Annotated in this window: 74 protein-coding genes (2 of these 74 running past the window's edge); 26 read left to right on the top strand and 48 right to left on the bottom strand. The window is 49.4% G+C overall.

What is annotated here, in order from left to right; all coding sequences use genetic code 11:
* Both ACFQRK_RS02160 and ACFQRK_RS02155 read right to left on the bottom strand, forming a co-directional pair.
* On the bottom strand, positions 1 to 1110 hold the 5' portion of the coding sequence (locus ACFQRK_RS02160) for an ATP-dependent DNA helicase RecQ (RefSeq protein WP_379003160.1). Its footprint begins 777 nt before the window's first position; 1110 of the gene's 1887 nt are visible here — the first part of the coding sequence; it begins with the start codon at positions 1108 to 1110; its stop codon lies beyond the left edge, outside the window.
* Between the two features lie 69 nt (positions 1111 to 1179).
* Complete coding sequence (locus tag ACFQRK_RS02155) at positions 1180 to 3321, bottom strand: ComEC/Rec2 family competence protein (RefSeq protein ID WP_379003158.1); 2142 nt, start codon at positions 3319 to 3321, stop codon at positions 1180 to 1182.
* A 137-nt stretch (positions 3322 to 3458) separates the two neighbouring features.
* Here ACFQRK_RS02155 and ACFQRK_RS02150 point away from each other — a divergent pair, with 137 nt between their 5' ends.
* The 4 genes from ACFQRK_RS02150 to ACFQRK_RS02135 all read left to right on the top strand — a co-directional run bounded on the left by ACFQRK_RS02150 (position 3459) and on the right by ACFQRK_RS02135 (position 12599).
* Complete coding sequence (locus ACFQRK_RS02150; RefSeq protein ID WP_379003156.1) at positions 3459 to 8705, top strand: translocation/assembly module TamB domain-containing protein; 5247 nt, start codon at positions 3459 to 3461, stop codon at positions 8703 to 8705.
* Positions 8698 to 11004, top strand: a complete 2307-nt coding sequence (locus tag ACFQRK_RS02145; protein ID WP_379003154.1) for a BamA/TamA family outer membrane protein — start codon at positions 8698 to 8700, stop codon at positions 11002 to 11004. The genes ACFQRK_RS02150 and ACFQRK_RS02145 overlap by 8 nt, the downstream gene beginning before the upstream one ends.
* 197 nt (positions 11005 to 11201) lie before the next feature.
* Positions 11202 to 12140: a malate dehydrogenase gene (locus tag ACFQRK_RS02140; protein ID WP_379003152.1), complete on the top strand. Its 939-nt coding sequence runs from the start codon at positions 11202 to 11204 to the stop codon at positions 12138 to 12140.
* 3 nt (positions 12141 to 12143) lie between these two features.
* Complete coding sequence (locus ACFQRK_RS02135) at positions 12144 to 12599, top strand: retropepsin-like aspartic protease (RefSeq protein WP_379003150.1); 456 nt, start codon at positions 12144 to 12146, stop codon at positions 12597 to 12599.
* Here ACFQRK_RS02135 and ACFQRK_RS02130 read toward each other — a convergent pair.
* From ACFQRK_RS02130 to rbsK, 10 genes are all read right to left on the bottom strand, one after another.
* Positions 12575 to 13771, bottom strand: a complete 1197-nt coding sequence (locus tag ACFQRK_RS02130; protein ID WP_379003148.1) for an FG-GAP repeat domain-containing protein — start codon at positions 13769 to 13771, stop codon at positions 12575 to 12577. The two genes, ACFQRK_RS02135 and ACFQRK_RS02130, sit on opposite strands and share 25 nt — an antisense overlap.
* Positions 13758 to 16625, bottom strand: coding sequence for a PVC-type heme-binding CxxCH protein (locus ACFQRK_RS02125; protein ID WP_379003147.1), 2868 nt, complete (start codon positions 16623 to 16625; stop codon positions 13758 to 13760). Before ACFQRK_RS02125 ends, ACFQRK_RS02130 begins: the two co-directional genes overlap by 14 nt.
* Positions 16626 to 16633: 8 nt before the next feature.
* Positions 16634 to 17290 carry a DUF1080 domain-containing protein gene (locus ACFQRK_RS02120; protein WP_379003145.1) on the bottom strand — a complete coding sequence of 219 codons (657 nt, stop codon included), beginning with the start codon at positions 17288 to 17290 and terminating at the stop codon, positions 16634 to 16636.
* A gap of 201 nt (positions 17291 to 17491) precedes the next feature.
* Positions 17492 to 18337, bottom strand: coding sequence for a fumarylacetoacetate hydrolase family protein (locus tag ACFQRK_RS02115; RefSeq protein WP_379003143.1), 846 nt, complete (start codon positions 18335 to 18337; stop codon positions 17492 to 17494).
* Between the two features lie 176 nt (positions 18338 to 18513).
* Positions 18514 to 20019, bottom strand: coding sequence for an aldehyde dehydrogenase (NADP(+)) (locus ACFQRK_RS02110; protein WP_379003141.1), 1506 nt, complete (start codon positions 20017 to 20019; stop codon positions 18514 to 18516).
* A gap of 132 nt (positions 20020 to 20151) precedes the next feature.
* Positions 20152 to 21081 carry a nucleoside hydrolase gene (locus ACFQRK_RS02105; RefSeq protein ID WP_379003140.1) on the bottom strand — a complete coding sequence of 310 codons (930 nt, stop codon included), beginning with the start codon at positions 21079 to 21081 and terminating at the stop codon, positions 20152 to 20154.
* 199 nt (positions 21082 to 21280) lie between these two features.
* Entirely contained in the window at positions 21281 to 21634 is a 354-nt protein-coding gene (locus ACFQRK_RS02100; protein ID WP_379003138.1) for an ADP-ribosylglycohydrolase family protein, read from the bottom strand.
* A 44-nt stretch (positions 21635 to 21678) separates the two neighbouring features.
* Complete coding sequence (locus ACFQRK_RS02095; protein WP_379003136.1) at positions 21679 to 25521, bottom strand: PVC-type heme-binding CxxCH protein; 3843 nt, start codon at positions 25519 to 25521, stop codon at positions 21679 to 21681.
* A gap of 54 nt (positions 25522 to 25575) precedes the next feature.
* Positions 25576 to 26580 (bottom strand): GRP family sugar transporter, encoded by a 1005-nt coding sequence (locus ACFQRK_RS02090; RefSeq protein WP_379003134.1) that lies wholly within the window; start codon positions 26578 to 26580, stop codon positions 25576 to 25578.
* A 35-nt stretch (positions 26581 to 26615) separates the two neighbouring features.
* The gene (rbsK, locus tag ACFQRK_RS02085) at positions 26616 to 27533 is read right to left on the bottom strand and encodes a ribokinase (protein WP_379003132.1); all 918 of its coding nucleotides are present in this window, start codon (positions 27531 to 27533) and stop codon (positions 26616 to 26618) included.
* 206 nt (positions 27534 to 27739) lie between these two features.
* Here rbsK and ACFQRK_RS02080 point away from each other — a divergent pair, with 206 nt between their 5' ends.
* Positions 27740 to 29227 carry a hypothetical protein gene (locus ACFQRK_RS02080; protein WP_379003130.1) on the top strand — a complete coding sequence of 496 codons (1488 nt, stop codon included), beginning with the start codon at positions 27740 to 27742 and terminating at the stop codon, positions 29225 to 29227.
* Between the two features lie 58 nt (positions 29228 to 29285).
* On the opposite strand, the gene ACFQRK_RS02075 is transcribed toward ACFQRK_RS02080, so the two are convergent.
* The 3 genes from ACFQRK_RS02075 to ACFQRK_RS02065 form a co-directional block, all read right to left on the bottom strand.
* The gene (locus ACFQRK_RS02075; protein ID WP_379003129.1) at positions 29286 to 31226 is read right to left on the bottom strand and encodes an OmpA family protein; all 1941 of its coding nucleotides are present in this window, start codon (positions 31224 to 31226) and stop codon (positions 29286 to 29288) included.
* Positions 31227 to 31277: 51 nt separating this feature from the next.
* Positions 31278 to 32240 (bottom strand): type IX secretion system membrane protein PorP/SprF, encoded by a 963-nt coding sequence (locus tag ACFQRK_RS02070; protein WP_379003127.1) that lies wholly within the window; start codon positions 32238 to 32240, stop codon positions 31278 to 31280.
* Between the two features lie 83 nt (positions 32241 to 32323).
* A complete protein-coding gene (locus ACFQRK_RS02065) occupies positions 32324 to 44404 on the bottom strand; it encodes a gliding motility-associated C-terminal domain-containing protein (protein ID WP_379003125.1) in 12081 nt (4026 codons plus the stop codon).
* Between the two features lie 691 nt (positions 44405 to 45095).
* On the opposite strand from ACFQRK_RS02065, the gene ACFQRK_RS02060 reads away from it, so the two are divergent.
* Positions 45096 to 47609, top strand: coding sequence for a hypothetical protein (locus ACFQRK_RS02060; RefSeq protein WP_379003123.1), 2514 nt, complete (start codon positions 45096 to 45098; stop codon positions 47607 to 47609).
* A gap of 15 nt (positions 47610 to 47624) precedes the next feature.
* On the opposite strand, the gene ACFQRK_RS02055 is transcribed toward ACFQRK_RS02060, so the two are convergent.
* From ACFQRK_RS02055 to ACFQRK_RS02025, 7 genes are all read right to left on the bottom strand, one after another.
* Positions 47625 to 48176 carry a hypothetical protein gene (locus ACFQRK_RS02055; RefSeq protein WP_379003121.1) on the bottom strand — a complete coding sequence of 184 codons (552 nt, stop codon included), beginning with the start codon at positions 48174 to 48176 and terminating at the stop codon, positions 47625 to 47627.
* Entirely contained in the window at positions 48166 to 49716 is a 1551-nt protein-coding gene (rny, locus tag ACFQRK_RS02050; RefSeq protein WP_379003119.1) for a ribonuclease Y, read from the bottom strand. Before rny ends, ACFQRK_RS02055 begins: the two co-directional genes overlap by 11 nt.
* 306 nt (positions 49717 to 50022) lie before the next feature.
* On the bottom strand, positions 50023 to 50313 hold the full coding sequence (locus ACFQRK_RS02045) for a cell division protein ZapA (RefSeq protein WP_379003117.1): 291 nt from the start codon (positions 50311 to 50313) through the stop codon (positions 50023 to 50025).
* A gap of 37 nt (positions 50314 to 50350) precedes the next feature.
* Positions 50351 to 50659 (bottom strand): hypothetical protein, encoded by a 309-nt coding sequence (locus ACFQRK_RS02040; RefSeq protein WP_379003115.1) that lies wholly within the window; start codon positions 50657 to 50659, stop codon positions 50351 to 50353.
* Between the two features lie 100 nt (positions 50660 to 50759).
* On the bottom strand, positions 50760 to 53156 hold the full coding sequence (pheT, locus tag ACFQRK_RS02035) for a phenylalanine--tRNA ligase subunit beta (RefSeq protein ID WP_379003113.1): 2397 nt from the start codon (positions 53154 to 53156) through the stop codon (positions 50760 to 50762).
* Between the two features lie 63 nt (positions 53157 to 53219).
* Positions 53220 to 53915, bottom strand: a complete 696-nt coding sequence (gene radC / locus ACFQRK_RS02030) for a DNA repair protein RadC (RefSeq protein WP_379003111.1) — start codon at positions 53913 to 53915, stop codon at positions 53220 to 53222.
* Positions 53916 to 53986: 71 nt separating this feature from the next.
* The gene (locus ACFQRK_RS02025; RefSeq protein ID WP_379003109.1) at positions 53987 to 54382 is read right to left on the bottom strand and encodes a DoxX family protein; all 396 of its coding nucleotides are present in this window, start codon (positions 54380 to 54382) and stop codon (positions 53987 to 53989) included.
* A gap of 114 nt (positions 54383 to 54496) precedes the next feature.
* Between ACFQRK_RS02025 and ACFQRK_RS02020 the strand changes: the two genes are divergently transcribed.
* The 3 genes from ACFQRK_RS02020 (at position 54497) to ACFQRK_RS02010 (ending at position 55828) form a co-directional block, all read left to right on the top strand.
* Entirely contained in the window at positions 54497 to 54868 is a 372-nt protein-coding gene (locus ACFQRK_RS02020) for a winged helix-turn-helix transcriptional regulator (protein ID WP_379003107.1), read from the top strand.
* 70 nt (positions 54869 to 54938) lie between these two features.
* The gene (locus ACFQRK_RS02015) at positions 54939 to 55385 is read left to right on the top strand and encodes a peptidylprolyl isomerase (RefSeq protein ID WP_379003105.1); all 447 of its coding nucleotides are present in this window, start codon (positions 54939 to 54941) and stop codon (positions 55383 to 55385) included.
* The gene (locus ACFQRK_RS02010) at positions 55382 to 55828 is read left to right on the top strand and encodes a DUF5606 domain-containing protein (RefSeq protein ID WP_379003104.1); all 447 of its coding nucleotides are present in this window, start codon (positions 55382 to 55384) and stop codon (positions 55826 to 55828) included. The genes ACFQRK_RS02015 and ACFQRK_RS02010 overlap by 4 nt, the downstream gene beginning before the upstream one ends.
* Before the next feature lie 69 nt (positions 55829 to 55897).
* Here the strand turns inward: ACFQRK_RS02010 and ACFQRK_RS02005 are convergent, their stop codons facing one another.
* The 12 genes from ACFQRK_RS02005 to ACFQRK_RS01950 form a co-directional block, all read right to left on the bottom strand.
* Positions 55898 to 56023 (bottom strand): hypothetical protein, encoded by a 126-nt coding sequence (locus tag ACFQRK_RS02005; RefSeq protein ID WP_379003102.1) that lies wholly within the window; start codon positions 56021 to 56023, stop codon positions 55898 to 55900.
* Positions 56024 to 56106: 83 nt separating this feature from the next.
* On the bottom strand, positions 56107 to 56580 hold the full coding sequence (gene rlmH, locus ACFQRK_RS02000; RefSeq protein WP_379003100.1) for a 23S rRNA (pseudouridine(1915)-N(3))-methyltransferase RlmH: 474 nt from the start codon (positions 56578 to 56580) through the stop codon (positions 56107 to 56109).
* A gap of 349 nt (positions 56581 to 56929) precedes the next feature.
* On the bottom strand, positions 56930 to 57229 hold the full coding sequence (locus tag ACFQRK_RS01995) for a septum formation initiator family protein (protein WP_379003098.1): 300 nt from the start codon (positions 57227 to 57229) through the stop codon (positions 56930 to 56932).
* Between the two features lie 63 nt (positions 57230 to 57292).
* Positions 57293 to 58195: a PorP/SprF family type IX secretion system membrane protein gene (locus ACFQRK_RS01990; RefSeq protein WP_379003096.1), complete on the bottom strand. Its 903-nt coding sequence runs from the start codon at positions 58193 to 58195 to the stop codon at positions 57293 to 57295.
* Between the two features lie 58 nt (positions 58196 to 58253).
* Complete coding sequence (locus tag ACFQRK_RS01985) at positions 58254 to 66143, bottom strand: BspA family leucine-rich repeat surface protein (RefSeq protein WP_379003094.1); 7890 nt, start codon at positions 66141 to 66143, stop codon at positions 58254 to 58256.
* A 71-nt stretch (positions 66144 to 66214) separates the two neighbouring features.
* Positions 66215 to 66835, bottom strand: a complete 621-nt coding sequence (locus ACFQRK_RS01980) for a response regulator (protein WP_379003092.1) — start codon at positions 66833 to 66835, stop codon at positions 66215 to 66217.
* A gap of 30 nt (positions 66836 to 66865) precedes the next feature.
* The gene (locus tag ACFQRK_RS01975) at positions 66866 to 69793 is read right to left on the bottom strand and encodes a sensor histidine kinase (protein WP_379003089.1); all 2928 of its coding nucleotides are present in this window, start codon (positions 69791 to 69793) and stop codon (positions 66866 to 66868) included.
* A 102-nt stretch (positions 69794 to 69895) separates the two neighbouring features.
* The gene (locus ACFQRK_RS01970; protein ID WP_379003087.1) at positions 69896 to 70798 is read right to left on the bottom strand and encodes a PorP/SprF family type IX secretion system membrane protein; all 903 of its coding nucleotides are present in this window, start codon (positions 70796 to 70798) and stop codon (positions 69896 to 69898) included.
* Between the two features lie 59 nt (positions 70799 to 70857).
* Positions 70858 to 77712 carry an Ig-like domain-containing protein gene (locus ACFQRK_RS01965; RefSeq protein ID WP_379003085.1) on the bottom strand — a complete coding sequence of 2285 codons (6855 nt, stop codon included), beginning with the start codon at positions 77710 to 77712 and terminating at the stop codon, positions 70858 to 70860.
* 38 nt (positions 77713 to 77750) lie between these two features.
* Positions 77751 to 78911: an ABC transporter substrate-binding protein gene (locus tag ACFQRK_RS01960; RefSeq protein WP_379003083.1), complete on the bottom strand. Its 1161-nt coding sequence runs from the start codon at positions 78909 to 78911 to the stop codon at positions 77751 to 77753.
* Between the two features lie 18 nt (positions 78912 to 78929).
* Positions 78930 to 79520 carry a phage tail protein gene (locus ACFQRK_RS01955; protein ID WP_379003081.1) on the bottom strand — a complete coding sequence of 197 codons (591 nt, stop codon included), beginning with the start codon at positions 79518 to 79520 and terminating at the stop codon, positions 78930 to 78932.
* Between the two features lie 63 nt (positions 79521 to 79583).
* Positions 79584 to 80291 (bottom strand): hypothetical protein, encoded by a 708-nt coding sequence (locus tag ACFQRK_RS01950; protein ID WP_379003080.1) that lies wholly within the window; start codon positions 80289 to 80291, stop codon positions 79584 to 79586.
* 264 nt (positions 80292 to 80555) lie between these two features.
* Here ACFQRK_RS01950 and ACFQRK_RS01945 point away from each other — a divergent pair, with 264 nt between their 5' ends.
* The 3 genes from ACFQRK_RS01945 to ACFQRK_RS01935 are packed head-to-tail and all read left to right on the top strand — an operon-like array spanning position 80556 to position 83673.
* Positions 80556 to 81986 (top strand): LuxR C-terminal-related transcriptional regulator, encoded by a 1431-nt coding sequence (locus ACFQRK_RS01945; protein WP_379003078.1) that lies wholly within the window; start codon positions 80556 to 80558, stop codon positions 81984 to 81986.
* Positions 81983 to 82657 carry an aspartyl/asparaginyl beta-hydroxylase domain-containing protein gene (locus tag ACFQRK_RS01940; RefSeq protein WP_379003077.1) on the top strand — a complete coding sequence of 225 codons (675 nt, stop codon included), beginning with the start codon at positions 81983 to 81985 and terminating at the stop codon, positions 82655 to 82657. The genes ACFQRK_RS01945 and ACFQRK_RS01940 overlap by 4 nt, the downstream gene beginning before the upstream one ends.
* Positions 82654 to 83673 (top strand): hypothetical protein, encoded by a 1020-nt coding sequence (locus ACFQRK_RS01935; protein WP_379003074.1) that lies wholly within the window; start codon positions 82654 to 82656, stop codon positions 83671 to 83673. The genes ACFQRK_RS01940 and ACFQRK_RS01935 overlap by 4 nt, the downstream gene beginning before the upstream one ends.
* A gap of 31 nt (positions 83674 to 83704) precedes the next feature.
* Here ACFQRK_RS01935 and eno read toward each other — a convergent pair whose 3' ends face one another.
* Positions 83705 to 84997: a phosphopyruvate hydratase gene (gene eno, locus ACFQRK_RS01930; protein ID WP_379003072.1), complete on the bottom strand. Its 1293-nt coding sequence runs from the start codon at positions 84995 to 84997 to the stop codon at positions 83705 to 83707.
* A 157-nt stretch (positions 84998 to 85154) separates the two neighbouring features.
* Positions 85155 to 86276 (bottom strand): glutamine-hydrolyzing carbamoyl-phosphate synthase small subunit, encoded by a 1122-nt coding sequence (gene carA / locus ACFQRK_RS01925; protein ID WP_379003069.1) that lies wholly within the window; start codon positions 86274 to 86276, stop codon positions 85155 to 85157.
* A 571-nt stretch (positions 86277 to 86847) separates the two neighbouring features.
* On the opposite strand from carA, the gene ACFQRK_RS01920 reads away from it, so the two are divergent.
* Positions 86848 to 87303, top strand: a complete 456-nt coding sequence (locus ACFQRK_RS01920; protein WP_379003067.1) for a hypothetical protein — start codon at positions 86848 to 86850, stop codon at positions 87301 to 87303.
* A gap of 124 nt (positions 87304 to 87427) precedes the next feature.
* Positions 87428 to 87676 (top strand): hypothetical protein, encoded by a 249-nt coding sequence (locus tag ACFQRK_RS01915; RefSeq protein WP_379003065.1) that lies wholly within the window; start codon positions 87428 to 87430, stop codon positions 87674 to 87676.
* Between the two features lie 119 nt (positions 87677 to 87795).
* On the opposite strand, the gene ACFQRK_RS01910 is transcribed toward ACFQRK_RS01915, so the two are convergent.
* The gene (locus ACFQRK_RS01910; protein WP_379003063.1) at positions 87796 to 88176 is read right to left on the bottom strand and encodes an SRPBCC domain-containing protein; all 381 of its coding nucleotides are present in this window, start codon (positions 88174 to 88176) and stop codon (positions 87796 to 87798) included.
* Positions 88177 to 88291: 115 nt separating this feature from the next.
* Here ACFQRK_RS01910 and ACFQRK_RS01905 point away from each other — a divergent pair, with 115 nt between their 5' ends.
* Complete coding sequence (locus ACFQRK_RS01905) at positions 88292 to 88762, top strand: MarR family winged helix-turn-helix transcriptional regulator (RefSeq protein ID WP_379003062.1); 471 nt, start codon at positions 88292 to 88294, stop codon at positions 88760 to 88762.
* 514 nt (positions 88763 to 89276) lie between these two features.
* Here the strand turns inward: ACFQRK_RS01905 and ACFQRK_RS01900 are convergent.
* The 4 genes from ACFQRK_RS01900 to ACFQRK_RS01885 all read right to left on the bottom strand — a co-directional run bounded on the left by ACFQRK_RS01900 (position 89277) and on the right by ACFQRK_RS01885 (position 92805).
* Positions 89277 to 90182: a DMT family transporter gene (locus tag ACFQRK_RS01900; RefSeq protein WP_379003060.1), complete on the bottom strand. Its 906-nt coding sequence runs from the start codon at positions 90180 to 90182 to the stop codon at positions 89277 to 89279.
* A gap of 8 nt (positions 90183 to 90190) precedes the next feature.
* Positions 90191 to 91258, bottom strand: a complete 1068-nt coding sequence (locus ACFQRK_RS01895; RefSeq protein ID WP_379003058.1) for an NADH:flavin oxidoreductase/NADH oxidase — start codon at positions 91256 to 91258, stop codon at positions 90191 to 90193.
* 43 nt (positions 91259 to 91301) lie between these two features.
* Positions 91302 to 92057 carry a MerR family transcriptional regulator gene (locus tag ACFQRK_RS01890; RefSeq protein ID WP_379003056.1) on the bottom strand — a complete coding sequence of 252 codons (756 nt, stop codon included), beginning with the start codon at positions 92055 to 92057 and terminating at the stop codon, positions 91302 to 91304.
* Between the two features lie 283 nt (positions 92058 to 92340).
* Complete coding sequence (locus tag ACFQRK_RS01885) at positions 92341 to 92805, bottom strand: hypothetical protein (RefSeq protein ID WP_379003054.1); 465 nt, start codon at positions 92803 to 92805, stop codon at positions 92341 to 92343.
* Between the two features lie 179 nt (positions 92806 to 92984).
* Here ACFQRK_RS01885 and ACFQRK_RS01880 point away from each other — a divergent pair, with 179 nt between their 5' ends.
* The 7 genes from ACFQRK_RS01880 (at position 92985) to ACFQRK_RS01850 (ending at position 104585) form a co-directional block, all read left to right on the top strand.
* A complete protein-coding gene (locus ACFQRK_RS01880; protein ID WP_379003053.1) occupies positions 92985 to 95504 on the top strand; it encodes an alpha-L-rhamnosidase C-terminal domain-containing protein in 2520 nt (839 codons plus the stop codon).
* 87 nt (positions 95505 to 95591) lie between these two features.
* Positions 95592 to 96179, top strand: coding sequence for an RNA polymerase sigma factor (locus tag ACFQRK_RS01875; RefSeq protein WP_379003051.1), 588 nt, complete (start codon positions 95592 to 95594; stop codon positions 96177 to 96179).
* Positions 96180 to 96265: 86 nt separating this feature from the next.
* Positions 96266 to 97426, top strand: a complete 1161-nt coding sequence (locus ACFQRK_RS01870; protein WP_379003049.1) for a FecR domain-containing protein — start codon at positions 96266 to 96268, stop codon at positions 97424 to 97426.
* Between the two features lie 248 nt (positions 97427 to 97674).
* Positions 97675 to 100950 carry a TonB-dependent receptor gene (locus tag ACFQRK_RS01865; protein ID WP_379003047.1) on the top strand — a complete coding sequence of 1092 codons (3276 nt, stop codon included), beginning with the start codon at positions 97675 to 97677 and terminating at the stop codon, positions 100948 to 100950.
* Positions 100951 to 100954: 4 nt separating this feature from the next.
* Complete coding sequence (locus ACFQRK_RS01860; RefSeq protein ID WP_379003045.1) at positions 100955 to 102664, top strand: RagB/SusD family nutrient uptake outer membrane protein; 1710 nt, start codon at positions 100955 to 100957, stop codon at positions 102662 to 102664.
* Between the two features lie 36 nt (positions 102665 to 102700).
* Positions 102701 to 103807, top strand: coding sequence for a DUF4838 domain-containing protein (locus ACFQRK_RS01855; RefSeq protein ID WP_379003043.1), 1107 nt, complete (start codon positions 102701 to 102703; stop codon positions 103805 to 103807).
* A 13-nt stretch (positions 103808 to 103820) separates the two neighbouring features.
* The gene (locus tag ACFQRK_RS01850) at positions 103821 to 104585 is read left to right on the top strand and encodes a carbohydrate-binding family 9-like protein (protein ID WP_379003041.1); all 765 of its coding nucleotides are present in this window, start codon (positions 103821 to 103823) and stop codon (positions 104583 to 104585) included.
* Here the strand turns inward: ACFQRK_RS01850 and ACFQRK_RS01845 are convergent.
* Together ACFQRK_RS01845 and ACFQRK_RS01840 are read right to left on the bottom strand one after the other, a co-directional pair.
* Positions 104536 to 105285, bottom strand: coding sequence for a hypothetical protein (locus ACFQRK_RS01845; protein WP_379003039.1), 750 nt, complete (start codon positions 105283 to 105285; stop codon positions 104536 to 104538). The two genes, ACFQRK_RS01850 and ACFQRK_RS01845, sit on opposite strands and share 50 nt — an antisense overlap.
* Before the next feature lie 116 nt (positions 105286 to 105401).
* Positions 105402 to 105887 (bottom strand): NUDIX domain-containing protein, encoded by a 486-nt coding sequence (locus ACFQRK_RS01840; RefSeq protein WP_379003037.1) that lies wholly within the window; start codon positions 105885 to 105887, stop codon positions 105402 to 105404.
* Between the two features lie 35 nt (positions 105888 to 105922).
* On the opposite strand from ACFQRK_RS01840, the gene ACFQRK_RS01835 reads away from it, so the two are divergent.
* Positions 105923 to 106786: an alpha/beta hydrolase fold domain-containing protein gene (locus ACFQRK_RS01835; protein ID WP_379003035.1), complete on the top strand. Its 864-nt coding sequence runs from the start codon at positions 105923 to 105925 to the stop codon at positions 106784 to 106786.
* Positions 106787 to 106792: 6 nt separating this feature from the next.
* The gene (locus ACFQRK_RS01830; protein ID WP_379003033.1) at positions 106793 to 107929 is read left to right on the top strand and encodes an FG-GAP repeat domain-containing protein; all 1137 of its coding nucleotides are present in this window, start codon (positions 106793 to 106795) and stop codon (positions 107927 to 107929) included.
* A gap of 3 nt (positions 107930 to 107932) precedes the next feature.
* Here the strand turns inward: ACFQRK_RS01830 and ACFQRK_RS01825 are convergent, their stop codons facing one another.
* Both ACFQRK_RS01825 and ACFQRK_RS01820 read right to left on the bottom strand, forming a co-directional pair.
* A complete protein-coding gene (locus tag ACFQRK_RS01825) occupies positions 107933 to 108394 on the bottom strand; it encodes a VOC family protein (RefSeq protein ID WP_379003031.1) in 462 nt (153 codons plus the stop codon).
* Positions 108395 to 108398: 4 nt separating this feature from the next.
* On the bottom strand, positions 108399 to 109649 hold the full coding sequence (locus ACFQRK_RS01820; protein ID WP_379003028.1) for an exo-beta-N-acetylmuramidase NamZ domain-containing protein: 1251 nt from the start codon (positions 109647 to 109649) through the stop codon (positions 108399 to 108401).
* 130 nt (positions 109650 to 109779) lie between these two features.
* On the opposite strand from ACFQRK_RS01820, the gene ACFQRK_RS01815 reads away from it, so the two are divergent.
* Together ACFQRK_RS01815 and ACFQRK_RS01810 are read left to right on the top strand one after the other, a co-directional pair.
* Entirely contained in the window at positions 109780 to 111345 is a 1566-nt protein-coding gene (locus ACFQRK_RS01815) for a hypothetical protein (protein ID WP_379003026.1), read from the top strand.
* A 207-nt stretch (positions 111346 to 111552) separates the two neighbouring features.
* A complete protein-coding gene (locus ACFQRK_RS01810; protein ID WP_379003024.1) occupies positions 111553 to 113331 on the top strand; it encodes an ABC transporter ATP-binding protein in 1779 nt (592 codons plus the stop codon).
* A gap of 12 nt (positions 113332 to 113343) precedes the next feature.
* On the opposite strand, the gene ACFQRK_RS01805 is transcribed toward ACFQRK_RS01810, so the two are convergent.
* The 3 genes from ACFQRK_RS01805 to rseP form a co-directional block, all read right to left on the bottom strand.
* Positions 113344 to 113538: a YwbE family protein gene (locus ACFQRK_RS01805; protein WP_379003021.1), complete on the bottom strand. Its 195-nt coding sequence runs from the start codon at positions 113536 to 113538 to the stop codon at positions 113344 to 113346.
* Positions 113539 to 113540: 2 nt separating this feature from the next.
* Positions 113541 to 114029: a Dabb family protein gene (locus ACFQRK_RS01800; protein ID WP_379003020.1), complete on the bottom strand. Its 489-nt coding sequence runs from the start codon at positions 114027 to 114029 to the stop codon at positions 113541 to 113543.
* A 104-nt stretch (positions 114030 to 114133) separates the two neighbouring features.
* On the bottom strand, positions 114134 to 115343 hold the 3' portion of the coding sequence (gene rseP / locus ACFQRK_RS01795; RefSeq protein ID WP_379003018.1) for an RIP metalloprotease RseP. 119 nt of this gene lie beyond the right edge of the window; the window shows 1210 of its 1329 coding nt (coding positions 120–1329); its start codon lies beyond the right edge, outside the window; its stop codon occupies positions 114134 to 114136.

The following is a 115343-nucleotide window of genomic DNA, read 5'->3' as shown; positions in this document are numbered from 1 at the left end:
CTCTCCTGCTCCGTATGCCAATTGATAGTAATTGGCTAACTGTTGATATACCTGCCTGATAAAGTCGAGCGGGGGAAAGCTTAATTGGTGTTTCCTCCTTAGTTGATCGCGATCGCTCTGATGATGCAGCAACACCGCATAAGCCTTCTTTCCGTCACGCCCAGCCCGCCCGGCTTCCTGATAGTAGGCTTCCAGCGATTCAGGCAAGTCCAAATGTATCACGAAGCGGACATCCGGCTTATCGATTCCCATTCCGAAAGCGTTAGTTGCCACGATTATACGGATATCGTTGTTTTTCCATCCCTCCTGTTTACGGGCACGGTCGACCGTGTCCAGTCCGGCATGATAGAAGTCCGCAGAAATCCCTTCGTTTCGTAAGACTCGGGTCACTTCCTGCGTCTCGCGTCGATTACGCACATAGACAATCCCACTTCCACCCAACTTCCGGATGACGCGCAGCATCCGACCGGTTTTATTCTCCTCATCAAAAGCCATGTAGGCTAAATTTCTGCGAAAGAAACTTTTTTTCAACACATGACGCTCCCGGAACGAGAGCTTTTGTTGGATATCATCCACAACGTTCGCAGTTGCCGTAGCGGTAAGCGCCAAAAACGGGACGTTCGGATGGAGGGAACGCAATACGACAACCTCAAGGTATGATGGCCTGAAATCATATCCCCATTGGGAAATACAGTGGGCTTCGTCTATCGCAAACAGATTGACATTCATGTAGCGGATCCGTTCACGGACCATCTCGTTATGAAGTCGCTCAGGTGAGAGGTATAGGAATTTCACGGGCCCATAGATGCAGTTATCCAATGCGATATCGACCTCCCTTTTGGTTAGTCCCGAAAAAATAGCGATCGCCTCAATGCCTCTCGATTTAAGGTTTTCGACCTGATCTTTCATCAATGCGATGAGCGGGGTTACTACAATACATATTCCATCTTTTGCCATTGCTGGCACTTGAAAGCAGATTGACTTGCCCCCACCTGTGGGCATCAGGGCCAACGTATCACGACCGGCCAATACCGACTGAATGATCTCCTCCTGCAGCGGACGAAACGATTCATAATGCCAGTACGTGCGAAGAATTTTGACAATGTCCATGATGTCGGGATTATCAGCAGTCCAAAATTACACAATTTTCCCGGTTGGCCCCGTTAGTGCACGGCGCATTTAATCTGCTCGGAGCAGCGCAGGCCTCAAGGAGATGCCAGTACGAGTCCAAGCAAAATTGCCCTTCAATACGTAAAGTGGAATCTGGTTGGCCTTGGCTTCTCGTATCAGACGCTCAATCGTAGTGCGATGATTGGAGCCGTCAATGACCAACTGCTTACATCTGACGGTATTTAAAAGTTCGACTAACGGTATTTTCGGGTTATTTCTAACCAATAAAATATCCACTTCGAGTTGCCCCTCATAGGTTTCATCCCCATCATAAACCATGATCCGGGTATCGCCAAACTGAATAAGTTTGTTTTTTATAAAAATCAATTCGGTATTGTAGCTGCTGTCTTGCGACGCAAAATAAATTTGATCCGGAGGCACCAAACGTTCTAGTCCGGGCAATACGGCATATCCGATCGTCCGGTTGTCCAACGACACCAAGTTACTGTATACCCATGCCTTTCCCTTGTTAATCAGTCCAATGGCAATATCCTGTTTTACATTAAAAATAATAATTTCCCTATGATAATAGGTTCGAATACGGGAAATGGAGGAAGCAGCCAGCAGGATAAAAAGAACCAACCCACCACTGTAAAACCAGAATTTACTTCGGTAAAGCAACGCAAGCGCAACCGAAAAAAACAACAGGTAAATCAATAAACAGTCCCATTCCGTCAGCCAAATACCCCCGATAGTTGCCTGTGGCAGTTGCTCAATCTTATACAATATGGAATTGACCGCCAAAATTCCCTTTTCAAGCAGTCCACCCACCAATAAGACTAACGCACCCTCCGGTAAAATCAGCAGGGCAAAGCCCAAGTACATGATGCCGCTCACCGGCAGCACGATAAAAAGGTTAGCCACCAAAAAATATAACGGAAATTGATGGAAATAGAAGGTAGCTAGCGGTCCGGCACCCGCCTGGGCTGATACTGACATCCAAACGTACTTACCGATTGGGTTAATCAACCGGTGTTTTGGTAAAAATCCCAGTCGAGACAGCGGAGCTAAAAAAACGATGCCCAATACCGCTAGGTAAGACAGTTGAAATCCGATGTCAGCCATGAATTTGGGGTCATGCAGCAACAGGAAAAATGCCGACGCGGAAATGCTGTTATAAATTCTATTTTCTTGGCGGAAAGCCGACGCCGAAATCACAAAACTGATCATTAAGGATGCACGTAGCACCGAGGGTGAAAATCCGGTAAGGACCGCATAACTCCAAACGGCTACCATTGAAACGATCGCATTGACCACCCGAAACTTACCCCTCCTTCCCATCCACCCCATTAGTTTGGAAAACAGCCAGAAAACAATAACAACGTGCATTCCCGACACACTCAAGACATGGATGGTTCCGGTATGGGAAAACGCTTGGATCAGCTCTTCACTTAAGTCTGCCCGATATCCCAAAATCAGCGTTGACGCTACCGAAAATGCATCTTTATCCGGAAGATATCGTTTAAACTTAGCAACCAGGTGCTTCCGAAATTTGAGCGCCCGTGCTACCAAGGGGTTACCTTTCCCGCTTGCTATCTTCTGTATTTCCGTCAGCGAAAAATAGCTCTGATGCCATATATTTTTGTTAGCCAGGTATCCTCGATAATCCAACTCACCGGGGTTATAAGGGGGCGGTATTTCACGATACCGAGCCGGCACGAGAAATTCATCACCGTAGTTGGCCTGGAGATTCCGGCTTTCCTGTAAGGTCACCGTAATCATTAGCTTGCCGCCTGCATACGTAATACCTTCCTCGCCATATGCCTTGGTGACTTCCAAAGAAAACCTCAGGTGATCACCGCGGATAACGGGCTCATCGATTACCTTTCCGATCAAAGCGCGGTAATCACCGCGACTAAAATGGAACTTGTCAATCTCGGGATGTGTCCGCCAAGTGGACACATGTCCCCAAGTAAATAAATTCAGAAAGACGAAAAACCCCATTAACCCATAATAGCGCTGTTGCCGGAATCTCGTATATAATGCCATACACACAAACGCAAACAAGGAGACTATCAATACCCCGCAGGTTGCGGCATAGAGGTTCCGGTCAGGCTCATATAAGTAGCTTGTTATGATTCCCAATGCGAGCGCCGCCAAAAAACGGACAAAGGGAACATGTCCTTTATGAAGTGGAATAGGTTGCTTCATTATAAAAAGCCAAATTAAGAAATTCGGTTTAATTTTTGCTTTTTTCTAAATTCGAAAAGTTTTAGGCATCTTCGCTAAACCTTTTAAAAGGCACTATGTTTATCGTACAAGGGAAATCTTAAATTAGTTAACAGACATTGAACAAGGTAGGCAGGATAGCAATTAAGACACTTCTCTGGATCATCGGGGGCATCATCGGGCTGATATTACTTCTTTTTATACTCATCCGCATTCCCGCCGTCCAAAACTACCTGGTTCAAAAAATCACATCGTACCTAGAAAACAAAATAAAAACTCCCGTCCGAATTGCACACGTGAGTCTTGACCTTCCCAAAATGCTGGTTCTTGAGGGTGTGTATTTTGAAGATCAAACGCAAGACACGCTGCTTGCTGGCGAAAAGCTCAGGGTGGACATCAGCATGCTGAAGTTATTGAAAAATACAGTTGAAATCAGTCAAGTCGATTTACAGGGAATCACCGCTAAAATAAACCGAACGCTACCTGACAGCAGTTTCAATTTCGATTACATCATCCGGGCTTTTGTCTCCGAACAAAATGAACCCGCATCGCCGGATAGTTCAGCCCCGATGAATTTTAACATCGACAAAGTGAATCTTGATCGCATCCGCTTTCTTTATCGCGACGAGGTGATCGGGATGGCGGCGGAAGTCAACCTCAATCACTTGGATACCCGCATCGAAACGTTCGATCTGACAGGCAACATGCACTTTGGTATTCCGCGCATCAACGTAAATGGGCTACAAGGATCGGTCAGGCAATGGGCGGTTGCTGTTTCGGAAGAGACGCCAGATGCGGACGACTTTGGTATCCCCGACACGGCCGACACCTCCTTACTGCCTGATTTGGACTTCGAGACGTTCAACCTTTCCGGAATAGACTTTGCCTATACGGACGAAGCAAGTGCGATGGATACCCGATTTAAGATTACTAAACTTTTGGCACGGTTAAACCAGCTGGATCTTAATAAAGAAGTGGTGAACATCCGCGAAATCGATTTGGACGGGTCAGATTCACGCGTTTTCTTCGGCCAGACCGTCCCCTCTCCCTCTCCAGTTGACACATCTGCGGGGGAGCCCGTCAACTGGCGGGTCAACGCTACCACCATCCGTATCGCTAACACTAATTTTGCCTTTGAGGATGCCAACCAGCCCCGCGTTGCCAAAGGGTTCGACTATGGCAACATTGGCATTACCGGCTTGGAAGGGGAATTGACCGATTTTTCTTATTCTCCCGATACGATCCGGGGACGGGTATCCGGACTTAAAGCTGAAGACCACAGCGGGTTTGTATTAAATCGGTTGCAAGCTGATTTTGTCTATACCAATCAAGGTGCGGAATTAGACGACCTGTATGCCGAAACACCTCACACGCTTATCCGCGATTACATACGGATTCGTTATCCCGCGTTGGAGACCATTACGGAGCAACTGGATAAAATTGAACTAACTGCCGACATCAAAGAGAGTCATCTAGGCATGGAAGATGTGCTACATTTCGTGCCAGATCTCGACACCATGGAAGTGATGAAACCCCTGTGGGCTCACACGTTTCATGTGAATACAGAGATCGATGGGAGATTAGGCGATCTTCAGATTCCGAGCCTAGAAATTACGACACTTGACAAGACGCGTATCGTGGCCGATGCAACCCTGAAAGGCTTACCGGATATCGACAATTTTACCATCGATCTCAACCTGCATGAATTGACTACGGGAAAAAGCGATTTGGATCGCTTGATTGCAAAAAGTATGTTGCCAGATAGCATTAACTTCCCTGAGGACATTCAGCTCGCAGGGACGTTCAATGGCGGATTAAACGGCTTTCAAACCGATATGCAGCTCCGTACCACCATGGGCAATGCCAGCGTAGACGCCGATTATCGAGCCAACGGCCAGACCAAAGACACCACCTACAATGCTCAGGTAAGTATCCAGGATATTGATATCGGTAGGCTGATGAAGATGGATTCGGTACTGGGCAAACTTTCATTTGCGGCACACGCCAAAGGAACCGGACTGGATCCGGCCACGGCCATCGCAGATATCCAGGGAAAATTGGTCCGCCTGGAAGCGATGGGATACGAATATTCAGATATCGGCATCGCTGCCACCGCAAAAAGCGGTGACATTTCGGCAACCGTAACGAGTGACGATCCGAATATTCAGTTTAACCTAGACGCACACGCGGATATGCGCGGTCAGTATCCGAAAGCGAATATAAACCTGATGGTAGATAGCATTAACCTTAAAAATCTCAATTTGATGAACGATGAGTTCCGATATCACGGCCGCTTGGTTGCCGATCTGGAAACTGCGGACATTGATCATCTGAACGGGACTATTGATATCGTCAATTCTTCCATCGCCTACAACAACGAGCGATATACACTGGACACGGTAAGGCTACGCGCCGTAGCCCAGGATAGCTCAAATTTGCTGCAATTGCGATCCGAATTTCTGAACGCCCATATGATCGGCAATTACAAATTAAGTGAGTTAAGCACATCCCTACAAGACATCGTAGCCGTTTACTACCAACCTGATTCCATCGCTCCTGTGTACAACTACACTCCGCAGCGCTTTGATTTCAGTGCGCAATTTACCCGTTCGCGGTTTATACGAGGCCTTGTGCCCGACCTTACGGAAATGGACGATATAACGCTGGACGGATCATTTAACAGCGAGGATAAAATGCTGCTCGTCAAGGCTGTTGCACCGCATATTGTCTATGCTGGCACCACCGTCGACCATGTAGGGTTTGACATCAACACGTACGACAGCACTCTGTATTATAACGCATTGATCAATCGGATCGGCGTGGGAAACATTGAGCTCATCAATACCCTGCTTAGCGGAACCGTGCAACATAATCAATTGGATTTCGGATTATGGATTAAGGACGATGCCGACAAAGAACGCTACCATTTGGGAATGGCTCTCCAAGTGGATGCCGGTAATTTTCTGTTCAACCTAAAGGAAGGTGGCTTGATGCTTAATTACGATCAATGGCAGGTAAACCCCCAAAATGCAATTTCCTTTGGGAAGGACGGCCTCCGTGTGCATCAGTTCGACCTGAGCAATAACGGGCAGGAAATGACTTTACAATCCCAAGACTCGACGCTTAATGCTCCGCTTGATCTGGTTTTCAAGAACTTCCGAATCGAAACCTTCAGCAAGATGCTCGAAAGCGACTTGCTCAACATGGGGGGTGGCATCAACGGGACGGCGACTGTCTCCCGGCTCGAATCTTCACCGGTCTTTGTATCCGATATCACGATCGACCAGTTTTACTTTGGCACGGACACCGTCGGCGATATCAATCTCAAAGTCAACAACGAACGGGAAAACGTCTTCGCTGCTGACGTCAGCATCACCGGAAACGGAAACGATGTACGACTTACGGGTGACTTCATAAGCCCGCCCAACGGCGCGTCCCAATTGGACTTTGTATTGAATATCAATCCCTTGTCAATGCCTACACTGGAAGCGTTCAGCTTGGGCTATCTCCGCAATACCTCTGGCGCCATTAACGGCAAACTCAACATAACGGGCTCCCCGGATCAACCCCGCATCAACGGTGCACTTAATTTTGACAAAGCGAGTCTAAATGTGGCGATGCTGAACGCGACCTTTAACGTTGATGGACAAAGCATTCATTTCAACGACAACGGACTACGTTTCAACCGATTTCAATTCAAAGACAACAAGGGCAATACCGCGGTGCTGAACGGAACAGTCAGCACGAAGACTTACACGGACTACGCATTCGGATTAACGCTTAGGGCCGATGACTTCCAAGTACTGAATTCTACCCAGCAGGACAACGATATGTATTACGGAACTCTCTTTATATCGACCAACCTCAATATAACTGGCGATATGGAAAGTCCAACCGTACAAGGCACCCTTCGCGTAGAAGACAAGACCGACGTAACCTTTGTATTACCCAACGATGACCCGGGCATGGTGGATCGACAGGGGATCGTACGTTTCGTGGATAGAGGCGACACCACACGAACCAACGTGTTCGCGGGAGTCGATTCACTTACCCATACCGAATTAAGCGGCATCAACCTCTCTGTAAATATTGCCACCGACAAGGATGCCGCATTCACGGTGGTTATCGATCCGGGAAGCCAGGATGCGCTACGGATACAAGGTGAAGCTGAGCTGAACGCTGGCATGAACCCAAGCGGAGATATCCGTCTTACCGGCACCTATACGGTTGAATCCGGTAATTATTCATTTTCATTTGGGCCGGTAAAGCGGCTTTTCGAGTTTGAAAAGGGCAGTACGCTAACCTGGTCAGGTGATCCGATGGATGCGCGTCTGAATATTACTGCGGTCTATAAACTAAAAGCCCCTACGCTCGAACTTGTTCAAGCACAAATCGGGAATCAACAATCCGGACTCTATAAACAGCGAATACCGTTTGATGTAAAGCTGCAAATCAGCGAACAACTCTTTCAACCCCAATTGAAGTTTGATATCGATTTAGATGAAAACAATGCCGTGGCCTCCCAAGACGTAGTAAGCCGGGTCAATACAGGATTAACGCAGCTGCGCGAAAATGAGTCCGAAATGAACAAGCAAGTTTTCTCGCTGATTGTATTAGGCCGGTTTATGGCAGCTAATCCATTTGAAAGCCTTTCCGGAGGCGGAGGCGCCGAAGCGATAGCCCGCAGTACCGTGAGTTCCTTTCTAAGCAGTCAGCTCAATCGCTTGGCCGGCGATCTGATACAGGGCGTCGAGTTCGATTTTAATCTCCAATCCGAAGAAGATTATTCCACAGGAACCGGACAGAACCGGACGGATCTCAACGTGGGCGTTTCCAAAATGCTGTTCAATGACCGCATGAAAGTGACCGTAGGTTCGAACTTCGAATTGGAGGGAAATGCCAGACCGGGCGAGCAGACCACCAACATAGCAGGAGACATTTCCGTAGACTACCAATTGACGGAAGACGGGCGTTATCTGGTTCGTGCATACCGGAAAAACCAATATCAGGTAACGTTGCAAGGGCAATTCGTAGAAACGGGTCTTGGCTTTATCATGAACATAGATTACGATGAGTTCAAGGAAATATTCAATAGGCGCAACCGCCAAGCACAAGAATTCAACACGGATTCCCGCCGGTTTAGGAGACGGTGGGATGCGGAACGGATAGAAACGGATTCTGCCTATCGGGATAGCGTTAGAAAAGTAATACTTGACAGCCTACAGAAGCATGATCCTGAATTCAGGGAGCGAATGGAGAGACGGCGCCGGGAGCGGGAAAATAAGAAAAACGATGCGTCATCAAATACCCAATCGCGAAACAGTCAGATCGTGGCTTGGCGTGAAGAGCAAAATGAAAATGAATAATATATTTATCCGTTTAAGTCCTATGGTGGTAGCTGCCCTGTTTTTCATTGGCTGCAGCAACATCAAATACTTACCCGAGGGCGAAAATCTTTACGTAAAGGGCGAAGTCAAAATCGACACAGATACGATACCGGATCGGTACATTGCTCCCTTGACGACGAATCTTGAAGACTTGCTTCGGCCTAAACCCAACACCACCATTTTGGGAATGCGCCCTCAGCTTTATTTATATAACATTGCCGGCGAACCTAAGAGTGACCGGGGATTTCGCAATTGGCTAAAAAACAAGGTGGGGCAACCGCCTGTATTGCTTAGTGATGTGAACCGTGAATATAACGAAAACATACTCCGTAACCGACTGGAAAATCTTGGTTTCTTTAATGCCCAGGTTGCATCTGATACCACCATCGAAAACCGTAAAGCAACCGTGACATATACGGCGACCCCGCACATTATCTACCGAATTAATTCGGTTACGTTCGAAGTGGATAGTAGCGAATTGGGCAAGGCAATCAAAGCCACCGAGCCTGAGTCACTTTTACAACCCGGCCGCCCCTACAGCCTGGATAACATCATAGCCGAGCGCGAGCGCATCGACTGGGCCATCAAAAACGCTGGTTACTATTATTTCAGTCCGGATCATTTAATCGTAGAGGTGGACAGCACAGGCAAAGATCATCATGTTGATCTCTTTGTAAAAGTCAAAGAAGAAACCCCTGCGAAAGCCAAACAGCCCTATTACATTAACAACATTTATATTTACCCGAATTACAAGCTTACCGAAAGCGGATATCAACGCGCTGATTCCACCCAAGCGGAGCGCTATCGTGGTTATTATATCATCGATCCTGAACATACATTTAGACGATTTGCATTAGCCAATGCCATCATTTTTTATCCCGGTGAGCTCTATACCCGTGGCGATCAATCCCGAACCCTTCGACAACTGGTTGGAATGGGAAACTTCAGCTTTGTGCGCAACGAATTCGTAGACGTCGATTCTGGAAAGACAAATCGGTTGGATGCGTATTACTACCTCACCCCCATGCCCAAACGCGGTCTCCGCACGGAACTACTTGGTAAAACCGCTGCCGTATACAACGGCTCGGAGATCAATGTAAATTGGCAGCATCGCAATGCATTCAAAAGCGCAGAATTGCTCACATTCACTGTATTTGGTGGATTTGAAACGCAAACGGGGGGCAACGTCAATTTAAATTCCAGTTTTTACCGGTACGGAGCCGAAGTCAGCCTTTCTTTTCCGCGCATGATCGCCCCATTCAATTGGCAGCCAACGCGAAAATATGTACCGCGGTCTATTTTTCAAGTAGGCTATGAGTACCTGAATCGTCGGACTGCTTACAGTCTGAATTCCATGCGCTTTTCTTTTGGTTACCAATGGCAGGAAAGCATTGAAAAAAATCACGATCTGAAAGTCCTCGAAGTTGCGTATGTGCAACCGCGTAACATTACAGAATCGTATCAGGCCATGCTAGATACAGTACCTCCGCTTCGCCACGCCATCGAACCGATGTTTACCTTCGGTCCACTGTACAATTACACCCGCACCAATACGACGAATGCAGAACTTAAGCACACGTACTACATCAAAGGCGGTCTGGACCTTTCGGCCAATCTTTATGGGATTATTCGCGGAGCAAATGCCCGCAAAGGGAGACAATACCAAATCTTAGATGCCTACTTTTCGCAATACGTGAAGATGGAAGCTGATTTCAGGCACTACATGAAGCTTGGTGCGAACGCCACATTGGCCTCACGTGCCATGGCTGGCTTTGGATATTCCTATGGAAATTCTACGCAACTCCCCTATGTAAAGCAGTTTTTTATGGGAGGCCCCAACGGATTAAGAGCTTTCCGGGCCCGAGCGTTAGGGCCGGGCTCGTATACGCCTGAATTCTATGGTGAAGATAATTTCTTCGCCGATCAAACGGGGGATATAAAATTTGAACTAAATACCGAATACCGTGCGAAATTAGCAAGTATTATCCATTGGGCAGCGTTTATCGATGCCGGTAATATTTGGCTCCAGCATTCCGACCCCAACAAGCCCGGAGCCGCATTCAGCCGCCATTTCATCAACGAGATGGCCGTCGGCGCGGGCTTGGGGCTTCGCTTCGACCTGAGTTTCCTCATCCTTCGGACTGATTTAGCCATGCCTTTACGTATTCCTTACCGGCCCAAAGGTGAGCGATGGGTATTGGATGAAATCAATTTCCGCAACAGCGATTGGCGACGGAATAACCTGGTATTCAATCTGGCCATTGGGTATCCTTTTTAAGTTGAAAGTTATGGAAGTTGAAATCTGAAAAGAGGTTGATTTTTTCATTTTCAGTTTTTCAGTTCAATTCTCATTTTCAACTTTCCAATTCATTCTCATTTTCAAATCTCAATTCAATTCCCCCATTCTCAACTATAATAATTATCTTAGCTACCGTTCCAAAAAAACACGAATGGAAACCAACTAAAAGATAACTTATGAAGATAACCGTTGTAGGTGCCGGCGCCGTTGGTGCCACTACTGCTGACAACATTGTTCGCAGCGAATTAGCTGAAGAAGTAGTATTACTCGATATCAAGGAAGGATTTGCCGAAGGCAAAGCGCAGGATATATCACAAACTGCGGCGTTGTTGGGCTTTGATTCAAAAATCATCGGTGTAACGAATGATTACAGTCAAACAGCAGGCTCTACCGTTGCTGTCATCACGTCGGGAATCCCGCGCAAACCGGGGATGACCCGTGAAGAGCTAATTGGCACAAATGCCAACATTGTTCGCGAAGTAGCGGAAAACCTGCTAAAACACTCACCGGATATCATCTTAGTCGTTGTGTCAAACCCCATGGACACCATGACCTATTTGGCACTTAAAGCTACGGGATTACCCAAAAACAGGATTATCGGTATGGGAGGCACGCTCGACTCTTCACGTTTCCGGTATCAGCTTAGCCTGAGACTTGGCGCCTCTCCTGCAGATCTCAACGCAATTGTTATTGGTGGTCATGGCGACACCACGATGATTCCGCTGATCAAACATGCGACCTGGAACAGCTTGCCTGTAACCCAGTTTCTGTCGGAAGAAGAACAGCAACACATCGTCGCCGACACCATGGTTGGTGGCGCAACCCTTACTAAGTTGATTGGTACTTCTGCATGGTATGCCCCTGGGGCTTCGAGTGCAGCCGTCGTAGCAAGTATCGTTCGAGACCAAAAGAAACTGTTTACCGCTTCGGTATATTTAGAAGGTGAGTATGGACAGGAGGATATCAACTTGGGTGTTCCCGTGGTCCTTGGTAAAAACGGATGGGAGCGTATCCTTGAACTTCCACTTGATGAAAGCGAAAAGGCCTCCTTTGCAAAGAGCGCCGAGGCAGTACGTAACATGAATAATGTACTCAGAGAAATCGGGGCCCTGTAATCCATGGTTTACATTCCCCTGACCTTACTTAATCTCCAAGACGATGGCTTCCACCTTTTGTTGGAAGTCATTGTTTTTGGTAGGCATTTTAAAGCCGTTTTAGATACCGGCGCTTCCAAAACGGTATTTGACAAAGCAACGGTTGAAACCCACCTCCACCCAGACAGTATTCTGCGGCATACAGACATGGTATCAACCGGGTTGGGGACCACCTCCATGCCCAGCTTCGTGTTAACCGTACCGGACCTCCAAATCGGCGACCTGCATCTCCGAGACTATGAGGTAGCAATACTCGATTTGTCTTCCATCAACTATGCCTATGAGCAATTGGAGGTAGAACCGGTCATCGGCGTTATCGGTGGCGATATCCTCAATCGGTATGGCGGTGTCATTGACTATCGAAAGAATCTGCTAAAACTCCGGCAACGCGCCGTTTATGGAGCGATCCGTTCGAAGTAGAATACGCCTTTTTTGTTAGCGACAGCGATGTCCAATAACCCATCGCCGTTTATATCCTCCACCACATTATTCAGTCCCACACCCGAATCGTTATCAATGACGTGCAAAGTCCATGTAGGTGTCTTACCCTTTTCGAATTCCAACCAGAAAATCGTTGGGTCATTTGACTCGCCCGGGTCATGGCCTTGGTGAGCGAAATAACGCATACCTGTTACCAAATCCATATCGCCGTCGCCATCTAAGTCTACCAATGATAACGCATGGGTTTGGGAATAGTCGCTATTGATTTCGTGAAGTTTCCACGTCGTCTTTCCGCCCGCATCACGTCCTTGCTCATGCCACCACATCCCAAACCGATGGGCCGACGAGCTGATGACATCCGAATAACCGTCGCCATTTACATCTATCGCATACATCTGGGCAGCATTCAGTCCCAACTCTGCTGGATGGAACGTCCAGTTTGGCTGCGTGGGGTCTGCTGGCGCCTCCCACCACCCGTCTTTGATGATGACATCCCCGCGACCATCCCCGTTGATATCCCCCAAACCGAGTCCGTGGGAAAAAATCTCGGTACCGGGCATTTTTGGTTCACTGATCGGATGGCGGGTCCACGTGGTATCTCCCTTGACGGAGGGGCATCGGAACCAAACCATCTCCCCCGTGTGTGGATCGCCACATAAAATGTCGGCACGGCCATCGCCATCAATGTCAACAAATGCCGGCGATTCATTAGATGCTGTCTTGGCCAAGGTGTGCCGTTTCCAAAATCCACCCGCTGCACCTGGATTTTGATACCACCATACCTCCTTACCGGGAAAGTCCACCCGTATGTAATCCACCCAGCCATCCTGATCGATATCGATCGTGAAGTTCAACATGGAATTGCTGTATCCCGTTGTACCGTCGAATACCTGATCTTCGGGATAGATGTCATGTACCTTCTTCCAGTCGGGCCCTTCAAACCATTTGGCACCGGCAATGATGTCTACAGCCCCATCCCGGTTAACATCCGCCACAGCTACGCCCTCCGAAATAAACTCGGTAGTCAATATGTGTTTTTTAAAGGTTACCGTATTCCCGTTCACCTTCTCCGCCTGACTCACTGCATCCTGGCATACCAGCGACAAAGCCAGCGATGCTATGGAAAGCCTGATCAATTTATTTTTTTCCATCCGCTATACGTCTTGAAACAAATTCCTGCAAATTCGGCAATTTCGAGTTTTTTGCCAATTCGGCAGCACGTTGTGCATCTGCGCCAACCAGTGGCTCCAACGCATACCAAACCATCAGGGGAATATTCGGGTCTGCCGCATCCTCCTCGTGTGCGGCGAGGTTTTTAACGATCTCCCACCGTTGATCCGGAGCTATCCGTTGAAGCGCCGATGCAAGATACAAGCGCACCAGTGCAGACGTATCCCGCTTTGCCATCGATTCAAACCGGCGTTGCGCCCCGGCCGGCACCGTTTTATCTTCCGCAATCAGTTGAATAGCCCAAGCCCGCACGTACTCATCGGCATGATCCAACAAGCTCTCGGCCTGCTCGTCGTTGATCCCCTTCGTGACATGCAGAGCCCACAAAGCGCGCAGTTTACGGGTGACATCCGGATTGTCGTTGAATATCTTCCATAAGCCTGCGTGGACTTCGGCATTGCCTCCCCGTTCCTGCAGCAATCGGCGGCTGTGCACCACATAAAATTCATTCTCATGGAGTTGGTAAGCTACCAGTTCCGCATTGGTCTTCTTTCCCAAATCCACGGTAACCCATTGATCCTTTTCGTGGGAGATTTTGAAAATACGTCCCAATGTCTTGTCGTGCACATCGGGATTGGGACTATGGCATTGATTTTTGTCGTACCAATCATTCACATACACCGATCCGCTGGGGGCAATCTGGAAATTCAACCATTGCGACCAAAAATCGTTATTCAGGATAAAATCTTTGCCGTGATGGGCTACGTATCCTGACCCCGATCGTTCGGTTATATCCATATTGACACGGAAGCCATTGATGTTGTTCATAAAAATCGCATTCCGATCGATCCCCCAATGCTTGTTACCCAGGTAAAACATCGCTCCCGCATGCGCATGGCCTCCACCGGCTGCGGCGGACCGGAAATTACCCGCATGCGGTCCCTGATCTCCTAACCAATGAACATGGTCAGCGATGGTCTTGATATCCTCGTACGTATAAGGGTTAAAATGTGCACCGGCCTGTCGAAGATACCTTCCACCAGGAACGATGTGGTACAAATGAGGAATCACGCAAACCGTAGCGAATGCATGACCGTAGTCGTTAAAATCGATTCCCCAGGGGTTGCTCGTTCCATGGGCAAATACTTCAAACTCATGTTTTGTAGGGTGGTAACGCCATACGCCCGCATTGAGTTGGGTGCGCTCATTGTCAGGCGTACCCGGTTTACCCACGTTCGAGTGGGTAAAAACACCATGTGTACCATAGAGCCAGCCATCCGGTCCCCATCTGAACGTGTTTAACACTTCGTGGGTATCTTCGTACCCGAATCCGTCGAGCATCACCTGAGGCTCGCCCGCAGGCAAATCTTTTTCCTGGTCGATCGGGATGTACAACAAGTTGGGAGCAGCACCTACCCAAACGCCGCCGAATCCCAACGCAATGCCACTTACCAAGTTGAGCTGTTCCATAAAGACTTTCCGGCTATCCAGCGTACCATCGCCATCTGTATCTTCAAAAATCAAAATGCGGTCCTTGCCTTGGCCTTCCGCGGCCCTGACGGGGTATGTGTGGGCCTCTACTACCCATAGGCGTCCGCGATCATCCAATGTAAATGCGATCGGCCGTACAACATCCGGTTCCGCCGCTGCAAGGGTAATTTTGAATCCTTCGGGCACATCCATTGCCTCAGCCGCTTCCTTCCCGGAAAGCCCGGCATGCGGCACGGGATCACGAGGGGGCAGGATAATCACATCATCCGGCCGCAATTCGTTAGCGTACGTAGGCCGCTTGCTATGAAAGCGGAAATCGTCGAATGAAATATGTGCCCATGGATTATCTGCGACGTACGGAATTTCAGGCATCGTACCGGTCTCTTCATCGACCACGCGGATGTATATCTCTCTGTTTCTATGCGGCGTCATATCCACTACCACAGGCCGGAACGCTGCATGTTCGGGATTGCCTGGATTATTATCGTTTATATAGCCCGAAATCTTAAAAATAACCGAATCGGTTTTCGCGTCCACCAACTCAACTCGTAACCCTTCCATTGCCCCACCGGTAATCCGGAAGGAAGCCCACGGGTGTGTTACGTTAAACGACGTTGAAGTAAGTGTTCCTTTTGCTTTATAATTCAACGTACCTCCACTGGTTACATAGTAGTCGCCCGCTTGTTTCAGCACCACGCTATCCGGATACCAAGGTCCGGGGTCAAACGCTACCGCCTTCGGGCCAAATGCGTCACCGGTGGCTTTCCAATCTTGTAAACTTGCGCGTTCAAATCCGAAATTCAATGGCTTCCCATCGGCGTTGCGTGGCGAGCTGCCCCAGTTATCGTCCGTTGCAGTTACCGCTTCAATCTGGTCAACAATTTTAAAGTCGCCGTGCATCGATTGCTTATGATTGGGTAAACTACAATAATAGGTATCGTCTTCCATTGCTATGAAGATAATACTGGTGGTATCTCCCTGTTCGAGCATTGTCTCGCTTTTTATATCCGATTGCTTTTCAAACGTGATATCGTGGGCCATGAGCTCTCCGTTAATCAACGAAATCTTTACCCGCTCACCTTTCTTTGCACGCAATATTGGATTGTGCTGCCCGTCGATATCGCCACCTACCCCCGTATAGCCGACCATCTTGGCATTTAACACATATTCTCGGTCAATTTGCTGCGAATCAACCGAATCGGTGTCGCCCGTACAACACACGAGGAATACCGCAACAACTACGTAAACAAAGCGAATAACAAATAGGCGCGACTGCATAAAATGGTATCTAAAGAATTTGTAGGTTAAAAACGTGGGGCGCAACATGCCTTTATTCAGTAACATGTCTGTATTCAGTTAAGGGGTGTAAGGGTTACATCTCGAATTTCGATTTTTGCAGTTCCGCCGCTATGGAGTTGGAACGCTATTACGCCGCTAAGTGGAATCGTTGGGTCCTTTTCTGTATAGTCACAAGTTTTGACTCCATTGATGTAAAGTTCGTGACGGTTGCCACGGACCCGCACGGTGTAACTATTCCATCCGTCCCTTTTAAGTAGATGCCAAACCGTGCGCAAATTGCCTTGAACCAACAAACCGCGGCGGTGCTCATCGTAAATATCCCCCCAATGCCCATCCCCGATGTCTGCCTGATACCCAATGATATCCTTGTCGACCACCTTAGAACGGTATTGGATACCACCGTTGATAAATCCCGTTCCGGGATCACCCGAAAGGCGGAAAAGACAACTAAGCTCAAAATCACCGTATTCATCGACAGTTCGCAGATACGTATTTTTAGGCACTGGGTTGACTCCATCTCCCCCGACAATCAGGCTATCCTTTGCCTGCCAATATTTCGCGTCATCAGGATCAATCGGCTTCCAGCCGTCCAAGGTCTTCCCATCAAATAACGTAATCGTCTTTTCTGCTTTTTCCGATGGTACCGGCCGCTGCGCATATACCGGCGTAAGGTATACCGCCATAAAGGAAGATAACAAAAGTACTCGCATGCTCTTTTCGCTAACTAAGGCAATAATATCTAACAAAGATAGAGACACGCTCTGCGGCAAGCCACTCATTTCCTATCCTATTCTAACTGTTTTTTGTCCTAATTGATCAATTTATGGAAAAGAAAAGGTCAGTAGTTAGCGCAATGACGCTTGGGTTTACTACTTACCACTTCGGTACATGAGGGCTTACACCGCACGTCTTCAGTTGTACCCTACGGTATTATGTAACGTACCGATCGAATCGATGGTAATATCGACTTCGTCGCCTGGCGTCAGTGTAAAATTAGCAGGCGGAACGAGGCAAGTACCCGTCATCAGGTAGCTTCCGTATATAAATTGGCATTCGCGGTACAGGTAGGCCGCTAGCTCTTCCAAGGGGCGTTTTATTCGATTGATCGGAACGGATTCATTGAACAGCACTTTGCCTGCCCTTGAGATCTGCATGGCGATAATCGTCTCGGGGTCGATGAGCAGTTCCGGCACATACAGACACGGACCCAATGCGGCGCTTCGGTCGTATACTTTTGCTTGCGGTAGATAAAGCGCGTTCTCTCCTTCAATACTACGCGAACTCATATCGTTTCCTATGGTATACCCTTGGATGCTTCCCCATGAATTGATGAAAAGGGTGAGTTCCGGTTCAGGTACATCCCATGCAGAATCCTTGCGGATACTAACCGTCTGTCCATGGCCGACGACCCGATGCGGCAACGCTTTGAAAAACAATTCAGGTCGATCAGCATGATACACCTTGTCATACAAATCGGCACCACCAGAATCTTTAGCCTCTTCCATACGCGCTTCCATACTCCTGAAATAAGTTACCCCGGCAGCCCACACTTCCTGATTTCCAATCGGCGGCAATAACTCACTGGCGATCCAGCTTTCTGCTTCTTGCTCTTCCACTATCGGCATCGATTTTAACCGTTCCTGAAGATATTTGTACAGCTGGTCCCGATTAATAAGTTGATCCCAATCTTGATCAATTCGATAGTAGCCACCTACTTTGTCGAGCAGAATACCTCGTGTAGTTTTGTACAACTTCATCTATTTTTAGTCTTTATTGGCCTCCTTCAATAAATCCATTGGTTATCCGTGGTCATACCTACGCTTGGTCAGGACGTGTCCGGCAAGCGAATCCGCTCGCTTCCCACTTCTATCCCTTCATTTCTACGTTGTTATGCCGGTTATCCGCAGCCATCCTATTGCCATTGCCTTTTGCTTTAGATCGACTTTCGGGTCAGCTCGCCGTCTACTTTCCGCCAAATGCCCGGCTGGTTGCCATTCCTTAATTCGATGGGCAATAAGCGATCGGGATAATTCTGGTAACTCACCGGCCGTGTAAAACGGTAGATGGCCTGGGTACCCACAGACGTGCTCCGGGCATCTGTCGTAGCAGGGAAAGGTCCGCCGTGAACCATGGCATGGCATACTTCCACGCCTGTGGGCGCTCCGTTGATGACCAGTCTACCCGCCTTATGTTCCAATACCCGAAATAAGACGCGGAATGAATCGATATCCACATCCGTACACCAAACTCCAACAGTTAGCTGCCCGTCCAATACATTTGCAATTTCTACCAATTGCGCTTCATCATCGGCAACGACGTGGATGGATGCCGGCCCAAAATACTCTTCCCGCAGTGTTTTATCTCGAAGAAAATCGCTCCCGCTAACACGGAAGGCTACCGGAACGGCGACTTCGGCCAACTCCGATTTTTTACCTTCACCCAAAAGGCTAAGTGTGCCCATGGATTTCAAACGTTCTACACCCATTGTGTACGCCCGGTAGATGCCCGGTGTTAACATGGCATGGCAGGTCTGCTCCGCCAACTGCTTACCATAAAGCGACAGAAAATGTTCCGTGTCGGGCGATTGCAGCAGGACCATCAATCCCGGATTGGTGCAAAACTGCCCTGCCCCCAAAGTATTGGACGCCACCAAACCTGTGGCGGTTGCCTCCGCATGAAGCTTCAATCGATCAGGCAGCAAAAAAACCGGGTTGATACTTCCCATTTCTGCGTAAACCGGGATCGGCACCGATCTCTTTGCCGCTGCGTCGTACAGTGCCTTACCCCCGGCAAAGGAGCCTGTAAACGCAACCGCCGTGATCAACGGATGGGTAACCACCTGTATACCTACATCCCTTGCGACCATCAACAAAGTGAATACGCCGATGGGCATACCCGTTTGGCGAGCGGCCCTTTCGATGCAGCTGCCTACCAGCAACGACGTCTGCGGATGGCCTTCGTGCACTTTGTACAAGACGGGACACCCTGCGGCCAAAGCCGATATCGTATCACCCCCGGCCACTGAGAAAGCAAACGGGAAATTGCTTGCCCCATACACACATACCGGACCGATGGGCAATTGCATCTGCCGTATGTCCGGTTTGGGAATCGGCGTGCGTTGCGGATCAGCGGTATCAATAATCGCATTTACCCATGATCCTTCCGCTAATACTCCGGCAAACAAATTGATTTGATTGATCGTCCGATCAATCTCCCCTCGAAGACGCCCCTCGGGAAGATGCGTCTCCCGTTGACTGACTTCAATCAAATCGGTTCGGATGGTATCAATTTCACGGCCGATCTGCCGTAAAAAATCCATGCGTTGGGGCACCGGATATTGTCTGTATGATTCAAACGCATCGCTTGCACGTTGAATATATTCTTCAACTTCTGCCCATTCCAATAAGGCAGGAGATTCGTTCTCTCGCTCGTCTGTCATCTGTATTTTCAATTCATGGTTAGATAATTGGATATACGTTTTCAAAAAAGTTAAGACAAAATAAGCTAACAATTTGATGGCTTTCCACCAATTTGTTAGCTTATTCTGATAGTATATTAGCTTATAAAAGTACTATCGACGCAAAGCTTGCAGCATCAATCCTTCAATGACGTCGGCAATATGCGAATACGGGTATTTATGACTAATGAAATAGTGACCTGCATCGACTGTCGGGTCCCAGGCGTTCGAACCATCCTCGCTCACGATAAACTTCCCGGGTCCATTTACGTAAAAGTATTCTTCAGGATTGCGTACGGCAACCAATACCGCGGTTTGATCCCATGAATTTCGGCTGGCTTCACCATCTTTGGTGTAAGTCTTAAAGTTATAAGCATATCCTTTACTCACCGGATTATTCTCGCCTTGTTGGGCAACCTTACCTCCCGTAAAAATTTTGACGCCGATCTCAAAACCGCTGAACAATATAGGCTTGGGCCACTTCCTGATCGCATTTAGAGAAGCCTGCGGATGTTGAACGACATTGAATTCAACACCTTCAGGGAATGCACCTGCCATAGCCACAAGTTGCTTCACCTTGGCCTTTACGAGATCTATCCCGTTCAATTTAGAATGTTCGTCGGGCTGTGAATCCAATAATGCACTGATATTGGACAAAAAACCAACAGTTACGATGGTTACGGAATTGTCTGGCTGGGCAGCGAGTACCCGGCGGTATACATCAACCGCACTCGGATACCGCTTTGTGCGCACATCCGGTGCAAAATTATTGATAAGCGTGTCGTTCCATCCATTTTGAGCGGTAAAATCAGGCGCGCCTTGAACTGCAGCACCAACCGGCAGACTATCCCGTCCAAAGTAACGATTGAAAACCTCGATGGTCGGTGCAATAGATGGATGTGCGTCGCTGGCGACTGTAGCCAGTACTTCGCACTCTCCACTATCAGCAAGCGCATGCAATACCGCAATGGCCCCCACGTCGTCATAGTCAGGCCCCATATCGGTATCGAAAAGGATTTTGGGAACATCTCCGGTAGCGCTCATCGCCGGCTTTTCATCATTGCATCCTTGCGTCAACAAAACGCTAAAAAACAAAATTCGTAAATAGCTCATCGTAAAATTCCTTGCGTACTCGTCCAAATGAAAACAAGCACAAACATAGATAAATTATTGATTTTTAATTGCTCTTTGTAGCAGGACCCAACGGATTACTAAAATCCAGGGTTTTGCGTTAGATTCTTGTTTAAATTAATTTCGGTGCGTCCAAGCCTACGCGCTCAAACACCTCAACGAATGTGAGATCCATGTAAATATCGTCAAACAGCCCCGGAAACTCATCCATCCATTTCTTAACATACCCTTCGTACCACGGAATTGTCTGATAGTCTTGTATGAACGTGCCGTTATACCGGAATTCCGTAGGGCCTCCAAAAGCCACGCCAATGGTTTGGCCCGCCCAACCACCTTTGATTTTGTCTTTCAGTACGGAAAGTGGAATTTTTTTCAAGTGTGGTTTCACGCGGCCAGCATAATCATGAGCATTGGCATTCATACCGAGACACGCCAACACACAAATCAATAATTTCATTTTCTTCATGATTTATATTTTTAGTTAATATTTGTCTCAACATCATGAATGCGCTAAATTATTTGTTCATCCGTTTTCAAATAGGCGATGATATCTACGACATCCCGGTCGCCCAGGTGTTCGAAGAGCCCTGGGGGCATCATGGAGACAGCCGCTGTCTCCCGGGATTGAATGGTCGATTTGTTAATCAATACGGGCTCCTCTTGCCCGACCACCCGGAGCGACAGTTGCCGCTGGTCTTCGCTCACCACATTGCCTGAGTAGGTTCGTCCATCGCGCGTATTGATAACCACCATTTTATAATCGTCCTGGATTTCGGCACTCGGTTCGAGCACATTTAATAGGATATAATCCACATCCCGTCGGTTCGATCCGGTAAGGTCAGGCCCCATTACGCCACCCTCGCCGTACATCTTGTGGCAGCTGCCGCAGGTTTGTTGAAACAAGGTTTTTCCGCGCTTTACATCTGCTTTGGCCAATGCTTCGGAGCTAAGCATTTTCCGATACTTCTCATAGGCGGCCTGATCACTGGCTACCGTTTCAATCGGCCCCCACACCTCGATGAACCCACTTCCTACCACGCGCAGCAATTGCCTGGCCACGTTGGCGGGCACCTCTTTCTTTGGAATCCGCCCGGCTTTGATCTCGGCCATCAGCAGGTTGCCATACCGCGTACGGGAGGAAAGCGTTTGTATCGCCTCTGTCTTTTCGGCTGGCGAAAAACTATGGTACCCCTCAATTAAGCGCTTACCGAGCGGTTCGTTATCAAAAGCGGCAACGGCGCGGATCGCTTCGCTTCGCATTGCCGGTTCTTGCAGGAGCTGCGGCAACTCAGCGGTGAGCTGCGGTTGTTGTTGCGCGGCCAGCATCTGGAGGGCCTTCCTGCGCTCGCTGATCGGCTTCTGCTCGTCCTTGAGCAACGCAAATGCCCGCTGGGTCGCTTCCCGGTCGCCGAACAGTCCGGAAATCCTCGTGGCGAGTTCGCCTACGCTACCTTTGCCTTGCTGCAATTTCTCCGAAGCCGCCTTCCAGTTGGCGGGCATCTTCAGGTCGGTCCTTCCTTCCATCCCACTGAGCATGCCGACCAGCAAGTCTTCCGTATTGCCTCGTTGCATTCCGATCAAAGCCACCAGCCGTTGCAGTTCGTCGCCATCCACGGCCCTTCTCGCAACGTATTGCGTCACCATGGGTATGCGGGAAACGCCGCCGAGCGCTAAAAACCTGCTGGGATTTTCCGCTATCAACGGTTCGATGCCATACCAAATCATCTTGGGCAGATTGTGGTCTTGCCCGTCTTCTTTTTTCTGGAGGAGGTTGATGGCAATTGCCCATTTTTCGTCGTTGGCTATCCGTTGCAATGCAGCGGCCAGGTAGAGACGAACCACCGGTGAGCGGTCATGTTGCGCCATCGACCGGAATTTGGCCAGCGCTCCTGCCGACGGCGATTTATCTTCGCACAGCAGTTGGATGGCCCAGGCGCGGATATAAGGGTCTTTGTCGTCCAACGACTCCTGCAGGTCTTCGGGCGTCAGGCCGCCGGTGATGTGCAAACTCCACATCGCCCGCAATCGCCAATCGGGATTTTTTTCTTTATCAAAGATCGCTTTCAGTTGCGAATGGGTATTTGCCTGAAGCTTTCCGCCGGTGGCCCGCTTGTGCAGGATGCCCCTGGCCCTCCGGGCGTGCCAATCGCTGGCGTTGGTCTGCAGTTCGACGAGCTGCTCATCGGTCAGCGTATTTAAGTCGGCATATCGCCCTGGAAAGTCCTTTGCCGACGATTTGGAAGGCATAATGCGAAAAATCCGACCGGTTTCAGAATTCAGCACATCCTGGCCGCAGATATCTGCGTCGTGCCAATCCAGGACATATAGCCCGCCTTCCGGACCGATTTCCATGCTGAATCCGACCCATTGGGCATTGTTAGCCCTCATAAAATCGTCGCCATGCACGCCCACATAGCCCGAGCCTTTCGGCTCCAGGATATCCGACAACACCGCGTGTTCGTGAATATTGGCCATGAAAATCCGGCCCTGTTCTTCTTTGGGAAAGGCGTCCGACTGATAGATCCGGGCGCCACCATGGGCGGAGCTATGCCGGTGGTCGGCGATTGTTTTGATGTCCTCGTACACGTAGGGATTGAAATGCTGCCCGCCCTGCCGGTGGTAAATACCCCCCGGAATCACGTGCCACAAATGGGGAATCACGCACGCCGTCATGAACAGCTGGCCTTTCGCATCGTAGTCGATGCCCCAGGGATTGCTGAACCCATGGGCCACCACCTCAAACCGGTGCTTAACCGGATGGTAACGCCACACCCCCCCATTGATATCCACACCATCCGCTTCGAGCAGATTTTCCGGAAATTCGTCGTTGTGAAAATAAAGCTTGGCATCCCCGTTGGGTTTCCGGATTTTGGAAGGCGTCGCAAACCCCTGCAGCCCATAAAGCCAGCCGTCGGGTCCCCAATGCAGGCTGTTTAACGTTTCGTGCCGGTCGCGTATACCCCATCCGGTAAGCAAAATCTCGACATCTTCCATATCGGCCTTGTCGTTGCCATCCTTATCCGGCACAAAAAGGAGGTTGGGCGGCGCCCCCACGAAAAGTCCGTCAAATCCGACCGCGATGGCTGCTGGAAAAGCCAACCCTTCCATGAATACCTGCTGGCTATCTGCCACACCGTCGCCGTCGGTGTCCTCCAGAATCAGAATGCGACTGGTCCCCGCATTGGAAAAGCCGTGCCCGCGCGACTCATAGTCCTTGTTCTCGGCTACCCAAAGACGCCCCTTATCATCCCAGCAGAAGGCCATGGGCTGGGTCATCATCGGCTCCGCAGCCCACACGTTCACTTCGTATCCCGCTTTCACGGTCATGGCATCAACCGCTTCTTTCGGCGTTAAGAACTTGGCGTTCCGCCCTTCCGCTTGCGCCAACGACCACAGCTCGGTCATGCTGTATTCCCCATCCCGCCCGGCAAATTGAGTCCACGCTTCGTTTACCGCCATCTCGTTCAGCTCGCCGGTATGTATAACCAAGCGATGCTTGATGGTTTGGGTCTGCCCCTTATGCCAATTCCAGTCGTTATCGCGGGTGTACGCTGGCCCCAGGCCAAGCTGAGTATCTACACGCCATTTGTTGGGGAACCCGGGGTTTTCAGGATGGTCAAAAATGGATACGTGTGCCCAATCGCTCCGCCCGTCTATTTTCATACCGACATCAGCCCACATCGCCGCTTGGCCTTCGGCGTATTCATTTTTGCTTCGAGCCGCGTTGACGATTTCCCCTTCGATACCCTCCCGCCATGGCATGCGCAGGAAAAGGCCTCCATAATCGTATTTGCCGATTGACAGGTCCTTCAACGCTTCACCTTTCCACTCCAGATCCAGTAGATATTGGCCGTCGATGAATTGCAGCGACCAATTTTGGGTTTCCTGCATTACAGGCGTTCCCTGTTCATCCAACAGTTGATAAATGGTCTGCCACTTGACCGCGTCCCCCTGTTCTTCCAAGGTGTTCAATGCCGCTTTCTTCCAATAATCGCCCTGCGGGTTGTGGAAATAATCCCTGCCGTTGACCCGCGTAAATCCCCAATATAACCCCGTCTGGTGTTTGTGATGACCCGGACTGTACTCGGTCAATACCCCGTCGCCATCTGGCGCAACGATGGGGTGGATGTATGGCCTGAAATCGGCTTTGGCATGCTGTACAAGAATAGGCGTATCGCCATCCTCCCTAAAAATGGAAATCGTTCCTTCCGCCTCGTCCTTTACCAATTTCAAAGGGATGGCTACGGAATCCTGTCCGTTATCCGCAGCCCCCGAACGCGGGCCACAGGCACAGCCGAAACAGCCGGCGATAGCTAACAAAATGAAAAATAAGCCAAGTGAATGCTTCTGCATAATGATTACATATTGGTTATTGTCCGCGGGTGTCAGGCATCCGCGGATTAAAAACTATTCGCCCGCTGCAATTACCAGCCCCAGCCCAACCACAAACAGCACGAACATCGCGGCAACAAGCCCGTTCACGGTTTTGGAGGTTCCTTTGAACTCCTTCCAGATCAACACACCCCACAGGGCAGCTACTAACGTAGCCCCTTGGCCGAGTCCATACGATATGGCGGGGCCAGCCTTGCCTGCGGCAATGAGGTTGAACAGGTTGCCGATTCCCCAGATACATCCGCCAAGGATGCCCACCAGATGGATACCCAGCCGTCCCCGTACGTATTCGCCATAGTTGATGGGGGCGCCTTCGAGCGGCCGGCGCATCAACAGGGTATTGAACAGCAGATTGCTTAGCACGATACCGGATGCAAACACCACAAACGCGGTATAGGGCGTCATTTTACCGGCAGCGGGTGACACAAAATTCTCCAAATCCATTCCAGCGGCGATAAACGGATAAAACGTAGACATCAACACGCCGGCGATAACCGAAACCGCAATCCATTTTCCCACGCCTTTTTTGCCCGTACTGCCGGAATGTTTTCCGTAGGCTACCGCATTAAGAATGATCGCCGCGGTGACGAGACCGACGCCCGTGAAGAGCAATACCGGATTCCCTTTGCTCAACATCAAGTAATTGATCAGCACACCGATAACCAACGCCAAACCGATTCCAACCGGAAAGGCCACCGCCATTCCTGCCCCCGCGATAGCGGCTGTCAACAAGATATTCGCAAGATTGAATACCACACCACCGATCAACGCACTGCGGATGTTGCTACCTTCTGCCTGCCCCAGATCGTCCAGGAAAGACCTGCCCGATTCACCCATGCTGCCCATGGTAAATGCACCGACAAGTGCAAGCAGGAAAATTCCCCAAACGTAATCCCAATAGAATAGCTCGAATCGCCATTCGTGTTGTACCAACTTCTGCGTATTGGCCCAAGAGCCCCAACACAGCATCGTGATTAAGCAAAACACGACCGCCAACACATAACTTTCTACGATAAACATAACTTAATGGTTTTGGAACTGGTTTATAACGACTTTTATGTCATACTATTCAACAACACCTCGTTGCGGAAAGGAATGGACGACTGTGCGCCCATGCGCGTCACGGCAATTGAAGCCGCCCTGCAAGCGAACGAAACCGCATCCTTCAAGGCTTTCCCTTCGCTTAAGGCAACCGCAAGTGCGCCATTGAATACGTCACCTGCCGCCGTGGTATCCACGGTTTCCACCTGAGGAGCCGGAATGTGGTGGAACACGCCGGCTTCCAGCAACACGGCCCCTTGCCTTCCCAATGTGATAATAACATGATTGACACCCTGTGCATGAATACGTTCTGCAGCGGCTTTCGCACTTGGAATATCTACAATCTGCATTCCCGACAACATTTCCGCCTCGTTAACATTAGGCGTAATAATATCAATCAAATTAAACATAGCCGGTACCAAGCTATTGGCAGGCGCTGGGTTAAGAATAACTTGCATGCCCCTGCCCCGCGCGATGCGAGCTGCATGCTCCACCGTTGGCATCGGTATTTCCAACTGAACCAATAAAATTTTGCTGTACGGATAGTTGTTCAATACCTCTTCCACATCGTTAGGTTCCAAATGCGCATTCGCTCCTGGAGCTACTACGATGCTATTTTCGCCACGTTCGTCTACGGTAATCAGTGCGATGCCGGATGGACAATTGTCATCAGCCAACATCCCATTGGTATCAACCCCTTCTTCATCAAATAATTGAGACGATTGCTTTCCGAAAATGTCATCACCGATTTTGCCAATAAACGTTACATCTCCACCTAAACGTGCAACAGCCACCGCTTGATTCGCTCCCTTTCCACCGGGATTCATTAAAAAAGACCCACCCAAGACCGTCTCTCCCGGCTGCGGAATATGGCTTGTTTTAACAACCATATCCATATTCATACTACCTACAACGATTATTTTATTGCTCATATAATTGGTTAAAGAAATCTTTTCGTTTATAAATACTATCAAAAGTAGGTGGTATATTTTTGAAAAAACCGCCTTTTTTATATAATTTTATGAATTACAATACCCAAAAATACACCACATAAATTATATAATTATTTGATAATGATCCATTTAATATTAAATACATATATTATATATCGTCCACTACCCGATTAGTTTGAATCCCGATGTTATTCTACGAGCTCGAAAAACTCATAAAATCTCTTTCTGCAGCGGAAAAAAAGCTCTTCCAGCAACACGCAACGCAGCTCAAAGGCGACAAAGACTATATCGCATTATATCAACAAATCGCCGGGCAAACAGGCATTGCAGGTATGACCTCCTGGCAAGAGCAATTCAGAAAAGCTTATCCCGCCAAATCACTCGAAAACACTGCCGCTTACTTATATAAAATACTCACCGATATCCTTGTGCAGGTACGTATCGAACAGGACGCCTGGTACCAACAATACCAATGCCTCCTGAAAGCGAGACTGTGTTTTGAGCGTTCCATTCCCACAAGAGCGTTCAAGGAACTTCACAAGGCCTCAAAACTAGCGACCGCGAATCAACATCACCCGGTGGCCTATCAAGCAGCCCGTATGGAACTAACCGCCCTTTCTGATCTGGGTTTCCCCGGACTCAGTGAACAACAACTGGTAGACAAACAGATGAAGGCAAAACATACACTGCAATCGCTCCGACAGATCCAAGAACATTATTCCCTTTACGAACTTCTCAGCCATCGACTCACAAAAGGCAAGCGTACAAAAAACAATATACAGGATAAGCAACTAAATGATCTGATTCTGAGCGAACTTAGCCTTTCTACCCGAGGCAGTCAGTATCAGTTCGAACCACAGAAATTACATTTGCTTTTTCAATCCTTCTTTTTTATCCATACCGGCGAATATCGCTCGGCGTTACGGATATTCGACGAACTCACCAAACTAACGGAAGCCAACGAGCCCATTTGGGACTATCCGCCTTATGATTATCTGTCAGCACTTGATGGGATCCTTGACAGTCTCCGGAGTATTGGTTACTATCAAGAGATGTCCCCCTTTATTGAAAAATTAACCGCACTATCAGAACGCCCCTATCCCGAACATTTTAAAAGCGTAGCCACGTTAACGGCGGAAGTATATCGGCTAAACAAGGTCCTCGGCTGTAGGCAATACGAGATGGCTGCTCAATTTTTAACAAGTTCCTACGTTCTTGGGAACGCACAAAAATCGATTCCTGGCCACGAAAAGCAAGTGGAGTATTATTTTTTTGCAGCACTCACTCATTTTATGCAACAACAATGGAGTAAGGCGAAAAAACAGCTAAACCTGCTCATTGATGCAGCGAAACAAACCCCGCAACACCTCGCCTACCGGGCCGGCCGTTTACTCTACATTCTTCTCAGTTATGAAATGGATGACTTGGCTTATATCGAGCATGAAATCCGATCATACAAAAGAGCGTTCAGCAAACACGGCAAGGCTTATAAAACGGAAAAACTCATTTTTAACGCCATTGCATCGGACCCGAAGCGCAGGGGAAGAACCTGGAAGGCTGCTGCACGCAAAAAAGTTGCTGCAAAATTGAAAGAAATTGAAACAGATAAACGGGAACTTCAGTTGACGAAATTTGCCGATTTCGGACAATGGATGCTGGCCAATCTATATTGAAAACCAAAAAAAATACCCTTCTAGAGGGTATTGTAAGGATCGGCATGGACAAAATCCGTTATTCTTTATCCCCATTTCCAATTACGAAAAACTCCACACGCCTGTTCCACTGATGCTCCTCTTCCGTACATTCTACGCCTTTGGCGCAATGGTTAGCCAGTTTCGTAAAACCATATCCCTTCGCTACCAAACGGTCGGCCGCGATTCCTTTGCTGACCAAGTAGGCTACCGCCGAATCAGCACGCCGCTGAGTCAATTTTATATTATACGCAGCTGTTCCTCTGGAGTCCGCATGTGCACTCAGTTCAATGCGCACACTAGGGTCACTATTTAAAAATGCAGCTATTTTATCCAATTCCAATGCCGCGTCTGGGCGGATGTCCGCCTTGTCGAAGTCAAAATAGATATTACGCAGTACGACGACTTCCTTCTCTTCAACCGGAGACAGATAAATATCTTTTTGCAGCGTGGTGCTGGAATCGATGCCTGAAGTGGAAAAAGCCATTGGTGTAAATGCTCGAAATCCGGTCTGCTCGGCAGTAAGGGTGTAATCTGTATTTTCCGCCAAATTAAACTTAAATTTTCCGTCCGACCCGGCGTTAACGACCACGGCGTTCATCTCATCTCCGGCTGGCGTAAGGGTCACCCTCGCCCCGGAAACGGGCAACTTGGTCTTTTCGTTGTAGACTCCTCCCTCTAGATCAATTTGCACCACCTTATTCAGGTTAAACCAATAGATATCATCCGCTCCGGCGCCACCGCTCCGGTTTGAAGCTACATATCCTTCCAATTCCCTATCAAAACGGATGGAAAAGTCGTCATAAGGTGAATTAAATGGGAAGCCTAAGTTAACGGCTTTGGCTGAGGTTCCGTTTTTCTCCAATCGATACACATCCAATCCGCCCATACCCAAATGGCCATCCGACGAAAAGTAAAAGTCGCCTTGGTTATCGATCGCCGGAAACCGCTCATCACCGGGCGTATTGACTGCGTCGCCTAAATTGACCGCATCGCCCCAAGCTCCGTCTCCCTGACGGACGACATAATAGATATCAGTTCCTCCCTTACCTCCCGACATATCAGAGGTAAAATAAAGTGTATCGCCCGACGTGGACAGGAAAGGATCGCCAACCGACCACTCCGTAATATTATTGTAACGAAAAGGAACCGCGCCTTCACCCCAATTTGCGGCGTCTAATGAATTCGAAAAAATTTCGATATTCACCGTAACATCCTTCCCTGCGTTACGTTTTTCCTCGCGGGTCAGGTTACGGGTTACCGCAAAATAGACTTCATTCCGTTGTTTGGAAAACGTCGCAGGCCCAAAATGATTGGCCCCGTCTCCCCATTTGGCGTCGACCTTGCCCACCGACTCCTCCTTCGCAACATACATAGATAGATAGGGGTTTCCTGTCCACCCGTAGATGACGTCCGGCTTGGCAGCCCCATCAAACCGATCCGATGCAAAATAAAGGCCATCCGGTCCTTTTGTAGCGCCAAACTCGGCCTGCGGACTATTCCAGTTCTTCTGATTTTTCACCTCGACGGCTTTCATCGGATTTTCTAACCACACCACGGCCGAATCGCAAGAGGCATACAACATCGCAAGTTCCTCACGCGAAATGATACCTTCCGCTTTCAAAGCAACACGTTGATATTGTGCCTTGGCTTCCCTGAATTTGGAGTTATTACGGAGCACATGGCCATATTGCAGGATATGGTCGATCTTTGCTTCGTCATGGTTGGCCAAACGCGCGTACCAGGTTTCCGCCTCGCGGTAATTCCGGATGTGGTAGTAAGACTCTGCCAAACGTTCCGCTGTTCTGATATCGGCTTTCACCTCGTATGCCCGTTGATAAAGCTCTATGGCTTTTACAAAGTTAAATGTGTCGAACTCCCGATCAGCAGATTTCAACAGGGAATACTGTGCTCGCAGGGGTAAGACCGCTAATAAACAGAATCCAAAAACCAGCGTAACCGTATTATTAAAGAATTTCATAGGTAGGTGTTATTTTGTAGCGTGTCAGCATGGATTAATAAATGTCCCAAATTAGAAGTAGCGCGGTGTACGTACGCGCTGCGTTCCTCTACTCAGCGAATATCCCAACGATATTTCATGAGTTCCCCCCACCTGGTTGTTAATTCGATTGAGTGCATAATCAAAGGAATAGCCAATGCGAAACTGACCTGCTGCGACAAATTCCGCGAGGGCGATGATCGAGTTTGGCCGTTTCAGGCTTTCGCTCAGTTGCTCTCCATTGGAAAGCGCGGTACGGTAAGAAAGTCCAAACGTAAACTGCTCGGCAAAAATGACAGCTGCATTCAAATCCGTTGTCCACGCACGGTTTCCCGCATTATTTGCATTTTTCACCAAAATAGATGGTTTCAATAGAATGTCGGTAGCTAACGGAACGATGCCGCCGCCGGTAATGTAATATTGTGTAACCGGAGGAATACGGGTACTTCCGTTATCGTCGTTGAATATGAGTTGCGAAATCAAATTGTCTACGCCAACACCTGCATAAAAAGTATTGGTAGAATAAAATACGCCGAACCGGGCATCGGGTAAAAACGAATTTTCAATGTTGATAGACTCCGGATCCTGGGTACGTGCCGCAGCATTATCAAATCCCGAATGGATAAACCCCAATCCTAGGCCGAACGCCAGTCTATCCTCGGGATCCCAACCAACACGCAGGCGGTATGCATAATTTGCATAGGCATAAACTCGTTTTTCCAATCCCACTCGGTCACTCATTAAATTTAACCCCAACCCGACATTATCTCCCGAGGTACGCATATCCGCCGCTAAAGCCAGCGTACTTGGTCCACCAGGCATTCCAGTCCATTGCGACCGGTAATACGTATGAAAATTTACGGGTCCACGATAACCGGCATACGCAGGGTTGATATACAACCCATTGAACATATACTGGCTGTACTGCACCACCTGCTGGGCAAATGCAGGAGCGGATAAAAGGACTATTAGCAATAGAAAATAATACTTCTTCATGTCTTTATCTGTTATTGGATGTGGTCAAATCAGCATCGTTTTAGTGAACCTGCCGAGCGTATCGCTCGGCAGGTTATCTTCATTTAGCGACCGGTTACTCTAATGAGGGCTACAGCACCTTTATAGATCCGCCATTCGCCATTATTGCCATTGCGGACGCGCAGGATATAATAGTACGTACCCTCAGCAAGTGAACCTCCATCCCAGTCGTTATTATAGTTGTTGCTCTTATAGACCTGGTTGCCCCACCGGTTAATCACCGTCAATTCCCGACCTTGGTATTGCAGCAGGTTTTTGATGACAAACAAGTCGTTCAACCCATCGCCGTTCGGTGTGAACAGATTCGGAATAATCAACGTTGCATCCACCGGAACAGGGTCTGTGTCGTCCTCGTCATCCGGATCGTCGGTATCCGGATCCCGGTCGGGCGCCCACACGCTTATACCATTTGTAATAGTACCCGCGGCCGTCGCGGCGACGTCTGCCGTAATCTTAATTACGATGATTGAATTTACGTCGATGACATCGGTTGTTGTAATCGTGGCTTGATTTCCGGTACCAACAACTGACGCCGCACCTGAAACCACTTGGTAGCCTGTAATGGTCACACCCGCTCCCGGACGTTCCCGGAGCGCGATTTCCTTACCGGATTCAATCGCCATCGGTCCGTTGTTCGTTACAGTCACAGTGAAGGTAGTGGTCTGTCCGGCAGTCACGAGCGATTGATCCGCAACTTTCTCGACGCTGAGCACGTAAGGCCGTTCTACCGGAATTTCAGGTGTTTCGTCCTCGTCGTCTTCGTCATCCGTGCCAGGATTTTTATCGGGCCCCCACACCGCTATGCCGTTCGAAATAGTCGAGCCAGCGGGTGCCGTAACGTTTGCCGTAATGTCGAATGTAATAGATCCGCCCACCGCAATGGCTGCTGTCGTCGTCAATTGACGGTTATTTCCGCTTCCACCAATAGTTGCATTCCCAGAAGTTACGTCATATCCGGTAATCACCAGTCCTGCACTCGGACGTTCTTCTACTGCGATGGTTTTGCCTACTGCGATAACAGCCGGGCCATTATTGGTTACCGTCACGGTAAACGAGGTGGTTCCACCCGCTATTACACGTTGATCATTTGCTGATTTGGTAACACTCAAAACAGACTCGTGATCTACTGGGATCGGAGGTGTATCGTCCTCGTCATCCTCCGGATCGGTTTCCGGATCTTTGTCTGGTCCCCAAACCGTGATGCCGTTGGTAATGGTTTCACCCGCATTTGCGGCCACATTCGCCGTTACCTTCACAACAATGGTAGCGCCCACAGCAATCGCTCCACTCGTGGTCACCGTTGCGGAGTTGCCTGTTCCGGCAGCTGTACCATTGCCCGAGGTCACCTCGTAGCCGGTGATGGTTACACCTTGGCCCGGACGTTCCGTCAGGCTGATCACCTTACCGCTCGCTATTACAGCCGGACCTTCGTTGGTAATCGTTAATGTGAAGCTAGTGCTTTCGCCCGCCTTAACCCGAGCTTGGTCGGCCACTTTCGTGATGCTCAAAACCGCTTCACGGTCTACCGGTATGGGTGGGGTATCGTCCTCATCATCCTCTGGATCGGTTTCCGGATCTTTGTCCGGTCCCCAAACCGTAATACCGTTGGTGATGGTTTCACCCGCGTTTGCGGCGACATTTGCCGTCACTTTCACCGTAATGGTACCACCTACGGCAATCTTACCCGTTGTCGTTAACACCGCGGTATTTCCGCTGCCGGCAACGGTAGCTGTACCGGCGGTCACTTCGTATCCGGTGATGGTGACACCCTCACCTGGACGTTCCGTCAGACTGATTTCCTTACCAACCTGGATAAAGGAAGGACCGTTGTTAGTAATGTTCAGCGTGAAGCTGGTGCTCTCGCCCGCTTTCACACGTGCCTCATCTGCCACTTTGGTGATACCCAAGGTAGACACACGGTCTACCGGTATCGGTGGCGTATCGTCCTCATCGTCTTTCGGATCAGTTTCCGGATCTTTATCTGGCCCCCACACATCGATACCGTTGGCAATCGTTTCTGGAGCATCCGCATCAACAGTCGCGGTCACTTTTACCGTAATAGTACCTCCCGTAGGAATAAGGGCATTTGCCGTTACTGTTGCGGAATTACCACTTCCATTAGCCGTTCCGTTGCCGGAGGTTACCTCGTAGCCGGTGATGACAACACCTTCGCTTGGACGCTCGCCCAGCTTGATGATATCTCCACTTTGAATAGCGCCCGGACCTTCATTGGTAATCGTCAGCGTAAACGTTGTGCTCTCTCCAGCTATTACGCGATCTTGATCGGCTGTTTTGGTTATTGACAATAACGCGGTACAATCATTAATCACAGGTGTTACTGCCAACCTTTCGGCACTTTCACAATTATCGCCCATTTGAGTAGCGTAGTAGGTCACGCCGTTTTCAAGTACCGTAGTTGCTGGCAGCACCTCTGTGGATGTTGCGGAAGCGTACCATTTAATGTCGGTACCCGCCACCTGCAGATCTGCCAACGTCATGTTATCCGTTTCGCAGAATTCAGGTGCTGCATTATCAATGGTCGGTGCCGGCGTTTCGGTGATCGTCACCGTCACCGCCGTCCGGTCAACGCTCTCGCAGTTCTCGCCCACCTGGGCAGCGTAGTACGTACCTGCCGTCAAAGCCGCATCCGCAGCAAGCGGTGTGCCGCCCGTGGCCGCGCTGTACCATACAACCGCACCTGTGGCACCGTCCGTGTTCAGGTCGGCAACCGTCGGCATATCAATCTCGCAGAACACCTGCGCAAGCTCGGTCAATGCCGGTGCCGGGGTTTCGGTGATCGTCACCGTCACCGCCGTCCGGTCAGCGCTCTCGCAGTTCTCGCCCACCTGGGCAGCGTAGTACGTACCTGCCGTCAAAGCCGCATCCGCAGCAAGCGGTGTGCCGCCCGTGGCCGCGCTGTACCATACAACCGCACCTGTGGCACCGTCCGTGTTCAGGTCGGCAACCGTCGGCATATCAATCTCGCAGAACACCTGCGCAAGCTCGGTCAATGCCGGTGCCGGGGTTTCGGTGATCGTCACCGTCACCGCCGTCCGGTCAGCGCTCTCGCAGTTCTCGCCCACCTGGGCAGCGTAGTAGGTACCTGCCGTCAAAGCCGCATCCGCAGCAAGCGGTGTACCGCCCGTAGCCGCGCTGTACCATACAACCGTACCCGTGGCACCGTCCGTGTTCAGGTCGGCAACCGTCGGCATATCAATCTCGCAGAACACCTGCGCAAGCTCGGTCAATGCCGGTGCCGGGGGTTCGGTGATCGTCACCGTCACCGCCGTCCGGTCAGCGCTCTCGCAGTTCTCGCCCACCTGGGCAGCGTAGTAGGTACCTGCCGTCAAAGCCGCATCCGCAGCAAGCGGTGTGCCGCCCGTGGCCGCGCTGTACCATACAACCGTACCCGTGGTACCGTCCGTGTTCAGGTCGGCAACCGTAGGCATATCAATCTCGCAGAATACCTGCGCAAGCTCGGTCAGTACCGGTGCAGGTTCTTCATCTACTGTAATAGTAATGGATGCCAAATCGCCAGCGCCATTTTCGCAACCGTCGGCCCCACTCCTTACGCTTACGTAGTATGTATAATTGCCAGCTGAGAGGCCAGAAATGGTCATCTCGCCATTCAGGATGGTATACGTTGCGCCATTTACTTCAGCACCATCAACAATCGGCTCTGATTTATCGGCGTCGAAGTACCAGTTAAATTGTGGGTCAGCAATGGTTGCCACAGCGGTGGCCGTAAGCACAACCTCATCTTCGACGCAATAAATATCTTCATCGGCTTCCACCGTGATATCATCGGCAGTTGGTGATTCCAAGACATTGATGACAATGGGAATTCGCGCGCCGTAGTCACAACCGAATCGCTTCGGTTGAACATACAACGTCCGCAGTCCCGGTGCCCAATCCGTCGGAACCGTAAATACCAGTCCTTCGGCAATCGCTGTTCCACCTGTCATATTCTCGTACCACTCGTATGTTGTACCACAGTCATCGGCCTCAAGCGTGATATCCCCACCTTGGCAGACTTCCACAATGCCGTCAACCGGCACGGGCGCGACGATATTAATGTCTGCTATCCGTTGGATCCTGAATACATCCAAGCTCGTCAATGCACTAGCAATCCCTCCTGCACGTACCTCTACCCGATCAAATGGTGTTTCAACCGGGAATGAAACAATATTAATGTCTGAAGAGCCATCCAACAGCCGCACATTCAGCAAAGCTCCGCTGACAGCGGTTTCCTTAACCAGCGTATTTCCGTTGTATGCGCGGACCCAGATGCCAGCTAGCACGCTAGCATCCAGCAATCCGCCAGACGGATTACGCAAGATCACCTGAACCGAATCGCCCGCTTTTGCCTGCGATGGATAAATGGTGGTCAAATGTACATGTCCAGCAACTCCTACGTTTTGACGAATGGTTGCAAATTGACTTAAGTCGTCTTCAGCAACCGCCCACTTGTTGGTCACACCATTCAATGAACCCAATACACCGGAAGTCGAACCCGTTAGTATATCACTCACCTCTTCACAGTCGGCCAACTCAGTAACCTTCGTATTTACATAAGCAGCATGTACATCAATCGCACCTGCAAGTGAGATCAGCGCAGAACGAACCCGGACGCGTACCCCGTTAAAAGTAACATCATCGGCCGTCGGTATCATCACATCTCCTTGGTCGGCTCCAGCCAATAGGCTCAGCAACCAACCTGAATTTAAGGAGACGGCCGTACCCACTGGAGTTCCGTCTTGCAACGGTTGAAGGCTGACCTCTACACCGCCAAGCAGATCCACTCCCTGCCTTGTGCCCAACTTCACGTGAATATCCTCACTTGTGAACGATTGGCCGAAGCCAAGGTCGAAATTACGTACACCGAACAACAACAGTGGAATCTGCACATTGGCACTATCTACCAAATCGCCGCCAATAGCGCTATTTGGACTTGTAATTCCGGCGGTCGAGCCAATGACTTCGGTAGCATAGATCCGCTCGTATCCCGGAGGACAGGCATTCGGATCGAACACAACAATGCTGATCGATGTTGTAGTACTGCAATCACCACTTTCGGCTACAACGGTATAAATATAAGTGCCAGGCGTATTGAACGGACCGACGGTACCGGATACGGGATTTCCGTCCGGATCAAGCCACGTTACGGTAGCACCTGCAGGGTCCGTGGTGACCCCCGGAAGCTGTACCGTTCCACCGATTGCTATCGCGTAATTTGCAGGGCCATCCAAGGTGATTTTCGGAGTGGGATTCGCCGCTATCGTTACGGCGTCTGAGGGCGCACTCGGACAGCCATTTGGTCCGGTTACCACCACGGTATAATCACCCCCTTCAGTAACAACCAATTGCTGACGAGTCGAATCGGCCAACGCTACGCCATCTTTGTACCACTGATTGCCCGTTGTCGCACTTGAAGTTAAGATAATAACGCTTCCTTCACAAATTTCCGGCACACCGTCGTAGGTAATCGTCGGCTGGGCAGGCAACGGAAGTACCTCTACGGTTACACCCGCCGAAATACCACTCTCGCATCCTGTAGCATTCAGGGCTTTCACCGTATATACACCATCTTCGTCGGCCACTAGGGTCGCGCTGGTTTCTCCTGTTAATTCAACACCGTCCAAATACCAGATATAGCTAGCAGCACCCGCCGTTGCCGTCAATTCCACAGATTCACCTTCGCAGATTTCCGCGTCTCCGCCCACAATCGTGATGGTCGGAACTTCCGGTGTTTCTTCTACCGTAACGGAGATCGTTGCTGGCGGATTGTTGAAACAGAAACCGGCACCGTTTACAACCACATAATACGTTGTGGATGCGGTTGGACTAACGGTTATCGTTGCACCCTGCATTGGTGTACCCGTTAAGCCGGCATTCGTATACCATAAGAATATTGCATCTGGTATAGTTACCCCATTTAACGTAGCGGTCAGTTGGATCTCTTCTCCTTCACAGATGGCATCCTGGTCGGCATCTAAGGCTATGTTCCCAGCACTCACCGTCACACAATCGGTAGGCATGCTGTGTTCAGCCGTCTTGGTCTCATCAGCTGTATCGTCTTCATTACGGAATGTAACCGTGGCTGTATTGTCGATTGATGTTACATCGTCCGGATCGAATGCGACCACTTCGACTACATAAGTAAAGGTACGTGTCTCGCCTACGGCCAGATCGAACGGTGGGAATGAAACATCACCTCCGCTTTCCGTACCACCGTCTGCACTGCTAACAAACGTCGTGTTTGTCGGCACCAGTCCGTCGACAGTAACGCCCGTCAAGTCTTTATTGCCGGTATTCGTTACCGTGACGGTATAGGTAATGTTATCTCCAGAAATTGCCTGTCCGGTGTTAGCACCGTCACTCACGCCGTTTAGCGCGATGTCAATATCGTGAATTGCCTCGACGGGGATTTCTGTTCCCGTATCACCGGTATCGTCCGGATCTGTCGGATTTTCATTATCTACTGGCGGGAAGCTTTCCTCAGGTGTAGTCACTTCGTCGCTGACGACTGTTGCTACGTTCCGGATCACATCGATGCCGGTAAGATCTTCAGCCACTTCAACGGTAAACGTTAAGCCCGGTGAAGTCGCTCCGACAACTAAAGTCGGAATCGTAAATGTTACTGTACCACCGGCGTGGTTTCCACCTGACACCCAGGTTACGCCCGCTGGCAGCACATCGCTGATCGTCAGATTAGTCAGGTTCACATTACCGGTATTTCTTACATAAATCGTATATTCAACGGTCTCTCCGCCACTCACAGCCGTAACAGTGGCATCTCCATTCACTTCATAAGCTTTCCAGGAGACCACCGAAGACACATGGTCAACAGGGATATCGGTACCGGTATCACCGCTGTCGTCCGGATCTGTCGGGTTTTCATTGTCAATTGGCGGAAAGCTTTCTTCCGGAACTGCTATTTCATCACTTACCACAGTAGCCACATTGCGGACTACGTCGATACCCGTGAGGTTTTCATTGACGGTAACGGTAAATACCTGCGGATCTGAGGTCGCACCAACCGGCAATGTCCCAATAGTGAACTGCACCGTATTACCGCTAAGCGATCCACCGGAAACATAGTCCACACCTTCAGGCAACACGTCCGAGATCACAACATTGGTTAAATCCTGATTGCCCAAGTTGCGTACATAGATGCTATATTCAACCGTTTCTCCGCCGCTAACCGAAGTTGTGGAAGCGCCTCCCGTAATGGCATAGGCTTTCCAAGAAACCAGCGAACTAATTTGCTCTACGGGAATAATTGTTCCGGTATCACCACTCTCATCCGGATCTGTCGGATTTTGGTTATCCAATGGCGGGAAAGTTTCCTTTCCAGGATCGCTCGCATCCGTTTTAATAAGCGCGACGTTGACAATCTCACTCACGCCGGTCAAATTTGCGTCAACCGCAACCGTAAAGCTGACTGTAGCTTCACCGTCAACAGGGACATCGATACCACTAAATGTAACGGTATTACCGTCTAATGTGCCATCTGCACTTTCTACAAATGTTGTATTTGCAGGGAGGGCGTCGGTGATTATCAAATCCTGAAGCGCTACCTGACCCGTATTGCGGACATGAATGGTGTATACTACTTCTTCACCGCCTTTCACGGAGGCAACGGTCGCGTCGCCATCCACCACATAGCTCTTCCAAGCAACGAATTGCGGCACATTGCAGTCTTTTTCTACCGCATATACCCGCAAGGCCGGAAGTACACTAAGGCCGGCCACTCCGGAAATCCCCACACTGATCCGATCATATTCCACTCCCGGCGCGAATGGTATCGTAGCCCTTCCGCCGTTATTCAGCAGGCCAAGTACATTCACGCCATTGATAATACCGCCATTCCATTCCAATTCGGCCACTTCAACCAAATCGTTGTAAGCCTTGATCTCGATGCTTCCTAACAAGTTCAGATCAACAGCACCCATTTCATAAGAAAGCGTGACATTCACCACTTCACTTGGAAGCGCTGGCTTTCTAAAATCGAAGTACTGCTCAACGGATTTTCCGACGGCAACAGCCCCCAGATTAATTTGGGAATAATTGTCTGTATTGTCATCAATAGCATGTGACGCATCGGTTACTCCAGAACCACCGAGATCAGCCAAATCCAGGTCAAGCCCGGTAGCATCAAATGAAGTGACAAACACAGGCTGGCAATCAGCCGTTGGATTATCCACGCAGGCACCATATACATGCATGGTGTTTGGCTGAGTCAATAAGCCCAGAGCAGAATTAGTATGATCTGTAATTCGGATTGCATTAAATTCCTGGCTTGGCGTGATGGCAATGTAATACCGCCCGAATTTATCCTGTACAATACGGATACGGTCAGTATTGCCTCCAAAATTATTGTTGCTCCCGCCTTGTAAAACGATGGCATCGTTGTTTTTCGCTTGAACTGAGAAGTAATGATCGCCTAAGACTAAATTGTTCACCACTGAAGCCAGCGCACCGCCGATGCTACCACCCAACAAATTGTCCAGCAAAGTCGGGTCGAAATCAATGCGCACATACGCTGTTTTTCCCGCTTCGATGGTCTGGCCAAAGCCCAATTCCACAAAGCCTTCGTATTCATTGATACCCAGCAATGTTCCTGCACCCGAATTCAATACCGCATACGTATCAAAGTCTTCGTCAAATAAGTTCTGTATGTCATCCGCATTAGATGCGGCGACCACCTCAGTGATACAAGTCGGGTTTTCAAAAGGCGACTCTGTTGCCGGATCAGGTGGGCATCCTGCACCAATCCGTTTTACTTCATATAGTCGCACCGGCGAGCTCAACGTCGCGTTTAGTAGCGAGTTAACCTTTACGTCTACCCGGTCGTACGGCAATTGAGTCTCGAAAGTGAGTGTCTGAATACCTCCGGAATTGAATAATATGTTCAATAAATTCAGGTCATTTATTAAACCTCCGTCCTGCAGCGTAAAGGTTTCCTGTTCCTGCGATCCATTGTAGGTTACTACTTCATAGTTTCCAAGGACATCGACAGTCAATAACGTCGGTGCGCTCATTTGGAGACGTATACGAAGTTCGTCCCCCGGTTGAGACAACTGGTTGAAATAAATCCGTTGCGACACCTCCGCTGCTACAGCAACCGTTCCGGTACTGATTTCCGAATAATCGGATGAATTGCCGTTGATCGCATGATCCGCATTAATGACACCCGCGCCATTTAACGCACCCAAGGACAATCCCGTTTGGTCAAAGGAAGTGAACTGAGCCGGTAGACAGGCATCCACTCCGATTTCCTGGCAGGCTTCGTAAATATTCATTTCACTTCCCCCTTGAGTGGTACCCACTAAAGCGGGGAAGTGTTCTGTAATCCGGATATTGCGATAAGGTTCATCGGGGGTAACCGCGATGTAATACCGGCCGATATTATCCTGTACCAAGCGAAGATCACCGCCCTCGACATCCGTAAACCCGCTTTGGCTGGATCCGGTTAAAACGGGATTACCGTTAATACTGGGCTTGGCCTCTATTGAAAAATAGTGATCGCCCAGCAATAAACCGCCCACATTATCTACGAGGGTTCCCAGCGTTCCACTCAAAAAGCGCCCCAAGAGATCGTCTTCCATATCAATACGAATGTAAGTCGTCTTGTTGGCTGGGATTTCCGTAGCAAATTCATATTCGAGGAAGCCCGAGTAAGCTCCGATTCCCAGCAGCGCACCGCTGCTAGCGGATAACGTCGCAAAAGTCTCATTATTTCCGTCTGCCGCCCGATGCGGGAAGTTCGCGTGATCCCACGCCACGACCTCTGCCTCACAAGAAGCTTGCTCAAAAGGCGTTTCCGTAGGATCGGGTATAGTTAGTTCCGGATCCGGACAATCGGCACTAAAGCGCTCTATGCTGTAAATCTCCAGCGGATTATCGATCACATTTGCGGACACCAACGATTCGATACCTACAGCCACACGATCAAATGCTCTGCCTGGAGCGATCGGGATATTAAGCATTTCTTGGTTGGCGATTAGTTCCAGCAAATCCGCGCCAGAAATCAATCCGCTAGTAAGCCGTTGTGAATAGACCTCTTCATTTCCGTTAAAAGCCTTGATGACGATACTTCCCAGTACCTCGGCTGTTACAGCACCTCCCGGCATCTTCAGCTTCACACGGAAGTGATCGGTCTCTGCCGAGAGCGAGTGGTAATTCACATATTGGTAAACAGAAGCACCAACCCCAACATTGCCAATATTGATTTTTGAAGCGGTTGTTGGATTCCCATCAATGACATGAGGCGCATCCGTCACGCCGACATTGCCAAGCGGGGTCACGCCTAAACTAATGCCACTTCCATCGACATAGGTAGCAAAAGCAGGATCACAAATCTCATCGCTATTTTCGTAACAAACGCTATAAACGTTTAAATACTTATCCGGAGCTAACACACCCAAAGCAGCAACGGTATGGTCGACTAAACGAATGTTTGTAAATTCCTCTTCTGCCTTGATCGCAATATAATACCGACCCAACCGGTCCTGTACAATTCTAACTTGACCGTTCGCATTGTCAAAGAAATCATTTCCCGAGGTAGTTAATACGGGAGATCCACTATTGGTCAATACAACGTCAAAATAGTGATTGCCTAAAACCAAATTGTCCAGTAGATAGGCGACGACATTCCCTAAGCTGCCGGCCAGCAAGGCTTTTAACACGTTCTCGTCATAATCAATTCGAACGTAAGCAGTTTTTCCAACTGGAACCGGGCTGTCGAAAGCCACCTCTAAGTGCCCTTCGTTACCTCCTAGGCCAATCAATACACCTGCATCCGAGCGAACAGTGGCATAGCTATCAAAGTCTCCGTCTACGGCATTCTGCCCATCGTCCACGTTTTGCATGGCTACAATAGTTGCATTTGCACAAACCGGATCAATCAGCGGACTCGGAGTTGGTGGAGGAGGCGGACACGATGCACTGGTTCGACTTACGCCATATAAACGTAACCCGGAACCAACATTAAGATTCGCCGTTGAATTGAGTACCACTTCCACCCGGTCATATTGGCCTGCTACATCAAATGGTATCGTAACAATCCCACCACTGCCTAGAAGTCCCAAAACGTCCAGCCCGCCAATCAACCCACCGTTGATTACCTGTTCGAATACCTGTGTGTTTCCATTGTATGCTCTGACTCCGTAGGCGCCCAAAAGATTCACGTTCAACGCCGTGGGGTTAACCTGAAGCCTAACATTGAGTGTAGAATTGGGTTCAGATAATTCAGGAAAATAAATATTCTGAGAAGCTGTGGCACCTGCAGCTAGTAATCCCAATCTGATCTCCGAATAGTTTGAAGTATTTTCGTCAATTACGAATTCAGGATTGATGACAGTTTCCGATAAATCTACATTAATACCTTGTGAACGTCCTAAATCGGTAATCAGTACGGATGTACATGCATCTACTCCCTCTAGATAATAAGCATCGTATGTTTTAGACGTCAATGATGACCCTAAATTAATCCCCAACAAGCTGGTTTGATACCTCAAACTAAACCGAACCGAATTAAAATTCGAACCTGTAGAGGTTACCAAAAAACATAGGTTTCCCTCGGCATCACGTACAATGTCTTTATAAATTCCTGCAGTAATTTCGGTACCATTACTACTAGAGGTGGCTCCCGAATAGACCGATGCATTTACGATATTGCTCTCTACTAGACCTAATAATCCCCCGACAAGATTTAGCAGATCCAGGTTAACCCCCGCAGATGTCGGCAAATCAAAAGGTATTAAAACCTTTGTTCCTGGTGTTAAATTATCGGCGAATTTATACTGGACCCACGCCTCTCCATTAGCACCGATGTTTAATAACGGAATTGTCATCGTCGTGGCCTGTAAGCTAGCCGAAAAATTTGTTCCAACGACACCAGATGGCGTGGCGCTTGCTATTTCTGAGGGCGGATTATTGACTTCTCCGGCTTCACCAATCAATTGCCTCCAAGCTCTTATCCCAGAAGACACATTATTCGCATACTCCCGCTCCTGTCCCATCACCTCCCCAAAAGGAGAAAACAGCACCACAATGGCAGCTACGCAACAAATAATAAAATTCAAGAAATTAGTTTTCAGATAAGTAGATGATGCTTCCATATAACAATGGGTTTATAAGCGTAAAATGTTTTTCAATAGATAATCAGCGTTTTTTGTGCATTACGCACAAAAAAATTTTGTTTGTTTTTCATTAGGCAATGAAATGATCCAAAGAGGAAAGCTTTCTATTGCCAAAAATGGTATGGTTATTGCACTTTTATAGCCGGTAGATGTTTTTGACATTTCCGGAGAGCGCCTTGTTCTTCGGAAATGTCTCTTTGTAATAAGCTACTCTGCATAACCTTATTTCTCGCAAAGATAATTGGGTCACAAGTCGGTTAGGTTGTTCACTCTATTCATTTTGCATATCATCTGTTCATTTCATTCACGTTATATGGTATGTTATGCGTACCAACAAATTATGTGTAAGTTTGCTATTAGGCAGCCTAACCATGAGTTCATGAAAGGCTTCCTTAAATTAAACCTTCGCTGCCAAAGCGGGAAAACAAGCAGAGCTGACGTTCAAATTATTCAGACAGATGAATTAGGCAAAACGGAAAATATTCTATCTTTGGCGAACGCGAATCATGCACTAATAGAAGTAAGAAGACGCAATCACCGAAAACGAAAGTAATAATTAGCATGTGACAACAAGCACTGATTGCCGATTCACCTTTGAAAAACTTAAAAAACAATAAGTGGGAGATTAATCAACGTTAATCAGGTTTATTGTTCTAACATCTACCTTTACATGAAAACATACCTACAAGCTTATTTCGATAAGCTAAAGTCATTGGTGTTGGGCAAGTCCCAAATTGCGCAGATTGTCCCTGCCGATTGTTACCGGCTGGCCCTCGAAATTAAATCCGCAACTAATAAAAGTGTCAGCGAAACCACGCTTAAGCGTGTCTTTGGTTTCGCATCTTCAGTACACCAGCCATCTATATACACGCTTAATGCGCTGGCGGAATATTGCAATTTTGAAAGTTGGGACCATTTCTACACCCAAATGGAACAAGGCAAGCTACAAACATCACATCAGCGCTCGTGGGGTGAGATTTCTTTGAATGCGACCAAAATCAGCTTATTCAATATTCAAAGCAATAAACATAAATGCGGCATTCCCTATCACCTCACGATAGAGAGAGAATTCGTGCAGATTTTTATGGATCATTTTCTCAGCAGCGGCGCCACTACAGGCATCCTAAGCGGGGATACGGGGCATGGAAAAACCATCGCCGTATCTCGCTGGGTAGAAAAACAAATCTGCCAGAATCATGCAGCTTCAATGAACGACATTTACCTGTTTACAAACAGCCTTTCCCTTCTCCAAGGCACGGCTTTCGGCTACCATAGCAATCGTTGGCTGGCACACCTGTTGGGGTTCGACACCGGCGATTTACTGGATGCCTTTATGGAGCACCACAGAGATACTGCACCTGGCAACTTTTACCTGGTCATCGATGAGCTGCATAGTGATTTGATTGCCGACCGGCAATTTTACAGCATAATCAATCAATTTGCAGAAATGGTATGCCATTTCGCCCAATATAAATGGTTTCGCATCGTTTTGATATTACGCACGGCAACCTTGTATAAATACGAAAGCCTGTTCAAAGACACGATCATAAACCCTCAGTGGTTTTCGGTTCTGAGTGGAGCATCCGGCCATGAATCGGCTAAAATCCCTGCTTTCTCAAACGCCGAATTACACCAGCTTCTACGGAACGTCAACGGCAAGTCGAAGTCGTATCACTTGCTAAAGGCCGATCACAATCTCCTCGTCCGTATCCCGCTTTTCTTCCAATATTATTATGAATTAAACGGAGAAGAGCTAAATCCAGGGCAGACGACGTCGTTCGATGAATATTTGGTCATCACACAATATCTAAAAAAGAAGGTCTTCAACGGCGTCAACACGTTGGCGAAACAAGCGATGATGGAAGAACTGTCGTTGCTTATTGAACAAAATGGCAACCTATTGCAGGTAACCAAAAAACAGGCATACGCTATTATTAAGCAATATAAAACGGCTTATAACGACTTGCTTCACTCCGGCGTCCTTGTCGAAACCAGCGATGGGCTCGAGGTCCGGCAACAGACGGTCATTCAATTTCAGTCAAACACGGTTGCCACTTATTTTATGGCACTCGGACTGTTTAACAGCCGGTGCCAGGTGGAAGAGCTCATCCATAAACTGGATCGGGCGGAGTTTAACAATCAAACCAAAATCCAACAGCTTAAATGGTTGTTACTATTTTATATCGAATCCGGCGATATGAGACTGATCAATCAATTCGAGTCGATACCTTTCCTAAAGGAGGATCGATTCGAAGTAATCGCTTTTATATGTGACGGGCTTGATAAACTCAGCGAGAATACCGGCTCAGCTAATAAAGACAAAACGAAGTTCCGGCTGCACAATAGTCGGTTTGTTGAGTACATGCTCAATCATTCCTGTTTTCAAACAGAATATGAACGCAATATTGCCAAGCTTCTGGCGTTCGACCTCTCAGAGACACACGAAATCATCCTTCGCAGCAAGCTTGCTTTCATAGCGCTGTTGAAATGGGAAGAAGAAGACCTGCTTCGGCAACTTGATGTACTTTCCGCAAAGCAGCCTGAGGCCTTTACGAACTTCTTAATTAACCCACTCCGCGTACTTTCTTACCTCTACCAATATTTTAAGGAAGGCGTAGTAGATCAGGACATTAGCCGTGAGCTCAATGCACTGCCGCACAAACTTTCGATGTTAGCCCATGCATCGGGCGGACAATTATTTGATTTACTGATCTATATATTGGTTAAAGTATCCGGCAATGTGCAAATAGCCCGGTGGTACAGTGAGTTAGTACGTCGCCGGTTTGAAGAATTAGATCCGGCACATACATTTGAAGCAGATTTCACTTCGCTTATCTATGGACTATATCTTCTTGAATGCAACGAACCTGAACTGGCGGTATCTCTCGTCGCCAAGGGAAATACAGCGTCGTTAAACAACTTGTCCTATCGCCTCTTACATGCATTCTTCCATATCGAGTCCGGCAAACTTACGCACAACCGCGATCATCGGATTCTTGGACAACACGCTATAGCCATATGCGAAACCTACGGTTTTAAACTACTTGAAGCCTATTGTAGGATTCTCATTCTGGAAGAGGTACCCAAGGACGAGCAGGTACAGCATATCAATAACCTAAAATATCAGTTTGCTGCCTTCGGTTACACAATAGGATTGGGCGCATTGACAAAAAAATACGGTTAATGGGCCACCATTTCGTTAATACGGAATGTTTAGTTTCTTAAAAACGAAATGCCATAGCCAGATCGGCCCCAATACCAGCATCTGCGAAAAAACACTGAATGGTACAGGTTTTTTTTCCATTCGTTTGCCGAAATACAACACAAGGAATGACATCAATAGCAGCAACGCACATACCATCCAAACCGCAGGGCCACCAGCTCGTTCTATATACTCCAGCCGCACAATAAAGAAGCTGAATACACCCACCGTAAGCAGCACCGCGTAGGACAGCGTTGTGGCTAGCCGGAGATAGTAGTAGATAAATCCTGCAATGAAAAACGAGCCCCAATTAAGAAAAGTATCATACCCATTTCTCTTCAGAAATCCGATTTCAGGAAACGGAATCATCCACACCAAGCCCAATACCGCAAACGAAAAAACAGGGATAGCTACGTACTGGATCACGCGATTTACCGGATTTTGAAACTGCTTATCGAATGTTTCAAAGTACACATCCACTTTCCGCTTGGGAGTGATCTGCGATTTCTGTTGTTTCGTCTTGATTCTGGCCATTCTCTTATTTCGCATAAGAAACCGACCGGGTTTCGCGAATGACCGTCACCTTAATTTGCCCCGGATAAGTCATTTCCGTTTGTATCCGTGTGGAAATATCCGCAGCAAGCAATTCTGCTTGCGCATCCGATACCCGCTCGCTCTGAACCACCACCCGCAACTCACGCCCAGCCTGTATAGCGAAGGTCTTTTCAACCCCCGGATAAGACAACGCCAATTCCTCCAACTCCTTGAGTCGTTTGATGTAATTTTCAACAACTTCCCTGCGGGCTCCCGGCCGGGCTCCCGAAATCGCATCACATGCCTGGACAATCGGCGAAATCAGCGAGGTCATCTCGATTTCATCGTGGTGAGCTCCAATGGCATTGCATACATCGGGGTGTTCTTTATATTTTTCCGCCAGTTGCATCCCCAGAATGGCGTGGGGCAGCTCGGGGTTATCATCGGGTACCTTACCGATATCGTGTAGCAAACCGGCGCGTTTGGCATGCTTTACGTTAAGTCCTAACTCAGCTGCCATTGTTGCACTGAAATTCGCAACTTCCCGGGAGTGTTGCAACAAATTTTGCCCATATGATGAACGGTAACGCATGCGGCCCACCATACGGATCAGCTCAGGATGAAGCCCATGAATACCTAAGTCGATTACGGTACGTTCTCCGATTTCAACAATCTCATCTTCGATTTGATTCTTGGTTTTCGCCACTACTTCTTCAATACGGGCAGGGTGTATACGCCCGTCCGTCACCAATCGGTGAAGGGCTAAACGTGCAATTTCACGGCGTACGGGATCAAAGCCGGAGAGAATAATTGCTTCCGGCGTATCGTCGACAATAATCTCAACCCCGGTGGCTGCTTCAAGTGCACGGATATTCCGTCCCTCACGACCAATGATACGTCCCTTGATTTCGTCATTCTCAATGTTAAAGATCGATACGGTATTCTCAATAGCACTCTCCGTAGCGGTCCGCTGAATGGTCTGAATAACCACTTTCTTCGCCTCTTTTGTCGCCGTCAGCTTTGCTTCATCTACAATGTCCTTGATCTGGATGACTGCTTGGGAACGAGCTTCCTCTTTGAGATTTTCGACAAGTTGATTTTTGGCTTCTTCGGCCGACAGGCCTGCCATGGTTTCCAGTTGCTTGATGTGTTGTGATTTGAGTTGCTCTACTTCTTCCTGCTTCTTTTCATTTAGTTCGGTAAGCCGCTCCAGGTTTTTCCGAGTGTTTTCCAGCTCCTGCTTTTCGCGATTCAGGTTTTCCAATTTCTGATTTAGCGACTGTTCCTTCTGCCGGATACTTCCTTCACGCTGACTCAATGCATTGTTTTTCTGACTGGTTTCTTTTTCATGCTCTGCCTTCAGTTGCAAAAACTTTTCCTTCGCTTCTAACAGCCGTTGTTTCTTCAGATGTTCACCCGCTTGTTCAGCCTCCTTAAGGATTTTTTTGGCTTTGCTCTGAGCCGCTACTTCCTGCTTTTTAAATAGAAATCGCAAGGCGAAGCGACCCACTGCTACCCCCACAATAAACGCTATGCCGACGTATATATACTCCATTGTTGCTTATTTTTATTTTACTTAATTATTCATTTATCCTATATACTTCACGTTGCTATTTCATTTTGTTTATCGCCCTTCGATTACCTACCGATTCGGCAAAAAAAAACCGCAATTAAATAACCAGGTCTCATGTATTATAAACTTCCTTACACAGGTTTAGCGTACTGATCCTGACCAGATGGCATCTGCAAAATGGCCTACATCTCATTTACGCCTTTGTGATATTGAAGCGTTAAGTTTAAAATAGTGAAACCCGAATTTAACTGCGGTAAATTCGTGTTAAAGCTCTGATAATTAAGAACGTTATTTATTAAAGAATTCGGTCAACATGTTGTCCAGTTCATTTACAGCTTTTACGACACCGACTTCGTCCACGGTTGACTTGCGTTCCGCCTTGAGCATTCCCGTAGCGTAATGAAGTACACACATCGATAATAAATCCTGTTTATCCCTTACTGCATAATTTTCCTGAAACTCTTTAATTCTGTCGTTTATCAATTTTGATGCTCGCCGGATTACCTCCTCCTCCTCCATATCCACTCGCAAGGGATAAATCCGGTCTGCAATGTTTATTTTTATGGAAATTTCTCCCATGTTTGAGCTAATTCACTATACGTCACTTTCCCGCTCATTACCTGAGCAACTCGATACATCTATCTATTTCCCGCACAAAATCGTTAATTTTTTGCTTTGTGTCAAGTATTTTTTCATTTATTACCGTTTTGTCGACCTGCCCCTCCTCTAACGAACGAGCCACAGCGAGCGCCTTTAACTTCTCTTCCAGCTGCTTATTCTTATCATTACTTGTATCAAATGCTACCTTTAACGACTGCACTTCAAGCCGGAGCATATCGTTTTCCTCTTGTAGGGACGCGCACAAGTTTAACAACTTCCGTGTGTTGTCTACCACATTTGCCAATTGTGCCGCTACCGATGACATTTTTTTGTAGTTCTTTTTTTAAAATTGAAATGGAATAATTAGTTGAAAATGAATATCTTCCGCTTCCAATTTTCACAACTTACAATCCCCCACTTTCAACTCACTTCCTCACTTCCGCACCTGTTTCTTTTTCAAAATTATAAATTAATTTTTTAACTATCGCATCAATCTGTTTATCATTAAGTGTCTTTTCTTCATCTTGTAAAACAAACTGAAGCGCATAGGATTTTTTTCCCGCGGGCAATTTATCACCGGTGTATACGTCAAACACGCTTACACTCTTTAACAGTTTCCGTTCACTTTTTTCAGCGATTTCTTTCAGCTTACCGAAGCTCACATCCGCATCAATCAGTAAAGAAAGGTCTCTCCGTACCGCTGGAAACTTTGGTACTTCCCGGTAGGTAATTTTGTTTTTTCGAATGGCTTTAAGTACCGATCCCCAATCAAAGTCGGCATAAAACACCTCTCCGTCCACATCGGCTTTTTTCAAGGACTGCGGATTTACCGCCCCGAAGGAAACCAGCGCCTTACCTCCCCGTTCATAAGTCAATCCGTACTGATAATGAGATTCCGGTGCATCTGTCGCTTGAAATCCCGTTATGTTTAACCGACGCAAAAGCGCATCGACCGCCGCTTTGATGTAATAAAATGACACGGGTTTGGGCGCCTGGTTCCATTGCTGGGAATCCTGTTTACCCACAACGGCCAAAGCCAGGCGCTGCGTTTCAAGAAACAATTCCTGGTCTAGGCGGTAGGTACTTCCAAACTCAAATAATTTCAAATCAACCTGCTTGCGTTTTTGGTTATAGGCTATGGTATCCAACACAGAAAAAAGCAGGTTCTGCCGCATCACTTCCAAGTCAGTACTCAACGGGTTCAGAATCCGGACGGCCGCATCAGCGTCATCCAAATAGTCCATTTTCGTCAACGAATTGGATAGAATTTCACGGAAACCATTCCCAATTAACAAATCAGCCACCTGATTTTGTACTACCTCCTTATCCGGTCTGGGCGATGTGTTTAATGAGGCCTTGATTTGCCGCTTAATTTCGATACGGTTGTATCCATAGATGCGGAGCACCTCTTCGACAATGTCCACCTCGCGGGTCACATCTACTTTATAGGGCGGTACCTGCACGGTCAATACGTCATTGGTTTCGGCCAATACAGTAATACCCAGTGCCTCGATGATTGCTTTAATCTCCGATTCCGGAATAGCTTTCCCGATTAATCGTTGCACGGCCGCATACCGCACATCGAACGTAAACGGCGGAATAGGTGCCGGATATAAATCGGAAATGGTGGTAGAAACATGGCCTCCCGCAACTTCCGTTATAAGCTGTGCAGCTCTTTTCAGTGCAAAAACGGTTATATTTGGATCGGTACCTCGTTCGAAACGGAAGGAAGCGTCAGTTTTGAGTCCATGCCGCTTAGCGGTTTTCCTCACGGAAACCGGATGAAAATAGGCACTTTCCAAAAACACCGCGGTGGTTCTATCGGTAACGCCCGAATGCACACCACCAAATACCCCCGCGATGCATAACGGCTTCTCTGCATCACAGATCATAAGATCAGCCTCATCCAAAACACGTTCTATCCCGTCCAAGGTAATAAAGGGTTCAGCGGGTCGTGCCTTGCGTACGACTACCTCATTGCCCGACAGTTTACTGGCATCGAAAGCGTGCAACGGCTGCCCCAATTCATGCAACACATAATTGGTCACGTCCACAATGTTGTTGATCGGGCGTACGCCGATTGCCTTCAAACGGTCTTTCAGCCATTGCGGGGATTCGTCAACCTGAACACCGCTGATGGTCACCGAACTGTAGCGCGGGCAGGCATCGGCATCCTCTATCGAAACGGGTAATGCATCGTGATTACCCGGTGTAAATGACATGATATCCGGCAATTCATACCCGCTACGCAGATAGGCGGCGATATCCCGAGCCACGCCCAAATGCGAAGCTGCATCAGCACGATTCGGCGTAAGCCCGATTTCAAAAATGAAATCATCGTGAACACCAAAATAATCTTTGGCAGCAGTGCCTACCGGCGCATCAACCGGTAAAATCATAATGCCTTCGTGCGAAGTACCTATACCAATCTCATCTTCCGCACAAATCATTCCCTCCGACACCTCTCCGCGGATTTTGGATTTACCGATCTTAAACGGTTCTCCCGCCGTCGGATAAACCGTAGTGCCCACAGTAGCCACGACAACACGCTGGCCAACCGCTACGTTGGGAGCTCCGCAGACGATTGGCAGGAGCGTTCCCCCGCCGATATCGACGGTCGTAACCCGCAACCGATCCGCATTCAGATGGGGTATACAAGTCTTCACCTCGCCGATAACCAACCCCTCCAAGCCTCCCGGCAAGCTTTGCACCCTTTCCAATGACTCCACCTCTAGCCCGATATCCGTAAGAATCCCCGAAAGTTCCTCGGGTGTTTTGCCTGTTTGTATAAAATCGTTAAGCCAATTGTATGATATCTTCATCCTGATTTCGGAATTTGTGCAAACTTAGATTTTTTTTTGCGTTTCACAAACATACGCCCCTATTCACAGCAACCCGCTATCCCGAAAACTGTAATACCCACCATTTGTAAAGATAATGTGGTCGTTGATGGAAAAGTCGAATAACTTAGCAGCGTCATTCAATTTATTGGTTAACTGGATATCCATGTTGCTCGGCTTCAACGTACCGGAGGGATGATTGTGTGTTAGGATCATACTGGTAGCGCGATATTCCAGTGCAAGGCGAAAGATTTCCTTGATATCGACCGGTGTAAAATCGTTTCCACCTTTCCCTATTAATACATTGGCAATCAGCTTACAGCCACCAGCTAAGAAGAGCACCCAAAACTCCTCATAGGACAAGTCTTTATAAACTTGATCCATGTATTCATATACGCGCCTGCTATTGTTCAATACCGGGCGCCTCTCTTCCCTCAGTTCCTTCCTCCTCCTGCCCAATTCGAGTGCAGCGACGACCGTAATAGCCTTCGCTTCGCCGATTCCTTTGTATTGGCATAATTGGGATACCGAAAGCCGTGATAACCTATTCAGATTATTCCCTCTATCGTGAAGGATCCGACGACAAAGCTCAACGGCGGACTCCTCTCGTGAGCCACTCCCAATCAAAATGGCTAACAGTTCGGCATCGGTAAGCGCCCTGCGCCCTTGTTCCATTAGTTTTTCGCGAGGCCGATCCGCCTCAGCCCAAGCTTTGATAGCTACTCGTGATGATTGGTTCATAGGTTTCTGTTAAGGTTGTTGTACGAATAGCCAAATATACGGATTTCTACGATTTCCGGTATTAAAATAAATTAAAGAAGTTGTCCCTTTTTATGGCTGACTTTATTTCGATCCAACTTATCGAAATAAATATAGGAGGTAACCAAAATGGCTAGAACGATCAACGGCGTAACGACCGCTGGCAGGGGATCGCCGCTTGAAGCATGTGCAATGAATGCTGATACCACGGTAATTAGAAACCCGCAATAGGCCATGATTTTAATAGGCCTCGGCACGGCAGGCAACAGCAACGAAATAGCTCCCAGCAATTTAGCAACTGCCAATTCCACGCGGAAGTAATCGGAAAACCCCAAGTGCTTGAATGCAGCTTTCATTTCCTCTGCGGTGAGATAGCTGTATGAACTGAATAACATCAAAGCCGAAAAAACTCCCGTAGATACCCAAAAAATTAACTTTTGTGTTTTCATATTGATCCTTTTGTAATTTTTGACAAAGGTAACTGAATACGCTATCATAAAGATACCACTATACAAAATGATACCGATATCCTTTTGTATAGTAATGATTACTAACTTTGCATCATGGGTAGTTTATTGATACATGATCAGGAAACCTGCACCGAAAGCCTCAATGCCGTAAGGGATGCACTCTATGTGCTCAACGGGAAGTGGAAGATGTTGGTAATCGTCGCCTTGTCTACGGGACCGAGGCGATTCAAAGACATTCAGCGTGCCGTAGAAGGCATTACCCCCAAGGTGCTTTCAAAGGAACTCCGTGAACTTGAGCTCAACGAATTTGTTGAGCGGAAGGTTTATGATACGATTCCCGTACAAATCACCTATGAACTTACCCCTTACAGCGATTCATTGAAAGAAATCATCAGCGCTTTGGTCATTTGGGGCAAGCAGCACCGGGAATATATTTCAAGGAAACGAAAAAACGAAACGACTTAGTAGGGTCCCACTCCTTTTGACTTCCGGACTTGCCAACTAAACGTTATCTTTGCAGTCCAATTTTAAAAACATGAGTAGAGCAATCATTAAGACTGAAAAAGGTGACCTAACGGTACAGTTCTATGACAAGGACGCACCGGGAACCGTAGATAACTTTTTGAAACTGGCTAAATCAGGCTATTATGATGGAGTGACTTTCCACCGTGTAATACCTGACTTCGTCATCCAGGGCGGCGATCCGACGGGTACGGGTGCAGGCGGTCCTGGATACAGCATTAAATGTGAACTGGACGGAGACAACCAATATCACGATCGGGGTGTACTGTCTATGGCACATCGCGGACGTGACACCGGAGGCTCCCAATTTTTCATCTGCCATAGCCGTACCAATACCGCTCACCTTGACAGACACCATACCTGTTTCGGGAAGGTTGTTGAAAACGTGGATGTCATCGATAGCATCCGCCAAGGAGACAAGATATTGGGTATAGAAATTATTGAAGAAAAAACGACATGAATCTAAAAGCACTTGTATCCGTTACGGGCAAACCCGGCCTCTTTAAGTTGGTCGGACAGAATAAAAGTGGCTTCATCCTTGAGACCTTAGACGATCAGAAGAAAAAATCGGTCGTAAACCTGGCCACAAACAAAATGGCGACTTTGGAGGACATCACCGTCTATGGCTTCGAAGAGGAATTGAAACTGATTGATATACTTGAACGGATGAAAGAAAAAGGAACTGCGCCTGATCCGAAATCTGACGGAAAGACCCTACGGGAATTTTTCAGGGAAGTAGCTCCTGGACATGACGAAGAACGTGTTTATTCCTCGGATATCAAAAAAATCATCAATTGGTATCAAATCATCCGAGAACTGCCCTTATTCGACGAGGAAACGCCTGCACAGGTAGCCGATGAAAATAAAGCAGACGATGAAGCCCTAACTACATCGACAACATGAAAGTGCCCTGATAAAAGGATTACTCCTTTTATCAGGATTCCACCATTCAAAATCCGGCAAGATCTACGATCAGAATAGAAAAATGATGGCAGCCATCAAGGCAATACCGATAATCACCATCAACCAGAACATCCTGCTTTCGCTGGTCGTATCCGCTCCTTTATAGTGGTATTTCCGTTTGGGAATATTAATCATAGTATTTTGTTAACAATTGTTTTATCCTATTGTTTGGATGCTTGAATCCTGCATTTTCCATACGAAACCTAACAAGTTCTGAATCACTCGTGGTGGTATGGCTCCCGTTTCAAGATCGTAAAAGCACGATACAGCTGCTCCACAAAAAGAAGTCTGATCATTTGATGCGAAAACGTCATTTTAGAGAGCGATAGCTGCGCCTTGGCCTGCTGATAAATCCGCTTGTCGAAACCGTAAGGGCCGCCAATCACGAATACGACATGCTGTGTACTACTCACCATAAGCTTATTAAGGTATTCGGCAAATTCAACAGACCGATATGCCTTGCCGTGCTCATCCAGCAGGATCAGTTGATCTCCTGGTGACACATGCTTTTCGATGAGAACCGCCTCCTTCGCCCGCTGCACATCCATACTTAGCGACTTCGCATTCTTGACATCCGGCAACAGGACCAAATGGAAATGAATGTAATGTTTCAGCCTTTGCTCAAACTTGTCGATCATCGCCTTTAGTTGAGGATCATCCGTCTTTCCAATACACAATAATGTTATGCGCATTATAACTTAACTATTGTCAGCTTTTCCGGAACAATTTTAAACAAATTATTTATGAGAATCGTATTTTAGCTGGAATTGAAGGAAAAACCGGCACCGGTTAACGCCCCAATCAACATCGCCCAATTGGAGAATGAACTTTGGTTAAGCAGCAAGGTGTTTTCACCAGCGATATCCCCCGGGTGGAAAATGGCGCACTTATACCGGGATCTGAACGCCCTGTGCTACAAGTTCGGCAAGTATTTGGTGCGGGAATTACCTATAAGTTTTAAGGGTTATTATCCATCGGCTTTCGGCATCGATTCATAGCAGATCGCTGGTAGCCGATGGATGTTTATTGACAACCGATTGACTATTCCTCCACTTCTTCCTCAATGATAACGAAAACGTCCTCGTTCTCCTTTTTCATCTTGTATTTTTCCCGAGCCACCCGTTGCAAAGCCTGTGGATCGCTATTGAGGTCGTGGATGGATTTTGTCACTTTCTCTATTTCGGTCGTATAAAACGACTTCTCGGCTCGCAATTCCTTTAATTGGCTGTAGTAACTATACTGGGTGGCAACGTCGTGGCGATCGAAAAACAGCATCCAGATTGTGAAAGCTACGCCGGCAATGATGTACTTATTTCGAATGGTGGACAGCAATCGTTCCATACTACAAATGTAGTATAAAAATATCCACATTTCCAAATCATGAAGGGACTCCTCTGTCGCATATTACAGCAGGCCCACGATCCCACCGAACCGGTAGCACAGGCCAATTTCATGCGTACTATTATTGATGCTGCGACTTAATGGTTCGTTCCTAGGGTTGAATTGGTAACTGTAACCCACGCCGAATCCCGAAAAATTCAGCTGTACCATCCCTGCAAGATCTCCGTAACTGCGGATGTTCATTCCCAACCCTGCTATGCGCTTCACAAAAAACATGGCAGAGGCTTCTGCTTGTGGCCGCAGGTTCTCTGAATAGGTGATCAACATTGAGGGCCGGAATTGGAAATCCACCCCCAAATCGAACAGGGCACCGGCGGTCACGTGGTAGACGTTTCTGAAATTATAGCGCGAGTCTCCGGCCAATCCCAGGTTCCCCAGCATCAACCGGGGAAGCGACAAACCCACGTAATATTTCTCCGGACGATACAGCATAATCCCGAAACCAACCAACGCGTCCGTCTCGCGGATGTCTTCACGTACCGTCGGATCGATTGGGTCTAGCCCCGAGTAGTTCCCCTGCATATAACTCATCCCCGCGTTGAGTGCTAATCCGAGGTATTCCTTCTCTGATATCCGTACACTCTTAGCGAAAAAAGCAGAGGCTTCGGTAAGCTTTTCAACCGCCAAGCTCTCGTGGCGAACGGTAACTCCGGCTGTTGCTCCGATGCGTTGCATACCGACATGCCCACTACCCCAAATCACGCTAGGCGCACCATCGATTCCAACCCATTGACGGCGACCCACGACGGATATCGCTCCCTCTTGCTGTAGTAAGCTTCCCGCCGGGTTGATGGAGGTGCGGAGTTGCCCATGCTGCGTGTAGGTAAGTGGCTGTTGAGCCTTTAGTGCGATAGCCAACAGCATAAGCACCGTTCCTGTTAGCATTGACCGTTGAATACGTTTCATATACTTCTTTGTTGTGAGCCTGTGAGTTTGCGAACCTGTGAACGAGGGATCCTATTCCCTAGTACCTAAGCACAAACCACCCTTTCTCGTATTTCCAAGTTCCATTCACTTTAATTTCAGCCACGTAAAAATAAGTTCCGGCTGGCAACAACATTTGTCCCGTGCTGACACCGCGGAACGCAATACTTCCGTTATTATACCCTTTCGCTTCATAAAGAACGGTACCGTTCCGGTTAAATACCACTACCTTATTTTCAGGATAATCCTTAATACCTTCGATCAATAGATACTCATTGATGCCATCGCCGTTGGGCGACACTACCTTACTCACGCGCATCGGCAGTTCCGCCCCGGGGTCGATTACCCGTACGGTAATGACTACCGGATCAGCCGCCTGATAGTTGCCATCTCCCCCCTGATTGGCGGTGATTCGCACGGTACCAAGCCGGTGAACATGAAGTTTGGAGCCTTCCAACGTGGCTACTTCCGGATCGTCGATCGAGAGAAATACCGGCAGACCGCTGCTTGCCGATACCTCCAGCTGGACAGAACCCGCGTCGCGATGCACCTGCTCTACCTGGGCAAACTCGATGATCTGAGATGACTTGCTGACCATCAGGATACGGCTTACTTCCGGACGGTTGCTGTAATTGCTGTTCGCAGGAACGGTCGCTTTGATGGTGGTCGTTCCGGCACCGTTGATCGTAATGCGGCCAGTTGAATTGATCTCGGCCACTGCCGGATCGCTGCTCGTGTAACTCACCACCTCCCCGCTGCTGGCAGTCGCTCCCGCATCAAAAGCCCCATCCCCGTAGGTCTTCTCGGGTAATGGCTGGAAATCGATGCTCCGTTCCGCCGGCGTGATTGTCAGCGTGGCCCTCAATGTCAGCGTTTCATAATTACCGCCGCTGATGGTCGCCGTCGCTTCATACACCCCAACCTCCGTATGGCGGTTGTTCGAATATGTCACTTTGGTACCAGCGGGGAGATCCCCTTCTAGGAGGATTTCCCGTTCTGTACCTTGGTAGATATAGGTGATGTTCTCAAATTTAATTCCGTCAATCGTAGTGCGGCCAATGGTTAACGACCCTGCTTTAAATAAGATATTATAATTATCACCCGCCGACAGGGTTCCCTGCGTGATGGCATAGTTGCCTACATCCTCGCCCGCTTCACGGTTCAATGCTCCCGTGAACGTATCCCCACCGATCAATTCCGGCATGACGGTATAGGTCAGTACCGGATCATCCGTACCGAATACCTTGATCTGGTTAGTTGCCGTGACCATGATTGTTAGCGGCCTGATAGTCAGCGTAGCCGTCAACTCCGCGTCTTCGTAGTTGTTCCCTCCATCGATCAACGCGGTGACTTCATACGTACCTGCATGAGTTGCGCTGTTGCCCAGCTCGCCGTCAATAGTATAGCTCATCGTTACACCCGCCGGCAGGTCACCCGTAATGGCGAGCGCATGTTCCGTACCATCGTACGTAAACGACGCATCGGCAAAGTTGACGCCCTCATAGTCTGCAGGCGTAATAGTTAACGTACTTGGTTCGAAAATAATTACGTAATTATCAGTTAGCGACAAACTACCTCGCGTGATCACATAGCTGCCTACATTTTCACCTGGCTCACGACCAAGCCTACCGGTAAACACATCCGCTCCGATCAGTTCCGGCGTAAACGTATATGTCAATGGAGGATCGGCCGCATGAAATACTTTCATCTGGGTATCCGCAGTCACCGTGACACTGAACGGCAGAATCGTCAAATCTGCGGTTAATACCTGCGTTAGGTAATTATCCCCGCTGATCGTAGCACTCACCCGATAGGTACCTGCATCAATTGCCCCATTACCCACCTCGCCATCAATCGTATAACTTACCGTCGTACCCTCGGGCAGTTCACCCCTAATGGCGAGTGCATGTTCCGCACCGTTATAAGTGAGGGTGGTATCTGCAAATGCGATACCTGTGATGATAGCCGGAGCAATTATGAAGTCGCCTCCGACGAAGGTCATTGCGTAGTTATCACTAAGGGAGAGATCGCCTTGTGTAATGATATATGTGCCTACACCTTCGCCTACATCGCGATCCAAGGCTCCGGTGAACGTATCGTTGCCAATCAATGCCGGCGTAAACGTGTAGGTCAGCTCCGGATCAGCCGTGCCGAATGCTTTGGTTCGGTCTTCCGCCGTGACGGTGATTTCACGCGGCGTGATCGTCAGTGTAGCTGCGAGCTCCGCGTCCTCGTAATTCTCGCCGCCGTCGACGCGGGCGGTGACTTCGTACGTCCCCGCGTTGGTAGCGGTGTTTCCGGGTTCGCCGTTGATTGTATAGCTTACTGACACCCCGTCGGGCAGGTCGCCCGTGATAGACAGCAATTTGGCCGTACCATCAAACTCCACGCTTTCATCTTGAAGCGAGACATCCGTTAGCGGCATGTAATACCGTACCGCCAACACGTTGGATGCCCTATTTCCGATGCCGACAAGGTTGATGACCGCATCGGCCGGAACCGACACATGCACAATGCCTCCAACCACGGGTGTTACCAGCATTGAATAACTGATGTTGTCCGAAGTCGTCAGGTTGCTCACCGTTGCATTGGTTGCAACGATATCGGCGGTTGTAAATCCGGTAACTGGCTCGCTAAATACGGCGGTTACCGAAAAAGGCGCGTTCACCGGCGATGACGCCATCGTACTTACCGTCACGACGGGGCGTGGAGCCACTTCCAATATAAATATATCTGTCACCGTTCCTCCGTTACCATCATCGGCGGTCACTGCGATGTCGATAACGCCTACATCCGAATTTCCCGGCGTGCCGCTGAACGTTCTGGTGACTTCGTCAAAATCGAGCCAATCCGGCAAGGATTTCCCGTCGCTCCCTTCAGCCCCGTAAGTCAGCACGTCATCCGCATTCGTATCTTCAAAAGTGTCTTCAGCAAACTGAAAGCTGAACGGCGTATCCTCCACCGCTTCCTGATCCGGGATGGGACGGGCTATGGTTGGTACCGAGTTGACCCTCAGGAGGAGCGTACTGCCATTCTGTATGTGGTAGTCAGCCAGTGTCCGGCCGTCTTCCAAGGCGACCCCTTCAAAGAAAAGCAGTTGCAGATGAGGCGGAATAGCTACCTGGTCTTGAATCCGTTGCTTTACCTGCTGGACCGCATCGCTTGCCGCTGCCCGGATGATCAAGGTATTACCCGATTCGGTTTTCACGAAGACGACCATCGACTCGCATGCAGGCATATCCCCCACTATCACCCAGCCGTGGTCGTCTATCAACGACTGTCGCGCTTCGGCACCGGCACAGTATACCAAACCACCTGCCCCCAACCGAATACCGTCCGGCAAAGCGCTTTTTGCGGCCCAGCCGATCAGCGTGGCATCGTAGTTTTCAAGCGAGAGACCGGAGCCGTTGAGCATATTCATCATATCGGTCACACCGGAAATATCCCACCCCGACAAATCCTGATCGAACGCAGTAGCACCCAGAAACATCGCACTCATGTCCGTTACGTTTGATACGTCCCAGTTTGTTAGATCTTGGTTAAAAGCTGTGGCGTTCATGAACATCGCATACATATCCGTTACGCCGGATACATCCCAACCGCTTATGTCACTATTGAAAGCAGTCGCACTGGAAAACATTCCCCTCATGTTCGTGATGCCGGAGACATCCCAGCCACTTAAGTCCCCGTTGAACTCGAGCGCTTGCACGAACATGTACTCCAGATCCGTAACATTGGTCAGATCCGGAACATCTGTAGCGTTGTGTACCAAGTTGGCGGCACGGGCAAAAGCCCTGTTCATCGACGTCCATTGGATATCGCCCCATTGCTCGATTGACAAAATCTTTTCCATATCTCCCCCTACCGCTACTGTTCCGAAACTAATGCGGGGAAAGTCGCCCGTAATCTCCACACGGTAGGTGCCCGCCTCCGGGAAGGTAAGGGTAAGGGTACCCGTGACGCCCGTTTCCGTCCCGTGGACACCCGGATCATCGACATTTTCCCAGTAGACATCGTAAAGATAACCGGTCCCCACCGTAGGGATGGTAATCTGGTTATCTTGAGACGTACCTGGATTGTCCGTTTTCCAGGTCGTGACAAATGGACGTTGAATGATTCCCTGATATTCATACGAACCCATATCGATCACCCCGCCAGCGGCAAGGTTATACACCCGCGGGTTCCCAGCCAGGTCAGGATCGTTTGCCAAATCACCGCCAGCATCGATATAGGCGGTGTTACTGCCCGCATTGATGGCAGGGCTCCTTGACTGGAGGCTGTAATCCCCGTTGATAGCATCGGTAAAAAGCGGATCCGTGTCCAGACCTCCGCCCATGCCACCGTGTATGATGCTATTTGAAACCGGCAACCCGCCTCCGGCATTAAAGATAGACGCCGTCGCCGAAGTTTCACTGCCCTCGGCCTGATTGCGCCAAATAATGGAATTAATCAACGATAGCCTACCGTTCCATCCGGAAGCAATTGCACCACCTCGCGCCGCGCTGACATTCCCGGTAAAGGTCGCATTGACAACGGTAATGGAAGAGTTTTCTGCAAATAAACCTCCCCCTTGTGCCGCTTCGTTATCAGTAAACAGCACATTTGTTAGTACGGGTTCATAGGCGGCTGAAAAGTGGGCGCCTCCGCCGTCTCCCGCCGCAAAATTGTCGGCAAAGATAACATTGGAGATAAAGGGGCCACCGGATCCCACATAGAGCCCTCCGCCTTCGTTGCTACCACCGTCACCGTCCGCATTTCCGCCTGTAACGGTAAATCCGTCCAATATGGCCGAAATACCCACGCCAGACCCATTGACCACGTGGTAGGTATTACCATTCAGCAAGCCATCGCCGTTAATATCGCCACTGAGGACCGCAGAATTGGCTTTGAAGTCGCGCTGACTGATTGATGTTTCCGCCGGATCTCCGGCAAATCCGCCATAGAGTTCCACGTTATTCAACAACCGGAAACTAGAAGCCCGGTCGGATTCATTGGCCGTGGGGTAATAAACGCCGTCGGCCACCCAAATCTGCAACGCACCGTCCGTTGTGCCGTCCCAATTTTCAGCCGCCCATGCAAGGGCATCCCGAAGTTCGGGTACGGCGTTGGCCCAGCTGTCGCCCGCTCCCGTATAGCCAGCGGCTCCCGTATTGACGTTGATGTCGACATAAAGCACGTTGTTTTCGTCGGGTGTAAGCAGCAATTCGAGCACAAGGTGCAAGGTACTTCCGTCTTGTATGTTATAATCGGCCAGCGTCCTGCCGTCTTCCAATTGAGTTCCAGCAAAAATTAGGCGTTGCCGGTCTGCGGGAATACCCTCTTTATCTTGGATTTTCTGCTTTACCTGTTGAATGGCATCTGACGAGAAGACATCCAAGGTAATGGTTTTTCCGGTCAGTGTCTTGACAAAAATCTGGATGCCCGGGCATTCCCGTTGATCACCCGTGATTGCCCAGCCATAATCAGCAATCAATTGCTGCCGGGCACTGGCTCCGGCGCAGTAGGTTAAGCCGCCAACCCCAAACTCAACATTCCTTTGGACAGCGGGCCGCGCCGCCCAAGCGATCAGCGTGGCATCGTAGCTTTCACGCGATAGGCCGGCACTGGTCAACATATCGCCCATATTGGCAACCTGGCTCACGTCCCACTGGCCAAGAGGCTGATTGAAAGCGCTTGCGCCTTGAAACATACCGTACATACTGGTTACGCCGGATACATCCCAACTGCCCACGGTTCCGTTAAAATGATCGGCGCCCCAGAACAGGCGCTCCATATTTTGAACGTTCGACACATTCCAGCCACTGAGGTCCTGGTTAAATGCCTTTGCGTCCTCAAACATACCGTACATCGTCGTCACATTGGAAACGTTCCAATTGCCTATGGCGCCATTGAAATTAGCGGCACCCGAAAACATACGCTCCATATCTTCGACATTGGATACGTTCCACGCATTGAGGTCCTGGTCAAAAGCAACGGCCAATGCGAACATATTCGACATGTTTGACACATTGTCCACCGTCCAGCGGCTGATATCCCGGTTGAAAAGAACGGCGTCATAAAACATGCTACCCATATCTTGTACGCTGGAAACGTCCCAGCCACCGATATCCTGATTAAAAGCAAATGCCCCAAAAAACAGCTCCCGCATATTCTCTACGCCCGAAACGTTCCAGCCACCGATATTCCGGTTAAATTCCCTGGCCTGGCCAAACATGGCACTCATATCCGTCACCTGCGAAACGTCCCAGCCACCGATGTCCCCATTAAATTTTTCGGCCCCATAGAACATCCGCGACATATCGGTTACCCTTGCAACATTCCATGCACTAAGGTTTTGGTTGAATGCCGCAGCGTTATGGAACAACCTTGACATATCCGTGATGTTGGAGACATCCCAATGCCCGATTGGCGCGTTAAATGACCTGGCGCCGGAAAACATTTCCTTAAGCGACGTAACACCGCTTAAGTCGGGTGCATCATTGGCGTTTACCTGAAGACGTGTGGCGTTCAGAAACGCCCGTTCCATAGACGTCCATGCGATGTCGCCCCATTGTTCTACCGATAGTATCTGGAGCGGTGAAGGCAGAAGGCCCGGGGACTGTGACGGGTTAGTTTCTGGTAACCTTTCCATACCGAGTCGAGGAAATTGGCCTGAAATCTCGATCCGGACGGTCTGGCTCATCATCGGCCCTACGGAAAGGGTGAAATCGCCCGTCACACCGGTTGCCGTACCGCTTGTCCCACCGACGATCTCCCAATAGACATTGTAGTTATAAGCCTCACCTGGAATGGTCGGGATGACCAGTTGGCTGTTTTGTGCGGTAAACGCGTCGAACTCCCATGTTGTGATGAAATTACCGGGATCGCCCGGCGTAATGACGGCCCCGGCACCGTCGCAATCCGTTGCTTCGGTATCGCCCGTAATCGTCCAGCCTTTATCGATCAATTGCTGCCGTGCTTCCGCAGCAGCTGTGCCGGGGCAGTATTCTTGGCCTGTTGCATGCAATATGATATTAGAAGGTGCCGTTGGTAGGGCTGCCCAGCCGATCAATGTGGCACCATAACTGCTGGTGGAGAGACCGGTTGCCAGTAGCATATCTTCCATATTCGTCACCCCCGAAATGTCCCAATCGCCCAAGGATTGATCAAAATCCATCGCGAATGCGAACATACTTCCCATATCGGTTACGTTGGGAGTCGCCCACCCACTCAAATCCTGGTTAAAATCCGCTGCACTATAAAACATGAAAGACATGTCCTTTACGGAAGTAACGGTCCATGCTCCGATGTCTTGGTTGAACACGGAGGCTTGCCAGAACATTCCCCGCATGTTGGCTACGCTGGATACATTCCAATTGCTAATATTGCCATTGAACGCGAATGCGCTATAGAACATATTGCTCATATCGGTTATCCCCGAAACATCCCATCCACTAAGGTCGCCGTTAAATGCCTGCGCATTATAAAACATCCGTGACAGTGATGACACGCCACTTAAGTTTGGCGCATCGGTAGCGTTAAGCACCATATTCCTGGCACCTGAAAAAGCAGCTTCCATAGAAGACCAGGCCATATCGCCCCACTGTTCGATACTCGTTAGCCGATCTGCTATCTCCATACCGACGCCCTGAAGCCGTATGGCCGGAAAATTCCCGGTAATCGATACGGTGTATGTCCCGGGGTTGGAGTAAGTATGCGTTGCATCGCCGGTTTGACCGGCGGACATATTTCCGTCGCCCCAATTTACGGCATAATTATACCCCGTTACATCATCGTTTACCGGAATCGTGATGCTTTCATTGGGCGCTTCCGTCGTCCACGTAGTGATAAACGGTCGCTGTGCCGATGCCGTTAAACCGAACAATGTAAAAGTGAATATTACCCATAGACGCGTAAGTCGCACCGGTAAAAGCGGTAGAAGTCTTTCCATAGCGCTGCAAATAGACCACAAATCTCGCTAAAATGGTATCCCCCTTTTGGGGGAGGAAAGTTCCTTCCGTGCTACCTGTATTTCCTGCTGATGAGCGCGTGGCGGCTATTTACCGCCAACTTTTCGTAAATGTGTTTAATGTGGTATTTGACGGTTTCCAACGAAATATCGAGGCGGATGGCCACTTCTTTATTGGTGAGCCCTTCTTCGATGGCAGCAACGATCTGCGCTTCCCGTGGAGTCAGGTTTTCGTGAAGGTCGTCCGTGTTTTTAGGATTAAAATATTCGACCACCATGCGGGCGATGCCGGGCGACATAGGGGCACCACCCTCATGCAGCGAAGCCACCGCTTCTTTGATTTTCTGTAATGGGGTCTGCTTGAGGAGATACCCTGATGCGCCGTTACAAAGCGCCTGGAACACCCGATTGGCGTCGTCATAAACCGTCAGCATAATCACCTGGCACTTCGGTGCGTGCTTCTTAATACGCTGCACCCCCTTGATACCCGATTCACCGGGGAGACCGATATCGGAAAGAACGACATCCAAAAAAACATCCGCTTTCCAACCTTCAAAAAATGCTTCCACCGAATGTGCGGATAACTGACAGGAAAACCCGGTTTGGTTATCGAAAAAATTAACCAATGTGGTTCTGATCTGTTCATCGTCTTCTATAATGCCCAAACGTATCATCGTGTAAAGGTACGGCTTAGTTGACAATGCCTATATCCCCCTTTTGGGTGGTAGGTCCAGCGTAAGCCGGAACATCCCGTGCTCATCCATAACGGAAAGTGTTCCGCCGGTTTTCGCAGCCCGTAGCCGCATATTTTCCAGTCCCCGACCGCCTTGTTGGTCGGCCACTCCATTGCTCTTTCGGGTATAGTGATTGCCAACCACCAATCGGACGGTTGCCTCCACATGCAGGGAAATCACGATTTCCGAACCATCGCTGTACTTAATCGCATTGGTCAGCGCTTCTTTAAAGATCAAAAATAAGTTCTGCCTGACCGTTTGCGAAACTCGTCCCGCTTCCATATCACCATGCTCCTCAAACCGGTAACTGAAATCCAGCTCCTCCCGAAGTTTGTAGAGGTAATCTTTCATGCGGATAACCAGCTCTTTCATCGTGTCAAACCGCGAGTCGATCGACCATACCATATCGCTCATGGTCAACAGCGCCTGTTTACTTGTATCCGCAATCAGCTCCAACTGCTTGCCCTGCTTTTCATCCATCCGGCTTGTGGCCGATAGCGTATTTGCCTGAAAAAAGATACGGGTCAGCGAACTCCCGACTTCATCGTGCAGGTCGGCAGCGATCCGGTTCCGGATCGCCTGTTCGCGTCGAATTTTCTGGATCCGGCTGCGGTACCAGAGTGCCAAGAGCAATAGGACAACGGCAATGATCAACGCGGTAAACCACCACGTTTGAAAATAATAAGGTTGCTTGACCACCGTAATCTCCTTATCCACGCTGCCCGTTCCGGTACTTCGGGTTTGCAGCTGAATGCTGTAACTGCCCGGCGAAGGCTCGATCAACGAAATAAATTGGCCCAACTCAAGAGGTTCCCACGTACCGTTGTTGAATGCGTAACGAATTTCGCTATCGGCGCGGTAGTTTCCCGGAGTTCCTACAAAAAGTCCTGTCAAACTTTGCCCCGGTTGGAGCACAAGCGTGCGTTCGCCACGGTAAGGCCAGCTATAATCTGCCGATTTCGTTCCCGTATGCCCGGCTAGGGTATGAGTTTCGGTGACGTAGCTCTCCAGTTGATCTCGCCCGTTAAACCAATCGTACGTCATATCCAGCACGGTGTACCCCATCAGTCCGCCGACAAATATCCGGTTTCGGGCAGTATCCAGAAACGACGCGCCCGAATTGAATTCAGATTGGCTCAATCCTTCAGCCGTTCCAATGCGTCTAATACGTTGCCGTCCATCAATCAGATTCAGCCCATTGGCTGTGCCTACTACCATTATGCCATTCACCCATTCCAAACTGTAAATCAAATTATTACTCAATCCTTCCGCCGTTGTTAGACGGCGCAACACCCGTCCCTCCGCATCAATCGCGACCAGTCCATCGCCCTGCGTGGCCAGCCAAAGCGTGTCGTTAACAACGATCGACTTAAATACGCCGATGTTGCCGGATTTTGGGTATTTTTTTGTTAATACGCCTTTATTGAGCGCAAAAAGGCCAATATTGGTACTTAATAACAAGTCGTGACCTTTACGTTGTTGCATATAGCGAATCTGGATATCCAACGCGTGCGGCTGGCCCGCGGTCAATTCGTATCGATCCAGGTGGTGATTTTTTTTATCGAGCAGCCAAAGGCCATTCATACCGCCAATCAGGTAATCCGTTTTGGTCTCGGCAAGACACATTACATAGATGGGCAAGTGGGCGGCGTATTTCTCGCGCGCGTTTTCGGAGAGCGTGTAGCGGAAATCTGTAATCCGGCGTTGACTCCGGTTAAAGACTTTCAGGAAGCCCCCCTCAGTACCTACGAGCAATTCATTGTCGTTCATCGGTAGCAGCGCGTAACCATGCCTGAGTTCTTGAAATGTCTGCACGGAGCCATCAGGTGCGATGTAGCCAGCCCCGTTATAAGTCGCATAAAACAATGCACCGTCCGGGTAAACATAAATTCCCCGTGTACTCTTGTTGCGGCCCGGATTGACCGGAATAAGCTGCGAAAGACCGCTCGTTTTGGGATATGCCACGAAAATCCCCTCTTCGGTTCCCAATAGCGCCTCTTCCCCGACTAGATTTACCGAGGTGGTCCGGAATCGGTGTTTGGAGGGAATCGGCAATCGTTGACGAAGGCGGATGTTTGCATCCAGTAGATAGATCGCTTCGTCGTCGGCGTAGGCATGCCTGCCGTTACCTTCCTTCAATACATAGTATTTGTCTTCCGATATGGCAAAATCAACAGGCTTAATTTGCGTTACCACGCCCTTCTCAAGCCGGTAGTGAACCGGTTCGGAAACGTCCAGAAACAGGGTATCTCCCCTTGCAACCAAATTCTTGACCAACGCTTGCAGGCCCGGGAGCTGACGGTAGTGCGCTTGCCAATTCCGACCCGGATCAATTGACAGTAAGCCTCCCCCCGTTGTACCCACCCAGATATTCCCCTTCCAGAAGGTCATACTCCGCGGCGACACTTTATTGCTTGCCGCCTTTCCTTGTTCATACAATTCGTCGATCCGTATATACTGGTCGCCTTTCAGTAAGAGCAGGTGTCCGTTTTCATAGGCGACCAAAACGGTCGAGTCGGCCAGTTGCACCATGGCATATACCGCACGGTCCTGGATCGGTGGCAGCAGGATTGAGTCCACCGCATGTACTTTCCACGTTTTTAGATCGAGATAACTTAGGTTGGCGTTGCCCGCCATCCACAGCCGATTCCGATAGTCAATCAAAATGCGCTGGGGCATATCGTCGGTGAGCCGTTGATCTGAAATGGTTTTCAAAATATCCAACGAGCGATAACCATCATATCTATAGATCTCGCCATTGGTCAAGAACCAGATAAAGCCCAGGCTATCTACCGATACATCCTTGACGAGTACCTCATCGCGATCGGGAAACAACTTAAGTTTGGTAATAGCATATTCCTGACCATGCCCACGCAATGCGGCAAGCAATAGCGCCATGCAGCAGCGTATAGGAAAACGCCATTTTCTCAGTAAGCTGAATGGTAGAAGCACCCCCAAAGGTAATACAATTCAGCAAATTCGAAACCAATCGTTTATGTTTTACAATAGTCTATCCGCATTCCCAAAACGATAACTAAGCCCGATTTCGTGAGTACTGTTGTTGATGCTACGGCTGAGCGGCTCGTTCTTCGGATTGAACTGATAGCTATAGCCAATGCCAAAACCTGAAAAGTTGAACTGTGCCATCCCTGCAAGGTCACCATAGCTACGAGCATTCAATCCGACTCCGAAAACACGTTTCACAAAGAACATCGCCGATGCCTCGGCCTGTGGACGCAAGCTCTCCGAATAGGTAACCAATATCGATGGCCGGAACTGGAAATCCGTCCCCAGATCAAACAATGCACCGGCCGTCAGGTGGTAAACGTTTCTAAAATTGTAACGCGAGTCGCCCGTCAAGCCCAGATTTCCAAGCATCAAACGGGGAAGCGATAATCCTACATAGTATTTCTCAGGACGGTACAGCATGATCCCGAAACCCACCAGCGCATCCGTCTCCCGGATGTCTTCACGTACGGTGGGGTCAAGGGGATCAAGTCCCGAATAATTTCCCGCCATGTAGCTCACCCCTGCGTTGAGCGACAATCCCAAGTACTCCTTCTCCGATATCCGCACCGCTTTGGCAAAAAAAGCAGACACTTCGGTAAGTTTTTCTACCGCGAGGCTTTCGTGACGGATGTTGATACCCCCTGTCGCGCCGATGTGCTGCATACCGAAATGTCCGCTTCCCCAGAATACCGTAGGTGCGCCATCGATGCCCACCCATTGCCGCCGGCCGATGACTGAAACTTCCCCATCGGGAGCCATTAAGCTGGCCGCTGGATTGAGAGCCGCCTTCACCTGCCCATGTTGGGTGTAAGTGAGCGGCTGTTGGGCCTTTAGTGTGATAGCCAACAGCATCAGCACCGTACCTGTTAGCATTGACCATTGAATCCGTTTCATATACTTCTTTGTTGTGAGCCTATGATTTTATGAACCTGTGAACAAGGGGACCCTATTCCCTAGTACCTAAGCACAAACCATCCTTTTTCATATTTCCATTGACCGTTTATCCGGATCTCTGCGACATAAAAATACGTTCCCGCTGGCAAGCGCTGCTGCCCGGTACTGACTCCCCGGAAGGCGATACTGCCGTTGTTGTATCCTTTTGCTTCATAGAGCACCGTACCGTTCCGGTTGAACACCATCACCTTGTTGTCGGGATAATCCTTGATACCTTCAATAATCAGGTGTTCATTAATGCCATCACCGTTCGGTGAAACCACCTTGCTCACCCGCATCGGCAATTCAGCAGCGGGGTCGACCACACGCACGGTGATGGTTACCGGCCCGGCAGCTTTGTGGTTGTCATCCCCTCCTTGGGTAGCCGTGATGCGCACCGTTCCCAGCCGGTGGATGTGAAGCGAGGTGCCGTCCACGGTAGCTACTTCCGGATCGTCAACCGAGAGAGAAACCGGCAGGTCACTGCTTGCCGACACATCCAGCTGGACAGTCCCCGCGTCGCGATGTACTTCCCCTACTTCAGCAAACTCGATGGTTTGGGATGATTTATCGACCACCAGGGTGCGGTTCACTTCAGGGCGGTTGCGGTAATTGCCGTTCGCCGGCACGGTCGCCGTAATCGTTGTTGTCCCCGTACCGTTGATTGTAATGCGGCCGGACGGGTTAACCTCGGCTACTCCTGGATCGCTGCTCGTATAGCTCACCACCTCCCCACTGCTGGCCGTCGCTCCCGCATCGAAAGCCTCATCTCCAAAAGTCTTCTCGGGCAATCGCGGGAAATCGATGCTACGTTCGGCAGGCGTAATCTTCAACCCGGCCTTCAGTATCAGCGTTTCGTAATTGCTGCCGCTGATTGTGGCCGTGACTTCCTGGCTGCCAACGTCCGTGCGGCTATTGTTTCCGTAGCTCACCGAAGTGCCCTCGGGCAGTGTGCCCGTGATGGCCAGTGATTTCGCCGTGCCGTCGTACACGAAGCTGCCGTCTTCCAGCGTGACGCCGGTGATGGAAGCAGGCGTGATCGTCAGCTCGGCTCCCACGAAGGTAATCGCATAGTTACCGCTGAGCGACAGCGTTCCCTGCGTGATCACGTATCTACCCACAGCCTCGCCTTCCTCACGGGCCAGTTCTCCCGTGAAGGCATCCCCCGCCACCAGTGCCGGGATCACCCCGTAGGTCAGTCCGGGGTCATCCGTGCCGAAGACCTTGGTCCTGTCCGCCGCCGTGACCGTGACCGGCAATGGGGCCACCGTCAGCTCTGCCGCCAGTACCAACGTCCGGTAGTTGCTGCCGCTGATCGTGGCCGTTACTTCATGGCTGCCCACGTCCGTGCGGCTGTTGTTTCCGTAGCTCACCGAAGTGCCCGCGGGCAGTGTGCCCGTGATGGCCAGTGATTTCGCCGTGCCGTCGTACACAAAGCTGCCCTCTTCCAGCGTGACGCCGGTGATGGAAGCAGGCGTGATCGTCAGTTCTGCGGTCAGCACCAGATCCTCATAGTTGTCGCCGCTGATGGTGGCCGTCACTTCCTGGCTGCCAACCTCCGTGCGGCTGTTGTTTCCGTAGCTCACCGAAGTGCCCGCGGGCAGCGTGCCCGTGATGGCCAGTGATTTCGCCGTGCCGTCGTACACAAAGCTGCCCTCTTCCAGCGTAATGCCCGTGATGATTTCATCGAACTGGACAACCAGGGTATTCGATGCATCGTTCCCGTTGTCTGCGATATTGACCGCCACATCGGCAGCCACGGAAAGCTGAACACCGCCACGTACGGCAGGTGTCACCAGGAACGTATAGGAGATATTGTCGCTGGTCTGAAGATCACCCGGCGTGCCGTTGCTGACGGTAATGTCATCCACCGTAAACCCGGTAACCGCCTCGCTGAAGGCCGCCGTAACGGTGAACGGTCCGTTCACCGGCGATGCCGATTCCGTAGACAGGGTAACCGTCGGCCGGACCGAATACACAAAGACCTGATCCGTCGGTGCCGCGTTATGTAACGTCAGCGACGCCCCGTTGCCCGCATGATCGCGGAGCGTACCGCCGTTCAGGATCATATCACCGCCCAATGCGATCCCGTCCAGGTCCGCCTCCCCGGCCCGTACCACATAGCGGAAGGCCAGCGCACCGGTGCCCGATCCGCTCACGTAAGCCGCCTGCACGGTAGCCGTCCCGATTGTCACTTCAAAATAAGGCGTGCCCGCGGACGCATCGACCGTAACGTCTTCACTGAAATGCACCGTGAAATCCAGCGGATCGCCTTCCACATGGTATCCATCGGCCGGAACATCCACCGAAGTGATCACCGGTGGCACCGCATCGACCCATACGTTGTCCGTGCTACCTACACCAGCTAGGGTAAGGGTCGCGTCGTTGCCAGCATCGTCCCGCAGCACACCGCCATCCAGTAAGATCTCAGGCCCAATTTCGATGCCATTCGTATCCAGTTCGCCATCCTGCACCGCATAGCTGAATGTGAGGGTGTTGCGGGTGGTGTCGATAAGGTGCGCCTGTACGGTGGTACTGCCAATGATCACAGGTAAAGTCAGCCTACCGCTGATTGTAGGTATGTCTTCGTTATAGTGCACCCTAAAGTTGAGCACATTGCCACTGCGATAGGCACCATCGGTCGGTACATCCACGGAAGTAACCACCGGTGCGGTGCCATCGTACGTTAAGTTAAGCGCATTGGAAGCCGTATTGCCGTTGCCTGCAATGTTCTCGACTACCTCTGTGGGCACCAAGAGACTGACCCCTCCGTCGGCCACGGGCGTCACCAATACCGTATAGGTGATATTATCGGATGTCTGCAGGTCGCTCAGTCCGGCATTTGTGACAGAGAAATCTCCCACGGTGAAGCCAGTCACGGCTTCGCTGAAGGTTGCGGTTACCGTAAAAGCACCGTTTACCAGCGGTACAGCCGTGGTCGAAAGCGCCGCTGACGGATATACCGCGTATATCAGCACACCACCCGTAGGTTCAGGATTATTCAACTCCAGTGTCGCATCATTACCTGCGGCGTCGCGGATTGTCGCGCCATTCCGGATTATGCTACCACCCACGGCAATGCCGTCCAAATCCGTATCCCCGGTTTGGACCATATAGCGGAAGACCAATGCATTGCTGCCCGAGCCACTTACGTAACTCGCCGGTACAGTGACCGTGCCGATCGTCACGTCGAGGTAGGGCGTTCCGCCAGACACATCGACGGTAACGTTTTCACTGACACGCACGGTAAAGTCCAACGGATCGCCTTCCACATGGTAGCCGTCGGTTGGGACGGCCACGGAGATAACCGCAGGTGCCACACCGTCGATCACAAGATCGTGCTGACCTGCTATTGAGCCCGCTCCGCCAACCATGGGGAGCGTCAGCGCCGCATCCACTCCTGCGCTGTTCCGTATTGTGGCACTGTTAAGCGCCAGTGCCCCGGTAGAGGTGTAGGCCAGATCGGCACTCACATCTCCCGCCTGAACGGTATAGTGAAACAACAGGGCATTCGATCCCGATCCGGAAATATACGCAGCCTCACGATCCACACTGCCAGTCTCGAGCAATAGAGTGGGCATACCTCCGCTTTCGTCTACCGTTACGGCCTGGTCGAAGGTTACCGTCAGGGAAATCACATCTCCTATTTTATATAAACCATCCGGTGTAGCCGAACCGACGGCCGTGACCACCGGATTGATGGGGTTGACGGTGATACCGATGACATCGGTATCGGTCTGCGCACCGCCAGACCCAGTCAACCCAAGATCATCGGTGATAATCTGCAGGTTAGCGGTTCCGTTGTAGCCGCTTGTTGGGGCAAACGAAAGCCCTGCAAGCGCAAGGTTGATATCTGCAATGCTACCCTCGAAAGTCATCGTTCCGCTAGCCGTTCCGCTGCCTACCGAGAAGCTTAATCCCGTGGTCGTTGACAGCGTTAGCAGGCCATTCGTGGCCGTCAGCGTTACCCGTATGGTACCTCCTCCGGCATCGACATCGGCTACCGAAATGGCATTGCCGTTGCCTTCGCTGAACACCAGTATCCCGTCCTGGTCGACCGATTGAGCGCCGGGCACGGTATTCACCGGAGCATCGTTTATCGCCGTCACGACCAGGGTTATGGTTTGGGTATCCTGCTGTGCCCCGCCTGTTCCCGTATTGCCGTTATCGTTTATATTCACGGTCAGCACCACGTTCGAGGTCGCATCCAGTGCGGTAATATACGTCACACTGCCTATTGCAACAAAGGTATTGATGTCGGCCAGCGATCCGGTAAGCACCAGTCCACTCGTTCCCGATCCGGCAACCGTCACGCCGCCGGCTGTTACCGCCGTGAGCGTTCCGTTGGCCACCGAGAAGGTGGCGGCAACGGGGCTGCTGCCCGCATCCACGTCGGAAAAGCTGATGCCGGTGAGCGGCGCCGGTACGTCCTCATCCACCGCGATGGTGGCCGGTACGGTCACCACAGGCGCGTCGTTGACACCCGTAATCTGAAGGGTAACCGTTCCGAAATCCTGCTGGACCCCACCCGTTCCCGTATTGCCGTTGTCGTTTATCGTTACATTCAGTGTCACATCGCCGGTTGCGTTAGGCGGCGGGGTATACGTAATCCCCGACGATGCAATAAAAGCGTTGATGTCTGCGATTGTACCGATCAATGTCAAAGCACTGGCCGTTCCGCCAACGGTGACACCGCTTCCACTGGTCGCCGACAGCGACCCGGTCGTAACCGAGAAGGTAGCCGTGGTCGGCGCCGCTCCCGCGTCCGCATCACTGAAGCTGATGCTTGTAATGGCTCTTGCTACATCTTCGGTAACAGTTATCAAGGCCGGAGCCGTTATCACCGGCGCTGAATTCACGGCCACCACAGCGACTGACTTAGTCGCGGGTGCGCTGTCATCGGTTCCGTCGCCTATCACAAAGCTGACCGTACGCGTAGCGACATCCGGATTCCCTGAAGTATTGCTATAGGTGACGGCCCGGAGGGCGGCCTCCCACTCGGCCAATGTTGCCGTGGCACCGGCTGATGTGAGCGTCAGTGTGCCGGTAGCCAAATTGTAACTGCCCGTGATATTACCCATGTTAACACCGTCGTTGGTAAAGCCAAGCACATCTTCAACGGCTTGGAAATTGCCGGTAATGGCTACCGTGGCCCAAGCCAAGGTCACGTTGTCGGCATCGTTTACGGTTAGTCCGCCATCTATCGAGACTGGCGTGGGGCTACCGCTCACTGGCTCCGTGAACGTGGTTATCCCGCCGGTGGTGGTGATTTCTGGCAGGTAATTGACGCTCTTGGTCACGTTATCCGTGACTGGGGCGCCCGCGTTATCGGATGCATCGGTGAGCGTCACGCTCAACGTAAGTGTACCATTGGACAAGCCCGACACGTCGATTCCCGTTATCTGTTCGCCAGTAGCGGCGATTGGCCCGCTGCCCGTCACCGGTGTGCCTCCACCGCTGCTGGTGATCGTGTAATTAAAACTGGCTCCGGCTTCTGCCCCGGTAAACGTAAAACTCAGGGCAGCGTGGTTGGCTAGTGTAATTTCTGCTTGATCTATCGACACCGAATAGCCGGACGGCACTATATCGTCTACCACGGTAATCGTGAACGGCTTCTGGAATGTACCGCCGTTTTGATCATCCGTCTGGATGCGAACGGCGTAACTGCCCGCAGCAAGACCGGCAGCATCGTTTACACGCAACGAGCTGCCACTAATATTAAAACTCGCGTTATCGGTATCACCGGTGCCCGTCGCCAATGTATAGATAAACGTATTGTCCGCATCGGCATCCGTCGTGCTGAGTGTACCCACTGCGGCGTTGATACCGTCACTTTGGTTCACGGTAGCATTGCTAAGCGCGATGTCCGTGGGTACCTGATTCGGTGGGGCCAAGCGCAGGTACCGGCCATCAGCTGGCTCAGGTGTGCCGGCGTCGTCTTGTGCGTCATTCACATAAATGCGTCCACCGGAGGTTACCACCATGCCCCACGGGAAAAAATAGTTTTCGGATGAGCTGACCAAACCAGCGTATAAAGTAGTGCCGGTGGCATTGGATTCGACAGGAAAGTTATACCGCACTACCTGCGCCGCGGTAGCACTGGTCACCTCAACCGAATACAAGTTGCCCGTAGCATCCACGGCCAGCGCCGAAATACTCTTTCCTGTGCTGATTACCTGCGTGGAGTATCCCGGGGTTGCCAACTTAATCAGCCGTCCACCATCGTTTGCCGTACCGGGAGCCGGGTCGTTGGTCAAAAAATCCGTGATGTAGATGTTATCCTCGGCGTCGACCACCATTGCAACCGGATAGCTAATGTCTTCGTTATCTGGATGGGGGAACGGGATGCTGCCCAGCACCGTACCGGGGCCGAGTTCATTAGCAGCGGCGTATTTTACAATGCGATACTGTTCATCGCCGTCGCCCAAGGTCCCCGGTGAAGGATCGAGGAATTCGGCTGCAATGATGTTGTCGTTATGGTCTACCGTCAAGGTGGAAAAGTAGCGTCCGCTTTGGATAGTAGATGCCATATATCCCGGTGCCGTCAATTTAATGATCTCCCAGTCGTTAGATGGGTTCGGGTTGCTGATATACACATCGCCCCGCGAATTAACGGCAAGCCCCCAGGGCATTTCTACTCCCGCAGTGGAGAGGGTCAGCGCCGGATTCAAGACTTGGGGCGTTCCCTCGCCACCCAAATACCGCACTACGGTGTAAGCACCCGAAACGGCACGCACCGCGTATACATTGCCAGAAGCGTCTTTTGCCAAAGCAGTTTGTGAACCTCCGGGGTTAATGACTGTGCTCGTGTATTGCGCATAACTCCCCAAAAAGGAGCAAAGTCCGACAACGAATAGTAGAAGTTTTTTCATCATGGTAGAAGTCTTGGAAGGCATGATCTTCCGGTAAAACGTCAAATGCAGAGAAAAGGATTTTGCCAGCCCGTAACGGTTTCACGGTGGATGACCTCTAGCTCACTTGCGTCGAATGACACACCTTTTTGCTGATCGACAATTATTTTTTTTCTGTTATTTCCAGTGGTCGTTTTCACCACGCTTACGTTTGGCCGTGCATTCCCCGAAAGGGGGTAAAACGTCCGTTCGCCGCGCGGCCCCTCGATGGTGCCGGCCCGCAGCTGGCTTTTCACAGCGTCCCAATGTCCCTTGCGCGCATGGGGAAGCACTTCGCGCCAGGCCAGGCCCGCTTCATATCCCATTAGGGCAAACACGTTTGCTGGTTGCTTCGCCGCCTGCTCAAACGCCTTAACGAACAATCGGTTAGCTTGGCTTTCGTCTTCGCGAAGCCATGTCTGTGCGGCATAAAAGGTGAGGTTTGCGCCCTGCACGTCGTCCAGCATATCATCATAGGCCATCGTTTCCTGCACCAACAGAGGAATGTGTCCGTTCAAGCCGCTATCCGCCCATTGGCGCAGAAACTGCGTGCCCATGCTGCCACAGAAAATCGCGTGCACGTAAGCAGGTGGATCGGCTTTCCATTTCGTAAACAGCTCACCCAAGTCCAATTTCAGCGGGTCGTGGGGCTCAAACGGCAATACCGAAAATGCCAACCTCGATCCTCCCGCCGCCGCCATGCCCTGCTGGAAGGCACTATTTAGGTGATACCCCGCTTCGTAAACCGGTGCCACCATATGCCCGCCATCGCCAAAAGTGCGCTGCGCCCATTGCCCGAGGGCATACTGCGATTGCCACAACTGGTGAGACGCGTAGAACACATCCGGGCTGAGGTAGGAAAAATACGGCACGTATTCACCCATATCGAAGAAAAAGGCGGGTTTACCGCTATTTTCGATCAGCGGTATCATTCCCGGCACCGTCTTGTAACTCACCAAACCGGAAAGCACATTGACCTGGTTAAAAAACAGCAGCTTCCGGGCTGCTTCCTCGACGGCCTTTTCGCCGCCCTGGTGCGTATATTCGGGAATAAACTGAACCGTCTGCTGCCGTGCGGGATCGAGGCCCATCCCCAATAGCCAGCCCGTGATCAAATGGGCAGAATAGTGTGGATAAACACCCGAATACGGGGTCAACAGTCCAACGGTCAATGCAGGCTTCATGGTACTGGCCGATGCGCGTTAATTCCTGGATGGAAAAATCCCTTCGACGGCTATGATGTAATTCATCGCAAGGTAGGGATTTTGGATACTGAACGGTTGGCTGCCGCCTGCCACCTCTATGGTCACACTACCTGTTACCGTACCGGCAGCCAGTGTTGTCGTATTATCCGCCGGTGCGTATCCCTTGATGCTTGTTGCGCTCGGGCCACTTCCAATCCTCGGCAATACAGCCGGTACGAGCGACGGCCCGGGAATATTGGTCGTAGCGGCCGCCGTGCTGGCTGCTGGGGTTGCCTGCAGTCCGTTGACGGTCGCAAGGTGGTTATGTGCCGGCATATTGGTAATCAATAACGTCGTGGTCGGCGCCCCGCCGAGTTGTCCAAGCGAATAAGGTGGAAGCCCGGGCCCCTGTCCCGCGCCGATGGGCGCGCGTCCGCGCAGATCGGGCAAGGCAAACGTGGTCTGGCCATTCCCCCCGTAAGTAGTTCCCAACAGCGAAAACAAGGCTGAATTCTGCGCGATAGACAAAATCTGCCCCTGACAAAACGCCCAACCCCGGGGTGCGAAGTTGCCTCCGAATAACGCAATAAATGCCATTAGTGTTTCCATTTCAAATCAAATTTATGGTTAAGTAATCTGTTGTTTTGTTCTGTTAATCTTTTGGTTTGCTGACTATACGCGAATCCTTGAATCTACAATTATTGTTCCCCTGTCTTGATGAGTTATCCGTTGGAAACTGCATAAGTCTGTTTCATTTAGACTGACAAGCACATAATTGCCGTCCGCATCTTTCATGTTGACAAGCTGATTGGCTTTTCGCATTTCGGACGCCGTAGGTATGAACCACTGATCCACGCCTCGGCTTTCCGCTATTATCTGCTTAACCAAAGGTTTATTGAAGGCCGGTCCCGATACCATACAGTAGACCTGTTTACACCCGGTTAGTTGCCTAAGCTTATCCGATTTAACCATGGCTGCTTTGATTCCGTTTGCGATGCCGGAAATCTGGTTATCCAGCGTCAATCCAAAAATTGCCGTTCGGCATCGGCCAATCTGACGGATGAGATATGGGCTTTTATTTCCCGTTGCCGCAACGTCATAACGGCCGCCAACTCCATTAGGGAGAAGTACCAGGTGGTCGTCTTCCACCACCCAAAGTTCACTGGCGCCTAAGCGGAGCGTTTCCAGATTTCTTTCGGCTTCGTGCAACAGCATTCCATGGATACCCTGCGGCAGCTTAAGTAGATCATTGGCTATGCCGCCAATATGCAATACGGCGGAAAAAGAAGTCGAGGAAAACACCAACGACGAATCAGACAGATAAGCCGTCAATGCGGCGATGCCCATCCCCTTTAAAAAATTACGTCTAGGCAATAGCATATCAACGCGTCGTTAGTATGTTCAAATAGGCTACGTATAACGACGCGATATTAGGAGAGTGTTGCAATGAGCGATCAACGAAGAAGCTGTGCGGTAGATGTCCTTCCATTAGTTTATTAATATGTATTATTGATTGATATTGATAGACGGCAAAACTAGCCAAACGCTCCTAAAAAACACCTATACTTTAGTCTAGTATTTATCAAAACCTTGCGGGAATAATCCTACTTTTGCATGAAATTCACTACCGTTTGTCTACCAGCCATGAAAAGCAGTACTTTCTTCCGTATCGGTGTTGTCTTTTTTTCTTTTTTTTGTTCAGCTTTTGTTGTCAAGGCAGCGTCCGAAGCTAGGTCCTCATCTGTCGTAAATAATCTTAAATTTAAGGCGATTGCAGGAAACCAATCTCTGTCGGTCGCACAGGATACGCAGGGTTATACGTGGATCCGCGGCGTAATCCCTCAAGCCCTATTGGGTAGATCGGTGGTCTTCCAGATCCCATCGGCACGTATCCATGACTATAAATTTTACGTGTCTCGGGACGGGAAGCCGACCATCATACCCAGCAGTACGGTGAACCAATCGGGTTTTACAAATCGCTCCCGCTTCCCTCAATACGAATTCATTCCAAACGATTCCCTATATTACGTGCAACTAGATAATCACGTTCCACAAGTGATAACGGTACAACTAAGGGAAAGACACGCATTTACACAATCGGAATCACTGCAAATGCTTCGCATCGGACTGTACTACGGGCTCGCGCTGATGTCGTTGATATTCAACCTTGTCTTTTATCTCATCTTCAAAGACAAACGGTTCGTCGCCTATTGCACCCTTTTATTCTTCACGTTTCTTTCTTTCCTTTACGAAGACGGGATGTTTTTCTATCTCTCCGCTGGCCGCTGGAACATGGATTACCCAACCATGTTATTCAGCATACTGACGTCCATCGTTTCCGTACCATTCACCTATTACTTCCTGGATCTTAACACCTCTTTCAATCGCTTCAAAAGGGTATATGTGCTGATTTCCCTGCTTATGCTGGCCGCCTCTGTCGTTTACGTGTTTACGAAGAGTACAATTGTTTATGCGATCATTTACACTTCTTGTTTCGTTTTTCCGTTGACCTGCCTATACGTGGCTGCAAAAAGATTCCGTACAGATGTTTATGCTCGCTTCCTCCTGCTTTCGCTCGGCTTTGTCATGGTGATTGGGTTGTTATACCTATTAAATACCCGCATCGATTCAATGGCTTTTTCCGCATTTGACATCACCACGTTCCGATTGGTGAGCGCGCTTGAAATCATCAGCATTAGTTTTGCGATCATCTTTAAAGCAAGGTCGCTACAGCATGAAAACGAACGGTACCGTAGAGAGCTTGACAACTACTTCAACGCCTTGGAAATCAAAGAAGCCGAATCATGTCGTCTTAAAAATGGCTTTGTCGATATCCCGGCCAAGAACGACATGAAAAAAAGCATGATAGATACCTTAAAAAATCAATATGAGCTTACCGATCGCGAAATTGAAGTTTTGCAGTGCATTTGGGAAGGGTTAACAAACAAAGAAATCGCTGAGCGGCTCTGCATCACCCTTAGTACAACTAAATACCACGTCAGCAACCTCTATCTCAAAATGGACGCCAAAAACCGGAACCAAGTGCAGGTACTTCAAAAATCGCTGTGGATATGAGCATAATATGTTTTGCCCGACTACCGCTGGTCTGTTCTCCTATGATAAAGACCGAAATCGATTCTTATGCCACAAACTGGCAACCCCATTTCAACCAGGCACATTATCACGGCGAGTGGAACGTGCTGCCGCTACGGTCACCCGGTGGCCATGACACTCCGGTTGCCGACCTGTTGGGAAGAGTGACTTATGCTGATACTGTTCACATGCAGCACTTTCCGGCTGTTGCCGCCTTGGTTCGTTCGTTGGATTGCCCCGTACAGTCCGTACGATTTCTGAATTTAAAAGCCGGTGCTGATATCAAGCCGCACCGCGATCACGAACTGGCGTTCGAAAAAGGAGAGGCCCGCCTTCACTTTCCGCTCGTAACCAACCCGCAGGTGGAGTTTTACGTGGAAGATACCCGCTTGGATATGCAGCCAGGTGCGTGTTGGTACATCAACGCTAACCTCATCCATCGGGCAAGTAACAAAGGAGACACCGACCGCATTCATCTGGTAATAGATTGCCTGGTAAACGATTGGTTGCGAGAGTTGTTCAGCCGTGCCGATATACAGACGAAAGAAGAGAAAATTGATCTCGAGAAACAAAAGCAGGTAATTGCGGCATTGCGACTACAGAACACCCCTACTGCCACACAACTTGCGGATCAATTGGAAAAGGATCTATGAATGAACCAATAGTCAAAATTGCCGATTTGCAGCGCGGCATATCGCCGATCCGGGATTGGTATCCCTCTCGCCTCCGCGCCGGAAAGTCCGGCATTTGGTGCGAATGGATTCAACTGAAAGACATCCCGTTCACCGATCCGTTTTTCGATGAAACCTTGGTCAAAGGCCTTAGCAAAGCTGCCAACTCCTGCCGTTTCCGACCAGCGAGCTCCCTCGACTTGCTGGCGGACTGGAGCAGGACATTGCCGCATATTCAGCCCACGGCTTTTATCTTCCATGTTTCGCGATGCGGTTCTACCCTGCTTTCACAGCTGCTGGGACTACACCCTCACTGCATCAGCCTAGCTGAAGTTCCGTTTTTCGATGACATTATTCGATTACCCTTTAAAACCGAAACTCCGCCGAATTTTTCTGTCGCCGAAACGCTGGCAGCCGCCATTCGTTTATATGGACAGCAACGCACGGGTCTTGAACAGCACCTTGTTATTAAATTGGATAGCTGGCATATTTTCTTTTGGCGACAATTTCGTGCCCTGTATCCCGAGGTTCCGTTTATACTCCTTTACCGACGGCCCGATGAGGTGGTGCGATCACATCGGAAGCTCAGGGGTATGCACGCCGTACCGGGTGTGATTGAACCGATGGTTTTTGGATTTCACCCCGAAGAGGTGTATTCGACTGATTTGGATGGCTATCTCGCACGGGTACTGGAACGTTATTTCGATATGTACCTAGACGTCGTATCGGAAGATCGTTTCACCACGCTCCTTAATTATGCCGATGGGCCGAAGGCTCTATTGCATAACGTAGCCTCAAATTGCGGGTTACCGCTTGATAATTCCTATCTCGCGAACGTTGCTAAGCGGACGGCATTCCATTCCAAGCACCCCACCCGTGTATTCTCAGAAGAAAAAGAAGCCTTAGATGCCTCCCCTTATCTAGCTACGGTCTTCAGGAGTTATGACCAGCTGGAACAATTACGATTGCGAACAAAAAAGGGAAGCCAGTATTCCTAGCCTCCCTTTAAAAATGACTTATGATAACGCGTTATTTTGCGAATTTGAAGCTTTTACCCAAGAATCGCGCGCTGCTACCCAATTCCTCTTCGATACGGAGTAATTGGTTGTATTTAGCGATCCGATCAGAGCGCGATGCCGACCCGGTTTTAATCTGTCCGCAATTAAGCGCCACTGCTAGATCGGCAATGGTATAATCTTCCGTTTCACCGCTCCTATGGCTCATGACTGAAGTATATCCATTAGTTTGTGCGAGTGATACCGCATTGATCGTTTCGGTCAGCGAACCGATCTGATTTACCTTTACCAGAATGGAATTCGCCGTATCGGTATCGATACCTTGCTGCAGCCTTTTGGTGTTGGTAACAAACAGGTCGTCTCCTACCAATTGAACGTTTGCACCGATCTTGTCGGTCAAGACCTTCCACCCAGCCCAATCGTCTTCAGCCATGCCGTCTTCGATGGAAATAATGGGATATTTGCCGGTCAGTTCAGCAAGGTAAGCTGCTTGCTCTTCGCTTGTGCGCACCGCACCCTTATCGCCTTCGAATTTTGTGTAATCGTATTTGCCATCTTTGTAAAACTCAGATGAAGCACAATCCAATGCCAGATAGATATCACTACCCGGTTTGTATCCCGCCTTTTCGATGGCCTTCAAAATGGTTTCCACGGCATCCTCAGTGCCATCAAAAGCAGGCGCAAACCCACCCTCATCACCGACAGCGGTAGATAACCCCCGGTCGTGCAAAATCTTTTTCAGGTTGTGGAATACTTCTGCACCCCAACGCAATGCCTCAGAAAACGAAGGTGCGCCTACCGGCATGATCATAAATTCCTGAAACGCGATCGGTGCATCGGAGTGCGATCCACCATTGATGATGTTCATCATTGGAATCGGCAATGTGTTGGCATTCACACCGCCGATGTACCGGTAGACCGGCTGCCGACTTTCCTGCGCAGCCGCTTTAGCCACGGCCAAGGAAACGCCCAAGATCGCATTAGCACCCAAATTGCCCTTATTTTCGGTCCCATCGAGATCAATCATCACCTTATCGATAGCGTTCTGTTCGAAAACATCGATGCCTTGAAGCGCTTCCGCAATTTTGGTATTCACGTTTTCAACCGCTTTCAAAACTCCTTTTCCGAGATATTTTGCCTTGTCTCCGTCCCGCAATTCAACGGCCTCATGTACACCTGTGGAAGCACCCGATGGAACGGCCGCACGGCCAACGAATCCATTTTCAGTAGTCACATCTACCTCGATGGTAGGATTACCGCGCGAATCCAGTATTTGCCGCGCATGTACGTCGATGATCAAACTCATGTATTTCTTTTATTTTAAAAGGTTACTATTACGATAGCTTTCAAAGTTAGTGTCACATTTACACGAAGCAACACACCTCCAAAGGTAATTATATTTAGTTGAAAATTGAAAATCCTTGTTTAATTGAAAATTGAACGATACAATCAACTTTCAACTTTTAATTCGCCAACTCCAATTTTCCCCGCTCCATTAATTGAACAAAATCGTCAAACAGGTAACGCGAATCATGCGGACCGGGCGACGATTCAGGGTGGTATTGCACCGAAAATGCATTTTTGCCTTTCATTCGGATTCCCTCAATGGAATGATCGTTGAGATTAACATGTGTGATCTCTACTTTATCCGATTGCTCGATGTCTTCAGCCACGACCCCGAAACCGTGGTTTTGGCTGGTGATCTCACACCGGTCGGCTACGATATTCTTCACCGGATGGTTAATGCCACGGTGACCGTTGAACATCTTCCTTGTACGGATGCCGTTGGCCAATGCCAGCAATTGATGTCCCAAACAAATCCCAAAAAGCGGCTTATCAGCTGCCACGATATCCTTGACCGTTTGTATGGCATAATCCATGGCTGCAGGATCACCGGGACCGTTCGAGATAAAATAGCCGTCGGCACCCCAAGCATCCATTTCAGCAAACGTAGTCTTCGCCGGAAAAATCTTCGCATACACTTTTCTAGCATCGAAATTACGCAGGATATTTTTCTTGATTCCCAGATCTAGCACGGCTACGCGAAGCGGCGCATCCTCGTTGCCATAATAATAAGGGGTGTCGGTCGTCACCACAGACGACAATTCTAATCCGGCCATCGAAGGCACTTTGGCCAATTCGTCCCTTAAGGTATCGATATCCAATATTTCCGAAGAAATGATGGCGTTCATGGCGCCCTTGTCGCGAATATGGCGTACCAGTGAACGGGTATCGATATCCGAAATACCCACCAGGTTGCCCTCTTCGAAATAGGTTTGGATCGATGAGTCAGCCATTTTTCGGCTGTAATTGATGCTATAATTCTTGCAGACCAGTCCGGCAATCTGAATCTTGTTCGATTCAGATTCCTCCCCCGCTATGCCATAATTACCAATATGCGCATTCGTGGTCACCATAATCTGCCCATAGTACGATGGATCGGTAAAAATCTCCTGATAACCCGTGGTGCCTGTATTGAAACAGATCTCGCCCGTCGTGGTACCAATTTTTCCTGCCGCCTTGCCATGGTAGACGGTTCCGTCTTCCAATAACAAAATTGCTGGAAGTTTGCTGTAGTTAGTCATTCGTTATCCTGTTGTTGATGGTTTGCTACGTTGATAAAGCTGTCAATATATCCATAAAAAAAGCCCTCAACGGGCCTAAAACGGTTAGAAATGAAGTGCGTATCGGAAAGATTTCCGGGCTTGGGGCATTTCGTCCTGAAGCAATGTACTCCAAATTTCACGAGGGACAAAGGTAAGGGTTTTTCACCGTTTTTTAAAAATTTTTTATACAGAGTTTGTACCGGTTGTCTATCTGTTGCCAGCCTGCTTTTAGACTGCTCCGCATAACCACGCTGTCACAGAGCGGTCCGCGGGCGTTCACCTTGCTGTAACAGTGCGATATGCCGCACGGTGACCGCACTGAGATAGCCCGCTGAGCGCCACCTGACTCCTCCATCATGCACCACAGTCTGGCACCGGTTGGGGTGCTTTATTAATCCACGTGCCCGACGCCTAAAGCATTCATATAACTGAAAGGAATATGAATAAAATGAACGGAATATGAACTTAAACGATCGCCTATTTTTGCGAGGCAGATACTTATTACATTTACCTTAACTCCACCTCTTGTTGCACACACCTATGAATTGATATGTACCCTCTCGTCCTATCCGTATCTTTCCGTTCGCTCCGCTTTTTTTCGGTGATATTGCTGCTGTTTGGAGCGGTGAAGAAGGGGTATGGTCAACGGGTGTATGCGGATGCGCAACGAAACGGGACAACATCAGGCCTTGGAAATTCAGCAACCGTAACTCAACCGCTTCTTTCCGTAAATTCCAACCTATCAGATTTCACAACACTGACGGCATCTAGCACAGTGGGCACTGCAACTGCTTGGCAGCAACTGATATTTTCAAACACACTCGTAGCCAATTCTATCGTATACCTTAAATTCGCTAGCACAAACGCCCTTCTAGGCGGTGGCGTAGCCGTACAAGCTTACGCCAATAGTACGAGCGGTTCAGATGGCTCAGTTGTAGCTACGCAATCATCTACTTTCACTCCCAAACCGGGCAAGCCAACGATCTCCATTCAGGCCAATCCATAGATACGTCTAATACATGAATTACACACTTCTCAAGATTCAAAATCTTCGGCGGTGAGGATTGTGGAAGGCAGAAATAATGGCGATTCCCGGGATTAAATACATTGGGTGCTTACTGATGCTGTACATGGCACTCCCTGTTTCCGCACAGATTGAGCAATCCGTGCACATTGTGCCGGGTAGCTCGGTCGTGTTACGTGCGAATGCCACGAACGCCCTGTCCTACCTCTGGTTCCGCAATAGCGAACCGATAAACGGTTTTCATGATCAACAACTCACCGTGTCAGAGGCCGGCACCTATACTGTAATGGCACTAGGTAACGAATGCAATTCCGACCTCTCCGTACCCGTTATGTACCTCTATAAGGATACGTAGCCTACGAATAATTTGGATATCCCGCTAACATCCTCTGACGGGAGCCGGCGATAATGCATATAAAATAAAAAATTTGCTTAGGCGTGGAAGTGACGCTCACTGAAGGAGAATCTACAAGGTCACTCCGTATAAAAATCAATGAGCGAAGCCGCGTATACCGTCCGCCAGCCATCTATGATATCATCGTAATCTTCATCGGGAATATGGGTCTGCCTCACCTCCATGGAAGTTCCGTGCTTGTGCGGATGAAGTTTGATGGTCACGATGGAAGGTACGTCCTGTTCGCCAAAATACCATTGTTGCTCGATTTTCTTACCCTGCTCAAAGGATAAGTTCTTACCTACGATCGCCCCATCCCAAAGTGAAAACTCCGTACCCGGTTCAGCGGTCATTACCACCTCGTCGCCTGTCCAGAGCCGAATGGTTTCGGCCGTGGTTAACGCTAAATAAAGCAATTCGGGCTCAGCGGGTATGATAAAATATTCTTTATAATCCTTCATATGTTTAGCACGATCGTACAAACTTAGTATTTCTTCTGATTCGCTTTTTTATTTCTTCCATTAATACTTAAAATATATATCTTTGCAAATAAGATACTTTTTAGCAAAAATAGTTGTGGAGACCTCTTACCATAAAAAAAAGATACACGAATTCCGCACGTTAGGCAGACGTTACTCGGATACGTCCATCTTGATGCATGAAGCGATTGCCCGCAAGGCGGGCCTTTCGGGTACCGACCATAAGTACCTAGGATTACTAATCGAGCGGGGAGCCATAACCGCAGGGGAATTTTCTAAATTGACGGGCTTAACCACCGGAGCCGTCACAGGCTTGGTAGACCGACTGGAGAAGAAGAACCTGGCCAAGCGGGAATTCGACAAACACGACCGACGTAAGGTAATCATTGTCCCCCGAACGGAAACAGCTATGAAACTGCTGCGGCCTTTGTTTTCAGAACTTGACAGGAAAACAACCGCATTGGTTAGCTCCTTCTCGGATCAAGAACTCGACGTACTTGAAAGGTATTTTCGGTCGGCTATACAAATTATGAATGAAACCATAGAAAGCTTACATACGGATAATTAAGATGGAGCAACTAACTGCAAATTACCTGACAAGGGCTGAGATATGGCTGTCCATTACCATACTGGCCTATTTCCTGATGAATGGCGCCTAAGTATTTGAAACGGCGGTCATCGTACCCAATGGACCGTCTCCCCGCCAGAATCGCTGTCGCTGTTAGGGGGAAAATACGGACTTAACCTGAAAGCCTTTTGGATCGTCATTCACTCATTGCATGAGCTTACTTTCTTATTGGCGCTCATCTTCTGCTGGAAGATAGATTCGGTCCGAAACTGGTTATTACTTTTGCTTTTACTTCACGTCGCCGTACGTGTTTGGACGCTCACGTATTTTGCGCCGAATATCATCGATTTTCAAAAAATCGCGGCATCTCCGGCAACAGACACAGACCTGCTCGCCCGTACAGCTCAGTGGCGTGTCCTGAATTATATCCGTGTGGGAATTTTTCTGGCGATATCATTCGGACTCATTCCTTTATACATCCTGGTCACGAATTTACGCGTCAAACTTTTTTAAGTCAGGAATGATCCCCAGATACTTTACCCACAGATAACAGGAATACGGTACTAACAATCAACAGCGCTCCCAGCCAATCCAACGCCTGGAAGGAAACGCCCAGCCACAACACCGCGAGCAGCGTGGCAGAAAGCGGCTCGGCTGAGGTAAGTAAACTGGCCTTTTGCCCACCGATCAATTGGACGGCTTTCAGGTATACGTAAAACGGCACTAACGTACCGAACAAGACGACAAATAGGGTGTTTGCGTAGGTATATTCATCCCATTCAATGCCTGCCACATCCCATGGCGGCCTAAGCAACGAGATCGCCACGCCTCCAATAAACAACCCCCAGCCAATAACACTCAGGGCACTGTATTTGTCGAGCAATCTGCCCGGCATCAGAGTATATAAGGCCAGACTTACCGCCGATGCCATTCCCAGCGCAAAAGCCAACGGTGATATACTCAACGAGCGGATATTACCGTGGGTCACCAAGAGGAAGGTCCCCAGCACCGCAAGAAAAATAGCGAGGTATCCCATTGCGTTGAGACGCTTGCCGTATCGAACGGCCAGGTAAATAGCAATCAATACCGGAGCCGAAAATTGTAGAATGGTGGCCGTTGCCGCATTAGAGTGTTTGATCGCTGCAAAGTAGGAATACTGCACAGTGAGCATACCTAGGATGCCAAAAATAAGCAAACGTCGGCGATCGCTCCTATCCCGCCAAATCAACCACATGTGGCGATCCTTCCGTAACAAAGCCACCAACAACAGCAGTATACCGGCGCCTAGCATACGTACGGCCATCAGCCATTCCACGGCCATTGCCCGCTCTTGAAACAAAAATTGTCCACAGGTTCCTGACACTCCCCACAACGTGGCCGCTAACAGGGCCATGAGTACCCCCTTCAGATGATTGTCCATTTTTATCGTTATTGCGGCTTCGCCCGTTCATACTGTACAGGCCATGTAACATCGGCTTTCAAGTCAGCAGCCGCCCGCAAAGGAAAATAGGGATTACGTAGGAACTCCCGGGCCATCATTACCGCATCGGCATCTCCATTGGCTAAAATCGCTTCCGCCTGTGCGGCATCTGTTATTAAGCCAACGGTGGAAGTTAAGATGCCCGTTTCTTTTTTGATTCTGGCGGCAAAAGGCAATTGGTAGGCTGGTCCCACCGGAATCTGCTGGTAGCTCACCAACCCGCCTGTTGATACATCGATTAGGTCTACACCTGCCGTTTTCAATACCGTTGCCAACCGTACGGAGTCGTCAGCATTCCAGCCATCCTCCGCCCAGTCCGTAGCCGAAATTCGGACAAATAAAGGTAAATCTGCCGGCCATGCCGACTTTACGCCCGCAACGACGTCAAGCAGCAACCGGATGCGGTTTTCAAAAGGTCCACCATAGTCGTCTTCCCGCTGATTACTCAATGGCGAAAGGAACTGGTGTAGCAAATAACCATGCGCCGCATGAATTTCAGCAACCTGAAAGCCTGCGCGGAACGCGCGCGCTGCCGCCTCGGTGAAGTCGGCGATAACTTTGTGGATGCCCTCGCGGTCCAATTCCACAGGCATCGGATAATAGTCCGCAAATGCTACGGCCGATGGCGCTACCGGCACCCATCCCCCCTCTTCTTCGGTCACCCTTCCCCTGCCCTTCCAAGGTACGGCTGTGCTGGCCTTCCGGCCGGCGTGCGCGAGCTGGATACCTGGCACGCATCGTCGTCCCTTAATAAAAGTGGTGATCTGCGCTAGCTTTTCGATGTGCTCATCTTTCCAGATGCCCAGGTCATACGGGGAGATCCGACCCTCGGGAGAAACCGCCGTAGCTTCGGAGATGACCAGGGACACCCCTCCTACCGCCCGGCTTCCCAAATGCACCAGGTGCCAATCGTCAGCGAATCCATCCACAGACGAATACTGGCACATGGGCGACACGATCAGTCGATTTTTCAAGGTAACCCCCTTAATGGTCAAGGGGCTGAAAAGCACAGACATATATTTTGCAGTTATCGGACTGCAAACTAAGCGAAAATCGCTTTTATTTGCAATAGTGGTCAATCGCCTGTTTCAAAAACCGGCCGAACGCTACCCCTCCAACTTCGGTATAACGGGGATCAGCCATGTAGAGTTCTCCAAGTCCTTTGTAAGCTTCTACCTGATCGCCCGGTTTACCCCAAAACCGCAGGATATAGTGATAGTGCTTGTCAATCTCCTGTTGAACCGGTTCGGAAACGGGATCTATACCCTGACTGCAAAAGTAGGCCAATGTTTCCCAGTTTTCCTTAAAGCCACTCTTTAATTTCTCAAACTCGTCCTTGCCCATGCCGACAAGTACCTGCTCCGAGTGCGTTACCTGATCTGGCCATTTCGCCAAGGCTTCCTTTCGCCATGCGGTGGCCTGCTCCTTTGGGAGCCCCTCGTACAATTCTTCGTAGTTCATCTTGATCTTTCCTTTGATATGTAAAATAGTTTTATCCAATGTCGACATGAGCCGGTCGATACGCTTCCGACGTGCTTTCAGCAGCTGCTTTTGACTTTCCAGTGCACTTATCAAGTCAAAATCCGGACGGTTGATCAATGCGGCGATTTCCTTTAGTCCGAAATCCAGCTCCTTGTAGAAAAGGATTTGCTGTAACTGCAGCAGCTCACTTTTGCCGTATAGCCGATACCCTGCAGCGGTGCGGATCGATGGTTTGAGCAGACCAATCCGATCGTAATGATGGAGCGTGCGCACACTCACACCGGCCGCCTTCGCAAGCTTCTTTACCGTGTATGCTGTCAGGTCATTATCCATTGTTCCGACAAAGGTAGGCTATGACGTAAGGTAAGAGTCAAGAACTTTTTTCACTTTTTTTTAATTTGTGCCTTTGAGCATAAAAAAGACCCGGCGATGGCTCATGGCTTTAATCTCCGAGGCGGCATCGACACTAAAAGAAAAAGCGGTACCTTTAAGCAGCGGGAATGTACGTACCTGCGGTCGATCCGCAAACGTTTGGTCGTCCTCAGACAAAGAATATGCTGCAGTTAGGGCGTAAATAGGAAGAAGAAAATAAGTGGTAAGGGGGCAATAGACCAAACTAAAAGGGCCGGAGATAAGGCCTACTCGTGAAAGGTGAGAATGCCCAAGGGATGGACAAGAATATTATGAGTAGACCAACGGTAAACCAAAGGGCCATGGTTTTGTACTTGGCGGAATCTGTCGGTTTCCGCTTGGCTTTGGCTGAACCGAAGGTAATCACAATGACGGCAAACACCATCATCGTAATATGTTCCATACCAAAAAAACGAAGATCCCGCTGGTGTACGGCTTCCCGGAAATTGTGCAGGAAATGCGTCACAATTGGGCTGACGACATACAGTGCTCCCCCCAAAAGTAGCTGAATATGGGCGACGGTTGCTGTCCAATGCCTAACGGAATTATCGAAATGTGAAAACTGCTTTCTGGTTAGCCATCCCCTGTATCCACGAAAGATCGCGAAAAGCAAGCTGCCCAATACCATCCAGCGAACCAATGAATGCAGGGCCAATAACGTTACAAACATGCTAGGATTAACTATTGCTCCGGATGCGCTTGCAAATAAACGAAAAAAGTTAATGGATAAGACGTCGGATTTTATGTCAAAAAAGACAAACATTTGTCGCTTTTTTGAAAAGCGAATCCCCAAGCTATTGCTATGTTTGCAGCACGAATTAACCATTTGTATAACCCAGATTGAACGGCATGTCAGAAAAAATCCGCGGAGTATTCTCCACAATAGGTTTTATTAGTTTATTTTCCCTCATTTGTTCGCCCGCCGAGTCCTTCAGTCAGCTCCCTTCCACTCGTACGAACTATCAACTCCCTAAAGACTCGGGCATTGCTCCTTACCCCATTGTATCCGGTGGCGCTTTCACCGGAAAACAAGTCACAGCCTCACCTGACCCCTTGGTATCCTATGTTTGGGAACACAAAAGCGAAGAACTCCAGGTATATCACCTGAAACCGGTACAGGTTCATTCGGAGACAGCCGCCAGCTTTGAGGGAACGGAATCTGCCCTGACCGATGACTGCTCGATCACTGTCAATGGTGAAGGCTCCATCCGTTTTGACTTCGGTGTGGAAAGTGCTGCATGGATCGAATTTGACAGTCCAGATCTAACGGGAGAAGTGCAGATGAGTATCAGCGAATACAATCAGCCTGCGATTGTCAATTCAGGGCCGCAATCCCCTCATAAGACCGGGATACCGGTGAAACACGGAAATACCTATCGATTGGAGCTAAATGCGGAACTTTATGAAGGCGTCCGGTTCGGATGGATCCATGTAACGAGATTTGACAGGCCTTGGCACATTAAGAATGTCCGCCTGGTCTGCCAGACCAAACCCGTAAACTACGCTGGGCACTTCGAGAGTTCCGACACCATACTGAATCGGATTTGGTACACCGGGGCTTACGCCGTTAAACTGAATTTGCTGAAAGACCATATCGGCGCCATTCTGATGGACCGGGGCGATCGTCACTCATGGACGGGAGATGCACATGTTTCCCAAGCGGTGAGCATGATCGCCTTTGGTAATTACGAAATGGTACGCCATAACTTACAGCGAACAGCAGAAGACAACAATTCCATAGAAAGTTATTCGCTGTTATGGATTCACAGCCTGCTCGACTACTACCGTTATTCTGGCGACGAAGCGTTTCTGCGGTCCCACCTGGGCACCCTGAAACGGAAGCTCAATCATGCGGCACAGGTAATCGCCGACGATGCCAACCTGGGATTTTACGGGTGGGATGAACGGCTGGGCGCGGGATTCGAAACCCCCAATATACCTCAAAACCGACATGCATACAGATTATTATATATTCAGACATGCACGGAACTCGCCAAGGTATTGGCCGCGTTTGGAGAAGAGGAACTAAGCGTTAACTACAAGCGGTTGGGCGACCAAAAACTTGCCGAGATTAGGAAGAATCCGCGATGGTACCAATCCATTGGATTACATGCGGCCGCCGAGGCAATGAACGGTGGCTACCTGACTCACCAGGAGTCAACAGCGCTGGTACGTCACTATTTTCTCGACCGGTCAAACATCGTCTCTTTTTCTCCCTTCAATCAATATTTTATCATCAAAGCCCTAGCTGCCGGCGGTCTGCACGGCGAAGCGTTGTTGGCAATCGACAAGACCTGGGGCGGACAACTTCGGCTTGGGGCGACCACGTTTTGGGAGTGTTTCCGTCCGGAATGGTCAAACCTGTTTCTGCCCAATGACCCCATTCCAAACGGCCAGCACGGTTACACTAGCCTATGTCACCCGTGGAGCAGCGGCGCAACCCGGTGGCTTTCTGAAGAAATACTGGGTATCAAACCGATATCGCCGGGATTTAAACGTTTTCGAGTTATTCCCCATCTCTCCAACTCTTTAAACGCCGTAAGCGGCGGTCTGCCCACACCGCTCGGGGCCATCCGTTTTGGCATCGACGTAAACAAGGGTACGGCGTACCTTCATTCACCCACAGGCAGTCTGGCTACCATCGGGCTTCCAAAAATGGGAAAACGCATGCGGCGCATTACCGTGAACGGCCACGATGTTTACCCCCGTCGCAATGCGCAGAACCCACCCTACGCGATCCCAACGGAAGACGATGGATTCGTATACCTTCCCGATCTTCCTTCCGGTTCTTATGAAATCGATATGGAGTATGAAGATGAACAACGTAAAAGCCATCCTCCTAAAACAAAAAAGAGAAACGCCAACCATACCGAATTGGTTTCGGTCGATAGCACTACCTCTACCGATTGGGTGGACCGGTATGGACGGGACGGTTATTTCCTTTTTGATCATCAGGGCAATGCGGCTCAGCAAAACACGCTCCCGGACTATGTGGAAAAAATCGTATGGAAGAACGAAGGAACGGGCGCCCCTCGTTTGGGCAACTGGCCATTAGACGGCCATGGTCCTTTGCCGATATTAGCTACGCAAAATCCAATGGCCTGCTATCAAACCTACTGTCTCGACATCCTGGCCCAACCGGAAAAAGTCTATCAATTTACGCTTCGTACCGCAGAACTCGGCACAAACGGTAAATTTGTCATTGATCTTTTTGACGAACGGACCAAAAATTTGATACACCCGACCATCCTGGTAAAGACAACCGGCAATGTTCGTTATTATACGTTTAGGACAAGGGGACCTGTGCGGGTTAGGCTTAGTCACGTTGCTGGCGAAGATGCAGGCCTTTCCGGCATTTTCTTCCAATAGGCGCTATGGGAAGCGTCTTGAATAACGCAGAACGAATAATGGATCTGCTTGATTCCCGCATTTTTTTTCACGTTATTCGTACCAGGTATGAAGCGCTTACAGCCCGAAGATTTGCTCAATGACTTCCTGCAAGGAGATACGGATGCGTTTACCCAGATCGTAAAGATGCATAACCGAGCGCTTCGCTATTTTTCCTGGACCATGGTGAAAGACCGGGAGGCTGCCGAAGAAATCGCTAATGACAGCTTCTTCAAATTGTGGCAGTCCCGCGGCAATTTCGATTCAATGGCTGCTATCCGCTCGTTTCTCTATGTCGTAACCCGCAACGCTTGCCTGAATTACGTACAATCACCGCGACACCGGCAACGGGCGGGCATGGTGGAGGCCGAGCAGCTTTTGAGCAGTGACCCGGATGTGGAATCGCGGCTGATCGAGCTGGAACTATTGGATGCCATCTACCGGGAGATTGAGAAACTCCCGCAAAAGCAACGGGACGTCTTTCGTCTTGTATTTTTTGAAGGGCTAACTGTGCAAGAAATTTCCGAGAAGCTCGGTATAACGGCTAACGCCGTCTACCTGAATAAATCACTCGCCGTTAAATCACTCCAACATGCGTTTAAAGGTTATGACGTGATGCTTTATCTTGCATTTTTGACGTATCTCGGAAAAAATTAATTTTTTTTCAATTTTCATTACAGATTCTGAATGCGTTTCGGTTCTATACCTAAAACGGCCGTATGGCCATTGAACGACCGAAAAGAATGGAAAGAAGCGCGATCGTATCGCTATTACGCAAATACCAAAGCGGGGAATTAACCGCTGCGGAGCGAGCAGAGCTACAGAAATGGGCAAATCGTCATCCGGCCAATCAGGCACTGGTAGAACGTGCTGCCGATGCGACGTGGCTCAGCCAAGCATTATCAGATTACGATCAAGTGCTCAATGACGATCACAGTACGGCGGCACAATTGACCCAGCATATCACGGGCCGCATTGACTTGCTGTCTGCCAAACCGGCGAAACTACGCAAATGGCTCCCTTATGCAGCCGCAGCAATTCTTGCCGTTGCCATTGGCACATGGTTCTACACCGGGACCGAACCGCTTCCTCCCCTTGGCCCCGAATTCACCGATATACCACCCGGAGGTAATCGCGCAACCTTGACGCTTGCCAGTGGTCAAACAATCGCCCTCAGCGACGCTCACGAAGGAATCGTCCTCCGCAAAGACAGTGCCGTGTACAATGACGGGACCATTCTGGCCCTCCCGCCTTCAGACACGCTTGTACTCACCACCCCTAAAGGCGGTACTTACCAGATCACGCTTTCCGATGGTTCGAAAATCTGGCTCAATGCGGCCTCGACACTTAAATATCCCTCCCGATTTAGTGGTGAAATACGCCAAGTTGAATTTTCGGGGGAGGGTTATTTTGAAATAGAAAGAGACTCCCGTAAACCATTTCGGGTGATCAGCAAAGGGCAGCAAGTGGAAGTATTGGGCACGGCATTTAACCTTTCAGCTTATCCTGATGACGAGATCATACGGACCACGCTGTTATCGGGTAAGGTACAGGTTATCCGGGATAGTCATACCGGAACTACTGAGTCTACGGTACTTTCTCCTTCGGAGCAGGCTCTTAACACCAAGTCCCATTTGCGAAAAGAAGCCGTGGATCCCAACCGAGAAATTGCATGGCGCGATGGAGTCTTTACATTCCGCCAGGAAAAACTGGGGGATATCATGCGCAAAGTAGCGCGGTGGTATGATGTTGAAGTCGAATTCCAAGACGATGTCATAAACCGTACGTTCAGTGGGACCGTATCCCGCTATGCGACTATCAGCGAAGTGCTGGGCACGCTTTCCCTAACCGATCGGGTACAGTTTGATGTGCAGAACCGGACCATACGAGTTAAATCAAAATAATTATGAACCAAGTAAGCAAAAAACAATGAGAAGACCGAAAACTACAAAACACCCCTAGCCGGAATCCTGGGTAGTAGCATGCCGAAAAGCGGAACCCTGAGTTGCGATCAGGATTCCGTAAACTGCCCTGGTTATCCCACATGTTTCATTTCAAGAGAGTTTTAACCAAAGACTAACAAATGTATAAAATTTTTATGAGTAAGATTTTATGCCTACCGTGGCGTGGCATAAAAAAAACCCTGTTACTAATGAACCTAAGCGTATTTTCGCTTTCAATCACGATATTCCAGGTACTCGCCGTTGGAACCGCGGCACAGACCATTTCGCTTTCCGAAAAAAGCGCACCGTTGGCACAGGTGCTCGATAAGGTCACCAACCAGAGTGGTTTTTACTTTTTGTATGATGACGAGAGCATTCGAAACGCGGATCCGGTAACGATCGAAATGAAGAATGTTCCGTTGGACGAAGCTTTACAGCGGATATTCGCCGCTACGCCCCTCCGTTACACCAAAAAAGGAAAGACCATCGTCATCAAACCGTCGAATAAGATCACCCGACCGGCGGCCAACGTACGATCCAATCTTCAACAACCAAGAGTGGTGAGGGGGAAAGTCGTGGATCAGGACGACAACCCCATCCAGGGAGTAACTATTACCGTGAAGGGCACGAATACAACCACAACCTCGGACGAAGAGGGCAATTATCAGATCGCGTTGATTCAGGGAACGGACGTACTTGTCTTCAATACACTGGGGTTCGAAGCAACTGAGATTCCCGTGGGTAATCAACAGACGGTCAATGTCTCATTGATCCCCAAGGTAAGCGACTTGGAAGAAGTGGTAGTCATCGGCATGGATAACCGACAAACCAAGCGCTCGGTTACCGGAGCTATCGCGACGATACAAACCAAAGAGTTAAAGCAAAGTCCGGTAGCCAACCTGAGTAACGCATTGGCCGGTAGGCTCCCTGGCTTAATTACCGTACAGCAAAGCGGGCAACCGGGCAATGACGAGGCAACCTTGTACATCCGCGGAAAAGGCACTTACGGGAATTCAGCTCCCTTGGTTGTCATCGATGGGTTGCCCAGGGCTCAGGCAGACTTTAATCAACTGGATGCCAACGAAATCGAGTCGGTAACTATTTTGAAAGACGCGGCTTCTTCTGCGCTATATGGAATTCAGGGCGCCAATGGAGTAATCGTCGTTACGACCAAAAGAGGAACCAGTAACCGAAAGCCCGAAATCAATTTCACGGCACAACAGGCAATACAACAACCCATCCGTCTGCCGAGCATGATGGGCGCTTACGACCAGGCATTGTACTTTAAAGACGTGGATATGAACTCGGATGTCCCGGTCAGGTATACGGATGAAGTGTTGGAAATTATCCGTACGGGAGCAGATCCGTATCAGTATCCCGACGTAAATTGGTTTGATGTCGTTTTAAAAGATCGATCGCTGCAAAATCAGTACAACGTGAACATCACGGGAAGTGCCGCTGCCGGGCTGCGATACTTTATTTCGGGCAGTTACATTAAACAGGGTACACTGTTGAAACACCAGGACATTTTTGAAGACAACTACGGAGTCCGGAGCAAGTTTGACCGCTATAACTTCCGCTCGAACGTGGATTTGGATGCCACACCGAGGCTGAATATCCGAATTGATTTGGCGGGGCGACTGGAAAACCGGACGGGACCCGGACCCGGCTTCGGGGAAATTTTCTCGGATATTACCGGGAGGTACCCCTCCAGTCAGCCTGTTTTTAATCCGGACGGGAGTTTAGGGGCAGGCAGTGCCTTGGAAATCCCCTATCACAGTAATCCGTATGGGCTCGTTACCCAAAACGGCTACTATGCCGATTATACCAACGTCATGTACGGTACGCTGGCAGCCAAGCATAAACTTGATTTTATTACCGAAGGCTTAGATGCGCAGATTTATTTTAGCTTTGAAAATAACAACAATAAGATTACCCGTAGGTTGCAGGATTTCGATTCATTTTGGTTCCGGGGGAACAACAATGCGGGCAATCCGGTTTATCAGCAACACACCATCGCCTCCCGATTGGCGACTTCAGGATCAAGCTTTATCCAGCGCTATAATTACCTTGATTTCCGGGTCAATTACAACAAGTCGTTCGGGGAACATGCCATCACCGGCCAATTGCTTGCGAACCGCACCCTGCGGATGGTAAATGACGAGCTACCCTATGCCTACCAGGGCGTGAGCGGCCACTTTACCTACGATTTTAAATCAAAGTATTTCCTAGAACTGAATCTGGGATACAACGGATCGGAAAATTTTCCGCCGGATAGGCGTTATGGTTTCTTTCCGGCGGTTTCGGCAGGGTGGGTCCTCAGCGACGAACGCTTTTTCGCATGGGATTTTGTAAAATACCTGAAATTCAGGGGATCTTATGGTATTGCGGGCAACGACAAAATTGGCGGGGAACGCTGGCTGTACATTACCGATTTTGCACCCGGCGGGGGATACCGGTTCGGCGTTTCGCCGGTCAACGTACCGGGATACAACGAAAACCGTGTTGGCAATAATTACGTTACGTGGGAACGCGCTGTAAAAAGCAACTTCGGATTCGATCTATCACTCTTTAGGCAAAATGAAATCGGCTTATCATTCGATGTATTCAGGGAAAAACGTAATAACATCCTGACTCCCCCGGGCGACGTGCCTGATTTCGTCGCTATTTCCGGTTTGGCTCCCCGGAACAGCGGTGTGGTACTGAATCGTGGGTTTGAGGGAGAAATACGTTTTCAAAAAAGGCTTAGCGAAAAATTCAGTATGTTCACCAATCTCCAGCTTACCTATGCCCGCAACAAAGTGCTGGAAAACGACCAGCCCAATCCAGCATTCGATTACCAGGACCTGCGCGGATACGAAATCGGATATAACCTGGGATACCGGTCGCTTGGCTTTTTCCGCAATGAACAGGATATTGCCAACAGTCCGACGCAAAGCTTTGCCAATAAGGTGATACCGGGTGACATCAAATATGCAGATATAAATCAGGATGGCGTAATCAATGCGTTTGACCGGATACCGGTGCGTACGCAAAGCATACCGCGTTACATCGGGGGACTTTCCATGGGTGCCTCTTTTGCAAGGTTTGACGCGAGCATACTGCTCAATGGCGCACGAGGAAGAACCACATATGTTTACGGATACCCCGGAAGCTTGCTCAATCTTCGCCGGTGGACGCCCGAAAACCAAGACCACGCACTAATGCCCGTGGCCAGCGCCTCCAACAACAATACCGTATTGTCAGACCAATTTGTGCAAAAGGCTGATTACCTAAAAATCAGAAATGCGGAACTGGGGTATGAGTTTTCGGCGCGCTTATTAACGCCCTTGAAAATCAGCTATTCCCGGTTATACGTAAACGCCCAAAATTTAGCGGTATGGGACACCCTATGGTTAAAAGACCGGGATCCCGAATCTCCGGAAGGATACATCGTGTATCCGATCCAACGTATCATCAATTTCGGGATTAACATCAGACTTTAAAAAAATGAAAAAGTTCTTGCGAAGTTTAGCGATTGCAATATACACATTAGGCACGGTATGCCTATTCAATGCATGCAGTAAGGAATATCTGGAAAGAACACCGAGCGACTTCATCAGTGTGGAAGAGGTGTTTACCAACTTGGAGAATGCGGAAGCATTTTTGAACAATGCTTATGGCGCATTGCCCGACTTTCAACGCCAGTCGGTAGATAAGATATCGGACTACATGTTGGGCGGCGGTACAGACGAGATCGGCTTTCAGCAAAGTTCATTTGTGGTAGGCACACCTTACGATTTCAATAACGGTAATTGGAATGCCGTGGTTTTTCCGTTACAACACCTATGGTTTGATTATTATGCCGCCATCCGGCGAATCAATGTATTTCTTGCAAACTACGATAAAATCCCCAACGAGGTGAGCAGTAGTGCGTCCGGAAGGAAGGAACGGTTGCTTGGAGAAGCCTATGGATTGCGGGGGTTCTACTATTTTGAACTCTTTAAGATGTGGGGTGGAGTACCGCTGATAGACAAACCCTTGGAACCTGAACTGCGGGAAAGCGTCCACCTTTCGCGCAGCACTCCGGAAGAGACGGTAGCGTTCATACAGGCAGACCTCAATCAGGCAATCCAATTGTTGCCAGCAAAACATGACGATAGTCAGTATGGCCGCTTTTCTGCAACCATAGCCCGCGCTTTGCTGTCGAGGTTATCGTTGTTTTTTGCCAGCGAACTTTGGAATCCTACCGCCGATCCGGGACGTTGGTCGGCCGCTGCGACAGCGTCAAAGGAAGCGCTCGAGTATGCCGAAAGCAACGGCTATGCATTGTCGCTTACGGCTTCCGGTGGACGTCGGGCCTATGAGCGCATATTTCTGGAACTTAACAACCCGGAGGTCATCTGGTCCAAAAGCTCAGGAGATATCACGAGCTACGGCTGGGATTATTACAATTCGCCAATTGGCTATGGTGGTTGGTATGTCAATAGTCCCCTACAGGAAATGGTTGATGCCTACGAGATGGAGAACGGGGAACTGCCCGTACTTGGTTATTCACCGACGGGCGAACAGATCGTAAACCCCAATGCGGGCTATGACCCACAAAATCCATTTGTGAACCGGGACCCGCGCTTTTACCAGAGCATTCTATATCATGGTGCCATGTGGCAGGGAAGGGCCGTAAACATTGCGCCGGGTGGAGCAGACAACGTAACGATCGGTGCCATTCAACGGGTCAATTATTTTGTCCGAAAATACCTATTGGAGAGCCACAATCTTTTTACCGATGCAGGGAACACCTACAGACGTTTTGCCATTATCCGCCTTGCCGAGCTTTATTTGAATTATGCCGAAGCACTCAATGAGTCCGAAGGTCCTACGGCAGCGGTTTATCAGGCAATCAATACCATACGCAATCGATCCGATATGCCGGACTTACCCATAGGGCTGTCAAAGGACGAAATGCGGGCCCGCATACGGCACGAGCGACGGATTGAACTGGCTTTTGAAGATCATCGCTTCTGGGACGTAAGAAGATGGAAGATAGCCGCCACCGTCGATAATGGACCGGTTCACAAATTGGTTGTGGATGCTAACGGGACGTTCACCTATCCCGTCCACCAAACACGCATATTCGATGAGCGAAAACACTACCTATTTCCAATTCCGCAATCAGAATTGGACAAGAACCCCAATATGGTTCAAAATCCCGGGTGGTAATCGTCATAAAAACATTAATAATAAGCACATAATAAGATGAAAGTTGATTCAAGAAGAAATTTTATAAAGAACGTAGGTTTATTCTCTACGGCGTTAGTAGTAGCTCCTTTAGTGTCCTGTGGAAAACGTGTGAATGGTTCGTCGTCCGGTGACCACGATAGCATCCCTCCCGCTCCTACCGGAAACGAACATTTTTTTCAGACGCGGGGTGCCATTTTAGCTTGGGAAGACATCACGTCGCTTGACTGGCCGATGCTGGCCAGTCAAGCAGGTCTGACCACCCTGAGCGTGCATACCTCCGACACCAACATGCAGTCGGCAGCTTTCAAAAAATTTCTGCTGGATTGCCAAGGCTTTAACATCGCCGTGGAATACGAACAGCATGCCATGGCGGAACTGTTGCCCCGGTCGCTATTCGCCCGACAACCTGAGTTATTCCGTATGGATGAAAAAGGCAATCGAACAGATGATTTTAACTGCTGCCCTTCTTCGACCGAAGCGCTTGAAATCATCGCCAGAAATGCGCGTGAACGAGCGCTGAAACAACAGCCAACGACAGGCCGTTACTACTTCTGGCTGGATGATGGCGGAAAAAAATGCCATTGCCCGGACTGCAAAGAATGGGAAGATAGCGATCAGGCACTGGTCATCGAAAATCGGATCGTACGCGAATTGAAAGAACTTGACCCGCGCAATTCACTGGCACACCTTGCCTACCAAAGCACCATGAAAGCGCCGAAAGCTATCAAGCCCGAACCGGGTATTTTCCTGGAATACGCACCCTTTTTCCGGAGTTGGAGCCGGCCGTTGGCGGATCGGAATGCGAAACGGGAAGGAATGACCATCACACACGGGGAATATATCGACCATCTGGCGGCCAATCTTTCTGTATTCCCAAAAGATACGGCGCAGGTATTGGAATACTGGCTAGATGTGTCCTTATTCAGCGATTGGAAAAAACCAGCGGTAAAACTGCCCTGGAATAGGGATGTGTTTTTATCGGATATCGATACTTATGCCAAGATGGGAATCCGTCATATTACTACCTTTGCGGTGTATATCGACGGCGCGTATGAAAAAGCGCATAAAGATTTGTCGTTTATCAAAGAATATGGCAATGGACTATTGAACTATCAAGGATAAAATTTAAGGAATTATGGAACCTAACAGAATGAACCGAATGGTTGTTGTCATCGCGAGTGTGCTGATTCTGGAACTGCTTTTCAAGGGGTGTATGGACGCCCCTCAAGGGAGCCACCTCGCGCTGAAGGCCAACCCGGTCGCGGTAACGATTGACGGCAAGCTGACGGACGGTGAGTGGGAGAACGCAAACGTCGTGCGGGGATTTGTCAAACCCTGGGATGAAGGACCGGATAACGAAACGACTCTTTGGGTTCAATCTGATAGCAGTTATTTCTATTTTGCTTTTGACGTGGCCGATAAACAAATTGTGGTTGTTCCCGTCGAAAGCGAACAGGCCGTTGCAAGCGGTGATCGGGTGGAATTATTTTTTGCCGGAGATAAGGGCCTAGCTGATTACTATTGTTTCGAAATGGGGCCAGACGGTCGTGTATTGGACTATCGCGCGTCCTTTTACCGCCAGTTCGACAACGCGTGGGACTTTCCGGATCTGGACGTGATCGGCGTCAGAAATGACCGCGGGTATGTCGTGGAAGGCAAAATTCCTTTTTCCAAATTAAATGAATTGGGTATCGTGAAGCAGCGCGGTACCCGCTCATTTTTCTTTATGGGCGCCTATCGCGGAGAATACAGCACCAAAAATCAAGGGGATACAACCATACAGTGGATTACCTGGGTGGATCCGGATGTCGCAGATCCCGACTTCCATATTCCGTCGTCGTTCGGCGAAGTTAGCTACGACCTTCCAATTCCACCACCCGCTTCTCCACGGATTCCATGATTTCGGTTAGACTGGTGATCGCCTCGTCTTTAATTTGGCTGTCACCTATTTTCTGCTCAAGGCGCCTCATCCGCACCACTAATTCATCCAAGCGCTCCTGAACGGCTTGAAAATCTACCGGTATCTGCGGTTCCTTTTTCTTAAACAAGGGCAAGGCAGCAGCGATTAATGCGATGATGCCAATGGTGAGGGCGAGGTAAGCAATCATGGGGTCTTCTTTTTCTGGGTTATCATTTTGATTAGTGAGCTGCTCAGGGTAAATCACTTGTGATCCTTCCGAAGTATCACCGGATTCCGGGGTGGTGTCGGCAACGATTTGTTCCATAGGGGTTTCTTCCGCAGATGGATGTACCAAGCTTTCGGTACGCGCGACGTAGGTGCCATAACCCGAAAGCTGTTTTCGATAGCCCTTTCCCGGCCGCTCGAATATATCGGCAAATATTTGGTTACGTAATGTAACCAACCCTGCCTCATCGGTTGCTTTCATGGACCGCCAAGCGTTATACCACCGCTCAATGCCGTTGACGGGGTTGCTGGATAACTGTTGGCTGAAGCAATCGTAGTCCAACGTTTCGCAGGATATCCTGAAACTGGTATCCGGTGAAACGGCTTTATCCGTTGCTAAAAAATTTATGGTTTCCCTGATGAGCTCATATTTAGCCCGATCTGTCTGACCCTGCGCGAAGGCACTTAAAACCATCAAACTTGTATATACCAAAGTCAACAAACCTCTCCGCATATCTTAAACGTTAGTTACCGAACTTAACTTTATCTTTCTTACGGGCTAAATTACTCTTTTTTTTAAATATCCCGCATCTACTGACGGCGCTTTTGGGAGACACCTTGCCCATCCAGCAATTCCATGAGTCGCTCAAGCAGCGGGATTTGCCGTTCATTGATTAACTGCTTAGCTTCTGCGAGAGTAAACCATCCCGATTTGTCGATCTCGGGGAATGAAAGCCGCTTACCGGAACGTGGGGGCCACTCTAACTCGAAGGTGTTGCTTACCACCTTCTTGGGATCCAGGTCCCCTTCCACTGCCCAGCAAAACACGTGCTTGCCCCCCTTTTGAACGATCGCGTCCAACGGAATGAAGGGACCGGAGAGACGCAGCCCCGTCTCCTCTTCGAATTCTCGGATAGCCGTATCCAACGGGTTCTCAGCGGGAACGATCTCACCTTTGGGAATGGTCCATGCGCCGTTGTCCTTCTTAGCAAAAAAAGGGCCTCCCGGATGCACGAGGAAAAATTGGGGATCCGGACTTTTTCGGCGGAACAACAGAATGCCGGCACTTTGTTTCATGGTGATTACCTCCACAATTTTACTAAATTCGTGACATGAAAACAAACCGCATCTTTCTATTGCTGCCTTTCGTTCTTATGACGGTCCTAAGCACATCCTGTGTCAAAGATTCTGTGGAAGCACCGCCTGCCCTGGAACAGCTCGTCGAAACGAGTGTCGCCTATGGACCGGATGACAGGCAGCGCATGGCGGTGACTTTGCCCGAAGGACGCGATACGGAAACCCCCATTGTCATCTTGATCCACGGTGGGGCGTGGATAAGTGGAGATAAGGAAGACTTAAGTGGCTTGCAACAATTTCTATTGGAAAACCAAATTGGCTCGGTCAGCATAAATTATCGATTCGCGTCTGACAATCACCATTTTGAAGGTTTGATGGAAGACGTCGGATTGGCGTTAGCATCCGTTAATGCGCATGCGCGGGATTGGGGTATCCGGACAGACGGCTATCAACTGCTGGGTGTTAGCGCAGGTGCCCACATGGCGTTGCTTTATGCCTATCACTTTGGGCAGAATACCGGAATTAATTCGGTTATTTCCGCGGCAGGCCCTACCGCATTTCCCGACGAATTTCTGGATGCTGCAGCCGCCAGCCCCTTGAGAGCCCCCATCGAAGCAATGGTAGGCGCATCCCTGGAAATCCCCTATTCCCCACGGTTTGCCGCTGCCAGTCCCCTTACCTACGCAGATGATGCCATTCCCACCTTATTGATCCACGGCACGGCAGATACCACCGTGCCATATGCACTATCCACCTCCCTTGCATCCGTGTTGCAAAACCGCGGAAAAACCGTACAATTAATCACGCTTACGGGAGCGGGACACGACTTTCTTGGGGATCCGACTGCAGCGGTACAGGCGTTGAATAGCGTGCTGAATTGGATAAAAGCCCATGGATAACTGCTCATGCTTTGCTTGTCTTTAGCCGCTTTTTTAGGCCTGACAACTCTCACGGGAGGGGGGCCTCCGCGGTTCTCTACCGAAACTATTGACAATCAAGTAACAGGGGGACAGAACTTGGCTATTGGCGACGTAGATGGCGACGGCAAGTTGGACATTTTACTTGCGGAGTCAAATCAGCTTGTCTGGTATCGCAATGGCGACTGGAAACGATTCGTCATGGCAGATAACCTGACTAATCCTGAAGGCACCTGTATTGCCATCCGCGACCTGGATGGAAAAGCCGAGATTGCCGTAGCATCGGGTTCGGTGCATTACTTGGCACGTCCTGAAGACCCAACTCATCGATGGACACCGGTACGGATCCACCCATCCCCTCCCGCCCATCAGCTGCAATGGGTGAAAGTAAGTGAAGGCAGACACCAATTGGTAATACTACCGAGACTTCCTGAGCAAAACGGGAACGGTCCGACTCAGACACCAACAATATGGGCTTACGAAAAACCAACAGACCCGACCTTACCATGGAAACAACGGTTAATCATGCTACCCATGCCTCTTGCCTACGATTTGGAAGTGTACGATTATGGCGATCGGGAGGTTTTTTACGTCAGTGGAGACGGCGGTGTTATGGGTTTTTTCTTTAAAGATGGCCGTTGGAAGCGCAATACTGCCGACTGGCTGGCTCGGGGACGGCAACTTGGCAAGGTTCGCTTTGGCGCCGTGGCCAGCCGGAATGCGCATGTCTTTACGGCGTTCGAACCGCTCCACGGCAACATGGTAACGATTTATACACCTGGACTCACCGATAGCCTCTTGGCGTACGACAAGATCAAGCGGATTGTACTTGAGCGGAAGATCCACGGAGGCACGGGACTGGAAATAGCGGACTTATTAAACATTGGACGGGATCAGGTGATAGCCGGATGGAAAAGGCCCAATGACGATGGTTTTTTCGGCATTAAATTGTATGTGCCATTCAATAAGTATTGGGAGGCTATGGATGTGTATTGGGTAGATCGCGGGGGGATCGACTGTGAGGGCCTGGCGATTGCTGATATGGATAACGATGGAAAGCCCGACATCGTCGCTTATGGGGGCGTAACCCGTAACCTGAATATTTACTGGAATCGGACGGAGTAACCGTCAACGCTTTTCGTCGTTAACCTCTATCCAATAGCCATCAGGATCCTGGATATAGAGTTGCTTGACACCATCCACACGCGTCCCTACTTTACCCGGCTCATTCTTCACGTCGTAATACGTAATACCGAACTTGCCGAGCCGATCCACAAACTCGTCTATAGACGCTACGCTGAAGCAGATATGGGTATTGCGGCTATGCTGCTTTCGCTCGGTTGCATCCGCAACCAGGTGGAGGGAAAACCCGGGAGCAATCTCCAGCCACACGTGTTTTCCTATTTTGAAAGGTTCGGGAAGGGTGTCCAATTGCAATACTTCCCGGTAAAACGAAGCACTCTCTTTAAGATTCAACACAGACAACGCAATGTGGTTGAAACTTCCCTTATTGGTTTGTGAATAACCGCTTATTGAACTTCCGAAAAGGCACAGTCCCAATAGCGCGCATACGATGAATGATTTTTTCATAGGATCACGGATATAACAGATATGATTGGCGCATTTTTTTGTAGTCACTCAATCCCGGTTCCCACGATTTCCGGATTTCTTCCTCACTCATGCCAGCCATCACCTGCGTTTTAAATTCGTCGTTGCCGATCAGCGCTTCAATCCGGCCCATGGCGGCGCTTTGCGAGGAGTCAAAAAAGCGCTCTTTCTCGGGGAAAGCTTTATAGAACTCAAACATCCATTGCAGATTAATTCTTCCCGTGGCATGCAGGCCCTTAATATCGTAGTTTCTCAGGTCTATACCATAGCATATTTTATCCTTATGCAGCGGCGCTTCCGACATGCCCGGTATACTTACCGGCTTAAAAGAAAATTCATATTGATCCTTCAACTCCGGTGCTCCCAATACCGCAAATGGCATATAGGTACCTCTCCCCTGGCTGATAATCGTGCCTTCAAACAAACATAAAGACGGATAAAGGATAATAGATGCTTGGGTATTAAGATTGGGTGAGGGACTTACCGGCAATTCGTAGTACAGGTCGTGGGTATAATGCTTCAAGGGAATAACCTTGATGTCACATTGGACACCGTTGGCGAGCCATCCCTCTCCATTCAACATGCGGGCGAACTCCCCCATGGTCATCCCGTGGGTGATCGGTATCGGGAACTTCCCAATACCCGACTTAAACCGCATATCCAACACCGGTCCATCTACAAAACCATTGGGATTGGGACGGTCTAAGATAATCAGTTGCTTGCCATGTTCCGCACAGGCTTCCATGATGTCCGCCAGGGTATTGATGTAGGTGTAAAACCGGCAACCGACATCCTGAATGTCAAAAACAAGAATATCCAACGCCTCCATCTGTGCCTTGGATGGCTTCCGGTTCTTACCATATAATGAAACAATCGGTATACTGGTCTGGGAGTCAATTTCATCCGTAACCGCTGCGCCGTTGCTTGCATTCTGGCGAAACCCGTGTTCAGGTCCGAAAATCATCTTAATATCAACCCCCAGGCCGAATAAGCTGTCCACACTTAACTGATTGCCAATAATGGAAGTTTGATTGATCACCATTCCAACACGTTTGCCGGTTAGGTAAGGCACGTAGCTTTCCACCTGATCGGCCCCTGTGACAATGCCGGACGGCTCGCTGATGGTTTTATTGACAGCGTCCGGCTTGCCGACGGCCTTATTGCCATTGTCCGAGCGCTCCGCCGCCCCACTGCATGAAACCAGTATCAACAAAGCTATCATCCACTTATTCGTCATGTCAGACATTTTGGAACCGGCAATTTAGGCAAAAGTTTGGTTTGACGCAAAAAGAAACCTGAATCTAACGGCCGAAACCGAAGGATACCATATAAACCCTATCTTTGACCGACCAATTGTCGTCATCGATATGAATAGATTAACTTTTTTTCTCTTTAAGATAGCGCTGTTGTTGGCGTCATTTTCTGTTAAAAGCCAACCTGCTCCGGATGAAATCCATTTTGTACGGCAAGGGGTACGGCGATTCATTTTTGATGATACACAAACTATTCCGCTGGCTGCCCTCCACCCCAATGAAATTATCGGAATGCAAGCCATGTACCCGGTTATCCACCACATGGAAGCCCATGCGGAGTTGAATGTGCTCGATGGGCAGCTTCGGATCACGGCAGAAGCCGAAACCCAGACCTCCGTTTGGTTCGGTGGGTTCAACCCGTTTGCTACCTATACGCTTGATTTGGCATCCTGTGAGGGAGAAGGCGCGTTCGGCTTTGAGTTTTCAGGTGCGACAAAGAAAGAACGTTTTTTAATTACGGTAAATTATCAGGATAATTGGATTACCGATGTACAACAACTGTTGATAAGGAACGATAAGATCGTGGTGAGCGAATCCATTGCCACTGCCATTCCTCCCACATTAACTTCCCGGGGTAAATTCATACTCCAAATGCTGGGAAGCGGGTTGACATTATATAGCCAAAACGACGGACTCCCCCTGCCAATAGCCCAGTCTGACTTCAGCCAGCACATCGATCTGCGGAAAAAAGACTACGTACATAGTTTCCAATCAAACTTGTTCGTGCAGATTGAATCCGGAGCCGTCCACCTGAATAAGGTGACGTCCGTACTTGGCAGTGGCATGGGCTTGGCAGATATCCGTGCGATCACCTACGAGGATGGGACGCCGTTGTTGGATCAAGGCCGGATTTGGTATACGATGACCATCCGGGGACGGGCATTGCCTCATCATGTGCAGGGTGTTTTCAGCATGAATCCCTCCGTATTTGACCTTCGGTTTGAGGGGGTGATTTTGTTTGATCGGCAAGACGGCATACTTCGGAATGAAGTTGCCTCTCATATCTTTTACGACAGAAACGACAAAGTCTGGCGAGGCATTACCACCGGATTCAGTGCATATGCCCATCCGGATGAGCAAAAACAACTGTTAGCTGTAGAAAGCGCAAAAGATCCTCGATTCGGCTTTTCTGTCATGCAGGCTACGCCTTTTGGCGTGGTGGGTGATATCGAAGACCCACACATTTTATTCGATGAAACAGCCCAAAAATGGCGGATACTAACCTGCGAAAACAACGATGGCTATAAGGCCATTCTATTGGAATCAGACTCGTGGAACAAAGATTACCGCCGCATTGCCGGCCCAGTGGCCCATAATTCCACGGGAACATCTATTCAGCGTATAGGCGGAAAACTTTATTGCTTTTCCGGAAGCCAAAAACGAAAGATCTTTATCTATTCATATCCCGATCTCCACGAAGCCGGCACGCTCAACATGGACTTGCCTCCCTGGGATGAAAAATCTGGCACCCGGGTCTGGCCCAATGTGATAGAGCTACCCGAAGGTTATCCATTCCGCTACATAGCGCTGATGATGGATCGATTTAATTATCCCGGATCGACCGGGCCGAACTGGACGTATGGAGCCTTGTATCTATACCACGGTTACGATAGCCCCTAGCGGGATGTTTTTTGGCACGGCTTATTGTCTGCTTGCCGTAAAAATTAAACGAAAAGAGGTACAGGTTGGCAGTTAGGTACTGACATCAGAAAAATTGGTTCTATAATTGTCGGCCCTCCAAGCCGGTCACTTTTCGTACGCGCCGGATACAAAAAAATCGGGATGGACATGAAGGTTCCATCAGACTATTAAGAACAGACAATTTTAATGAAGCTATTATTATCTTATCTCAGCAGATACAAGGGATTGATCCTTTTGGCGCTGTTGCTCGCCGCGATCAATCAGGTCTTCTCCTTGTTAAACCCCTACATCCTGGGTAATCTGATTATCGACCCTTATGCCAACAAAGCGGCGGAATTTCGCACCCAGAATGCCGATACGGCCTTCTTCCGCGGAATAACCATCGGTCTCCTGCTGATTATCGGCGTGGCCATGGTTTCCCGGATTGCCAAGGCATTTCAGGATTACGTGGTCAATGTGATCATTCAGAAATTCGGTGCCCGGCTTTATACCGACGGCCTGCGGCATGCATTGCAGTTGCCTTACCAAGATTTTGAAGACCAACGGAGCGGTGAGACGCTATCGGTGCTGGTAAAGGCGCGGGCAGATTGTGAGAAGTTCATCACCAATTTCGTCAACGTATTGTTTGCGACATTGGTAGGCATTGTTTTCGTCGTTATCGTATCATTCCGGCTTAGTCCATCACTGCCGGTAATCTATCTGGTCGGTGCATTCATATTGGCTTTTCTGACAAGCTACCTAAGCAAAAAAATCAAGTTCATCCAGAAAAATATTCTGCGCGAAACCAATGCCTTATCTGGATCTACTACCGAATCACTGCGCAATATTGAGCTCGTCAAGAGCCTTGGGCTGACCCAACAGGAAATCGGGCGTCTGAACAGCACCACCCTGAAAATCCTGAAGCTGGAACTCCGCAAAGTGAAAAGTATCCGTGCGGTAAGCTTTGTGCAGGGCACGTTCGTCAACTTCCTGCAACAATGTATTATGTTCGCTTTGTTATTTTTCGTCTTCCGGGATCAGATTACGGTAGGGCAAATGATGATGATGCAATTTTATTCGTTTTTCATCTTCGGCCCGTTGCAGGAACTGGGTAACATCATCCTATCCTACCGCGAGGCAGAGGCGTCATTGAACAACCTGCAGGATCTGTTCAGCAGGAAGCCGGAGTATCAGCCCGCCAACCCCGAAAAAATTAATGCCATCACCAGCTTACGGTTCGACAACGTACACTTCAAACACCAGTCGGCCGTGCGACCGGCGCTGGAGGGGATTTCGTTCGAGGTGAAAAGGGGTGAAACCATTGCCTTTGTCGGTCCCTCCGGTGCGGGTAAAACCACACTTGTAAAACTATTGGTAGGCCTTTACCATCCCAGTGAAGGGCTCATTTTCTACAATGATTTCCGCGGCGATCGCATAGACTTCGACGAATTCCGCCACCAGATCGGCTTTGTCACACAGGATACCCAGCTGTTTTCGGGCACCATACGGGAGAACCTACTCTTCGTAAATCCCGAAGCAACCGATGAGCAGATCATGGACGTGTTGCGCAAAGCGGCGGGTCAAAACATCCTGGCCCGTGCAGATAAAGGGCTGGACACGGTAATTGGCGAAGGCGGATTGAAGTTATCAGGAGGTGAAAGACAACGGCTTTCAATTGCAAGGGCGTTATTAAGGCGACCGCACTTGATGATTTTCGATGAAGCTACTTCTGCGTTGGATTCGATTACCGAGGAAGAGATTTCCACTACCATCCGTCAGATCACGGCAGAACGTCAGCACATTACCATCATGATTGCCCATCGCCTGTCGACGATCATGCATGCCGACCGGATTTTCGTATTGGAAAAGGGGAAAATTGCCGAAACAGGGAGCCACGGGGCACTACTCGACATGAAAGGGCTTTACTATGCGATGTGGCGGCAACAGATTGGCGAACGCAAGGAGGAGGCGCCTATGCCGGCCTAAGAGCGCCCAAAGCTAACGTAAAATCTCCGCCACACGACCGATCTGTCCATCCTCCAGGCGTACCTTGATTCCCCTGGAATGAAAGGGTGCGGAAGTGAGGATGTCTTTTACGACACCCTCTGTGAGTTTACCGGTACGCTGGTCCTTTTTGAGGATAATAGCTACCTCAAGCCCCGGATAAATGTCCTTGCGGTATTGTCCGTCCACTCTTAAACAATCGCTTGCTTCACCACGGAATCGTGCACGACCACCTTATTCCAGAATTTTGAATATTTGTCAATCGCAGCCAAATGAACCGGATGCGTTTCATAGGTATTGATTTCGTCCATGCCATCAAAAAACACCAATAGATTGTATGTAAAACTATTGTCGACCACGTCCCGAGCGTGTGTGGCGGCGGCGCGGCCGTAGTGAAGTGATTTAATACCCGGAATGACTTTCAATTCTTCAAAGAATCCAGCAAAATCATTGATTTCCTGTTCAGATAGCCCATCATTGAGCCAAAAAAGTACATAATGTGCGATTACTTCCTTGTTTTCCATCGTTGTATTGGTTTCTTGGTTTTCAGCGTTAGTTTCAGTAGTTTGATCATTTTCCTGTTTAGAGGTCGGTGAGGCGCATGCAGCCAACAGACCGCCTCCGGCGCCCACCACAGCAACGGCTGCGCCGGCCTGTTTGATAAATCGTCGTCTTTCCATAATTGATGATTTACTATTTTAATTTTATTGATTCAACATCTGCGATTTTGCCACTCCCTGCGGACCACTTTGGCCATCCGCGAATAGGCAAATTGGCAAAAAGCCTACTTATTTACAATTTTCATAATGTCATTACCGAAGACAAACACCATCAACGCCAGTAGAATAAAGAAGCCGGCGATTTGAGCCTTTTCCAAAAATTTGTCGCTCAACGGCTTACCTTGTATCATTTCCACCAGCAAGAACAATACGTGTCCGCCGTCAAGCGCCGGAATCGGCAGGAAATTCATCAACGCCAACGCCATCGATAACAGTCCCACCAGCGTCCAGAATTTCACCCAATTTACCTCCGAACCAAACATAGTCGCAATGCGCACCGGACCCGAAATTGCCTTATCCGCCCGGAGTTCGCCCGTCGCGATCTTGCCCAATCCCTTAGCGTTGTCAATAAGTGTACCCCAAGCCTTGGCCGAGCCGATCGGGAGGGATTCAAACAACCCATAATGGGTAGTTACATAGGGAAAATCCATGTCGGGATGGATGTTGAAGCCTAAGGTCCCTTCTTGGGGAACAGTAGCGTATATCGTAGTGGTATCGCCGCCACGCCATACACTCAGTGTTATCTCATTACCGGTGTTGGTGCTGATTTGCTCCCTTACCTGATCCCAAAAAGGAACGGGGGTATGATTGATGGCAAGAATGCTATCACCCGAGCGCATTCCAGCCTTCTCGGCCGCACTTCCTGCAACCACTGAGTCAACAGCCATCGTTCGCGATCGAAGTCCAACAAATTCATTACGATCGTGATCCGCTACATCGTTCAGAATGTCTCCGGGTACTTCGATAGACAGCGTCTGTCCATCACGCTCTACCGTAAGGGTGGTGTTGCCCATCAATACCTTAGAACTTAGGAGATCTTCAAATCGCAATACTGGCGTTCCATCAATCTCCGTGATGCGGTCACCAGCCTGTAATCCGATTTTCTGACCGATAATGCCCGGAGCGACCCCATTTTCCAACCGGGTATTATCTACGTAAGTTTCCCCGTATTTATACGTCAGCATCCAAAAGATGAACATTCCCAGGATAATGTTGACGATGATTCCTCCCATCATTACGATGAGGCGTTGCCAAGCGGGCTTTGAGCGGAATTCCCACGGTTGAGGCTCCCCTTTAAGCTGCTCTGTATCCATGGACTCGTCGATCATTCCCGCAATCTTTACGTACCCACCCAACGGAAGCCAACCGATGCCATACTCACATTCTTTATATTTGAACTTAAACAGCTTGATTCCCCAAGCATCAAAAAACAAA

This window comes from Parapedobacter sp. GCM10030251 (assembly GCF_042666505.1).
In the GTDB taxonomy this organism is placed as follows: Bacteria; Bacteroidota; Bacteroidia; order Sphingobacteriales; family Sphingobacteriaceae; genus Parapedobacter.
This window is presented reverse-complemented; position numbering and strand designations above follow the sequence as displayed.

Bases quoted from the DNA above. Each gene is read 5' to 3' on its own strand.
- ACFQRK_RS02155 (WP_379003158.1), bottom strand. From the start codon at position 3,321: ATGAAGCAACCTATTCCACTTCATAAAGGACATGTTCCCTTTGTCCGT.
- ACFQRK_RS02145 (WP_379003154.1), top strand. From the start codon at position 8,698: ATGAATAATATATTTATCCGTTTAAGTCCTATGGTGGTAGCTGCCCTG.
- ACFQRK_RS02140 (WP_379003152.1), top strand. From the start codon at position 11,202: ATGAAGATAACCGTTGTAGGTGCCGGCGCCGTTGGTGCCACTACTGCT.
- ACFQRK_RS02135 (WP_379003150.1), top strand. From the start codon at position 12,144: ATGGTTTACATTCCCCTGACCTTACTTAATCTCCAAGACGATGGCTTC.
- ACFQRK_RS02130 (WP_379003148.1), bottom strand. From the start codon at position 13,771: ATGGAAAAAAATAAATTGATCAGGCTTTCCATAGCATCGCTGGCTTTG.
- ACFQRK_RS02125 (WP_379003147.1), bottom strand. From the start codon at position 16,625: ATGTTACTGAATAAAGGCATGTTGCGCCCCACGTTTTTAACCTACAAA.
- ACFQRK_RS02120 (WP_379003145.1), bottom strand. From the start codon at position 17,290: ATGCGAGTACTTTTGTTATCTTCCTTTATGGCGGTATACCTTACGCCG.
- ACFQRK_RS02115 (WP_379003143.1), bottom strand. From the start codon at position 18,337: ATGAAGTTGTACAAAACTACACGAGGTATTCTGCTCGACAAAGTAGGT.
- ACFQRK_RS02110 (WP_379003141.1), bottom strand. From the start codon at position 20,019: ATGACAGACGAGCGAGAGAACGAATCTCCTGCCTTATTGGAATGGGCA.
- ACFQRK_RS02105 (WP_379003140.1), bottom strand. From the start codon at position 21,081: ATGAGCGCTACCGGAGATGTTCCCAAAATCCTTTTCGATACCGATATG.
- ACFQRK_RS02100 (WP_379003138.1), bottom strand. From the start codon at position 21,634: ATGAAGAAAATGAAATTATTGATTTGTGTGTTGGCGTGTCTCGGTATG.
- ACFQRK_RS02095 (WP_379003136.1), bottom strand. From the start codon at position 25,521: ATGCAGAAGCATTCACTTGGCTTATTTTTCATTTTGTTAGCTATCGCC.
- ACFQRK_RS02090 (WP_379003134.1), bottom strand. From the start codon at position 26,580: ATGTTTATCGTAGAAAGTTATGTGTTGGCGGTCGTGTTTTGCTTAATC.
- rbsK (WP_379003132.1), bottom strand. From the start codon at position 27,533: ATGAGCAATAAAATAATCGTTGTAGGTAGTATGAATATGGATATGGTT.
- ACFQRK_RS02080 (WP_379003130.1), top strand. From the start codon at position 27,740: ATGTTATTCTACGAGCTCGAAAAACTCATAAAATCTCTTTCTGCAGCG.
- ACFQRK_RS02075 (WP_379003129.1), bottom strand. From the start codon at position 31,226: ATGAAATTCTTTAATAATACGGTTACGCTGGTTTTTGGATTCTGTTTA.
- ACFQRK_RS02070 (WP_379003127.1), bottom strand. From the start codon at position 32,240: ATGAAGAAGTATTATTTTCTATTGCTAATAGTCCTTTTATCCGCTCCT.
- ACFQRK_RS02065 (WP_379003125.1), bottom strand. From the start codon at position 44,404: ATGGAAGCATCATCTACTTATCTGAAAACTAATTTCTTGAATTTTATT.
- ACFQRK_RS02060 (WP_379003123.1), top strand. From the start codon at position 45,096: ATGAAAACATACCTACAAGCTTATTTCGATAAGCTAAAGTCATTGGTG.
- ACFQRK_RS02055 (WP_379003121.1), bottom strand. From the start codon at position 48,176: ATGCGAAATAAGAGAATGGCCAGAATCAAGACGAAACAACAGAAATCG.
- rny (WP_379003119.1), bottom strand. From the start codon at position 49,716: ATGGAGTATATATACGTCGGCATAGCGTTTATTGTGGGGGTAGCAGTG.
- ACFQRK_RS02045 (WP_379003117.1), bottom strand. From the start codon at position 50,313: ATGGGAGAAATTTCCATAAAAATAAACATTGCAGACCGGATTTATCCC.
- ACFQRK_RS02040 (WP_379003115.1), bottom strand. From the start codon at position 50,659: ATGTCATCGGTAGCGGCACAATTGGCAAATGTGGTAGACAACACACGG.
- pheT (WP_379003113.1), bottom strand. From the start codon at position 53,156: ATGAAGATATCATACAATTGGCTTAACGATTTTATACAAACAGGCAAA.
- radC (WP_379003111.1), bottom strand. From the start codon at position 53,915: ATGAACCAATCATCACGAGTAGCTATCAAAGCTTGGGCTGAGGCGGAT.
- ACFQRK_RS02025 (WP_379003109.1), bottom strand. From the start codon at position 54,382: ATGAAAACACAAAAGTTAATTTTTTGGGTATCTACGGGAGTTTTTTCG.
- ACFQRK_RS02020 (WP_379003107.1), top strand. From the start codon at position 54,497: ATGGGTAGTTTATTGATACATGATCAGGAAACCTGCACCGAAAGCCTC.
- ACFQRK_RS02015 (WP_379003105.1), top strand. From the start codon at position 54,939: ATGAGTAGAGCAATCATTAAGACTGAAAAAGGTGACCTAACGGTACAG.
- ACFQRK_RS02010 (WP_379003104.1), top strand. From the start codon at position 55,382: ATGAATCTAAAAGCACTTGTATCCGTTACGGGCAAACCCGGCCTCTTT.
- ACFQRK_RS02005 (WP_379003102.1), bottom strand. From the start codon at position 56,023: ATGATTAATATTCCCAAACGGAAATACCACTATAAAGGAGCGGATACG.
- rlmH (WP_379003100.1), bottom strand. From the start codon at position 56,580: ATGCGCATAACATTATTGTGTATTGGAAAGACGGATGATCCTCAACTA.
- ACFQRK_RS01995 (WP_379003098.1), bottom strand. From the start codon at position 57,229: ATGGAACGATTGCTGTCCACCATTCGAAATAAGTACATCATTGCCGGC.
- ACFQRK_RS01990 (WP_379003096.1), bottom strand. From the start codon at position 58,195: ATGAAACGTATTCAACGGTCAATGCTAACAGGAACGGTGCTTATGCTG.
- ACFQRK_RS01985 (WP_379003094.1), bottom strand. From the start codon at position 66,143: ATGGAAAGACTTCTACCGCTTTTACCGGTGCGACTTACGCGTCTATGG.
- ACFQRK_RS01980 (WP_379003092.1), bottom strand. From the start codon at position 66,835: ATGATACGTTTGGGCATTATAGAAGACGATGAACAGATCAGAACCACA.
- ACFQRK_RS01975 (WP_379003089.1), bottom strand. From the start codon at position 69,793: ATGGCGCTATTGCTTGCCGCATTGCGTGGGCATGGTCAGGAATATGCT.
- ACFQRK_RS01970 (WP_379003087.1), bottom strand. From the start codon at position 70,798: ATGAAACGGATTCAATGGTCAATGCTAACAGGTACGGTGCTGATGCTG.
- ACFQRK_RS01965 (WP_379003085.1), bottom strand. From the start codon at position 77,712: ATGATGAAAAAACTTCTACTATTCGTTGTCGGACTTTGCTCCTTTTTG.
- ACFQRK_RS01960 (WP_379003083.1), bottom strand. From the start codon at position 78,911: ATGAAGCCTGCATTGACCGTTGGACTGTTGACCCCGTATTCGGGTGTT.
- ACFQRK_RS01955 (WP_379003081.1), bottom strand. From the start codon at position 79,520: ATGGAAACACTAATGGCATTTATTGCGTTATTCGGAGGCAACTTCGCA.
- ACFQRK_RS01950 (WP_379003080.1), bottom strand. From the start codon at position 80,291: ATGCTATTGCCTAGACGTAATTTTTTAAAGGGGATGGGCATCGCCGCA.
- ACFQRK_RS01945 (WP_379003078.1), top strand. From the start codon at position 80,556: ATGAAAAGCAGTACTTTCTTCCGTATCGGTGTTGTCTTTTTTTCTTTT.
- ACFQRK_RS01940 (WP_379003077.1), top strand. From the start codon at position 81,983: ATGAGCATAATATGTTTTGCCCGACTACCGCTGGTCTGTTCTCCTATG.
- ACFQRK_RS01935 (WP_379003074.1), top strand. From the start codon at position 82,654: ATGAATGAACCAATAGTCAAAATTGCCGATTTGCAGCGCGGCATATCG.
- eno (WP_379003072.1), bottom strand. From the start codon at position 84,997: ATGAGTTTGATCATCGACGTACATGCGCGGCAAATACTGGATTCGCGC.
- carA (WP_379003069.1), bottom strand. From the start codon at position 86,276: ATGACTAACTACAGCAAACTTCCAGCAATTTTGTTATTGGAAGACGGA.
- ACFQRK_RS01920 (WP_379003067.1), top strand. From the start codon at position 86,848: ATGTACCCTCTCGTCCTATCCGTATCTTTCCGTTCGCTCCGCTTTTTT.
- ACFQRK_RS01915 (WP_379003065.1), top strand. From the start codon at position 87,428: ATGGCACTCCCTGTTTCCGCACAGATTGAGCAATCCGTGCACATTGTG.
- ACFQRK_RS01910 (WP_379003063.1), bottom strand. From the start codon at position 88,176: ATGAAGGATTATAAAGAATATTTTATCATACCCGCTGAGCCCGAATTG.
- ACFQRK_RS01900 (WP_379003060.1), bottom strand. From the start codon at position 90,182: ATGGACAATCATCTGAAGGGGGTACTCATGGCCCTGTTAGCGGCCACG.
- ACFQRK_RS01895 (WP_379003058.1), bottom strand. From the start codon at position 91,258: ATGTCTGTGCTTTTCAGCCCCTTGACCATTAAGGGGGTTACCTTGAAA.
- ACFQRK_RS01890 (WP_379003056.1), bottom strand. From the start codon at position 92,057: ATGGATAATGACCTGACAGCATACACGGTAAAGAAGCTTGCGAAGGCG.
- ACFQRK_RS01885 (WP_379003054.1), bottom strand. From the start codon at position 92,805: ATGTTTGTAACGTTATTGGCCCTGCATTCATTGGTTCGCTGGATGGTA.
- ACFQRK_RS01880 (WP_379003053.1), top strand. From the start codon at position 92,985: ATGTCAGAAAAAATCCGCGGAGTATTCTCCACAATAGGTTTTATTAGT.
- ACFQRK_RS01875 (WP_379003051.1), top strand. From the start codon at position 95,592: ATGAAGCGCTTACAGCCCGAAGATTTGCTCAATGACTTCCTGCAAGGA.
- ACFQRK_RS01870 (WP_379003049.1), top strand. From the start codon at position 96,266: ATGGAAAGAAGCGCGATCGTATCGCTATTACGCAAATACCAAAGCGGG.
- ACFQRK_RS01865 (WP_379003047.1), top strand. From the start codon at position 97,675: ATGAACCTAAGCGTATTTTCGCTTTCAATCACGATATTCCAGGTACTC.
- ACFQRK_RS01860 (WP_379003045.1), top strand. From the start codon at position 100,955: ATGAAAAAGTTCTTGCGAAGTTTAGCGATTGCAATATACACATTAGGC.
- ACFQRK_RS01855 (WP_379003043.1), top strand. From the start codon at position 102,701: ATGAAAGTTGATTCAAGAAGAAATTTTATAAAGAACGTAGGTTTATTC.
- ACFQRK_RS01850 (WP_379003041.1), top strand. From the start codon at position 103,821: ATGGAACCTAACAGAATGAACCGAATGGTTGTTGTCATCGCGAGTGTG.
- ACFQRK_RS01845 (WP_379003039.1), bottom strand. From the start codon at position 105,285: ATGGTTTTAAGTGCCTTCGCGCAGGGTCAGACAGATCGGGCTAAATAT.
- ACFQRK_RS01840 (WP_379003037.1), bottom strand. From the start codon at position 105,887: ATGAAACAAAGTGCCGGCATTCTGTTGTTCCGCCGAAAAAGTCCGGAT.
- ACFQRK_RS01835 (WP_379003035.1), top strand. From the start codon at position 105,923: ATGAAAACAAACCGCATCTTTCTATTGCTGCCTTTCGTTCTTATGACG.
- ACFQRK_RS01830 (WP_379003033.1), top strand. From the start codon at position 106,793: ATGCTTTGCTTGTCTTTAGCCGCTTTTTTAGGCCTGACAACTCTCACG.
- ACFQRK_RS01825 (WP_379003031.1), bottom strand. From the start codon at position 108,394: ATGAAAAAATCATTCATCGTATGCGCGCTATTGGGACTGTGCCTTTTC.
- ACFQRK_RS01820 (WP_379003028.1), bottom strand. From the start codon at position 109,649: ATGACGAATAAGTGGATGATAGCTTTGTTGATACTGGTTTCATGCAGT.
- ACFQRK_RS01815 (WP_379003026.1), top strand. From the start codon at position 109,780: ATGAATAGATTAACTTTTTTTCTCTTTAAGATAGCGCTGTTGTTGGCG.
- ACFQRK_RS01810 (WP_379003024.1), top strand. From the start codon at position 111,553: ATGAAGCTATTATTATCTTATCTCAGCAGATACAAGGGATTGATCCTT.
- ACFQRK_RS01800 (WP_379003020.1), bottom strand. From the start codon at position 114,029: ATGGAAAGACGACGATTTATCAAACAGGCCGGCGCAGCCGTTGCTGTG.